This is a genomic window from Bacillus sp. TH25, assembly GCF_016650935.1.
GTDB classification, from domain to species: Bacteria; Bacillota; Bacilli; order Bacillales; family Bacillaceae_G; genus Bacillus_A; species Bacillus_A mycoides.
Genome location: NZ_JAEKEU010000009.1, coordinates 1,211,104 through 1,326,446 on the forward strand (window position 1 = coordinate 1,211,104; position 115,343 = coordinate 1,326,446).

The 115,343-nt window shown below is 33.2% G+C and carries 101 protein-coding genes, 18 pseudogenes and 1 riboswitch; of the genes and pseudogenes, 77 read left to right on the forward strand and 42 right to left on the reverse strand.

Going from position 1 to position 115,343, the window contains the following annotated elements:
• Window positions 1-713: 713 nt before the first annotated feature.
• The 3 genes and pseudogenes from JFT89_RS10560 to JFT89_RS10570 all read right to left on the reverse strand — a co-directional run.
• On the reverse strand, window positions 714-1,358 hold the full coding sequence (locus tag JFT89_RS10560; RefSeq protein ID WP_201039925.1) for a GNAT family N-acetyltransferase: 645 nt from the start codon (window positions 1,356-1,358) through the stop codon (window positions 714-716).
• 104 nt (window positions 1,359-1,462) lie between these two features.
• A pseudogene (locus tag JFT89_RS10565) lies at window positions 1,463-3,114 on the reverse strand (pyridoxal phosphate-dependent decarboxylase family protein).
• A 482-nt stretch (window positions 3,115-3,596) separates the two neighbouring features.
• Window positions 3,597-3,974 (reverse strand): annotated as a pseudogene (locus JFT89_RS10570) (aldo/keto reductase); the annotation flags it as partial.
• Window positions 3,975-4,310: 336 nt separating this feature from the next.
• Here JFT89_RS10570 and JFT89_RS10575 point away from each other — a divergent pair.
• The 4 genes from JFT89_RS10575 (at window position 4,311) to JFT89_RS10590 (ending at window position 14,903) form a co-directional block, all read left to right on the forward strand.
• The gene (locus tag JFT89_RS10575) at window positions 4,311-11,909 is read left to right on the forward strand and encodes a non-ribosomal peptide synthetase (protein ID WP_201039926.1); all 7,599 of its coding nucleotides are present in this window, start codon (window positions 4,311-4,313) and stop codon (window positions 11,907-11,909) included.
• Between the two features lie 631 nt (window positions 11,910-12,540).
• Window positions 12,541-13,446, forward strand: a complete 906-nt coding sequence (locus tag JFT89_RS10580) for an ABC transporter ATP-binding protein (RefSeq protein ID WP_201039927.1) — start codon at window positions 12,541-12,543, stop codon at window positions 13,444-13,446.
• A 2-nt stretch (window positions 13,447-13,448) separates the two neighbouring features.
• A complete protein-coding gene (locus tag JFT89_RS10585) occupies window positions 13,449-14,174 on the forward strand; it encodes an ABC transporter permease (RefSeq protein WP_201039928.1) in 726 nt (241 codons plus the stop codon).
• A 15-nt stretch (window positions 14,175-14,189) separates the two neighbouring features.
• Complete coding sequence (locus tag JFT89_RS10590) at window positions 14,190-14,903, forward strand: ABC-2 family transporter permease (protein WP_201039929.1); 714 nt, start codon at window positions 14,190-14,192, stop codon at window positions 14,901-14,903.
• Window positions 14,904-15,146: 243 nt separating this feature from the next.
• Here JFT89_RS10590 and JFT89_RS10595 read toward each other — a convergent pair.
• The 4 genes from JFT89_RS10595 to JFT89_RS10610 all read right to left on the reverse strand — a co-directional run bounded on the left by JFT89_RS10595 (window position 15,147) and on the right by JFT89_RS10610 (window position 19,258).
• A protein-coding gene (locus JFT89_RS10595; RefSeq protein WP_201039536.1) for an IS3 family transposase occupies window positions 15,147-16,477 on the reverse strand; the annotation gives its coding sequence in 2 pieces (ribosomal slippage) (window positions 15,147-16,093 and window positions 16,093-16,477; 1,332 coding nt in all).
• 146 nt (window positions 16,478-16,623) lie between these two features.
• The gene (locus JFT89_RS10600) at window positions 16,624-17,298 is read right to left on the reverse strand and encodes a hypothetical protein (protein WP_012259820.1); all 675 of its coding nucleotides are present in this window, start codon (window positions 17,296-17,298) and stop codon (window positions 16,624-16,626) included.
• Between the two features lie 701 nt (window positions 17,299-17,999).
• A complete protein-coding gene (locus JFT89_RS10605; RefSeq protein WP_002144187.1) occupies window positions 18,000-18,158 on the reverse strand; it encodes a Phr family secreted Rap phosphatase inhibitor in 159 nt (52 codons plus the stop codon).
• Window positions 18,158-19,258, reverse strand: a complete 1,101-nt coding sequence (locus JFT89_RS10610) for a response regulator aspartate phosphatase (protein WP_063218449.1) — start codon at window positions 19,256-19,258, stop codon at window positions 18,158-18,160. Before JFT89_RS10610 ends, JFT89_RS10605 begins: the two co-directional genes overlap by 1 nt.
• Before the next feature lie 364 nt (window positions 19,259-19,622).
• Here JFT89_RS10610 and JFT89_RS10615 point away from each other — a divergent pair, with 364 nt between their 5' ends.
• From JFT89_RS10615 to JFT89_RS10675, 14 genes and pseudogenes are all read left to right on the forward strand, one after another.
• On the forward strand, window positions 19,623-19,841 hold the full coding sequence (locus tag JFT89_RS10615; RefSeq protein WP_002144183.1) for a hypothetical protein: 219 nt from the start codon (window positions 19,623-19,625) through the stop codon (window positions 19,839-19,841).
• A 46-nt stretch (window positions 19,842-19,887) separates the two neighbouring features.
• Window positions 19,888-20,013: a hypothetical protein gene (locus JFT89_RS30485; protein ID WP_256508296.1), complete on the forward strand. Its 126-nt coding sequence runs from the start codon at window positions 19,888-19,890 to the stop codon at window positions 20,011-20,013.
• A 535-nt stretch (window positions 20,014-20,548) separates the two neighbouring features.
• Entirely contained in the window at window positions 20,549-20,941 is a 393-nt protein-coding gene (locus JFT89_RS10620; RefSeq protein WP_201039930.1) for a collagen-like protein, read from the forward strand.
• Window positions 20,942-20,994: 53 nt separating this feature from the next.
• Complete coding sequence (locus JFT89_RS10625; RefSeq protein WP_201039931.1) at window positions 20,995-21,489, forward strand: hypothetical protein; 495 nt, start codon at window positions 20,995-20,997, stop codon at window positions 21,487-21,489.
• 23 nt (window positions 21,490-21,512) lie between these two features.
• Window positions 21,513-21,677, forward strand: a pseudogene (locus tag JFT89_RS10630) (DDE-type integrase/transposase/recombinase); the annotation flags it as partial.
• Window positions 21,678-22,392: 715 nt separating this feature from the next.
• Window positions 22,393-22,827 carry a sodium:proton symporter gene (locus tag JFT89_RS10635; protein WP_201039932.1) on the forward strand — a complete coding sequence of 145 codons (435 nt, stop codon included), beginning with the start codon at window positions 22,393-22,395 and terminating at the stop codon, window positions 22,825-22,827.
• Window positions 22,828-23,065: 238 nt separating this feature from the next.
• Window positions 23,066-23,755 carry a YrrS family protein gene (locus tag JFT89_RS10640; protein ID WP_201039933.1) on the forward strand — a complete coding sequence of 230 codons (690 nt, stop codon included), beginning with the start codon at window positions 23,066-23,068 and terminating at the stop codon, window positions 23,753-23,755.
• A gap of 43 nt (window positions 23,756-23,798) precedes the next feature.
• Window positions 23,799-24,254, forward strand: a pseudogene (locus JFT89_RS10645) (Rpn family recombination-promoting nuclease/putative transposase); the annotation flags it as partial.
• A gap of 313 nt (window positions 24,255-24,567) precedes the next feature.
• A pseudogene (locus JFT89_RS10650) lies at window positions 24,568-24,663 on the forward strand (helix-turn-helix domain-containing protein); the annotation flags it as partial.
• 215 nt (window positions 24,664-24,878) lie between these two features.
• Window positions 24,879-25,277, forward strand: coding sequence for an IS200/IS605 family transposase (gene tnpA, locus JFT89_RS10655; protein ID WP_201039934.1), 399 nt, complete (start codon window positions 24,879-24,881; stop codon window positions 25,275-25,277).
• 11 nt (window positions 25,278-25,288) lie between these two features.
• Window positions 25,289-26,401 (forward strand): RNA-guided endonuclease TnpB family protein, encoded by a 1,113-nt coding sequence (locus JFT89_RS10660; protein ID WP_201039935.1) that lies wholly within the window; start codon window positions 25,289-25,291, stop codon window positions 26,399-26,401.
• An 805-nt stretch (window positions 26,402-27,206) separates the two neighbouring features.
• Window positions 27,207-27,947, forward strand: coding sequence for a 2OG-Fe dioxygenase family protein (locus JFT89_RS10665; protein WP_002065477.1), 741 nt, complete (start codon window positions 27,207-27,209; stop codon window positions 27,945-27,947).
• Window positions 27,944-28,690 carry an SDR family NAD(P)-dependent oxidoreductase gene (locus JFT89_RS10670; RefSeq protein ID WP_201039936.1) on the forward strand — a complete coding sequence of 249 codons (747 nt, stop codon included), beginning with the start codon at window positions 27,944-27,946 and terminating at the stop codon, window positions 28,688-28,690. Before JFT89_RS10665 ends, JFT89_RS10670 begins: the two co-directional genes overlap by 4 nt.
• 144 nt (window positions 28,691-28,834) lie before the next feature.
• On the forward strand, window positions 28,835-29,722 hold the full coding sequence (locus JFT89_RS10675; RefSeq protein ID WP_002065479.1) for a DMT family transporter: 888 nt from the start codon (window positions 28,835-28,837) through the stop codon (window positions 29,720-29,722).
• A 535-nt stretch (window positions 29,723-30,257) separates the two neighbouring features.
• Here JFT89_RS10675 and JFT89_RS10680 read toward each other — a convergent pair.
• Window positions 30,258-30,557: a hypothetical protein gene (locus JFT89_RS10680; protein WP_033706798.1), complete on the reverse strand. Its 300-nt coding sequence runs from the start codon at window positions 30,555-30,557 to the stop codon at window positions 30,258-30,260.
• 518 nt (window positions 30,558-31,075) lie between these two features.
• Between JFT89_RS10680 and JFT89_RS10685 the strand changes: the two genes are divergently transcribed.
• The 5 genes from JFT89_RS10685 to JFT89_RS10705 all read left to right on the forward strand — a co-directional run bounded on the left by JFT89_RS10685 (window position 31,076) and on the right by JFT89_RS10705 (window position 34,346).
• Window positions 31,076-31,984: an acyl-ACP desaturase gene (locus tag JFT89_RS10685; protein ID WP_002065481.1), complete on the forward strand. Its 909-nt coding sequence runs from the start codon at window positions 31,076-31,078 to the stop codon at window positions 31,982-31,984.
• Window positions 31,985-32,201: 217 nt separating this feature from the next.
• Window positions 32,202-32,663 (forward strand): CarD family transcriptional regulator, encoded by a 462-nt coding sequence (locus tag JFT89_RS10690; RefSeq protein WP_002130368.1) that lies wholly within the window; start codon window positions 32,202-32,204, stop codon window positions 32,661-32,663.
• A 546-nt stretch (window positions 32,664-33,209) separates the two neighbouring features.
• On the forward strand, window positions 33,210-33,356 hold the full coding sequence (locus JFT89_RS10695; protein WP_000738549.1) for a BC1881 family protein: 147 nt from the start codon (window positions 33,210-33,212) through the stop codon (window positions 33,354-33,356).
• A gap of 284 nt (window positions 33,357-33,640) precedes the next feature.
• Window positions 33,641-33,874: a hypothetical protein gene (locus JFT89_RS10700; RefSeq protein ID WP_002144216.1), complete on the forward strand. Its 234-nt coding sequence runs from the start codon at window positions 33,641-33,643 to the stop codon at window positions 33,872-33,874.
• Between the two features lie 238 nt (window positions 33,875-34,112).
• On the forward strand, window positions 34,113-34,346 hold the full coding sequence (locus JFT89_RS10705) for a YuzF family protein (protein ID WP_201039937.1): 234 nt from the start codon (window positions 34,113-34,115) through the stop codon (window positions 34,344-34,346).
• 67 nt (window positions 34,347-34,413) lie between these two features.
• Here the strand turns inward: JFT89_RS10705 and JFT89_RS10710 are convergent, their stop codons facing one another.
• Window positions 34,414-34,689 (reverse strand): hypothetical protein, encoded by a 276-nt coding sequence (locus JFT89_RS10710; RefSeq protein ID WP_002144215.1) that lies wholly within the window; start codon window positions 34,687-34,689, stop codon window positions 34,414-34,416.
• A 389-nt stretch (window positions 34,690-35,078) separates the two neighbouring features.
• On the opposite strand from JFT89_RS10710, the gene fosB reads away from it, so the two are divergent.
• The 3 genes and pseudogenes from fosB to JFT89_RS10725 all read left to right on the forward strand — a co-directional run bounded on the left by fosB (window position 35,079) and on the right by JFT89_RS10725 (window position 38,294).
• The gene (gene fosB / locus JFT89_RS10715; RefSeq protein WP_201039938.1) at window positions 35,079-35,495 is read left to right on the forward strand and encodes a FosB family fosfomycin resistance bacillithiol transferase; all 417 of its coding nucleotides are present in this window, start codon (window positions 35,079-35,081) and stop codon (window positions 35,493-35,495) included.
• Between the two features lie 360 nt (window positions 35,496-35,855).
• Complete coding sequence (locus JFT89_RS10720; protein WP_002068867.1) at window positions 35,856-36,779, forward strand: Gfo/Idh/MocA family protein; 924 nt, start codon at window positions 35,856-35,858, stop codon at window positions 36,777-36,779.
• A 152-nt stretch (window positions 36,780-36,931) separates the two neighbouring features.
• Window positions 36,932-38,294, forward strand: a pseudogene (locus JFT89_RS10725) (IS4 family transposase).
• Window positions 38,295-38,590: 296 nt separating this feature from the next.
• Here JFT89_RS10725 and JFT89_RS10730 read toward each other — a convergent pair.
• The 4 genes from JFT89_RS10730 to JFT89_RS10745 are packed head-to-tail and all read right to left on the reverse strand — an operon-like array spanning window position 38,591 to window position 41,231.
• Window positions 38,591-39,325, reverse strand: coding sequence for a Bax inhibitor-1/YccA family protein (locus JFT89_RS10730; protein WP_002068870.1), 735 nt, complete (start codon window positions 39,323-39,325; stop codon window positions 38,591-38,593).
• A 39-nt stretch (window positions 39,326-39,364) separates the two neighbouring features.
• The gene (locus JFT89_RS10735) at window positions 39,365-40,159 is read right to left on the reverse strand and encodes an ABC transporter permease (protein ID WP_201039939.1); all 795 of its coding nucleotides are present in this window, start codon (window positions 40,157-40,159) and stop codon (window positions 39,365-39,367) included.
• Window positions 40,156-40,854, reverse strand: coding sequence for an ABC transporter ATP-binding protein (locus tag JFT89_RS10740; RefSeq protein ID WP_201039940.1), 699 nt, complete (start codon window positions 40,852-40,854; stop codon window positions 40,156-40,158). The genes JFT89_RS10735 and JFT89_RS10740 overlap by 4 nt, the downstream gene beginning before the upstream one ends.
• Window positions 40,851-41,231, reverse strand: a complete 381-nt coding sequence (locus JFT89_RS10745) for a GntR family transcriptional regulator (RefSeq protein ID WP_201039941.1) — start codon at window positions 41,229-41,231, stop codon at window positions 40,851-40,853. The genes JFT89_RS10740 and JFT89_RS10745 overlap by 4 nt, the downstream gene beginning before the upstream one ends.
• Window positions 41,232-42,299: 1,068 nt before the next feature.
• On the opposite strand from JFT89_RS10745, the gene JFT89_RS10750 reads away from it, so the two are divergent.
• From JFT89_RS10750 to JFT89_RS10790, 10 genes and pseudogenes are all read left to right on the forward strand, one after another.
• Complete coding sequence (locus JFT89_RS10750) at window positions 42,300-42,725, forward strand: DUF6018 family natural product bioysynthesis protein (protein ID WP_201039942.1); 426 nt, start codon at window positions 42,300-42,302, stop codon at window positions 42,723-42,725.
• A 20-nt stretch (window positions 42,726-42,745) separates the two neighbouring features.
• Window positions 42,746-42,880 (forward strand): hypothetical protein, encoded by a 135-nt coding sequence (locus tag JFT89_RS30490; protein ID WP_274606661.1) that lies wholly within the window; start codon window positions 42,746-42,748, stop codon window positions 42,878-42,880.
• Between the two features lie 116 nt (window positions 42,881-42,996).
• Window positions 42,997-44,091, forward strand: a complete 1,095-nt coding sequence (locus JFT89_RS10755) for a DUF6094 domain-containing protein (RefSeq protein ID WP_201039943.1) — start codon at window positions 42,997-42,999, stop codon at window positions 44,089-44,091.
• A 15-nt stretch (window positions 44,092-44,106) separates the two neighbouring features.
• Window positions 44,107-44,346: a hypothetical protein gene (locus JFT89_RS10760; RefSeq protein ID WP_201039944.1), complete on the forward strand. Its 240-nt coding sequence runs from the start codon at window positions 44,107-44,109 to the stop codon at window positions 44,344-44,346.
• A gap of 60 nt (window positions 44,347-44,406) precedes the next feature.
• Window positions 44,407-46,086, forward strand: a complete 1,680-nt coding sequence (locus JFT89_RS10765; protein ID WP_201039945.1) for a hypothetical protein — start codon at window positions 44,407-44,409, stop codon at window positions 46,084-46,086.
• Between the two features lie 700 nt (window positions 46,087-46,786).
• Window positions 46,787-48,586, forward strand: a complete 1,800-nt coding sequence (ltrA, locus tag JFT89_RS10770; protein WP_201040023.1) for a group II intron reverse transcriptase/maturase — start codon at window positions 46,787-46,789, stop codon at window positions 48,584-48,586.
• A gap of 93 nt (window positions 48,587-48,679) precedes the next feature.
• Window positions 48,680-50,323: pseudogene (locus tag JFT89_RS10775) on the forward strand (helicase-related protein); the annotation flags it as partial.
• Window positions 50,324-50,339: 16 nt separating this feature from the next.
• Window positions 50,340-51,056 (forward strand): transposase, encoded by a 717-nt coding sequence (locus JFT89_RS10780; RefSeq protein ID WP_201039947.1) that lies wholly within the window; start codon window positions 50,340-50,342, stop codon window positions 51,054-51,056.
• 306 nt (window positions 51,057-51,362) lie between these two features.
• Window positions 51,363-51,992 carry a hypothetical protein gene (locus JFT89_RS10785; protein ID WP_201039948.1) on the forward strand — a complete coding sequence of 210 codons (630 nt, stop codon included), beginning with the start codon at window positions 51,363-51,365 and terminating at the stop codon, window positions 51,990-51,992.
• On the forward strand, window positions 51,992-52,627 hold the full coding sequence (locus tag JFT89_RS10790) for a hypothetical protein (protein WP_002069133.1): 636 nt from the start codon (window positions 51,992-51,994) through the stop codon (window positions 52,625-52,627). The genes JFT89_RS10785 and JFT89_RS10790 overlap by 1 nt, the downstream gene beginning before the upstream one ends.
• 53 nt (window positions 52,628-52,680) lie before the next feature.
• Here JFT89_RS10790 and JFT89_RS10795 read toward each other — a convergent pair whose 3' ends face one another.
• Together JFT89_RS10795 and JFT89_RS10800 are read right to left on the reverse strand one after the other, a co-directional pair.
• Window positions 52,681-53,259, reverse strand: coding sequence for a hypothetical protein (locus JFT89_RS10795; RefSeq protein WP_201040024.1), 579 nt, complete (start codon window positions 53,257-53,259; stop codon window positions 52,681-52,683).
• Window positions 53,260-53,278: 19 nt separating this feature from the next.
• Window positions 53,279-53,863 (reverse strand): hypothetical protein, encoded by a 585-nt coding sequence (locus tag JFT89_RS10800; RefSeq protein ID WP_201039949.1) that lies wholly within the window; start codon window positions 53,861-53,863, stop codon window positions 53,279-53,281.
• Window positions 53,864-53,988: 125 nt separating this feature from the next.
• Between JFT89_RS10800 and JFT89_RS10805 the strand changes: the two genes are divergently transcribed.
• Window positions 53,989-54,372: a hypothetical protein gene (locus JFT89_RS10805; RefSeq protein WP_201039950.1), complete on the forward strand. Its 384-nt coding sequence runs from the start codon at window positions 53,989-53,991 to the stop codon at window positions 54,370-54,372.
• 21 nt (window positions 54,373-54,393) lie between these two features.
• Entirely contained in the window at window positions 54,394-55,032 is a 639-nt protein-coding gene (locus tag JFT89_RS10810; RefSeq protein WP_201039951.1) for a nuclease-related domain-containing protein, read from the forward strand.
• Window positions 55,033-55,250: 218 nt separating this feature from the next.
• Here the strand turns inward: JFT89_RS10810 and JFT89_RS10815 are convergent, their stop codons facing one another.
• Window positions 55,251-55,721 (reverse strand): hypothetical protein, encoded by a 471-nt coding sequence (locus JFT89_RS10815; protein WP_242488384.1) that lies wholly within the window; start codon window positions 55,719-55,721, stop codon window positions 55,251-55,253.
• Between the two features lie 159 nt (window positions 55,722-55,880).
• Window positions 55,881-55,955 (reverse strand): annotated as a pseudogene (locus tag JFT89_RS10820) (histidine phosphatase family protein); the annotation flags it as partial.
• A gap of 500 nt (window positions 55,956-56,455) precedes the next feature.
• A riboswitch (SAM riboswitch) is annotated at window positions 56,456-56,563 on the forward strand.
• An 83-nt stretch (window positions 56,564-56,646) separates the two neighbouring features.
• Here JFT89_RS10820 and mmuP point away from each other — a divergent pair.
• Together mmuP and mmuM are read left to right on the forward strand one after the other, a co-directional pair.
• Complete coding sequence (gene mmuP, locus JFT89_RS10825; RefSeq protein ID WP_201039952.1) at window positions 56,647-58,056, forward strand: S-methylmethionine permease; 1,410 nt, start codon at window positions 56,647-56,649, stop codon at window positions 58,054-58,056.
• The gene (mmuM, locus tag JFT89_RS10830; RefSeq protein ID WP_016096750.1) at window positions 58,031-59,008 is read left to right on the forward strand and encodes a homocysteine S-methyltransferase; all 978 of its coding nucleotides are present in this window, start codon (window positions 58,031-58,033) and stop codon (window positions 59,006-59,008) included. Before mmuP ends, mmuM begins: the two co-directional genes overlap by 26 nt.
• Before the next feature lie 790 nt (window positions 59,009-59,798).
• Here the strand turns inward: mmuM and opuD are convergent.
• A complete protein-coding gene (gene opuD / locus JFT89_RS10835; RefSeq protein ID WP_016096749.1) occupies window positions 59,799-61,349 on the reverse strand; it encodes a glycine betaine transporter OpuD in 1,551 nt (516 codons plus the stop codon).
• 300 nt (window positions 61,350-61,649) lie between these two features.
• On the opposite strand from opuD, the pseudogene JFT89_RS10840 reads away from it, so the two are divergent.
• Window positions 61,650-62,807 (forward strand): annotated as a pseudogene (locus tag JFT89_RS10840) (IS4 family transposase); the annotation flags it as partial.
• Between the two features lie 217 nt (window positions 62,808-63,024).
• On the opposite strand, the gene splB reads toward JFT89_RS10840, so the two are convergent.
• Together splB and JFT89_RS10850 are read right to left on the reverse strand one after the other, a co-directional pair.
• Window positions 63,025-64,050 (reverse strand): spore photoproduct lyase, encoded by a 1,026-nt coding sequence (gene splB, locus JFT89_RS10845; RefSeq protein WP_016096747.1) that lies wholly within the window; start codon window positions 64,048-64,050, stop codon window positions 63,025-63,027.
• Window positions 64,047-64,310, reverse strand: a complete 264-nt coding sequence (locus JFT89_RS10850) for a transcriptional regulator SplA domain-containing protein (RefSeq protein WP_201039953.1) — start codon at window positions 64,308-64,310, stop codon at window positions 64,047-64,049. The genes splB and JFT89_RS10850 overlap by 4 nt, the downstream gene beginning before the upstream one ends.
• Before the next feature lie 340 nt (window positions 64,311-64,650).
• On the opposite strand from JFT89_RS10850, the gene JFT89_RS10855 reads away from it, so the two are divergent.
• Window positions 64,651-64,815: a DUF4021 family protein gene (locus JFT89_RS10855; RefSeq protein ID WP_002069111.1), complete on the forward strand. Its 165-nt coding sequence runs from the start codon at window positions 64,651-64,653 to the stop codon at window positions 64,813-64,815.
• Between the two features lie 92 nt (window positions 64,816-64,907).
• Here JFT89_RS10855 and JFT89_RS10860 read toward each other — a convergent pair whose 3' ends face one another.
• The 4 genes from JFT89_RS10860 to JFT89_RS10875 all read right to left on the reverse strand — a co-directional run bounded on the left by JFT89_RS10860 (window position 64,908) and on the right by JFT89_RS10875 (window position 66,877).
• Complete coding sequence (locus JFT89_RS10860; RefSeq protein WP_002114654.1) at window positions 64,908-65,246, reverse strand: DUF378 domain-containing protein; 339 nt, start codon at window positions 65,244-65,246, stop codon at window positions 64,908-64,910.
• Between the two features lie 561 nt (window positions 65,247-65,807).
• Window positions 65,808-65,981 (reverse strand): homing endonuclease associated repeat-containing protein, encoded by a 174-nt coding sequence (locus tag JFT89_RS10865; RefSeq protein WP_201039954.1) that lies wholly within the window; start codon window positions 65,979-65,981, stop codon window positions 65,808-65,810.
• 138 nt (window positions 65,982-66,119) lie between these two features.
• Window positions 66,120-66,293 carry a hypothetical protein gene (locus JFT89_RS10870; RefSeq protein ID WP_001025956.1) on the reverse strand — a complete coding sequence of 58 codons (174 nt, stop codon included), beginning with the start codon at window positions 66,291-66,293 and terminating at the stop codon, window positions 66,120-66,122.
• Between the two features lie 155 nt (window positions 66,294-66,448).
• Window positions 66,449-66,877, reverse strand: coding sequence for a DUF2383 domain-containing protein (locus JFT89_RS10875; RefSeq protein WP_201039955.1), 429 nt, complete (start codon window positions 66,875-66,877; stop codon window positions 66,449-66,451).
• A gap of 218 nt (window positions 66,878-67,095) precedes the next feature.
• Between JFT89_RS10875 and JFT89_RS10880 the strand changes: the two are divergent.
• Window positions 67,096-67,453, forward strand: a pseudogene (locus JFT89_RS10880) (carboxymuconolactone decarboxylase family protein).
• A 124-nt stretch (window positions 67,454-67,577) separates the two neighbouring features.
• Here the strand turns inward: JFT89_RS10880 and JFT89_RS30015 are convergent.
• Window positions 67,578-67,804: pseudogene (locus JFT89_RS30015) on the reverse strand (tryptophan-rich sensory protein); the annotation flags it as partial.
• Window positions 67,805-67,918: 114 nt separating this feature from the next.
• On the opposite strand from JFT89_RS30015, the pseudogene JFT89_RS10890 reads away from it, so the two are divergent.
• The 11 genes and pseudogenes from JFT89_RS10890 to JFT89_RS10940 form a co-directional block, all read left to right on the forward strand.
• Window positions 67,919-68,218 (forward strand): annotated as a pseudogene (locus JFT89_RS10890) (DUF2935 domain-containing protein); the annotation flags it as partial.
• Window positions 68,214-68,471: pseudogene (locus tag JFT89_RS10895) on the forward strand (topoisomerase C-terminal repeat-containing protein); the annotation flags it as partial. The pseudogenes JFT89_RS10890 and JFT89_RS10895, both read left to right, overlap by 5 nt.
• A gap of 175 nt (window positions 68,472-68,646) precedes the next feature.
• Entirely contained in the window at window positions 68,647-68,856 is a 210-nt protein-coding gene (locus tag JFT89_RS10900; RefSeq protein WP_002166909.1) for a hypothetical protein, read from the forward strand.
• Between the two features lie 34 nt (window positions 68,857-68,890).
• Window positions 68,891-69,532 (forward strand): thermonuclease family protein, encoded by a 642-nt coding sequence (locus tag JFT89_RS10905; RefSeq protein ID WP_201039956.1) that lies wholly within the window; start codon window positions 68,891-68,893, stop codon window positions 69,530-69,532.
• Window positions 69,533-69,597: 65 nt separating this feature from the next.
• On the forward strand, window positions 69,598-69,798 hold the full coding sequence (locus JFT89_RS30215) for a hypothetical protein (protein ID WP_201039957.1): 201 nt from the start codon (window positions 69,598-69,600) through the stop codon (window positions 69,796-69,798).
• A 75-nt stretch (window positions 69,799-69,873) separates the two neighbouring features.
• Window positions 69,874-70,167, forward strand: a complete 294-nt coding sequence (locus tag JFT89_RS10915) for a hypothetical protein (protein ID WP_201039958.1) — start codon at window positions 69,874-69,876, stop codon at window positions 70,165-70,167.
• Window positions 70,168-70,200: 33 nt separating this feature from the next.
• Complete coding sequence (locus JFT89_RS10920; RefSeq protein ID WP_201039959.1) at window positions 70,201-70,632, forward strand: disulfide bond formation protein B; 432 nt, start codon at window positions 70,201-70,203, stop codon at window positions 70,630-70,632.
• A gap of 86 nt (window positions 70,633-70,718) precedes the next feature.
• The gene (locus JFT89_RS10925; protein ID WP_201039960.1) at window positions 70,719-71,012 is read left to right on the forward strand and encodes an ArsR/SmtB family transcription factor; all 294 of its coding nucleotides are present in this window, start codon (window positions 70,719-70,721) and stop codon (window positions 71,010-71,012) included.
• Window positions 71,013-71,976: 964 nt separating this feature from the next.
• The gene (locus JFT89_RS10930; RefSeq protein WP_048567328.1) at window positions 71,977-73,038 is read left to right on the forward strand and encodes an alpha-xenorhabdolysin family binary toxin subunit A; all 1,062 of its coding nucleotides are present in this window, start codon (window positions 71,977-71,979) and stop codon (window positions 73,036-73,038) included.
• Between the two features lie 225 nt (window positions 73,039-73,263).
• Window positions 73,264-75,564 carry a hypothetical protein gene (locus tag JFT89_RS10935; protein ID WP_151304236.1) on the forward strand — a complete coding sequence of 767 codons (2,301 nt, stop codon included), beginning with the start codon at window positions 73,264-73,266 and terminating at the stop codon, window positions 75,562-75,564.
• A 70-nt stretch (window positions 75,565-75,634) separates the two neighbouring features.
• A complete protein-coding gene (locus JFT89_RS10940) occupies window positions 75,635-76,498 on the forward strand; it encodes a hypothetical protein (RefSeq protein ID WP_151304237.1) in 864 nt (287 codons plus the stop codon).
• Between the two features lie 256 nt (window positions 76,499-76,754).
• Here JFT89_RS10940 and JFT89_RS10945 read toward each other — a convergent pair whose 3' ends face one another.
• From JFT89_RS10945 to JFT89_RS10955, 3 genes are all read right to left on the reverse strand, one after another.
• Window positions 76,755-77,066 (reverse strand): hypothetical protein, encoded by a 312-nt coding sequence (locus tag JFT89_RS10945; RefSeq protein ID WP_201039961.1) that lies wholly within the window; start codon window positions 77,064-77,066, stop codon window positions 76,755-76,757.
• Window positions 77,067-77,636: 570 nt separating this feature from the next.
• Window positions 77,637-77,777 (reverse strand): hypothetical protein, encoded by a 141-nt coding sequence (locus JFT89_RS10950; RefSeq protein WP_016096738.1) that lies wholly within the window; start codon window positions 77,775-77,777, stop codon window positions 77,637-77,639.
• A complete protein-coding gene (locus JFT89_RS10955) occupies window positions 77,774-78,868 on the reverse strand; it encodes a Rap family tetratricopeptide repeat protein (RefSeq protein ID WP_201039962.1) in 1,095 nt (364 codons plus the stop codon). Before JFT89_RS10955 ends, JFT89_RS10950 begins: the two co-directional genes overlap by 4 nt.
• Window positions 78,869-79,064: 196 nt before the next feature.
• Between JFT89_RS10955 and JFT89_RS10960 the strand changes: the two genes are divergently transcribed.
• The 5 genes from JFT89_RS10960 to JFT89_RS10980 all read left to right on the forward strand — a co-directional run bounded on the left by JFT89_RS10960 (window position 79,065) and on the right by JFT89_RS10980 (window position 80,819).
• Window positions 79,065-79,514 (forward strand): helix-turn-helix domain-containing protein, encoded by a 450-nt coding sequence (locus JFT89_RS10960; RefSeq protein WP_201039963.1) that lies wholly within the window; start codon window positions 79,065-79,067, stop codon window positions 79,512-79,514.
• A gap of 29 nt (window positions 79,515-79,543) precedes the next feature.
• On the forward strand, window positions 79,544-79,861 hold the full coding sequence (locus tag JFT89_RS10965) for a transposase (RefSeq protein WP_201039964.1): 318 nt from the start codon (window positions 79,544-79,546) through the stop codon (window positions 79,859-79,861).
• A 37-nt stretch (window positions 79,862-79,898) separates the two neighbouring features.
• Window positions 79,899-80,168 carry a hypothetical protein gene (locus JFT89_RS10970; RefSeq protein WP_088610576.1) on the forward strand — a complete coding sequence of 90 codons (270 nt, stop codon included), beginning with the start codon at window positions 79,899-79,901 and terminating at the stop codon, window positions 80,166-80,168.
• Between the two features lie 95 nt (window positions 80,169-80,263).
• Entirely contained in the window at window positions 80,264-80,551 is a 288-nt protein-coding gene (locus tag JFT89_RS10975) for a hypothetical protein (protein ID WP_201039965.1), read from the forward strand.
• Between the two features lie 79 nt (window positions 80,552-80,630).
• Entirely contained in the window at window positions 80,631-80,819 is a 189-nt protein-coding gene (locus JFT89_RS10980; RefSeq protein WP_242488385.1) for a hypothetical protein, read from the forward strand.
• 290 nt (window positions 80,820-81,109) lie between these two features.
• On the opposite strand, the gene JFT89_RS10985 is transcribed toward JFT89_RS10980, so the two are convergent.
• Window positions 81,110-81,985 (reverse strand): LysR family transcriptional regulator, encoded by an 876-nt coding sequence (locus JFT89_RS10985; RefSeq protein ID WP_201039966.1) that lies wholly within the window; start codon window positions 81,983-81,985, stop codon window positions 81,110-81,112.
• 100 nt (window positions 81,986-82,085) lie between these two features.
• On the opposite strand from JFT89_RS10985, the gene JFT89_RS10990 reads away from it, so the two are divergent.
• Window positions 82,086-83,267, forward strand: a complete 1,182-nt coding sequence (locus JFT89_RS10990; RefSeq protein WP_201039967.1) for an MFS transporter — start codon at window positions 82,086-82,088, stop codon at window positions 83,265-83,267.
• A gap of 217 nt (window positions 83,268-83,484) precedes the next feature.
• Here the strand turns inward: JFT89_RS10990 and JFT89_RS10995 are convergent.
• The 3 genes and pseudogenes from JFT89_RS10995 to JFT89_RS11005 all read right to left on the reverse strand — a co-directional run.
• Window positions 83,485-84,181, reverse strand: a pseudogene (locus JFT89_RS10995) (IS6 family transposase).
• Between the two features lie 484 nt (window positions 84,182-84,665).
• On the reverse strand, window positions 84,666-85,007 hold the full coding sequence (locus tag JFT89_RS11000; protein ID WP_201039969.1) for a YolD-like family protein: 342 nt from the start codon (window positions 85,005-85,007) through the stop codon (window positions 84,666-84,668).
• Window positions 85,004-85,474, reverse strand: a pseudogene (locus tag JFT89_RS11005) (DinB/UmuC family translesion DNA polymerase); the annotation flags it as partial. The pseudogene JFT89_RS11005 and the gene JFT89_RS11000, both read right to left, overlap by 4 nt.
• A 120-nt stretch (window positions 85,475-85,594) precedes the next feature.
• Here JFT89_RS11005 and JFT89_RS11010 point away from each other — a divergent pair.
• From JFT89_RS11010 to JFT89_RS11020, 3 genes are all read left to right on the forward strand, one after another.
• A complete protein-coding gene (locus JFT89_RS11010) occupies window positions 85,595-86,761 on the forward strand; it encodes an FtsK/SpoIIIE domain-containing protein (protein WP_016096732.1) in 1,167 nt (388 codons plus the stop codon).
• A gap of 22 nt (window positions 86,762-86,783) precedes the next feature.
• The gene (locus tag JFT89_RS11015) at window positions 86,784-87,359 is read left to right on the forward strand and encodes a replication-relaxation family protein (protein ID WP_201040025.1); all 576 of its coding nucleotides are present in this window, start codon (window positions 86,784-86,786) and stop codon (window positions 87,357-87,359) included.
• A 341-nt stretch (window positions 87,360-87,700) separates the two neighbouring features.
• Window positions 87,701-88,057 (forward strand): YxeA family protein, encoded by a 357-nt coding sequence (locus JFT89_RS11020; RefSeq protein WP_016096730.1) that lies wholly within the window; start codon window positions 87,701-87,703, stop codon window positions 88,055-88,057.
• Between the two features lie 255 nt (window positions 88,058-88,312).
• On the opposite strand, the gene JFT89_RS11025 is transcribed toward JFT89_RS11020, so the two are convergent.
• Window positions 88,313-89,461 (reverse strand): RNA-guided endonuclease InsQ/TnpB family protein, encoded by a 1,149-nt coding sequence (locus JFT89_RS11025; protein WP_201039970.1) that lies wholly within the window; start codon window positions 89,459-89,461, stop codon window positions 88,313-88,315.
• A gap of 471 nt (window positions 89,462-89,932) precedes the next feature.
• On the opposite strand from JFT89_RS11025, the gene JFT89_RS11030 reads away from it, so the two are divergent.
• From JFT89_RS11030 to hepT, 3 genes and pseudogenes are all read left to right on the forward strand, one after another.
• On the forward strand, window positions 89,933-90,580 hold the full coding sequence (locus tag JFT89_RS11030) for a lysozyme family protein (protein ID WP_002069780.1): 648 nt from the start codon (window positions 89,933-89,935) through the stop codon (window positions 90,578-90,580).
• 77 nt (window positions 90,581-90,657) lie between these two features.
• Window positions 90,658-90,918 (forward strand): annotated as a pseudogene (gene mntA / locus JFT89_RS11035) (type VII toxin-antitoxin system MntA family adenylyltransferase antitoxin); the annotation flags it as partial.
• Window positions 90,908-91,321, forward strand: coding sequence for a type VII toxin-antitoxin system HepT family RNase toxin (gene hepT, locus JFT89_RS11040; RefSeq protein ID WP_016096728.1), 414 nt, complete (start codon window positions 90,908-90,910; stop codon window positions 91,319-91,321). The pseudogene mntA and the gene hepT, both read left to right, overlap by 11 nt.
• A 469-nt stretch (window positions 91,322-91,790) precedes the next feature.
• Here hepT and JFT89_RS11045 read toward each other — a convergent pair.
• The 3 genes and pseudogenes from JFT89_RS11045 to JFT89_RS30730 form a co-directional block, all read right to left on the reverse strand.
• A pseudogene (locus tag JFT89_RS11045) lies at window positions 91,791-92,138 on the reverse strand (RNA-guided endonuclease TnpB family protein); the annotation flags it as partial.
• 137 nt (window positions 92,139-92,275) lie between these two features.
• Window positions 92,276-92,668: a hypothetical protein gene (locus tag JFT89_RS11050; protein WP_016096727.1), complete on the reverse strand. Its 393-nt coding sequence runs from the start codon at window positions 92,666-92,668 to the stop codon at window positions 92,276-92,278.
• 114 nt (window positions 92,669-92,782) lie between these two features.
• Complete coding sequence (locus JFT89_RS30730; RefSeq protein ID WP_372475978.1) at window positions 92,783-92,893, reverse strand: HU family DNA-binding protein; 111 nt, start codon at window positions 92,891-92,893, stop codon at window positions 92,783-92,785.
• A 790-nt stretch (window positions 92,894-93,683) separates the two neighbouring features.
• Here JFT89_RS30730 and JFT89_RS11060 point away from each other — a divergent pair.
• The 3 genes from JFT89_RS11060 (at window position 93,684) to JFT89_RS11070 (ending at window position 99,110) form a co-directional block, all read left to right on the forward strand.
• A complete protein-coding gene (locus JFT89_RS11060) occupies window positions 93,684-94,853 on the forward strand; it encodes a serine hydrolase domain-containing protein (RefSeq protein ID WP_016096726.1) in 1,170 nt (389 codons plus the stop codon).
• A gap of 93 nt (window positions 94,854-94,946) precedes the next feature.
• Window positions 94,947-97,031, forward strand: a complete 2,085-nt coding sequence (locus tag JFT89_RS11065) for a serine hydrolase domain-containing protein (protein ID WP_201039971.1) — start codon at window positions 94,947-94,949, stop codon at window positions 97,029-97,031.
• Between the two features lie 879 nt (window positions 97,032-97,910).
• Window positions 97,911-99,110 (forward strand): S1C family serine protease, encoded by a 1,200-nt coding sequence (locus tag JFT89_RS11070; RefSeq protein ID WP_181777927.1) that lies wholly within the window; start codon window positions 97,911-97,913, stop codon window positions 99,108-99,110.
• 351 nt (window positions 99,111-99,461) lie between these two features.
• On the opposite strand, the gene JFT89_RS11075 is transcribed toward JFT89_RS11070, so the two are convergent.
• Both JFT89_RS11075 and JFT89_RS11080 read right to left on the reverse strand, forming a co-directional pair.
• Window positions 99,462-100,886: a sensor histidine kinase gene (locus tag JFT89_RS11075; protein ID WP_201039972.1), complete on the reverse strand. Its 1,425-nt coding sequence runs from the start codon at window positions 100,884-100,886 to the stop codon at window positions 99,462-99,464.
• A complete protein-coding gene (locus tag JFT89_RS11080) occupies window positions 100,879-101,544 on the reverse strand; it encodes a response regulator transcription factor (protein ID WP_002069079.1) in 666 nt (221 codons plus the stop codon). The genes JFT89_RS11075 and JFT89_RS11080 overlap by 8 nt, the downstream gene beginning before the upstream one ends.
• Before the next feature lie 168 nt (window positions 101,545-101,712).
• Between JFT89_RS11080 and JFT89_RS11085 the strand changes: the two genes are divergently transcribed.
• Window positions 101,713-101,880, forward strand: a complete 168-nt coding sequence (locus JFT89_RS11085; RefSeq protein WP_016096722.1) for a hypothetical protein — start codon at window positions 101,713-101,715, stop codon at window positions 101,878-101,880.
• 303 nt (window positions 101,881-102,183) lie between these two features.
• Here the strand turns inward: JFT89_RS11085 and JFT89_RS30735 are convergent, their stop codons facing one another.
• Together JFT89_RS30735 and JFT89_RS11090 are read right to left on the reverse strand one after the other, a co-directional pair.
• Entirely contained in the window at window positions 102,184-102,327 is a 144-nt protein-coding gene (locus tag JFT89_RS30735) for a hypothetical protein (protein WP_242488386.1), read from the reverse strand.
• Window positions 102,328-102,403: 76 nt separating this feature from the next.
• Entirely contained in the window at window positions 102,404-103,087 is a 684-nt protein-coding gene (locus JFT89_RS11090; RefSeq protein ID WP_242488387.1) for a TetR/AcrR family transcriptional regulator, read from the reverse strand.
• Window positions 103,088-103,272: 185 nt separating this feature from the next.
• On the opposite strand from JFT89_RS11090, the gene JFT89_RS11095 reads away from it, so the two are divergent.
• From JFT89_RS11095 to JFT89_RS11125, 7 genes and pseudogenes are all read left to right on the forward strand, one after another.
• On the forward strand, window positions 103,273-104,772 hold the full coding sequence (locus tag JFT89_RS11095) for a DHA2 family efflux MFS transporter permease subunit (protein ID WP_016096721.1): 1,500 nt from the start codon (window positions 103,273-103,275) through the stop codon (window positions 104,770-104,772).
• A gap of 126 nt (window positions 104,773-104,898) precedes the next feature.
• On the forward strand, window positions 104,899-105,510 hold the full coding sequence (locus tag JFT89_RS11100; RefSeq protein WP_016096720.1) for a GTP pyrophosphokinase: 612 nt from the start codon (window positions 104,899-104,901) through the stop codon (window positions 105,508-105,510).
• A gap of 1,627 nt (window positions 105,511-107,137) precedes the next feature.
• Window positions 107,138-109,501, forward strand: a complete 2,364-nt coding sequence (locus JFT89_RS11105; protein WP_201039973.1) for a putative mucin/carbohydrate-binding domain-containing protein — start codon at window positions 107,138-107,140, stop codon at window positions 109,499-109,501.
• A gap of 993 nt (window positions 109,502-110,494) precedes the next feature.
• A complete protein-coding gene (locus tag JFT89_RS11110) occupies window positions 110,495-110,968 on the forward strand; it encodes a hypothetical protein (protein WP_002069069.1) in 474 nt (157 codons plus the stop codon).
• A 520-nt stretch (window positions 110,969-111,488) separates the two neighbouring features.
• Window positions 111,489-111,905, forward strand: a pseudogene (locus JFT89_RS11115) (DDE-type integrase/transposase/recombinase); the annotation flags it as partial.
• A gap of 129 nt (window positions 111,906-112,034) precedes the next feature.
• Window positions 112,035-112,397, forward strand: a complete 363-nt coding sequence (locus JFT89_RS11120; RefSeq protein ID WP_002204061.1) for a hypothetical protein — start codon at window positions 112,035-112,037, stop codon at window positions 112,395-112,397.
• A gap of 74 nt (window positions 112,398-112,471) precedes the next feature.
• On the forward strand, window positions 112,472-112,630 hold the full coding sequence (locus JFT89_RS11125) for a DUF3954 domain-containing protein (RefSeq protein ID WP_002069062.1): 159 nt from the start codon (window positions 112,472-112,474) through the stop codon (window positions 112,628-112,630).
• 438 nt (window positions 112,631-113,068) lie between these two features.
• Here JFT89_RS11125 and JFT89_RS11130 read toward each other — a convergent pair whose 3' ends face one another.
• Window positions 113,069-113,668, reverse strand: a complete 600-nt coding sequence (locus tag JFT89_RS11130; protein WP_016096718.1) for an undecaprenyl-diphosphatase — start codon at window positions 113,666-113,668, stop codon at window positions 113,069-113,071.
• Window positions 113,669-113,902: 234 nt separating this feature from the next.
• Window positions 113,903-114,838, reverse strand: a complete 936-nt coding sequence (locus JFT89_RS11135; protein WP_307838606.1) for a collagen-like domain-containing protein — start codon at window positions 114,836-114,838, stop codon at window positions 113,903-113,905.
• Window positions 114,839-115,343 lie beyond the last annotated feature (505 nt).

A 115,343-nucleotide genomic window follows, 5' to 3' on the forward strand; every position in this document is an offset into this window, starting at 1 on the left:
TCCTAGAATTTCCATGTATTCCTCTCCTTTCCTCTACAATAATTCGATAGGGGAAAGGAGATTCCTTTAGTAATTTAGTATAGTCTTTATACAGTTATACAAATTGTTAATGATTAGTGAGCATGTTATTTAGCAGGAATACAATTGAATTAGACTTAAAAGAGCTTCTTAAAAGGAAGAGAAGAAAGGGGAATCCAGTAATTCTCACTCTTTTCTTAAATGCTAAATATGACACGCTTGTTTCCTTTTATCATGAATTTTAAATGGGATTCTTTAAGGAAGATTAGATAGCTATAGGGTATGTAATATGAATAGATAAATGAATTGAAAGAGACTTGTAACCATCAGTATTATAGGTATATTAAGGGGTTATCAGGCAATATGTTTTAAAGTGTTTAAGAGTGGGAATCTATGTATCGCTCGTTACTTAAGAAGTAAAAGATTAGACATTAAAATAGGAAAAAGTTTTTAAGCTACTTGTATAGATGAAATAATGGAGCATAACAAATTAAAACACGATGAAACATGTTGAAATAAATAGAAGGGGATCTTGAGGTAGGCTAAGGAGAGAAATAAGGCATGCTGAGAAAGTGGCTATTGAATTCGAAGAAGTTAAAGTGTAAAAGGTGTCACTTATGTAAGAATATCTATTTCTATTTTACTCTATATAAAAAAGAAGCTGTACAAAAGTACAGCTAGACTTCTACACAAATTTATATGGCTTTAATGACGAATTGGGATTGAGGTATATATAGTAATTGAGCTGCTAAAGAAGTTGTCGTGTTAGCAAATGGGTATGTTTCCTTATAAGGAAAATTACTATACACTATTTCATTCATTTCCAAGGTCGTAAACAGTTTTTTAAGAATGTTTTGAGAGATTTTATTTGTACAAGCAGCAATAAAATCAAAATCTTTTTTACTTATTTCTTGAATTGCATGTGAAAGAAGGCTGGTGACTATCCCACTTCCCATCCACTCTGGATGACAAGCGCCCATGTCTAGATAGACCAATTTTTCTTTATCCAAATGAGAAAACTCAATAGATTCTGTTTCTAATGTATCTAAAAGTTGAAAAATAGGATCCATTTGTGGGCATAGTTCATTTGCCTTATCTTTATCTATTAGTGGCTGGGTTACTTTTCTTGTTAAAAGAACACCTACAATTTGAAAATTATCTATTGCTACAAATGACATTGCTTGAGATACAGCTTGCTTTATCATTTCTTCGCACATTTTGTGAAAAGGAGCAAAGGGAATTTGTAAACTGCTTACAAGAGGTTCGTTATTCACAAAAGAATGTGCAAGTAAATGTGCTGCATCTTTCACGTGGTGTGTATCTAGTAGCTCTATATTCATATGTTTTTCCTCTTTTCCTGATATAGTTAATAGTAATTATAAGAATAAAGGTTTTTATTTAATCTAGTTAAATTTAACTATTAAAGCGCTAACAAATATGATTATTAAACATATGAATAAATCTGTTTAGTAGCAATCGAAATATGTCCATAAAGAAATGATACGATATCATCTAAACATTCAACAGTTGTATATGGAGAGATAGAAAAGAATTTTAATGTGGAAATCGGATTTCTATCACTACTGTTTATTACATCTACTACACAAGAACGAGTTGTATCACCAAAAAATACTTGATCGCGATTTTTTCCTAGATAATTAAATAGTTCTATATTTAATCGGTTTGTATCCTCAATCTCTTCTTTTGTTGCAAGACCTATTCGTTCTTTTTCCCAATTTTCTTGGCCATCTCCATTCATATAGAAACGGAAAGTTGTAATTGGTCCATATGTAAAATCATTTGTGATTGCGACCTGAGGTAGAGCCTCACGCAACTTCTCTCTAAATAATAAATTTACACGAATATAATTTGCTAGTAATTTTTGATATCCTTCAACACCAAAGGCTAATAGATTGATATACATCGGAATAGCACTACCAGCTCGTGAACATTCTAAGGTATAGCCTGTATGATAACTCCCATAGGATCTATTACCGAGATAAGGTGTATCATCTTGTTCAATGTCCATCAGTTGTAAATCAGTATGATTTTTTACGATTAAAATACTTGAAGCATAAGGTGTTTGTCCTAATTTATGAAAATCAAAACATACACTGTCTGCAAGGGACATATATTGCATTTTATCTTGTACGTATTGTAAGGCATTTTTTACATTAGGTTCAAATGAGAGTGAATTTTCTTCAAAACTATAATTATTAAAGAAACTATAGAATCCGCCCATCGCAGAATCCCCATGGATATAAATAGGTTTTAATTTATATTTTTTTTGTATTGCTTCAGCGCTCTCTTTAATTTTTTTATATCATCAATGGTAAATGTATCTGTTGACCCCATAGTAGCTAGAATATAAAGGGGGATACCGCCATTTTTAATAACTTGTATCATTTTAGCCTCTAAATCTTCTATATCCATAGAATTTGTATAAGGATCAGTCTTCACTTTTATTAAGTGATTTGACCCTATGCCAGTTGCTTCAGCTGATTTTAATAAACTATAATGTGCATTTTCAGAAGCAAAGCAATAAACATTTTGTGGAGCACCATGTTCTTTTGCTAATGGGAATTGTTTAGAAATTGCTAAACGTAAGCTCGAAAATACACAACCTTGTCCACCCCATGTTGTATAACCACCGCTATTATGTGGATTATAACCAATCAGTTTTGAAAGCATGGATACAACTTTTACCTCTGCTTCAGCTGCCCCTGGTCCATAGACATCCCAAACGCCATTACCATTTAAAAGTGCCATGGTTAGTATACCCAATAGTGATGGAATACTTGGTAGTGGTACAGCATTAGACAAGTAGTATTTATTGGGATAAGGATGGCCATTCATAAATTGGTTTAGCTCTTCTATAACCTCAGACATAGTGATTCCAGCTAGTGGTATATGACTTTGGTGAATTAAGCTATTATAGTATCCTTCTGATTTTTCCTCACATTTACCTAAAGTAGCTCGCTCTTCATTTTTTAATTGGTCAAGATTTTTAATTATTTTCTGCATAGATTCTAATAAAAGTTGTTGTTTTTCTTCATTTCCGTCAACGCTCGGAAATAGTTTTAAAATATCTTGCATGCAGTCACTTCTCCTTGTAAAAAACTAGATTTTTATTTTACTTGGTTAAACATAAGGGTATAATAATTTGTAATTGCCCTTTTGAATCCTTAGAAATGAGGAGCTATTTAGAAAAAAATGTAATTCCATAGAAAATTATATGAACTATGGAATTTAAAGTAAAGAAAAATTTTTTGATTTATTATTAAAAAAGTAATTGTGAGATAATGAAGTTTCTAAAAATATATCTGAATTAATTGTTTATTTAATTTGCATGTTGCCCTAGCGTGTATTCAACTAGTGTAGTAGATATTTTAATATAATGTAGAACGTATTATAAGGTAGTTGAATAAAAGGGTTCAACTACCTTATAAACTGTAGAAATTGTTGGGGAAAGATAAAAAAATAGGGTGGAAGTGCTAAAGATATGTTCTAGTGGAGAAGAAGTAGTATGGATTTGGTAGCAAAATCAGCATAATTTTTTTGGAACAATAATTATTCGATCAAAGATTTTTTATGAATTCAATTTCATTATTTAATAATAATGGGCGAGTCAAATGTGAAGAGTTTTCTTCAACCTGATTAGAATTTTTTGCACAAGGAATAGCAACTGAAACGGCTGGGTGACTTAAAACATAACGTAAGGCGATTTGCGCGAGACTTCGATTTGATCGTATAAGTGAACGTAATTTCTCTACTTTATTTAAGCTATCTTTAAACCAATTTTCTTTTGGCCAATCTTTTCTTAAATCGTCGTCTGGAAATTGAGTTTCATAATTAAATTTCCCAGTTAAAATCCCCATCTTAAGTGGACCTCTAATCACAGCACCTAAATTATGTTTTTCAATATAAGGAAGGATGGCTTTTTCAGGTTCTTTATGTTATTAGAAATATGTATAGTGATCAGTTGGAATATTATTGAATTTATTTTCGGGATATAAATTAGAGTGTATATTTTAATAAATATATATGAGATTACTTTATAAAAAGTAATTAGAATTATTAGTTAAATGATTTTTTATGCTTGAATTGAATAAAAGTATGAACTTTTACGGTATAAATATGAATTTTATTCATCATTTTAATAACTATGCAATAAGCGAAATAAATGTTGAATTTAGTCGGAAAATATACATTTACAAATCGTAGAATATGTACATATAGTTGTAACTGTAAATATTATCCGTTTTAAAATATTTATAAAAGGAGAAATTCATATGAAAGAAATACAAAAGCAATATGAAATTGTAGAAGAATTAGATGCTACAGTAGGGCAAGAAGCATTATGGATAGCTCATCAAATGGAATTAGAAAATGGAATGAACAATGAAGCTGCCCTAATAAAGCTAAAAGGAAATCTTCAAATAGAGACTCTAAAGAAAGCGCTTACTTTAATGGTGCAATCTCATCCAGCGCTACGTACACTATTTATTAAAAGGGACGAAAAAATTAAACAATTCATTCAAAAGAGTATAGATTTTGATATACCAATTAAGGATTTAACTGCTTTTAAAAACACAGAACAAAAATTTATTTTAAAAAAATTCTTTGACTCTATAGTGAATGAGAAATTTAATTTAGAAGAAGGGCCTTTGTTTAAATTCCACATCATTAAATTGTGTGAAGATGAATTTATTTTACATATGATTTTTCATCACATTATTTATGATGGATGTAGTTTAGGAATTTTTATCCAACAATTGTCTCATACGTATTGTGAATTACTTCAAGAAAATACGGGTTTAGTATTAGAATCTCCTTATAAGAGCCTTGTAGAATTTGAGGAAGGTTTTATTGAGTGTGCAATATATAGAGAAGGATCATCCTATTGGAAAGATTATTTACAAGGTGAATTACCTCCTACAGAGTTTCCTGCTACTATTAATAAAATGAATGAACCGATATATACGAATGAAAATATAAGCAAGAATATTGATGCCGATCTATTTTATCAAATACAATGTTTTGCTAAAAGAAATAACATAAGTGTCTATCGGGTTATGTTAAGTACTTATTGTGCCTTGCTTCATCAAATGACAAACGCTGAAGAAATTATTGTAGGTATTCCAATTAATACTAGACCACACACGGAAGAAGGGAATGCTTTTGGTTATTTTGTTAATACATTACCAATACGTATAACAATAGAAAAGGGGGATACATTTAAGGGGATACTTAACAAGGTGAACAAATCTGTTCATTTGGCTATTAAGTATAAACATAATCCATATTCACATATAGTAAAAGATTTAAATCTAAATAATAATACACATCATAATATGATATATTCAACAGCATTTAATACGGTAAGGATACCTCAATTGAAAATTCCAGATATTGAGTCCACAGTTTTAACAGATTGTAAAAGAGTAAATCCTTTTAACATGACCTGGAGAATAATGAGATATGAAGGGGAAACAGAGAATAAAATTGAGGTTGACTATAATTCAGCGTTATATAAACCAGAGAGTATGAATGATTTAGTTGAAAGATATATATATTTGTTACAAAAACTAATGAAGAATGTAAATGAGCCTATCCATTCATTGGATTTACTTTTAAAAAAGGATCATCGTTTATACAAAGATATAAACTTAAATACTCTTGCATATCCTAATTCAAAAACACTAGATCAATTAATCGATCTACAAGCATTAAAATCGCCAAATCAAATAGCGATTTCAATGGGGGATAAATCGATTACCTATTATGACTTGCAGCAAAGGTCAAATCAAATTGCGAATTATTTACGTGAAAATGAAATAAAAAAGGGACAGCGTGTAAGTATTACTATCGTGAGAGAGATCGATACAATTGTGTGGATTCTAGGCATACTAAAATCAGGTGGAGTTTATGTACCAATTGATCCAAAGTTTCCTGAAAAAAGAATAGAATATATATTAAAAGATAGCCAAAGTCAAATGATTATTACAAAGAAAGAATTCAGGGGATTAATTGAAAGTTTTGCGATTCATACAATTTATCTAGAGGATTTTCATTACACTAATTCTATAGAAAATATTGCGTCTACACATACCATAGAAGATGCAGCTTATATTATCTACACGTCAGGTTCGACAGGTTTACCAAAAGGAGTAGTTGTACCACATAGAGGAGTAATTAATTTATCATATTCATTAATGAATCAATTTAATTTAGACAAAAATGATGTATTTTTACAATTTGCAACAATGATTTTTGATGCCTCCATTATGGAGATGTTTCCTATTTTGTTATGCGGAGGAAGAATGCATTTAATTTCTGAAATGGAAAAACGTTCTGCAGAAGAATTTATAAATGTAATTAACAAGAATGGTATTACATTTGTTCTTTTACCAACTGCATTTTTTAAATTAATAGCTGATATGCCAAAAGAAATCTTGCTTACATTAAATTCTTTAAAATGTGTATTTGTGGGAGGGGAAACCATACCTGCTGAATCAGTTCGTAAATGGCAAAGTAAATTAGGGTTAAAGATTCCAGTTCTTAACGCATATGGTCCTACTGAAGCTACTGTATGTACAACCATTTATGAAGTAAATCATGAGATAAAAGAAGAAAGTTCTAATATCCCAATAGGTAAACCAATTGCTAATAGTAAAGTTTTCGTGGTCAGTCCGTTCAACACGTTATGTCCGTCAGGAGTAGTAGGTGAGTTATTCATTGGTGGTGATGGGGTTGCCAAAGGATATATAAATCAAAAGGAAAAAACAGAAGAGGCATTTATTTCTTTCGAAGAATCCTATAATCGCGATAAAAAAATGTATCGTACTGGGGATTTAGTACGTCTTTTACCAAGTGGGAACTTAGAATTTATCGGAAGGAAAGATAATCAAGTAAAACTACGTGGGTATCGAATTGAGCTTGATGAAATTGAAAGAGCATTATTTAAACACCTAGAGGTAAAAGATGCAGTAGTAGTAACTTATCAAAATGACAAAATCGCTAGCTTTTATTTATCAAAAGACAATACAGAGATAAAACAAGAGGACTTAAAAACATTCTTAAGTGAAAGTTTACCAGATTTTATGACTCCAAATTATGTATTTCACCTTAAAACATTTCCATTATCACCAAGTGGTAAGATTGATAGAAAAAAATTAGAATTACAAATCCCATCTTTACTTGAAAATATGAAGAATCAATATGTACCACCAATAAGTGAAACAGAAAAAAGGTTGGTAAAAACATGGTCAGAGATTTTAAATTTAGGGAAATATAGAATCAGCAGAGATGATGACTTTTTTAAACTTGGGGGACATTCATTAATTGCTGTGCAAGTGTTAAATCAAATTCAAAAAGAGTTTCATTTGAAAATAGAAATTAGAGATATTTTTGAGCATACAACAATTGCTAGTCTATCTGCTTACATTGATAAATTAATGGAAGTAAATACGGATAGAGAAGAACATGATATGCAAGTATTAAAGGTTGCAGATAAGGAATGTTATAAGTTATCTAGTGCTCAAAAAAGAATCTGGTTTTTAAATAAGTATAACGCTATTAATAGAGTATATGATACACAACTACACATAAATATTGAGCCAAGTTTAAAAAAGAATATTTTACAAGACGCCATAAGATTTTTAGTTGAACGACACGAGATGCTACGAACAGTGTTTATTGAAAAAAACGGGGAGCCTAGACAGGTCATATTAAAATCAATATCTATTGACCTTATTCACGATGATATTGAACACATAACTAAAAAGGAACAACAAGAATATATACGTAGAACAATAAATCAAACGGATCATACACCATTTGATTTGGAAAATGGACCACTTTTCCGGATTAGAATTTTTAATCTTGATAAGAAAAGATCCTATTTATATATCAATTTACACCATATTATTACCGATGAGTGGAGTGTAAGGAATTTATTAGATGAATTAATGAAGGTATATAATGCCTTTGCTAATCGAAGAAATCCCGAGTTACCAACTATTCCTAATCGATATGTGGATTATGTTGAGTGGGAACAGAAGCAGCTAAAATTAGGCCGGTGGGATACAGAAAAATCTTATTGGATGACCGAGCATGCAGCGCCTCTTCCCCTACTAAATCTTCCGTTAGATTTTAGTAGGGATCGTCAAAGTACAAATAAAGGTAAAGTCTTTGAAATGAAGTTAGATAATAAAATGAAAGAGTCTTTGAAACAAGTATGTGAACAAGAGAATGTGTCTATGTATATGCTATTTTTGGCAGCATATATACAATTGTTACACTATCTAACGGATCAAAAAGATATTATTGTAGGTACACCGGTTGCCGGAAGGAATTATCAGGAATTTGAACAAATACAAGGATTTTTTGTAAATACTTTAGCTATTAGAACACAATTAAATGATGTGAAAAATTTAAAACAACTAGTACAAGTCGTTAAAGAAAAATGTTTGAATTCTTTCCAAAACCAATCGTACCCATTTGATAAAGTAATTGAGCAAATAAATCCTGATAGAAGTTTTGGAAATAACCCTATCTTTTCTACAATGTTTAGCTATCAGAAAGATATTTTGCAACAGCATGATGCGTACAAGCTTCAATTGTTACCTAATAAACAAGATGTTAGTAAGTTTGACATTTCTTTAGCTGTTGAAGAAGGATCGGATTATGTAGAGATTTCATTTGAGTATAATATTAATCTTTTCAAGGAAGCGTCAATTAATAGGTTTACTCAAAACTTACTTAATATACTGGACGCATTTATTCATCAAAGAACAGTGGCATATGAGAATCTTTCATTCCTATCACTGGAAGAGGAATCTCTATATAGAAAGGTAAATCATACAGAAAGACCGTATCCTTATTTTCAAAATATACAGGAGCAATTCTATAAGCAAGTAGAAAGACAATCAAATAGGATTGCTATAGCGACTGAAACAGAGTCTTTAACATATAGACAATTAAATATGAATTCTAATCAAGTAGCTCAACATTTACTCGAAAAAGGTATAAAAACAGGTGACAAAGTAGCCATATTTTTAGATAGAAGTATCAATAGTATTGTCTCTATGATTGGAATATTAAAAGCTGGCGCTGCCTATATACCAATCGATGTAAAATACCCCGAGGATAGAATTAATTATATAGTAAGTGACAGCGAGGCATGTAGAATTATAACGAATTACAAATACAAAAATCATTTGAATTCAAGTAATTATAACGTTTCAATAATAGAGGATATATATCGTACGACAATAAATGATGATGTTAAAATTTTAAATAAACCAGATGACTTGGCATATGTAATTTATACTTCAGGGTCAACAGGCAAACCAAAAGGTACATTATTAACTCATAAAGGAGTATTAAATTTAGCTGAATGGAGAAATGAAGTATTTCATATTTCCCCAAATGATAAAGTAACACAGTTTTATTCCCATAGTTTTGATTCTTCTGTATCGGAAATTTTTTCTACCTTGTTAAATGGGGCGGAACTATATTTATTAAGTGATGAACAGCGCTATTCAACTGTCGCATATGCTCAGGCTATTCAAGAAATACAAGCAACTATTTCTGACTTACCCACAGTATTTTTTAATGAATTATCGACTTCATTAACTAAACTGGATAGCGAAAAGATACGTTCTTTAAGATTCATGATAATGGGAGGGGAAGCTGCATCCACAAATGCTATTAGGAGTTGGCAAAATACTTTTAAAAACCAAGTGCAACTGGTAAATGAGTATGGTCCTACTGAAGCAACTGTTTCAGCGATGTATTATTTCATACCTGTCTTAGAATGCGAAAATAACCTTTTAGGAAGTATACCGATTGGTATTCCAATTTCTAATACAAAGGTTCATATATTGAACTCATATATGCAACATTGTCCGTTAGGGGGCATGGGCGAATTATATATTGAGAGTTTAGGATTGGCCCAAGGGTATTGGAAACAGGAAGAGAAAACTAAACAGGCATTTATTTCAAATCCATTTTCAGAAGATAATAGTAAAAGGGTATACCGAACAGGCGATTTAGCAAAGTGGTTACCAAATGGAAATATAGAATTTATGGGAAGAAAAGATAAACAGGTTAAAATTAGAGGGCATAGAATCGAATTAGGGGAAATAGTAGATGCAATATTACAATTTAAGGGGATAAGTCAGGCTGTTGTAACACAAACAAAAGATGGAATGCTATTGCAAGCTTACTATAAAACAGTGGACGGTATAGAAATAGAGAAAAATAAGTTAGCAATACATTTATCAAATGTATTGCCAGAATATATGATTCCTAAATATTACTCTCATGTATTAGAAATACCAATAACGGCTAATGGGAAAATTGATTTCGAAAAACTGCCAGAAATAGAGTTTGATAATGAGAAAAAGGATGATTGTATACTTAAGCCCCAAACTAAAGTGCAAAAAAACATTGCAAAAGTATGGTCTGAAGTTTTAAACATAAAATCTATTGGCTTAAAAGATGATTTCTTTAATTTAGGTGGGCATTCTTTAAAAGTTATGCCGGCATTAGTTAAATTAAAACCGTTATATCCTAACTTGAAAATTCAAGACTTCTTTAAGTATAGAACAATAGAAAAATTAGCCTCTCATATTGAAGAGATGGAAAATATGTCGTTAAAGAAAGAGAAAAATTTTAATGTAGCATGTATTGAAAATGAAACGAAAACGAATCCGGTTTATAAAAGAACTAAATTAGAAGAATGTGAGTTAGATATGGTGAATTATCCAAAAGCAGTTTTCCTTACAGGAGCAACAGGATATTTAGGCGCACATATTTTAGAACAATTATTACAGTTGCCATCTACGACTATTTACTGTTTAGTAAGAAAAAATGAGAATCAAGTAATTGATGAAAAGTTAAAAGAAAGAATGAGATTTTATTTTGGTAAAGAAATTCTTCAAAAGTTGGAGGAGAGAGTAGAATTAATTGAAGGAGATTTATCTTTGATAAATCTAGGTCTTGATCCAAAGAAAGTGGATCATTTAAAGAGTAACGTAGAGTCAATAATACATTGTGGTGGAGAAGTTAGACACTATGGAGAACGTGAGCATTTTCAAAAGGTAAATGTTCAGTCTACAAAATACTTATTGGAATTAGCTAAGAATACAAATGCACGCTTTCATTATATATCGACTTTAAGTGTGGTAGGACAAGCTGAAAGCGATCCAAAAGAATTTAAATTCTTTGAGTCTAATTTTGATAGAGGGCAAAATTTAGATAATGTATACTTAGAAAGTAAGTTTCAAGGCGAGAAAATGGTCAGAGAGGCAATGGAAAAAGGAGTTCGTGCTACTATATACCGTGTGGGAAATTTAGTGGGTAACTCTAAAACGGGTAAATTTCAATTCAATATTAATGAAAACGCTTTTTATAGATTATTGAAAGGTATATGCTTATCTAACATAGCACCTGAAATCAATACGTATGTAGATTTAACACCTGTGGACTATGGAAGTTTAGCCATTACTGAACTATCTTATAAGGCCAACACAGTAAATAAAACCATGCATATTTGTAATCCAACTCAGCTTAAATGGGACCAATTTATTAATAGTTTACAAGTTTTCGGATACGATTTAATGTTAATGAGGCAAGAAAAGTATATAGAGAAGTTTTTTAATACTAGTCTAACTACTGATGAACAGAAAGCTTTAGAGCTCATAATGCCTTTATTAGAATCTGTAGAAGAGCTATCAGTAGCTATACCATCTTGTTTGTATACGCAAGGATATTTGAAGAATGTACATTGTTTAAAACCAAATCAAGAGTATATCAATTTGTTATTAAATTATGCCATGAGTATAGAGTATTTACCATTAATTAAAGAACCAATACTGTTATAGCATATACTATCGATTTTGAACAGATTGGTCTATAAATATGAAGTTTTGAATGTTCGTTTACTTCTCCTTAACGTTTGGAAAATTAAAAAGAACTTGTAGTTTTATCTACAAGTTCTTTTCGATTAAAAGGTTTATACATTTAGTTGGTTGGATAATATTTCAATTCTTCATATTACTAACAGAAGAAATTAACTAAAACAAATAATTCTTTTCAATAAGAGAAAAAATACAGTTTTATATTAAGACCAAACCCATTGATCATCAGTTAATGTTTGAGAATCATTAACTTTTTCCGGTGGCCATTTTTACGTAGATTGATATTAATGCTCAGGATAAATTCTTCTACATGCCATGCGACCTAATTCTGGAGAAGAAGCAATCATTGCGGCAGAAGCCACGGCAGTCATCCCAGAACTTCCAACAGCAGCAGAGGCTCCAATGGTTGCAATAGTAATTAAATATATCAAATTAATTTTGTATTAAACTTTTTTGGTGAAGCCTTAGAAAACAAAAGAAATTGAGTTAATAAATCCCTTTTTATGGTGAAATTAACTTGAATGATATCTTCTGTAAATCTGATTATACGAAAATCGATACTTAATTTCATGCGGGGATGAGAGAGAGGGACAAAATGAAATTAGCAATTCAAACTAAAAATTTAACAAAGTCTTTTGCAAATCAATCCATTGTAAGGGATATAAACTTATCTGTTCCAGAAGGAAGTTTATATGCTTTTATTGGACCAAATGGTGCAGGGAAAACAACAACAATGCGAATGTTATTAGGATTAATTCCATCAGATGAGGGAACGATATTGTTTGATAATAAAGATATAAAAGAATGGAAAGAAGAATTATTTGAAAATGTGGGTTGTTTTATTGATTCACCTACTTATTATCCTAATCTAACAGCATATGAAAATTTAGCCTATGTACAAAAAATGATTAATAAATCTTTAGATGAAATAGATAGAGTATTAAAAACTACAGGAATATATAAAACAAAAGATAAAAAAGTTAAAGATTTTTCTTTAGGAATGAAACAAAGGCTAGGTATTTCCTTTGCTATTCTTAATAACCCTAAAATACTAATTCTTGACGAGCCAACAAATGGATTAGATCCAGAGGGAGTACATGAGATAAGGCGTTTATTACTTCATTTGGTAAAAAATGAGGGGAAGACTATATTTATTTCTAGTCATAATTTAGCTGAAATTGAAATGATAGCAGATCACATAGCATTACTACATAAGGGTAGCTTACTCTATGAAGGGAAATTAGACAGTATTATTACTTCTAGAGAATATATCATTCATGTTAATACTACTACTTCTACAGAAAGAATTTTAAGTAATGAAGGTATACCTTATAGTATTGAAAAAGAAGGGGTATTCAGAATAACAATAGATCAAGATAGTGTTCCTAGTTTAACCAGAATATTAATTAGAAATGATATAGATATTTTTGAAGTTAGCCCTAAAAAGCCAACATTAGAGGAAGTTTTTTTATCTTTCACTAAACAAAAGGAGTTATTATAATAATGCAATTTATCTTTAAAAGTGTAAATAGTGAGATGAGAAAAATTGGTGGGAGAAAATTATTATTAATCTCTTTGTTTTTTTCGTTATTATCAAGCTTTTTGTGTATAAGTTATTTTATTTTTAATAAGAATCATCCCGACATGTTTCAATCTACAAATCTTATAGCAATTACAGTAAATTTTAATACACTAACGTTAAGTATTTTTTCTGCTTGTATGTGGTATTTTATCATTTCTTCGGAAAATAAATATGGTACTTGGGCCATTATTTATACACAGCCCATTTCGAAACTTAAATTATTGGTAACTAAAAATTTAATGTTTATACTGTTCTATTTGGTCTTTAATATTTCGAATTTTTTGGTTATGGGTATCTATACTTTTATAAATGGATATGAAATATCAATACTTTATTTTTTAAAAATGTTGATACTTTGTACGATTTTATCTCTAGCAATACCATATTCTCAATTGCTTTTTCATTTAATTATAAAAAAGGGAATTCTTGCGGCATCCTTGTCAGTTATTTGGCTTTTTTTCTTTATAACATATGGATTATTCCCTTTAATATTTACAAAGACATTTCCAATCTTTTATTCATTGAATATAGTAAGTGACGTAGCGTTTAAAGAAACAATTATTTTATTATATCTTGCAATTTCTTCAATATATATTTTAGGAATTATGTTATTGTCTGTGAGTTTTAAATATTATACATATGAATAATAAAGGGTGAAACAAGTGGGTATTTTAGGTGAATATAAAAAAAGTCTTCATAATGGATTGTATATCCTGTTACTAGTATTTCTGTTGATTCCAATTAGTTTTCAAGTTTTACTAACTGTATCGTCTCAATTAAAAGATAGCGTTTTCATGCATATAGCGATTCTGAGCCTTTTTTGTAGGTTATTTTTACCTATTGCGATAGGTCTATTAGTGTCATTTTCTTTTGTAAACGAATTCAGAAGAAAAGGATATATGTCTGCTATTTATCACGGGATCACTTTAAAAACTATATTAAGTAATAAGTTTTTATTTTGCTTAATAATTACTTTTGGTTATTTACTATGTGCTTTAATCATAACGAGTATACCTATAGTATTAACGGTTGATAATCTCGGGACTGTTTATCAAAGTTTAAGTTTTTCTATACTTTTTATGGTAATTAGCTCTTTAATTATTGTGAATCTACATTTTTTAATAAATATAATATTTTATAAAATCCCGTTACTTTCATTATTAGTAGGGGTTATAGGTGGACTTGGTAGCTTTTTTATCTCTCATACAAACTATTGGATACTATTCCCTTGGTCATATCCAATTATGAGTCTTTATATTGATGGCATTGAAACAAAACAATTGTATATTATTCTCTTTGTATATCTATTATCATTACTAAGTTGTATATTGATGTTGTCTACTTTATATAATAAAAAATCAATGAGATGGAATTAAGGTTACAATGAGGAGTGTAGCATTAGTAATAATAAAACATGTTGTAGTTACTACAATATGGATCTCGATACGTTAAGCCAATTAATAAGACATGCGGATCAAATGTTATTGAATTCGAAGAAGCTAAAGTATGATAGATGTCACTTATGGTCACTCGAATATCTATTACTAATTTACTCTATTTAAAAAAAGTAGCTGCACAAAAGTAATCTGTACCCTTTGTAAAGGACATTTTGAAAAAAGTTAGGCAACATCAAGAAGATGATTTCTGTATCCAACAGGAGTCATCTTTTTTAAATTCCATTGATATCTATAGTGATTATAGTACGTCATATATTTCTTAATCTCTTGTTTCAACTCAGTAAAAGACTCGCAAGGTTTTATATGTGCTTCATCTTTCAGATGACCAAAAAATGATTCTTGTGGAGCGTTATCCCAACAGTTCCCTCTTCTTGACATAGATTGTCCGAGCTTTAGCTTTTTGACTAATTTTTGGTAGGTAGGGCTTGTGTAGTGGGCTCCTTGATCTGAATGAATATATGCACCTTCAGTCAATCGAATCCTCTTATTCCGTTTTAGTTTATGAAGAGTTGTTGTTACGAGGTCTAATGTCATCTGTTCTGAAACATGGTAAGCTAAAATTTCATTGGTTGAGCCGTCTAAAATTGTAGATAAATAAGCTCTTTTATTCTTACCGTAAACTAAATAAGTGATATCTGTAAGAAGCGTTTTTCCTGGGGTGTTTTGTTTAAATTCTCGATTTAATTGATTCGGCACTACTCGATGTTCTTTTGAAGCTTTCAGCATTCTTTTATAAGGATTTGCTTTCCGAATCGGACAGACAATCTCATATTTTTTCATGATTCTACGGATACGCTTTAAATTGTAGACAACTTGAAAATGACCCACCAATGTCATTTTTATTTGACGAGCCCCTTTCTTTCGATTTCTAAATCGAAGTGCTTTTAATATGATTTCTTTCACGATTTCATCTTGATTGTTCTTTTGTTTCCGTTGTTCTTGAGATGAAATGGAAAAATAATTATAGTATCCCGAACGGGATACACCAGCTACTTTACACAAATAACTCACCATATTTCTTAAGTTATATTTTATGATGACAGAACGAATCAGGATATATTTCTGACTAGGTGATAAAGTTATTTCCTTCTCATCCTCCCTTCCATAAGTTTGATCTTTTTTAACAATTCATTTTCTGCCTTTAGTAAGTTCCGTTCGGCTTCTAAACGAGCATACTTCTCTTCTAACGTAAGCTCTCTCTCAAGAGTTCTTCCCGCGTTTTGGCGCGTATCTCGCAAACCAAATACACCATTTTTTCTGTAATCAGCACGCCATCTACTTCCTGATGACATAATTCGTTTCATTCCAATCATATCTATATCAAAACCACATTCTTCAAAAATATTTCGAGGTAGTTTTCCTTTCTCATTTTCCTCAATAAAAATACGCTTAAATTCATCTGTATAAGTGATACCTTTCTGACTTACAGATTTTATGTAGGGGTTATTTGATAGAATTTGAATGTCTCTTTCTGTAAATAGCTTTTTTGTCATTTTGAACTTTCTCCGATCCCAATTTTCTCTCATTATACAAGAAATACCCTATAGAATAGACTTTTTTTTCAGTGTCTATTCTATAGGGTACATTTTAAAGCGCAGCTACTTTTTTTCATACAAACATTATTATGCAAATAAAAACCTTAACGTAAACTTGCGCTTAATGGTACTTGAGAATAAACTTTGAAATTACTACCATAAGTACCGTGTTGAGAAAATGAGGAAGAAATTGAGCTGTTCCAACTTTTGTAGGTAGATCCAGATGTATCTGCTCTTAGAAGTACGTTTGAAAAGCTAGCTTGGCTAAAAGAATTACTTCCAGTATCTTCAACGCCCTGAACCATTTTTACTGGTTCATATTGAGAAAACGTACCATATACAGGTTGATTTACATATTTAGGACTTCCATTTACATACATAGTAACCGTACCATTTCCGTTATTAACTAGTTTAAGGTTTACTCGATCACCATCTTTAATTGATGTATCATACTGTGTGTTCCAATACTTACTGTTTTGACCTGATTCATTATATCCTGAATTAAGAAATACTTTATATCCACTTGATGTTTTTGAAATACCACCCTCAACTTTAGAGGCTCCAATACCTAAATACCAATTCACATATCCATCCTTAACAACAACTGATTTTGGTAGATTTATATCAGCTGCAATCCCGGTATAGTTACTATTTGTAACACTTTTTACAGCACCTTCTGTAGCTGCAAAACTTGTAGTTGCAAACATTGATAGAGCAATTAGAAGTGAACCAACTAGATATATCATTTTTCTCTTACTTTTCCTTAATACTTGTTTCATTTTAGGTCCCCCTTAATTTTTATTATTAAATTGCATGGAAAGTTGGCCAACTAACCACGACTTACAAATCAAAGATACATTAGGTTTCATTTAATGTATATATTTTCCTGTTATAAGTCATTGAAATGTCAAACAAATTGAATATTTCATATTTATCAATATAGGGGGAGTTGACAGAATAAAATAGTCCTTCTATTTGAATTTAGGAAGGTTTTGTAATTAATATTATTAAAATCTATAAACTGGTTGGGTATAATACGCAATACCATTCATTTGTGAGAGATAGAAATGGAATTAATGCAGGGGATTTTCAAAAGGGGATATCAGAAATTTTTAGAAATGGAATAACAACAAATGAAATAAATTAAAGGCTGTTGTAAAGGCATCTATGTATGAGAAGGTAGTAGGAATGAGAAGTAAACTTTGTAGTTACTTTGCCTTGGATGAAAGAAGATTTAATAATTGTTTAATAGGGTTCGTTTCCTAGTTAATACGTAGTTCCTGGGGGGAGGGGAGAATGCCTAAAATAGAGAATAGATTTGTTTTAACCAATCCTTTTCAAAATAAAAATAGTAACGCGAATAGTCCGAAACACATTTGTTTCGGACTAGGGATTCACAATTTCTCTCATTTTGATTAAACAATTTTGTGGATTAAAAGTTGGATATTTTGACTATTTAAGCAGGACAAATGATATTACGTTAATCAATAGATACTTCAACAGAGACACTCGGTATTGTGGGTGATGGTGTATCTCCACCATTAAAGGAAGAAGGTTGTGATACATGTAAACTAATCATGCTACATGCTAATGCACTTACTACTACCATACTTAATACAATTTTTTTTATTTTTTTCATTACTTTAACGCTCCTTTTCTCAAATGATTCTTATTGGCATTATTGCTAATGTAGAAATATTTGCTCGCCTTAACATGATTATCTGCCTGGTAAAATTGGAGTGCTAAAATCTCTGCATGTTCTTTTACACAATCCCACATGCCCTCTTTTTCAAAATAAGAAATTGCATCAGTAACTACTTTTTCTAGTTTAATTCTAGGCAGTTCTGTGATTAGTTCATTTAAAACTGCGAAACGGTGCTTATATTCCTCATTTCCGGATTCATTTGTATATTTCATTCCCTGTTCGATATATGATTTTGCTGTTTCAACGCCTTCTAATTTATAATATGCTCTTGCTAAGACAAATAATGCTTTAAAATGGTTCGGTATTTTATTTATAATTTCAGAACTCTGTCGGATCGCCAATGGATATAAATCTTGAATATTATATAACCAGCCCAAATTGTAACGTACTCTTAATAATAAATGTTCTTTATCATACTTCTTAAAAACATCAATAACCGTATTGAGACATTCTTCAGCTCTTTCAAACTCTCTTAGATCTATACAAGCTAAACCATATACATTGTCGCATAAAGCAATATTGATTTCATATCCTACATGATTCAGGTATATTTCTTTCGCTTTTACTACATGTTGAATCGCTTCAAATGGTTGATAAGACTGATAAAAGTAAGTTGAAATTCTATACTTAAACTCGGCTTTTTCTACTTCATCAGGTATATCAATTAAAAGTTCTTCCGCCTTTTCAAAATGTGTTCTCGCTTCAGTATAATTTGCTATAATTGTAGAGTGGATTGCCTTAAAGAAATGATAGTAGTAAGCTAAAAATGAAAATTCATCTTTGATATTAGGGAGCTCTTCTATTTTATTAAAAGAATCTTTAGTAATACTCATTCCATCTACCAAGACCTTATATCTAAAATTCAGTAGTGAATAATAGAATGATAAATATTGGTCTGTTTCTATTCCTTTTAAATTTTCTTGTACTTTTAGATATGTTTGTTTTGCTTCTTTTTCATGATATGAACGGATTTCTTCATACCATTCATTTAATATTTTCATCAATTGCTCATTGCTTTTTTCTTGAACAGTCATAATATCCCCCTTTTCTCCGTATAGGCTTATTCTGATAATAACAGGAATTAGATACTTTAAATTTCACTATGAGTTTTTTTCATAAATATACAGAATATTCTGAATCAATCGAGTGTCCATACTTTATTTAATGCGACAAAATATAAGAAAGTATGAGTTTCGTCGATGGATTTTTTAGATGTTTAAACCGTTCCTACTTAATTTTTCTTATAGGAGGTGGCGTAGAATTATGACAGAAACGGAGATGGTATACACCGCTAGTGTATTGAGAAATATATAGCGATATTAAACTTCAAGGGATTCCACGAAGATAAATAGAAGTATACCTATATCTATTTATAATGAAAAAGGGGCGTTGGTTAGTATGATAAGTTTTGGGATTAATTTACGCACTATCATTAGTTATACACAAGAGAGTAGGAATCGTAATAATATAAAGATTATAAGTCAGTTAGGAATAAAGTTGTTTGATATATACGGAGAACCGTTACCAGTATCAGATGTTAATCGAGAGTTAGTGACGGCTTTAAAACGTCAAGACATAAATAAGCAGCGATATATAATAAGTCATTTAGAAGGATAAAAAAACTGATATTATGGGGCGTTTCTTTACAGGAGGCGTTTTTATTTTGCGTAGAAATGAGGATGTAGCCTTTGCTTCAAATAGAAAAATGATAAAATACTGCAAAAATAGTAAAGGAGAAGGATGGCGAATGAAAGGAATCGTTATTTTAGGCAAGGAGAGGGGGACTTAATACTATTTGTTTGACAGAAAAAGATTCATTTACAGGAAAGCACCGACAAGTGAAGAGAAGAGGCATCATAATTCATTGTAGGTCGTTTTTTCTGGTTTGAAATATATTATTTGTGACAATTAAATCGTACATTGATATTGCAATTTTTATGTGGACAGGCATTACCTGACCACAATTGTCGTACTAAATGCGAGTACGTACACGTATGTTGAACAAAACTTAACATGTACAGAGATAATAAGGTTGTTTAATTTACAATAAAGTCGTTTAAAACAAAATAAGGTTCTTTAAAAAACACCAGTCATGTTATTCAACAATCGGGCCATATTTCTACATTGTGCATGTTTGATTGGTAACAGGGCGTAGTAGCAAAGATGACACTGGAATTTCCATTACCCCATACCGAAAAAAAAGGGTATAGGTATACTTTCCTGTTTAAAATGTTGTTCGTATAGGAAGCGAATAAGCTTCCTATACGAACAACATTACATATTAATAATTTAGAGGGTTTTAAAAATAAAGAGGTGGTTTTTAAATGTATAATGATTCAATATATTATCCTTATATAAATTATGATCAATGCTTCGATCGTCAATTCCCTGGTCCTCAGATTCCAGGTATACCTGGAATGCCAGGTTTTCCGGGTGTACCAAGTTTTCCAGGACAGCAAAGTTCACAAGCTCCAACATCTCCTCCCCCATCATTTATTCCTCAACAATCAACTGCTTCACCATTTGCTGTTGATCCAGGAGCAATTTCATTATGTTTATTTCGAAATACTTATATATGGCTTAGTAATGGTGAACAGTTTTGGTATTTCCCAATTTTTGTAGGACCAAGGTCTGTTGCTGGTTTTAGATGGAACGGTAGGTTTTGGGTTATTTTTGGAATTGATACGAGAAGGATTATTTCATTTACATGTTTTTAAAAATTATAGAGTAACGATAGAGGTTTAATTATATAAACAAAAGAGGTATTTGAATGAAAAAATTTCAATCATTTGATGGTACAATAACTATGATTAACGATTTTGTAACAGGGTCAAACGAAGATATAGGATGTAATAAATTAATGTCCGTAGATAATGGTTATGGGAATCTAATAAATTTTGTAGTGAAACCAAATACGTATTTTATCGACTATGCAACGGTAGTAGTAGGAGATAAAGTAACTGGGTTTTACGATGCTAACGCTCCTGCTCTTCTCATTTTTCCACCACAATTTCAAGCGATTGTTATGGCGAAATATACACCGCATCAAAATGTAAAAGTAGACTATTTTAATGAACAGTTGGAGAGTAGTGATGGAAAATTAAAATTAAATATTTCTCCTTCTACTCAAATTTTATTAACAAATGGTCAATTCTTTACAGGTAATCTTGTAAATCGAAATTTAATAGCTATTTATAGTTTTACAACAATGAGTATACCAGCTCAAACTACACCATATAAAATCATTGTTTTGTGTCAAAAGTGATTTCTATTCTAAAGGGTCTCTCGGTTTATCAAACTACAATCCATTGTAGAATCAAAAATTTTAGCCATCTTATTGACCAGGATCATAGGCATGTCAAGAGACGTTTTGCTAAATCTGCAGGATTTCAAAATCTTCGTCATGCTTCACGTACGATAAAAGGTATCGAGACCATTCATGCCCTATATAAATAACGGCGAAGTCTTCAAAGAGACTCCGCCTTTTCAACGTACAATAGTATTCCTTTCTAAATATGAAGATAAAAGTATCATAAATACATCAATATCATGAAGATACAGGAACCTAATATGTAATATTGCATATTAATAAATTTATATGAGTATATATAACATGAAAATCACTATAACGAACATGCAGGTTTCCTTTTTTATTTGTTATTTTTATCAGTAAAGTAGACCACATATCAGCTTCAGATACTTGTTTTATGATACAAGTAATCAAACAAAAGGAGGGCCATACACCATAATTACACCATTATTAACAGGGCACTCTTTTAAGTACAGGAGATTATTAGCGGGTGGAGAAAATGTTGAAGATATACAGACAGATAAACATATTCCATATGAAAAAAATGAATTGCAGCAAACTCTAGAAAAGTACGATTCGAAGGAGTTTGAGTTATAAAAAGAAAATAGATAAATTGACAAGAGAAAAGCACTTTGTGTATATCACAGGTGTTTTTTATTTTCATTTTGATATAGGGATTGATTTAAATTCCCATGTTTTTTTGCGGCCATCCAATACTACATATGTACATATTCATTATTGAAATTAGTAATAATAAAATGTATTATTGAAAAGCACTATTTATAATTCAAGTAATCAAGGCTATGTACCCATAATAATTTGAACATTCAGAAATTATAATATTATCATAAAAATGAGGTGAGGTTAATAGAAACAGTACATATTAAATGGTATGGATTGTATAGTTTAAATGATTTTTATAATAGAGAAGAAGCTTTTAAGAAGGGAATATTTGCAATCTCTAGAGTATATGATAAGAATGAAACATTGATCTATATAGGAAAAACCAAAAGAAGCTTTATACAAAAGATAAGGGAACTTAATAAAGATTGGATTTTTGATGAAAGCGAATTAAAGATTACATTAGGAATAATAGAGTCTCCTAGTGGTGAAAGTTACTCTGAAAAAAAGGTAAAAGAGATAAAATCCCTTTTGATTTTACGACATACCCCAGTAGAAAACAACACATCTTTATTGTACCATAGAGGGCAGTTTAATTTGAAAATTATAAATAAGGGAAGAAGGGGCTTAATTGTTAAAAAGATTTCTACAGGAGATCTAATGTGGACGTAATTGGAATCACCTTTGAATAAAATTGAAGGTTTCTTACGAACAGATGCTTATCAATTTATAATGTAATAAAATATTTTTGAATAACATATGTCAGATGCTTGAAACAACACAAATTTTATTATGATATGAAATCTTGTATGGGAATTGTAATTCATTTCCATTGTTTAATGAAAATATTAAGAATTATAAGAATAATGCATAAAGATTAGAAGAGAAAATAAACTCGGAGGTTTAAAAAATGGGACAAGGAAGCAGGTTTCAAGAAAAACAACAAAATCGTCGTAAAAAGGTGATTTTTAATAATGCATTTACTTTGGTATTAGTGACAGTTGGTATAGTGACATACCAGTTGTTTTCCCCTTCTGATACATCAAAGAAAGCAATTGCTCAAGAAAAGAAAGCAACAAAGATAGAAGAGAAGAAACATAAAGAGAAAGAAGCAGCGCAGTTAGAAGAGAAGAAACGTGAAGTGAAAGAAGCAGCGCAGTTAGAAGAGAAGGAACGTGAGGAGAGAGAAGCAGAGAAGAAACGTGAAGAGAGAGAAGCAGCACTGTTAGAAGAGAAACAAAAAGCAGAAAAATCGGTAAAAACGAGCGAAAATGAAAATAAAGAGGGAGAAAAAACGGCATCTCAAGAAAAGGGTTCTCAAACTAATCCTTCTTGGAAGCCAATTGGTACAGGGCAAGGAGCAAAACCTGCAATGAAATTTAAAGAAGGAACAGTAGATTGGAATGAGATGAAAAAAGCAATTTCTTATGCTGTTGATGTTCCAGAGGGTCAATTGATTTTTGATTTTATTGGAAATAATGGTGAAAATAAAGCCTACGGTAATGTACGAGATAAGCAAAGTAATAAAAAATATAAGGTTGATATTGATTGGGTAGAGAATCAGGGCTGGAAACCAGTATCTGTTCAAGTGGTAAAATAAATAAGCAAAATGTAAATGCTATCCTCTCTTGTTGTGAGCGACTAAGCTATTAAGTGATGATATAGAAGTTCATATAGTAGAGATTCCAAAGTTGATGCAGCAATGGCGCGAAGAGAAAGTCAATCTGGGGGAAGATTCGTTTGTTCGTTGGTTATTATTATTACCTGAGAATGAAGATGAACATCTTACACAAACATTGGGGGATATTGCCATGAACCGAGATCCGTTTTTACAAAAAGCAATGAATAAATGGGAACGTATGAGTCAAGATTCTTCTTTCCGTCAAGCATATGAAGCAAGAGAAAAGGCCTTAATGGATGAGGCAGTAAAATTTGCTCATGCAGGAAAACAAGGAATTAAAAAGGGAATCGAACAAGGGGTTGAGCAAGGAAAGATGCAACTCATTCGAGGCATGCATAAAAATGGTGTGTCTGTAGAAGACATTGCAAAGCTTACAGGATTACCAGAAATAGAAATACAGCGATTTTTGCAGAGCTAGTTCTTAGAGAAAGCATTTTATCCAATAAAATGCTTTCTCTAACTCTGCCTGAAAAGAAGATGAGATGTCTCAATCTTCTTTTTCTATTTTTAGGGGATACGGAAACATCACTATCAAGCTAATAAAAACGAAATAATCCAAGACTGAAAAAAATGGGAGTATCTCATTTTTTTTCGGTTTCTGACAGAAGACTCCTTCCTCAAAAATATAAAGGTGTGAAACACTAATTTTAGGTGGGAGATGAATATCAGTAGGCGTAAGCCTACGTTTTTTATATACTGTAGATATCCTATAAAAAGGTGAGGTGCACCCTATGTTAGTAAGTAAAGCATATAAATTTCATATCTATCTAAATAAGAATCAAGAAATATTAATTGCTAAAACCATTGGTTGCAATCGCTTTGTATTCAAAACATGAAATTAATTAGCTAAATTCTTCTCTAAATAAAAGACCACTGATTTTTTAACGAATTCCTCGAAAGAATTCTCCTTCCTCAAGCGCATGAAGGGCGTAGCCCAGCGGTAGGTGGGAGATGAATTTCGGTTTGGCGTAGCCAAAAGGCTTTGCTTTTTATTTTGCCTCTGATATAATCAGTCTTATAAAGTGCAAAGGTTGGTATATAAATGAAATTAGACAGCAATAATCATTCAGTGTTCTTGTTGTATTATCATCTTGTGTTGGTCGTAAAATACAGAAGAAATGTGTTTGATGATGATATGTCAGATTATGCAAAAGACATGTTTATCAGGTTATCCGAGAATTACAACATAACACTGGTTGAATGGAATCATGATGTAGACCATGTTCATATTTTGTTCAAGGCACATCCGAATACAGAAATGACAAAATTCATCAATGCTTATAAAAGTGCAAGTTCTCGACTAATCAAGAGAGACTTTCCACAAGTGAAAAAGAAACTCTGGAAAGAAATGTTTTGGTCAAGAAGTTTTTGTTTACTAACTACTGGTGGTTCGCCAATAGACGTAGTAAAGGAATATATTGAAAATCAAGGTGAAAAGTGAGGTGAAATGATATGACAAAGCATAATAAAGCATATAAATTCCGTTTGTATCCAACAGAAGAACAAGCATATCTTATGCGTAAAACCTTCGGTTGTGTACGTTTCGTGTATAACAGAATGTTAGCTGAACGGAAAGAAGCGTACGAAAAATACAAAGATGATAAGGAACAACTAAAGAAACAAAAGCTTCCAACTCCTGCGAAATATAAAACAGAATTTGAGTGGTTAAAAGAAGTTGATTCATTAGCTTTGGCAAATGCTCAATTAAACTTGCAAACTGCCTATAAGAATTTTTTTAGTGGTCAAAATGACTTTCCGACATTCAAAAGTAAAAAAGACAGAAAGTCTTATACAACGAATGTAGTAAACGGAAATATTATGTTGCTTAATGATCATATCAAATTGCCAAAACTGAAAATGGTACGTTTCAAACAGCATAGAGAGATACCACAAGACCATATTATCAAGTCATGTACGATTTCTATGACATCTACTGGTAAATACTATGTGTCCATCTTGACTGAATACGAAAAAGAGATTGTACAAAAAGAAGTAGAAACAGTTGTTGGATTAGACTTTGTGATGGATGGATTATACGTTAGTTCTGAGGATGAGAAAGCCAATTATCCTAAGTTCTATCGTAACATGTTGGACCAATTAGCAAAGGCACAACGAGTATTAGCAAGACGCAATAAAGGCTCTGGGCGCTGGAATAAACAACGTATTCGTGTAGCTAAGTTACATGAGAAAGTAGCTAACCAACGTAAGAATTTCCTTCATCATGAGTCTAAAGAGTTGGCTACTCATTTTGATGTTGTAGCCATTGAAGACCTAAATATGAAAGGAATGTCGCAAGCACTTCATTTTGGAAAAAGTGTCGCTGATAATGGGTGGGGTATGTTCACTTCTTTCTTAGCTTATAAACTAAACGAACAAGGAAAACAACTTGTGAAAATAGACAGATGGTTTCCTTCCACAAAAGCATGTAGTAGTTGTGGAAATGTGAAAAATATGACATTGTCTGAACGAGTCTATTCTTGCATATGCGGTGTAAATCTCGATAGAGATTATAACGCAGCTATCAATATCAAAAATGAAGCAATACGCCTATTAGCGTTAGCATAAATAGCAATAAAATAACCTTTGGAACAAGGGAGTTAGCTCGGCTGTCTTAGGACGAATTCGTTAGCTATCAAAAGTAACGACTAACCGAGAAGCCCCCACTTCAAACAGTCCGTTAGGACGTTAAGTGGCGGGTAGTTCACGGGTGACAACACTGCATACAACTGAATATTAAATTAGCAAAACATTGTTGAAAAAAAAGATAAAAAGAGAAGGCACTCAAAATGAGGATCCACTGTTTTGCTAATAGATTAGCGCTGAACTAGGATGACGGTGGTCATGCATAGCGTTCCATTTAGAAGTGGTGGTTCTTTATATATTACAATTAAGAAATAACGATATGTATATTTGCATTTGATTTAACGGTTAGTTTTTTCAATAATAAAAATATGGAGATAAAACATTCTACTAATAAAAGGTAATATTTTACCTTTTTAAAATATCAATTCTCGTCTTTATATACATATATTTATACAGGTGGATTAATCGACGTTATTTGAAAAAATTCATTTGAATGATACATCTTACATTTTGGAGGGGACAAGAAAAAATGGGGAATAAAGAGAAAAAGCCTAGCGATTCAGAATAAAAAACTAATTAAAATAAAATTTCATACAATTCGAAAAAATTGCAAAAATTCTCTAATATGGTTTATACTGTAATAGGAGTGATTAATAACCAAATAGTTAATGTTGTGTATTAATTTAACAAGTTATATTTAAGGTTATTAAACATATTACTCCTCAACCCATGCTTCATTCTGAATATACAGTGGGAAAAATATAATTTGAAAGTTTGAGGTGCTCTTATGCTAACAACAGTTTCTAATAAGACAAGCAGTTTTGACGTAGAACAAAATGTACATGAATTCGAATCAAATGGATACATTCAAATCTCTAATGATATTTTTTTACAAGATCAAGAAGATCAGGCATTACTAACGAAAGCACAGTTAGACTACTACAGCTTACAAAACGACGCATATGGCGAATGTCGCGCTAGAGCCTATTCAAGATATATAAAATACGCTGGTTCTTCAGATTATGTTCTAGATACAGACAATGGATATTTCCAATCTGAAGAATATAATTATGACGATGGTGGGAAAATTAGAAATTTCAACAGTATAACAGATGAATTTTTACATAATTCATTAATTGAGAAAATTGTTCGCTTTGATAGTGAATTTGCATTTAATACAAACATACTTGATACAAGTAAGGATATAATTATAGGTTTACATCAAGTAAGATATAAGGCAACGAGAGAAAACCCTTCTTTTAGCTCTCCAATTTGGCTACATAAGGATGATGAGCCGATTGTCTTTTTACATCTCATGAATTTAAGTAATACAGCTCTTGGTGGAGACAATCTAATTGCAAACAGCCCTAGGGAAATTAACAAGTTTATAAGTTTGGAGGATCCCCTAGAAACTTTAGTATTTGGACAAAAGGTATTCCACGCTGTAACACCACTAGGAACAGAGTGTAATACAGAAGCCGTACGTGACATTTTATTAGTAACGTTTTCTTATAAGGAGCCAAAATGATAAAAAATAAAACTATTATGATTTCAGGCGCCAACAGTGGTATAGGAAATGCTTGTATTGAATATTTTTTAGAAAAATCATTCAATGTAATAGCTCTTGATATTAATACAAATAAATTAGTAGACTATACAAAAACACATACGTCTTTTAAGTTAGTACAAATAGATTTAAGTAACAGCAATGAGATTAATAATCTTTTTATACAATTGGATACAGATACCCTTTGTCCCGACATACTTATAAACGCCGCTGGTATCAGGGAAATAACACCTGTATTAGAACTTTCTGAGGATCTATTTAAAAAAGTAATAGATGTTAATTTAGTAGCACCCTTTATTCTTTCAAGGGAAGCTGCTAAGCGTTGGTACAAGTCTAAAACAAAAGGTTGCATAGTAAATATAGCATCTGTTTCAGGATTAATGGCTGAACCTGAAAGAGCGGCTTATGTTGCATCAAAACATGCTCTAATTGGACTTACTAAACAGATGGCTATGGAGTTTGGTAAGCAAAACATACGAGTGAACAGTATTTCTCCGGGTGTCATTAGGACAGAGCTTACAGAAGAATATTTTAGTGATGAACGTTTGGTATCCCTTATAAAAAGCAATCAATCCTTAGATACGTGGGGAATACCGCAGGATATTGTTTCGTGTATTGAATATTTAATTTCTGATCAGGCTCGCTTTGTTACAGGTTCCAACTTTGTCATAGATGGTGGTTGGACAGCTGGGAAGAATTTATAATTAAGTGTTTTTTGTAGATAAATTAAAAGCACCTGCCCTTTATAGAAGGACGGTGCTTTTCTTACTAAAAATTAGATATTTAACGGGGGGATTAAATTGATTCAACAAAATTCTATTGAGAGAAAATCATTACCGGCTTTGAAGATGATAATATCAATGGTTATTTTCGGTTCAGTCGGCTTTTTTTCCGTACAAACAAATTTACCTTCATTTGAGTTGGTATTTGTACGATGCATTTTTGCTACAATATTTTTAAGTCTATGCTGGCTAATTACTGGACAGTACAAACATGATAAATGGGAACGAAAAGAAGTTATTCAAGTCTTGATATGTGGATTTTTCCTTGTATTTAATTGGGTATTTTTATTTAAAGCGTTTGAAAATATGTCAGTCACAGTTGCAATATCAGTCTATCACCTTGCTCCAATAATTGTACTTATCATTGGAAGTATTGTTTTTAAAGAAAAATTAACAGTATTATCTGTTATCTCTATCATTATCTGCTTTGTAGGAGCGTTATTAATCGCTGGCATAAACAAAAACTTCTCTTTCGACTCGTTAATGTCTTCTGGCATGGTTTGGGGACTTCTCGCAGCTCTGTTTTATGCATTTACAACTTTATTTGGGAAAGGTATTAAGAACATGAGTGCTTATGCAATGACCTTTTTGCAAACATTTTTAGGGATTTTTCTTCTAATACCCTTTATAGATTTTGATGCATTCCATGGACTGACTCAAAGTAATTGGACGTATATTATAGCAACCGGCCTTATCCATACAGGATTGGTATACTACTTATTCTTTGATAGCTTACGTGATTTATCAACAAAATTAATCTCGATATTAGTTTTTTTAGATCCAGCTGTAGCAATTTTATTGGACACGGTGCTTACAGGATTCCGACCAACTTTAATGCAAGTATCAGGGATTACTCTAATTTTTGTTGGTATGGCTCTAACTTTCAAAAAATCTAAAAATAAGACCCAAAAATTTAAAAAACAAACTATAGAAGACGACGCTCGTGTATTGTAAAACAATCAAATCATAAAAAAACACTTGCGACATAATTGGGGTAGCAGGACATGCCCATCAATCTAGTGAAAAGAAACACCCCAAAACAGTAAAAATTCACTAAATTCTTGTTTTGGGGGCATCGTGAAAACTTAGCTTGATTGTCATGGGACGCTACCCCATGTCCATCAACTTAAGAAATGTATACACCCCAATGTTGATTTGAAATAAAGTCGTACCGTTTATATGAAAAATCCAACTTTTCCCTAGCTGTAAGAATCCTGGGATTTTTGCACCAGAACAGTATTATATATCGAGAAAAATAAAAGACAACTCTAATTAAGAGCTGTCTTTTTGTGTAATAAATTTTAAAAAATCTGAATATATACAAACGACTATAATACGTTATGGTTATTATTATAACATGAACGAATAGTATTTTGAATGAAAAATATTTGAATGAGTTTTTGAGCTTTTTGTTAACAATGTTCAAAAATAAACTTTTTGTAAAGGTTTTCTTTGAATATAATTATTTATTTTAAAAATATAATCATGGTTATTGTATTTCAATGGTTTCCTTATAAACCTTAGCTATATATTTTACAAAATCAATAACGGGATAGTGTATGAGTGAACGGTGCTGCGCAAAACGAATCCCTTCTTTTTCTATTTCCGAAATAATTTGTTCGATTTCCAACTCTTTTTGTTGTATTCTATTATAATTTTGATATACAATGTTTTTCCATTGATAGGAAGAACCATGAAAATAACTCTCTCCTTTTACCGTGTGGCTGAATATTATTTCTATTTTTTCTCTACGTTGTTTTTCCTTCATATGCGCTTCCGTTGACTGCATGTTTATCGCCTCTTCCCTTTGTGTTGTATACTGTTTCACAAAATACGGTCTAAATTATCATAGTCAATGTACATTGTTCTTGTTGGGAATTGTCGTTTAAGGCTATCTCATCAACTGTATTTGTTTTTCAAGCGCTTAATCTAATAAATTGGATCTTATGTCTAAATAAGTTGATAGTGTGTATAAAATATTATCAATCTTTATTATAAAACGATTCTTTATAGGCATGCACCTTTTTACACTCACCAAGATTTACAACATGACGAGTATCTTCATCTATGAATGTTATTCTCTATTTACTGAAGATAGTTTTTTTATTTAGGCTAAGTAACATATCGCATGCCTCAGAACCCCTTTTTATATTATAAAATCATATAAAAATATAGCGCTCTTAAAAAGTTTTGTTACAAATTTGTTATGTTTGACTTAAAAAAAGGAAAGTAATATTTATTTGTAGAAAATTTTTAAGGGTAAAAATAGAATGACTATTTATGATAAGAAAAGGGGGGCACTTATATATGCTAACAAATGATTTAGATTTCCGATTAGAACCACGTTTAAAAGAACTGTATGAACAACATAAAATAAGAGCGCAGAAGATAGACTGGGGTTATCATGAGTTTTTACCATGGGATAAGGGAATGGACTTTAAAAGAGTTCCTTGGGATGAAAGTCAAGTTACTCTTCCTTCTGGTGTAATTACGGCCATTGAAACAGCTTTATTAACAGAAGTGAATTTACCATGGTTTACAACGTATTTATCTGCGACTTTTAAAGGGTCCCTTTCTGTTATTACAGACTTTATTCATACTTGGACTTCAGAAGAGGATCAACATTCGAATTTATTGGAGACATATTTACTACTCACTCGAAGTGTGAACCCTAAACGATTACATGAATTAAGAAAGTCAGTCGTTGAGGGTGGATTTGAGCCCGATTTTCACACACCAATCGAAGCAATGACATATACGACGCTACAAGAACTTGCAACGATGGTGTTTTACAATAATGTAGCTAAGGTTGCAAGTAAGCATGATCCAGATCTTGCTACATTATTACGCCGTCTTGCAAAAGATGAAACTCTTCATTATGCGTTTTATCGAGACGTCATTCGAACACATTTGGAATTGGAACCTAATTATTGCTATCATATTGCCAATGTGATTAGGAATTTTAAAATGCCAGGTGCTGTCATGCCTGATTTTGAAAATAGAATGACTGTAATTGCAAAAGAAGCTAACTATGGGCCGCTGCAATATTTTGATCAAGTACTTGATGTAGTAGTTGATTATTGGGGGTTAAAAGACTTACGACCCATTGCACCTCTAGCTGAAAAAGCAAGAATTGAGATTTTGGAGTACCACATAAGATTGAAAAAAATACGGGATCGATTTGGTCGTTTTCAAGGGAAAACTGATCTATGTTAATTAATCGATATTTTAGGATGTATATGGGCAAATTGACCGTCCCTTTATTGAGAATCTGACACACTCCCTATTGTTTTGGGGGTGTTTTTTACTTAATTTAATTTTAAACAAAAAAGTAGTTGACTCCAAAAATAAATTTGTGATATTATAAAATATTTGATAAAAAATCACATATATGTTAAGGTTAAGAAGGTTACCATATATGGAGGTGGATTATATGTTTCAAATTGGCGATAACATTGTTTATCCAATGCACGGAGCAGGTATAATTGAAGCCATAGAAGAAAAAGAATTCTCAGGGAAAAAACAACAGTATTTTGTTATAAAAATGTCAATCAGTAATATGCAAGTCATGATTCCTATGGGTAAAATATTAAGTTCGAGTATACGCCCAGTTACTGATATACTTGCATTAAAACACATTATACACATTTTTCAGCATGGAGAATCAGATAAATTATTGCCGTGGAAACAAAGGTATAAAGTGAACACGGACAAAATAAAAACGGGTGAAATACAAGAAGGTGCTGAAGTTGTACGTGATTTAATGCGTATGAAGAAAGAAAAGGCACTTAATACAAGCGAAAAAAAAATGTTGGATAACGCACATGAATTTTTGATTAGTGAACTGGGTTTAATTAAAGGGATCACTGAAAATCAATTAAAAAGTTTCTGTTAAGGTTCATTATAGATAATGTATTACATACCCCGAAAATATCCTGAATTTTTCGGGAATATGATTATTATTAAAAGTAAATCATTTCAAAGACATTCAACTTCTTCAACTCACTTTTAGAGTAGGAACCTCTTTTGTTATTACTTCAATCTAATCCATTTTTATTTTTAAATTTCTTTTACGAACGTTCGAAGTTTCATCAAATAACTCGATTAAATAGTCACTTGATTTTTGCAATCCTGATTCACACTGGCACGGACAAGGAGCCGTAAGGATGAAAGAGAGGTAGGGCTTTCATTGTTTTAGGTAATATACTATCTAAGTCATTATTTCTAGAAGAAAATACAATCAATCTCACCGCTATCTTTCAGAGTTCCTTACATCTACTGAGACAGTGAGTAGTAATTGTTGATCTTCTTTACGTAAAATTGATAAACGAACTGGTAACACCATATGGTCAACTACAAAAAATGGTTTCCAGACCAGGAAACCATTTTAAATTTTATTTACATAACAATAGTAAATTAAGCAGTAAGAAGGAGTGCACACATGAAAAAAATGTTAACAAAAGAATTAAGTAATGAATTAAAGAAGCGGGAAGGGGTCATTTCTATTACAGTTGAGCCTTATGAAAAAATCGAAGTTGGTGGAATTCGTGTAGATGGACCAGCTGTTATTCTAATTAATCAAGAATAGTTGAATGCACGAAGAAAAGGATCAGCCTTTACGAGAAGGGAAGATCCTTTTTGTTTGCTGCAGCTAATATGGGATATACATAACTTTTATCTAATGTATTGGGGTTAAAAGGAAGGAGAGGGTCGGGATTATCATAGTGGTAAGCTTAATATTGGTAGGATTTCTTTTTATGTTATATAAATTAGTTGCTTAAAAAAACTAATTATTTGAACCGATAGATTGTTTTCTTTTTAAGGGCGAGATTTATTTTATAGGAAAATTGATAATTTTAAGGAGGAATTTAGATGGATGCAAGGAAACAACGCATAAAATACGAGAAGATGTCAAAGAACTATGAACGTATTTCTTTAGTTTCGTTACTCCTATTAATTGTACTTGTTTGTAGTAGTGTGATTATCATAGGAGCTACAGGGGGGGAATATGGAGTGTTTTTGTTGTTAGCAATTTTACTTAACGCACGTATTACTAAAGAATCTCAAAAAAAGTATGAGCAGTATTCTAATAAAGGGCGTATTTAAAATGATACATATCTTGAAAGGAACAACCTGGATGTACATGCAAAGTATCCCGATATCATCACCTATTAACTAGAAAAAGTGACCTTATATAAATAATTTTTTAGCAATTTAGAAATAGAAAACGTACCTTATTAAAATGTTATTTTCGTTCACATAATGATTTATCCTTCTAGCATATTTATAAGATTTATATCATATATTAAGAGAAAGAATGTAAGTTAGAAAGGAGTCTTATAGAATGAGTTATTTGGAGGAAAATGACTTTAGTGAACAAAATATGGTAAGTGTACCTAATCCCTACGTATATCAGACATTACAATCGGTAATTGGTAAACATGTGGTTATTGAAACTGTAAGAGGTAATGTAAGAGGAAAGTTAAAGGATGTGAAACCCGATCATTTGCTCATTGAAGATACGGTACCGTATATTGTACGCATTCAACAAATTGTATGGATTATGCCAAAACAATAATCAAATTACATCTAATTAGATTTATAACAGATTAGCGTCATAGACGACCAAGTAAAAACACAGGGTTTTATCTCTGTGTTTCTTCAAATTTTCGTTTTTGAATATATGCTTGCGCATGAATAATTTCTTCCTGAAGCTCTTTTAATTCTTTCATAGATTCTGATTCAATAGCCATGTAAGTAGTAACTAAACTGATCATCATATCCATTTTCTCTACTATATTTTGAATGACCTGTTCAGATTGCTCTTTTTTAGGGTGTTGTATTGCCTTTAATACATTTTCCATATAATTGTTCTTTCTTTGCTGGATATCATAAATAAACTGTTTTGTGTTTGAGTTCATTTGTTGTTCCTCCGTTTTGGATATATTTCCATTCTATCATATTTGAATAGAAAATATTGGATTCCCCTAAATTCACACCTGTCTTGTACATCTCCTCAAATATACAAACTAATTCCTTAACGTACAGCAAACACCTTAAAATGTGTCCAAGTTGTGTCTAAACGTACAATTTTCTTTTTTGGTATGGTGACCCCATGCCCATCAACTTAAGAATTTTATAATGTCCCAAAACAAAAAATGTACATTTTCATCTTGAGATGTTAATCTTCTCGTCTTGGAGTATTTGTTTTCCTTAGCTTGCTGGTGATAGGTCTGTACTCCTAGTAGAAAAACGTATTTTTACTTATAATGGGATATATAACTTAATCAATTAACAAGGAGAATGAAACATGATACAAAGTATTAACCACATTTGTTTTTCAGTTGCAAATCTAGAGAAAGCTATTGATTTTTATCAAACTATACTTCAAGCGAAATTATTAGTAAAAGGTAGAAAGGTAGCTTATTTTGATTTAAATGGTTTATGGATTGCTCTAAATGCGGAAGAAAGTATACCAAGAAACGAAATTCAGTACTCTTACACACATATAGCTTTCACTGTAACAAATAATGAGTTTGATTCTTTAAAAGAAATATTAATTCAAAATCATGTTAATATCTTACCTGGACGAGAAAGAGATGACCGAGATAAACGGTCAATTTATTTTACAGATCTAGATGGTCACAAGTTTGAGTTTCATACTGGTACTTTACAAGATCGTTTACAATATTATAAAGAAGATAAAAAGCATATGACTTTTTACTGATTAAAAAATCTAGTAAAATACTAGCTTTTCGCACTTCTGATAATGAAGATTATGTAAATGTATAAAGGTAACAGAAATAATGATTAAACAGATATATAAGGCACCGATACATCGCTATAAAACTAAGGTTTTGCACTATCCATAAAGCCAAAAAGACGTTATCCTTTCTGTAGAATTATAGGAAAGGATGGCGTTTTTTATGGGATTCAGCCGAGATACGTGTAAAAATAGGTCATAGCCTTACTTTTATTTCCAACGTGATTTAATTTCCGTAAAAAAAATATTTCAGTTGTCTATACATCATAAATTGTGTAAACTAACTTTGTTATTAATTACATCAATACAAAAGGATGATCAAACATGAAAAAACTTCGTATTGGCATGATAGGATTAGGAAGTATTGCACAAAAAGCATATTTACCAATTCTTACTCAAGAAAAAGATTGGACGTTTATAGGTGCTTTTTCCCCAAGTAAAGATAAAAGAAAAATGATTTGTAATCAGTATCGTATACAAGACTTTAATAGTTTATCAGCACTTGCTGAAGAGTGTGATGCAGTTTTTGTACATAGTGCTACTAGTACACATTTTGAAGTTGTATCTTCTCTTTTAACTAAAGGGATAGACGTTTATGTTGATAAACCACTAGCAGCAACAGTTGCAGAAGCTGAAAAATTAGTTGAGTTAAGTGAAAAATCAGGAAGAAAGCTTATGGTTGGATTTAATCGCCGTTTTGCACCTATGTATGTACAAGCAAAACAACAAGCTCAAAACATAGCATCAGTTCGTTTTGAAAAACATAGAACCGATAGTATGGGTCCTTATTCTTATGAATTTAGAATGTTAGACGATTATTTACATGCAGTTGATACAGTAAGATGGCTAGCAAATGGTGATTTGGATGTGTTACATGGAACGGTAAATATTAGTAGTGAGAATTACCTAGTATATGCCGGACATGTTTATAAATCTAAGGAAGGAGTACCTTTCTTTACAGATATGCATAGAAAAGCGGGTACTAACCTTGAGAAGCTTGAACTATTAACAGATGGAGCAATTTTAAGGATTAAGAACATGAATACTTTAGAAGTTGAGTCTAATAATAGCCTATCTACTTCATTTTCTCCTTCTTGGGATACAACGTTAAAGCAAAGAGGGTTTGAAGATGCTGTACAGCATTTTATTGATTGTATTCAAAATGATGAAAAACCACTAATTGATGGATTAGAAGGTCTAAAATCTCAATTGTTGGTCGATCAATTATTAAGAACAATAGCTAAATAATTTCAAGCAAAGGCAATGGCATTTGTATTTAAATACAGGGTAATAGGGGTCACCATACATTCCCATCAACTCAAGCGATTTTAATACCCCTAAGTACCAAAAAAACGTTATTCTTTCTAAAAAAGCTAGATTAGAAAGGATGGCGTTTTCTTATGAATATTTCGATTCAAGATGAACTACAATCATTTTCTGAAGAACTACAACGATATGTGACACCTGTATTTTTAGAAGAACTTGCAAGAGAACTAGGATTTATAAAGCGAAAACGTAAGTTTTCTGGATCAGACTTAGCTACTATTTGTATTTGGATTAGTCAACGGGTGGCAAGTGATCCTTTAGTTCGATTATGTAGTAGGCTTCATGCAGCGACAGGTACTCTACTCAGCCCTGAGGGCTTAAATAAACGTTTAAATGCGAAAGCAGTTTTGTTTTTAAAACATATTTTTTCTTTACTGTTAGAACAAAAAGTATGTGAATAAACACAAATTTCTAACCACCTCTTCTCTTATTTTCAACGAATCCGTATCCTAGATGCCACCGTATTTCAAGTGCCAAATGCTTTAGAGAATGTATATCCAGGCTCTGGAGGGTGTGCCCAAACAGCTGGAATCAAAATTCAACTAGAATATGATTTGCACAGTGGGGAATTTCTTAACTTTCAAGTTGGACCAGGGAAAAATAATGACAAAACATTTGGTACTGAATGCTTAGATACCTTACGACCAGGAGATTTATGTATTCGTGACTTGGGTTATTTTTCATTGGAAGACTTAGATCAAATGGATCAACGAGGTACATACTATATTTCTCGTTTAAAATTAAATACAAATTGATGTGAAACAGCTTTTAAACCAACTACAGCCCGGAGAAACATTTGAATTAAAACATGCTTATATTGGTGATAAACAACAACTGTTTTCACGTGTTATTTTTAATCGATTAACAGAAAAACAACTTCAAAAAAGACGAGCGAAAATCTTGGAGAAAGAAAAATCCAAAAATAGAACGTACTCAGAGAAAAGTAAAATGGTAGCGGGATTAAACGTGTACGTGACGAATACACCTTGGGAATGGGTTCCGATGGAACAGGTACATGAGTTATATACTTTGCGTTGGCAAATAGAGATTGTCTTTAAAACATGGAAATCACTCTTTAAAATAGACCATTATCGTAATGTAAAACAAGAACGTTTAGAGTGCCACTTATATGGAAAGCTAATCGCTATTTTCCTGTGCTCCTCTACTATGTTTAAAATGCGCCAACTTCTTTTGCAAAAGAAGAAAAGAGAATTAAGCGAATATAAAGCGATAGGAATGATCCAAGATTATCTATATCTTTTGTATCAAGCTATACAGAAAGACACTCAAGAAATAACAAAGATTCTAATCCGTCTATTCCACCTGCTACAGAAAAATGGACGGAAATCTCATCGATATGAGAAGAAAACAATCTTTGATATTATGGGTGTTGTCTATGAGTATAGTGAACTTAGAAAACAAAAGAAAGCTGCATAATCTTTAAAAATGATACCTATCTAGGTTTATTTAGCATGCTCATTTTTAATGAATAAAAAGTGTTGTAAGAGTGTTGTAGTTTATTTGAACGAAAGTTCATTTTGTTTCCGTTCTTAAGTTGATGGGCATGTATGGTGACCCCATACCTATCAAGCTAAGAAAAGTAAATACCCCAAAATGAGAAAATTGGCATCCTCAGGTGAAAATGTACATTTTTTGTTTTGGGGGTACTTCAAAATTTTAGGTTGATGGGCATTCAAAAACATCCTGCATGTTTGAAGCATGCAGGATGTTTTCTAGTCTTTGTTTTTCATAATGTAAGAAACCAGACGAAGGATCTCCAAGTATAACCATACTAATGTCATCATAAGCCCTACTGCGCTGTACCATTCCATATACTTTGGCGCTCCACTATGAGTACCATTTTCAATTGAATCAAAATCTAGTAATAAATCTAATGCAGCAACAACAATTACAATTGCATTTATGATGATACTAATTGTCCCACCCTGGTGAATATATGGAACAGTCACCCCTAAGATGCCCAATAAGAAAACGATTAAATACATAATAAAAATTCCAAGTGTTGCAACCATTACAACCGCGCGAAACTTTTTAGTTACTTTTACTATTCGAGTTGCGTATAACACTAACATGGCAAATAAAATTGAAATCGTTAGTAATACGGCAGCTAAAGCGATAGAATTACCAAAACGCATTGTATAATATGCTGAAATACTTCCTAATAAAATCCCTTGTAATACTGCATAAATCGGTGCGCAAATTGGGGATATGCGCGGAATGAATATAACTACAAATGCGACAATTAGAGTAACTATTATAATTCCAACTAACACAGGTATTTTCATTGTTCCTTGTGTCATCTGTACGTATGAATAGACAGACGCTGCAAGAAGTAAGATAAGCAAAATGAATGTTTTTGCTATCGTTCCGCCAATAGTCATCGTAGAAGCATTTGTATTCTCTTTATGAAATTTTTCTTTTTTTAATATTGGATTAGTTGTTCTCATTTTTTCCTCCTAAATACACTCTACCTTTGAAGCAGATCTTTATATTTCTAATTTTTTATCAATGATACGACCTGTAATAGCTGTTAGGACAATTATGAATAAGCAAGTGAAACAAATATCTAAAATAGTGAACCCTTCACTCGGATACAGTGATGTGTCAATAAAACCATTGTTATCTATGAACCCCGTACTCTTTATGGTGATTACATATTTCTCTAATTTACTTAAAACGTCCAGTATGAATGTTTGGATTATTAAGAATAAAGAAAGGAAAATAACTGATAAAACCATCTTACTCATTGATGACTTTATAGGAATCAGCTTTGTAATTACCATGGTGAAATAGCAGAAGATTAATATACTCATGAAATCGATTCCCCATAATAAAACAGAAAGTATGTGATGAAGAAATCCATATGCAAATAACTTATGAAATTCTTGTTGGTATCCCCCGACCACTTTTCCTCCGTAGGTACTTTGGGAGAAATAGTATAGAAAAATTAAGCCTATTACTAGTAAAAGAATAAACATTAACGTGAAAAAGAATAAATTTGCATATATATATTTTTTTCCTGAGATGGCTGTATAACGTATCATAGTATTTTTTAGCATTTTATTAAAAGAAGGCAAAGCTATTAAAAGCAATAAAAATGCAGTGATACCTATAATTAATACATATATACCTAATGTTATATCCTTTGTAAGCTGATTTGTTAGCTTTGATAGTCCCTTCATATTAAATAAAAAAAGTAATGAAATAGTCATAAATCCAAAATAAAGGATGGCTATCTTTTTTCTATTACAATTAAATAAATAGCGAAAAAGTGGATTCATTTCTCAAAAACCTCCTTAAATAACTCATGTACTGCTTTTCCATGGTGAAAACGAATTTCTTCTACATTTTCATGCAATACAATGCTCCCGTCTTTTAAAAAGATTACCTCATCAAATATATTTTCAATTTCCTCTATTAAATGAGTCGAAATAAGAATGGTACTATCTTCACGATAAAAGCTAAGAATTAAATCTACTATATGCTTTCTAGAAACAAGATCAATTCCACCTAATGGCTCGTCTAATACATATACCGTTGCTTTTCTTGAAAAAGTTAATATTAGCTGTAATATCCCTGTTTTCCCTTTTGATAAGATGCTTATATTCTCCTCTAGCGGGATCTTTAAGTTAGCTATTAAATCTATTGCTTGTTGTAGATTAAAATCAGCATACATATCTCGATAGAACAACAAAGCATCTTTTACGGTCATCCATTTTTCAAAAACAGGACTATCAGGCATAAATGAAACGATTTTTTTCGTTTCTAATCCCACCTTTTTATCTTTAATTGTAATACTTCCTTTAGAAGGAAAACGTAAACCCGAAATCATTTTTAATAATGTCGTTTTCCCACTACCATTTTCACCAACAAGACCGATAATTTTTCCTTCTGAGATTGTTAGGCTTACATCTTGAATCACTGTTTTTAAATCATATCTTTTCGACAGATTTTCAACTTTCAATAATTCTTTCATTCATTTCCCTCCTTTTTCTTTTCCAAAGAAGAACGGAGTATTGAGAGAACCTCTTCTTCCATAAATCCTAAGTTATTCATTCCATTTATAAAATTATCAAGCAACGCTTTTGCCATTTCTTTGCGTAGCTCTGTAATTTTTTCTTCATTCATTGTTACAAATCTTCCTGTTCCTCTACGTGTCTCAGCAATACCTTCCCGTTCTAGCTCTTGAAACGTACGTTGAATTGTATTTGGATTAACTTGTAATTCACCCGCTAATTCACGTACAGCAGGAATTTTTTCACCTGGCGCCAAACGTCCTGTTACAATTTCTTTTTTGATATATTCCATTACCTGAACATAAATAGGGGTATTAGGAGAAAACTCAGTTTTCATTTCTTTCCTCCTCTGTATTAGTGTACTAGACAAATAGTACACTAATGTAAATTATATGTAAATAGTTATTTTGAAAACCATAACAAATGGAAGGTGATATATTTAGTGGATTCATGTAAACACCCAGGTGCCAAAAATGACCGTTTATGGGACTTTATTTATTTCTATCCAAATAGAGAAATCTACTAGTCAAATTCAGTTTCAAAAACCCTTACCAAATATTTTTTTATTTTAATATTTAAAACTTATGTATACATGTTACAATATAGTCCTCCAATTTATTGTATTCTTCTATTTAGAATTTATGGTTCAGTAATCCAACAAAACAACAAGCGGCTGTAGTAAATAGATGTATGAATGAAGTGAAGCAGTTAGAGTGGTTTAAAAAGCCATTAAGTAGAATTATCCAGGGGATATATTCACTTAGTTAAGTTTTAGAGAATTTCTTATCGTAAGGATTTCATACAATTTAATTAGGCCTAAATTAAACCTTTTATCCAATCAAAACTAAAAACCATTTTAATAGAGTGAAGTATATATTTAATACGGTTTATTTGGAATAATTCTTATTTTTATATTTGCTTAAAATAGAAAAATAACATACTTGAAAGGGGGATAAATGCGTCACACCTCTAGTAGGTGTGTGGATTGAAATGATGTATTTAAGTATCAAGAGTTAACGCATTACCCGAAATTCAACTCTCACCTACCTTTGGACTATCGCCCTTCACAAGCTCGAGGAAGAATGATTATTTTAGGTAATGCGTTAACTGTATTTAAAACTTCTTGAAATATATAACGATATTATATAATATATAGGTATATTGTTAGTTTGTTTGATTCCGTTTATTCCCACACCTTATGTGTTGTGGTTGAGTTGTAGAAGCAAGTTGCGTCTTGTTTCAATTGTGAAAGGGCTTCTTTGAGCCGATTAGTGTATATATAGCTTATTTTGCTATGCACATTATTAATCGACTTGAAGAAGCCCTTTTTGTGTTGTTTTCAAGTTCGCAGGCAGGGTTATGTATCAAAACATAGCAAATTAAACAGTAGGGGAGATAAAACAAAATGAAAAAAGATTGTAGACACTTACGACTAGTACCAACAGTAGAGGAGCATAAAACACGAATAGAGACATATGAGATATATCAACAGAAGTCATACGCTATATCTACAATGTCATCTGAAACAAGAGGGAGATTAAATCAAATGCGAGGTTGTTTCGAGGCTGAAATTATATTACCAGATGATAAATTTCAATACTTTAAACCACATGCTATTCATGAAAAGGAAGCAGCTCACGAAATCGCTTTATTTATTGAAGGCATTCAGGAAGTAAAAGAAGGATACGTAATCTTATGGCGCTTTGTCGGTCAACAAAGTTTTTATAATGGCACAAAGATTGTAGCTGAACCAAAGTTTCGTAAAGTCATGCGTAAAGTAAAAGATTTCTTTTTTTATGATGATGACAGTGTTTATGAAACAGAAAAGTAAAAGGAATAGGGGATAAAATGATGAAAGAAGATATTTGGCGCGTGTTAAATGACCCAAAGGAGAAGGAAGCGAAAGAACCATCCGATGAACAAGATGATATTTTTGCTAGTTTGGATGAAATTCCGGAGATTACAGATGAACAACTACCATTTTAAAAGATATATGAAACAAGTCGAGGTAGTGTATAGAGGGTAAAAGGAAGAACTAAGTGATGTATATACTTGGATCTTCCTTTTTTTATTGCAAAAAGAACTTTGGAGGGAAATATATAATGCGTATAGGTAACGATTTAGCGGCGGGATATTATCCAACACCACTAACAGAAGGGAAACATTTAATAAAGCTATTACAAATGGAATCAGAGCGAGCTTATGCTTGCTTTGATCCATGTTGTGGAGAAGGAACAATTTTACGAAGTTTTGCAGACGAGGTGAAGCAAGTTGGCATACAACTTGATACATATGGTGTGGAATTAGAAGCAAATCGGTATGACAAAGCAAAAGAGCAATTAGGTGTAGCGGTACGCTCAAGCTTTGAGAACATGATGATTAGTCATGACTATTTTCCGCTTATTTTTTTAAACCCTCCTTATAATACGGAGCTTCGTACAGAAAAAGCAAACTCAGAGAAAATGGAATTCAACTTCCTAAAGCGTGCTCACCTATATTTACAAGATGGTGGGATGATGGTGTATGTCATTCCGTATGATCGTTTTGCAAGAGATGATATTAGCTACTTCTTAGCTAAGAATTACGAGGAAATAGGATTAATGCGTTTCGGTGATGATGATGATGATGAATTCGAGCAATTCAAACAATTTGTCTTTATCGGCCGTAAACGTGCAAATACGAAAAATGATACATATTTTAACGATCGATTTGCTAATTTTTGTGAAAATATGTCCGACCTTGCTTTCGTAAGAAAACATGTGAATACATTAGCGCAAATGGTGAATCGTAAAAGTTGGATTATACCTGAATTGCATCATCAGAAAAAACTCATTTTTACATCAAGGGTGGACTATAAAAGTGCTTATGAAGGAGTGGGGAAATCGGAAGGTATCTCGACATTCAAAAAGCGTTTAAATAGAGGGAATGGTTACTCACTTCAAGCTGAGAAAACAGCTGCTGAAAGAGCAAAAATGCCGATTGCTTCTGGACAATTAGGACTATTGCTGATAACAGGTGTGGCAGATGGTTTGCTTGGTGAAGGCGATACACTCCATGCTGTTCGTGGATCTGAAAATGTGTTTTTTGAAACTTCATTCGAGCAATTGGAAAAAACAACGAAAGAAGTTGTTTTACAAAAACGTCGCGCTAAATTTATCATTGCAACGCCAAAAGGTGAAGTCAAAGAACTTGTCTAGGAAAGGAAGAGGGCTATGTCTGTACTATTAGGAATAGTAGCATTATTTATCGTATGGGAATTTAGCAATCGTATGTTTCGTATTGCTATTGTTCTAAGCGTCATTTGCTTATGTGCATCTCAATTAGGTGCAGGTACACATTTGGTAGTGTTAGAGCAATTCTCACTGTTCCAAGGTGCAGGTGATATGCTACATGCGGCTGAACAATCATTATCAGAGTGGAAACAGTTTATAGATTTTCAAACAAAAATTTGAATGAGTAGGACATGAAACGTATCGAATAAGATGCGTTTTTTATTTTTAGGAGGGAATTTTATGATAAACGATATGATTCAACAACATACATTTGACCAGGAACAAACACCAGCGATGTTGCAATTAGAGACGGCTACTGCTTCACATACTGCTTTTTGCTTTGCTATGGCAGTAAATCGTCATCACCAAATACAATTTGCAGTATTAGGAGGGAATGACAGTACATTAAAGTCATTCCGAGCAGTCATATCAATGGGTACACGTCACTTGTATTTTGGAGAGGGACAAAAAGAAGAATTATATTATGCGTTAGGTAAAAAAATGAATGTAATTTCGACAGGACAATTTGAGTTTATTAATACACAAACAACAAATAGAAAAAAGGCGATTATTGTATTTTCTAAGGAAATAGAAGAAAAGTATATTGTTGCAATTGACGAAGCACCAGAAATGCAAGTAAGAGACTTCTTAATGGCTCCGCCGTACGGCTTGCCGATTTTAGAAGAGTGGGCGAAGCCAATTTATGAGGAGATGCTAACAAGAAATCTATTACAACCATTAGAGGTGTATTTCGATAAGAATGAGTTTACTTCTCTAACGATTGCACAAGTCGTACTAAAAGAAGAGGATTGTAAAGAGTTTTTATCAGAAATGATTCGTTCTGGAAAATGTCAATTTCCGCAAGAGGGTACAGGTGAAAAAATCAAGGAAATCAATGATTTAAATGAATATCTATTGGAATATTCACCTGTCATGCTTGATAAGGTAACAAAACTAGATGAGCCTTTACATCAACCGATGAAAGACCAAGCATTATCCCATTTTGATACGTACCAAAGACCATTATTCCCTGTACAAGCACATGTAGCAACAGGTGCAGCAAAAGCATTACAAGTGCAAAAAGGAATCATTATACAGGGGGAAATGTCGTCCGGAAAAAGCGCAATCATGACAGCTACAGTAGATGGATATTTCCATTTGACAGGGCAAAAGGGTTATCGTACCTGCGTATTTGTTCCACCGACTCTTACTGAGAAGTGGGCAAAAGAAGAAATACGACACTTAATACCAGAGGCAGAAGTACATCTGATTAAACGTACAGAGGATTTAATTCGTATTCATCAATCTTGGATTCAGGCTGGAAGACCAAAGCCAGAAAAACCAACCTTCTTTGTCATTAGTTTTACAACGATGCGAGGGGATTCTATTAAACAGATGCCATTATCTTATAAGCAAATTGTACTTTCCAAGAAATCGGTGGAAGAGGTGCAAAGTTATTATAAGAATGGCTTCTATTGTCCGGATTGTGGGGCTAAGTTACGTAAAAAGACTTCTTCTACCATGGTCCAAAAGGTTAATGGCGAACAACAAGAAGTTTGTCAGTATAAAGATTTTACAGCTAGTGACTTAGATTCAAAGACGAATAAAAACAGTGTATGTGCCGATTGTCAGTCTCCTATTTGGAGTCCAAAAGTAAAAACGAAATATGCGAGTTTTAGAGATTGGACGAAATATGAAAATAAATTAGTGCAAGCAATAAAAGAGGGAAATAAACCGTTGCAAAGACAACTAGAATTAGAGAATCGTGTAAAACCATATGATGCGAAACACACAGGGCGAGCATATCGAAAGGTAGCTACTGTTGAGTATATTCGTAGGAAAATGAAACACTTCTTTGATGCTCTTATCGTTGATGAAGTCCACGAATGTGTGACACGTTACCTTATAAGTGTCGCTTGATTGATACGAAATAGGTGGCCTAAAAGTATTTTAGGTACAACTGATATACCGATGTCAGGAATGAAAGCCGTCATGTTGAGCTGAAACTGACCGTCTAATACTCCTACATGCATTTATCTTGATAGAGATACATTGCGTTATGTATGAAACTAGGTGAAGTCGGCTGAATCTAATTCTAAAGCCACTCTTACAGAGAAGGTATGGTTAGAGATAGGCCGGGACGCTATAAAATACCTATGATGAGAATGTTCCATGGGGAACTGACGAAGACTGCGAATGTACGCGCCTAGAGGACTAAAGAATGGGAAACCTTTCTTGCTACTTATGTAGTGTGAGATACCGATGAGTAAGATTATTCGTTATGAAAATCGGGATAGTCAACAAAGAGACTATAAGGCTCACAGGTGTAAAGCAGCCATCTAAGGGTATATGTAAAGCTAGGTATATTGGAACGTGGTAAGCAGCCAACTTCTATACCAAACACCTATCAGTGGGAAGTTCACTATAAGATTCAGTAATGAATCGAAATGTGTTTATGGTTGTGAAAGTAGGGTCACAGTACCGTTGAAGCTATGAAAACATAGTGGAGGGATAGGCCCAAGTCTAGTTTTACTAAAAGAAATTCGAGTTAGAGTTGTAGCTCATATTTCGGGTAAGAAGGTGAGTTGGAAATCACTTGGAGGAGCTGATTTCTACACCAATGAGCGCGATAGCAAATCGACATAAACAATACTACGACTTCACAGGAATACAGAATGATTTATTCCAAAGAAGTCGTGAGGGTACTAAGAATTTCAAGAACCTACTAGAGATTGTCATTTCGGATGAAAATATCTTATTAGCATATCGGCAAGTTAAATCAAACACCGGTTCAAAAACCCCGGGTACTGATGACCAAACAATTTTGGATCTTGCTAATACTAATCAAGATGAGTTCATTCATTATATGAGAGAACTAGTGTTAAACTACAAACCAAAATCGGTTAGACGTGTATGGATAGATAAAAATTACTCAAAAGGGAAAAGACCTTTAGGTATTCCTTGCATACAAGACAGAATCGTCCAAAAAATGTTCCTGAACGTTCTCGAACCAATATGCGAAGGGAAATTTTACAATCATTCTTATGGATTTAGGCCAACACGTACTACACGACATGCGGTTGCAAGAGTTCAAACATTAGTAAATATCAATAAATATCACTACACGGTTAATATTGATATAAAAGGTTTCTTTGATAATGTAAATCACTCTATTCTTCTTAAACAAGTCTGGAATATTGGCATAAGGGACAAACGAGTAATCGCTGTAATTAGCAAAATGCTTAAAGCACCGATTAAAGGAGAAGGTATACCAACAAAAGGCGTACCACAAGGTGGAATTCTTTCACCGCTGCTATCTAACATTGTCCTTAATGACTTAGACCAATGGGTAGCTGATCAATGGGAATGCTTTGAAACAAGGTACCAATACTCCGTCAACTATTCCAAATACGTTAACCTTAGAAGAAATTCTAAACTTAAAGAAGGATTCTTAGTGAGGTACGCAGATGATTTTAGAATCATGACTAACACTCACGATTCAGCGGTTAAATGGTTTCATGCAGTAGTTGATTTTTTAAATAAAAGATTAAAGCTTGAAATCTCACCAAATAAATCAAAAATTATTAATCTTCGAAAGAGGTCTTCTTCCTTCTTAGGTTATAAATTTAAAACTGCTATCAAGGAGAACAAAAGGGTATTCTTCTCGCATATAGATGATGACAAACAAAAACAAATCATCACGAAATTAAAAGAAAGAATCTATGAGATACAAAAGCATCCTTCGGCCGGCAATGCAAATCTTTACAATTCAGTAGTATTAGGAGTCCAAAATAATTTCCAATATGCTACTCACATTGTTCAGGATATGAGCGACATTGAATATAGGGTTTTACGAACTCTTAACAACCGACTGAAAAAGATTGCATGGTATGGCAAGCCCAATGAACTTCCGGAGAAAGGGGCATACCTAAAGTTTTACAAAAATACACGTAAAACATACAGGGTAGCAGGTGTATATCTTTTTCCTATAGGACAGGTTACAACAAAGAATAATCTAAATTATTCACAGTCCATTAACCCCTATACAGATGAAAAAGTATTCGATTGGGATAAAGAACTTACCGAGCTGATGAAATCCAGACTTCCTAATAGGAGCATCGAATATATGGACAATAGACTATCCAAATATTCCGCACAAAAAGGGAAATGTTTTATTACTGGATTACCGCTTAAAGCTAGGGATGTTCACTGTCATCATAAGAAACCCACTTTCCTTGGTGAAACAGATGAGTTTCAGAATCTTATCATCGTTCATAAAGATATCCATACACTAATCCATGCATCACTAGAAGGCACCATACTAAGGTATGTTAATAGATTCCGATTGCACACAAAACAAATTGAGAAAATCAACCAACTCAGGAAGCTATGTAAACTCGAAAGAATTACTATTAGATAAAACTAGAGGGAACGCCGTATGAGCTGAAAGGTTCACGTACGGTGTGGAGCGGGGGAAAAGGTGGAGATTACTTCAAAACCTTACCTATCGCTATTAAAAAGTGAGACAGCACAAGGAACGGCTTTAGGAAGTTTAGCGAAGGTTTGTACGAAATTTGTAGCGGGTACAGGTACGTTATTTGGCGGTAAAGCGAGCGATGTATTTTATACATTATGGCGTTTATTCCCTCAAAAGATGGTGAAGAGTGGGTTTGAATATAGTTCTTTAATGGAATGGAATGAAACCTACGGAAACATTGAGAGAACATATTACCATGATGGTGAAGTTGTATCCAATGTAGCTTCGCGTGGTGCACAAGGAATGCTAGATAAAACTAAAGTAGTATCTGGTATTTCACCGTATGTGTTTACCCAATTTTTAATGGATACAACAATAAATGTACGTTTAAAAGATGTATGGCCAAATCCAGTTGAGCTAATCAATGTACCTACGATTCTTGTTGATATGTCTGAAGAGCAAAAACAAGCCTATGAGCATATGAAAGAGTCATTTGAAAAAGCAATTGAGGCAGCGAAAGGTACACCAGATGTCGGAAAATTGTGGCTTTCTTATATTCGTACAGGAAATGCATACCCAGATAACATGAATCGTTATCCTAACTATTACTTAGATGGGAATGAAAAAAATGTTGTTTGGTCTAATGCAGAATATAGATTCGATGAGGATTGTATGCAGCCGAAGGAGAAGAAATTGCAAGAAATATTGCATACTGAAATCTCTGAAGGTCGTCCAACTATCATTTATGTATCTGATACAGGATCTACAGTGAAAGAGCGAGACATTCAGCCTCGTTTACAGAAGGTTACAGAGCAAGTACCTGGTGCGAAAGTAGCTATTCTCCGTACCAATACAGTTACTCCGCCAAAACGTAGTGAATGGCTAAAAGAGCAAGTAAAAAACGGTGTGAATGTAATCATTTGTTCGCAAGAACTTGTGAAAGTTGGCCTCGATTTATTGGCAACACCGACCCTGATTTTTTATCAATTATCATTCAGCTTATTCACATTAAATCAAGCAGCAAGAAGACATTGGCGTATTGGTCAAACCAATCAATGTAGAATATTCTACCTTGGATATCGAGAGACTTTCCAAGCGCAAATGGCACAGTTGATAGCTCAGAAGAATAAAGCTTCTGAAGCAATGAATGGTGATGCGACAAGTGATGGTTTAAATGCAATGCTCGGCGATACAGGGGATTTACAGACTTTATTAATTCAAAACATTAAGAGTGGGAACCAATTAAAAGGCTCAACAGAAGAATGGACAAAAGCGGCATCAGAAGAATCGAAACGAGTTCTTGCAAATATCGGTAATGTGATTACACCTGTGTTTGAATCGATTGAAATTCAATTTACGAACTGGGTGGAAAAATTACCAGGAACAATGGATGTTGCATTTATGAAAGATGCCCAATTTGTACAAAAGGCTGTTGAATTTATTCAACAAGGGAAAGTACCTGGTGTTCAAGTGAAGAAACGTGAACTTGAAATAGATGGAGAAGTAGAAGGTATCATTCGTACATTAACAACGCTGAATACAGATAAGCGTATGCTGGTTCAAAAACAAGATATTGCATTCTGGGATGAAGTGATTGTTGAAGTGGATACTGCTAAAAAGAAAGGGAAACGAAAAAGCAAAGTAATCGAGGGACAGTTTGAGTTCGATTTATTTGCATAACCGAGAGGAGAAAATCATGTTTACAACGATTTTTATCGCTTTATTTTGTTATATGTTTTTTGTAGTTCGCAAAGTCAGAAAAAACATGCTAATAGAAGAAGCAAAGAAAAAAGAAATAGAACAGGCACCGGTGGAACGTCCCGTTTATTGGTGCCCGCGAGAAAACAGACCAATTGGTAGAGAACAAGAGCGTGTTACTGCTTCTACGAAGGAAATCACCTTAGAAAAAGATGTAGCAAGTATATATGATTTAGTTGCTTCGTCGGTTCAAATGAATTTAGGTGAAGAAGAAAAAACGTTAAAACAGGACAAGGAAGTTGCAAAAGAAGAGGAGTATGCTGAAGATTTTCACCATACTCCTGCTTCTGAAGCAGTATACGATATCCTTTTTCCTGGCGATGAGGATATACCAGAGGAATTATTAGAATATGAGGAGACATTTCTGGAACTAGAACAGTTGCCGATCCCACTAGAAACAGAGCATATCGTTCCTATTCAACAAGGAGTATCAGGGGTAGATGATATGAATTTGGTAAAGTGGACTGTAAAAGTAATAGGACGAGAACAAGGACTGACACGTGTGATGAATATGTCTAATAGGAAGCGCTATTGGATACATACAGAGGGAGAGATATTACCAGAAAATAAACTAATGTATATAGAATTAGAGGTCGATTCACCGTATTCCTATACATTAGTTGGGTGGAGTGATAGACAACTAGGGAGTATATAAATCTATTTCCTAGTTGGTATTTTCTTAGTTATATAGCATTAAACACACTAGGTTCTCACTCATTTGTACAAGGACAAAATTTTTTTGTTTTTGTACAAATGAGTGGGACAGAACGATTCACCATATAAGGATATTCGACTATAATGAGAAATTGTACGTCATTGTAATATTAAAATATTCTAAGGTTAAAGTGATTATTAATCTTAAAATATGCGATTTGAGAACTCGTTGTAATATTACAATGCTTCATATACATGAGATTGTATTTAAGATTATTATATTAAAATTACTGGAGGCTGATGAAATATGATAATAGATCATATGAGCAACAATGTAGTGGAAAAATTAGAACAGACGGTGCGCTACGAAAAGAAACAAGTAAAGGTATTGCGTGTAAGTAAAAGTAGTTCAAATATACACGCTTACATGATTTTCCCGGAATTCTCAGAGGTTAAAATTTCAAATACCGAACTGGATGAATATATAGAAAACCTATCAACAAGCGTGAAGTATGTCATTGATCGCAAGTTGAGTCAACAAGAAATTGAAAAACAAAATCATTCTTTCATTATGACGTGTGCAGTTGAGGAAGATGGTGTGATAGATGATGAAACTCTTCATTTTAATACGACTTATGTCAAACCACCAACGATTGCAAATAAAGTATTTAAGTTAGTGTGTGGATTAGGCAATCGTTTAGATAGCTTAAAAGAGTTACATATTACAGTATTAAATAATAATATTAATCGGATTGAAATTGAATTTTATAATGAAAATGAAACATACATGGCAGTAGAGAAGGAAGAAATCGCAAATGCAATTATGGGAGCATATACAAAAGCAAATATCTATTACTCAGCAGATCTCTATTATGTTGCAGAAGGAAATCAAATCAAATTAAAGAGCGTTAAACCAAAATTAGCGGGTGATGTGTGATGAAACAAGAAAAAGGGATGATAGGAGTCTTATGTACGCTTGTTTTGATGGTTTTACTTCTTATCCCCTTACAAGCAGCTCATGCATCTGTAAAAGTGGACTTTAATGAATTAAAAGGGAATGATGTATCGTCATCCTTTAAAGAGGGATTAAACAATCGAACCAAAACACCAGAGAAGGATGATTCATTCGGTTCATCATTAATACAAAAAATTGAGGGTATGTATGCACCTGCCTTTAAAGTAGGGGTAAATATCTTTTCTATCTCTTTCGTATTAGGCGTTATTGTCATGGTTATGGCATTAATTACGAAGAATGGTCAATGGATGAAGTGGGCGACAGGGAGTATGATCTTTTCATTCGTTAGTATGATGGCGATGAGACTAAGTGTGTACTTCTTATTCAGTTCCGATGTAGTATCGTTTATGAACATCTTTACGGATTTTTTAGACCTGTTTAAATCAACAGCACTTATTTTTACACCATTTATGTTAATTGCAGGTATTCGTTTACGAAAAATTCATGAGAGTACGAAACAACCTGAGTATTATCGTTGGTCCAATCGTGTCATAACGGGATCGTGTTTACTTTGTATGTTAGCCGTACTCGCTCCATGGCTATTTGCGAATATGTAAAGAAACACATATAAGAGGAATGAAAAAGGTACTGAATCTATATTCAGTACCTTTTATCTACCCATATGATTTCTTCGTTCGTATTCTTCAAATACTTCCGGTGATATAGGAGATAATATGCCACTTAGATATACAGCTGTATATAAAAAGTATTGTTCATCTTTTGTTCGAACTGTAAGAGTGCCGTGTTCCTCGTTATTGGGGATAATTCGTTCAATTTTCAGTTGTTTTTTGTCGCAAATAATCGCTTTTAAACTATATAAATTATGTACCGGTAATCGTTCAATATACAAGCAACAGCGTTCTAATAAAAATAGAATAACAGTCATTTGTAGAATGAAAGCAATCTTTAATAGAGTTGGTATGGGTGCGAATAATACTAGAAATATAGAGACTAAGAAAATATTTAACTTTGAAAACCACTTTTCGTATTGATTCAAAGAAATAATACTTTTCTTGTTTTGGAATACCTGGAACCTCGTTATAAGGAAAAGGAGAGAAAAGATTCCTTCGTAGCTAAACCAGGATTTCCATTCTGTATCAGTAATTTCAAGCAATATATATATGATACCGGTAGATACAACCAGTGGTACCAACTGTACCAAACTAAATAGTATGGTATGTTCTAACATTCTTTTATTGTAGATACGATTAGTTATTGAATCCAAGTTTCTTAACTCCTTCTGCAATTTTCATGATGACACCACCAATAAGTAGATGGTATTCGCCTATTCCTTTCTCATTTACATACCAGCACATATAGTGTCTAATGCCTTCTTTTGCACCGTGATCATGTAGAGGGAAAGGAGATGCATATTTTTCTGATGACATACCATTATCACCGAAAGGAACCTGTTCTGCAAGCGTAAAGCGTATTTTAGAATCATTCACAATCCAACACCCAAAATCTTCTGCTCCATACCATATTGCTTCTTTATGGATGGGGTCAATAGAAGGTTTTGCTGGATAATTTTCAGCCAGTAGTTGTGCTTTCTCTTCACGAAGCTGCTGATGAATATGTGAATTCAATGGATCTTCGGTTCCTATTTCATATGTTTCCTCAAAATTTCCACACTCATAAGGAATGAGAGGATTATTTGAATCAGATGCTAATAGTAGACTGCAAGAATCCGATTTTGAAAGATAGTATACACAGTCTTTGCACGTAAAGAGATTTGAAAAGGCTGAATCTGTTTCTTGAACTGTTACGGTATTATCTACTACAAGTTTTAACATGTCTATCACAATCCTTTTTAGGCTAGTTCGTAAATTAATATAGACGTATCATATCATGATTATAATTAAATGTAAATATTTTCCAAATATAAATAACCTTATTTATTTTGAAAGGATTGTTTGTTTTGAAAAGAAATCGAGAATATATCGCTTTACGAAATTCCATTTTGATAGGTTGGTTACTCACACTTATCGTTATGGGCCTGTCAGTCTATTTTTCTTCCATTGTGTATTTATTAATCGGATGTTTCATTTTGTCGCTTAAATATGGATTAATGGGCACCATAAAGAATGTGGAAAAACGTTTACCAACCTGGGCTAACTTTGGTGTCATTGAAAAGCCAGTGAATCGAAGGGTGACAAGACCCTTTCAATTTCGGGGTGGGCTCATTGTTTCATTAGCGTTAGGATTCGTAGAGATGGTGATAAAAGGCTTATGTATTTCATATTTTATTTTAGGATTAGAAACACATGTATTCCGTTTAATGCGCAGAAACGCAAGAGTGTAAAAAGAAAGGGAGGATTTCATTATGAAAGTATTAATATTTGAATTAGTTCTCATTGCGATTCTGATTCCGTTGAATATCATTGTAAAAAAACATGTACCTAAATGGAAAGGGAAAGCCGGAGAAAAACTGGTGAAACGTATATTAAGTAAATTAGATCCTGAAAGTTTTTATGTGCTACATGATGTGACGGTTCATACGGAGTATGGTGATACAACGCAAATTGACCATATTGTTATCGCGGAAACAGGTGTATTCGTTATAGAGACGAAGAACTACGAGGGCTGGATTTATGGCAGTGAGAAATCAGCAAGGTGGACACAAGGCATTTTTAGAAAGAAATTCTCTTTTCAAAACCCATTTCGACAAAACTATAAACATACGAAAGCAATTGAATGGGTGATGGAACAACAGCTGCCGTGTATCTCTATTGTAGCGTTTCATCCGAAATGCAATCTAAAAAAAGTTAATGTACATTCAAAAGATAAACATATCTTATATTATTACAATCTGAAGAAATGTATTGAATCTTATACAGACATTCAGTTAACAAAAGAAGAGGTCCAGCATATCTATCAAACTATATTGCGAGCAAACATTACCGATAAAGATATAGAGAAGAAACATGTGGAATATTTACATAATAAGTTTGCAAAACAATAACGAATGGAGCAGGAGACATGATTCTTTATGTAATAGGTATTATAGCAATCTCTGTAATAGCTGTTCGCCTGAATATAAAATATTACAAGTTAAAAGGAGATCCGAAAGATTTCGTGACGAGAATAAATAAGTAGTTTTTAAATATCTAACTGGATAAATAAAATAAAAAAAGGCTTCCTTTTTAGGAGCCTTTTTTATACCTAATCATTAATAGTTGGTTAGCTTAATGCCTCTTCTATGTGACTTAGTAATGCGGTTAATAATGAAGCACTATCAATATCTTCATCTCCATATTTTCCATCCTCAACACAAAGAGATTCCATGGAAATTGTAATTATTTTGGCATTTCTAATTAGGTTGTAAAAGATATCATAGTCTTCGGGATGAATTGACCTTAACGTATGGAAATAATCTAAGTCAATATCAAGGATATATTCTTGAGTAAATTGATTATCTTGTATTAAACCTGGTACCATCTCATTTATAGTATTTAATTTATCTTCTAGGTAAATCGACTCTATTGCTTGGTCATAGTGTGGTTTTTTGCAGTTATCATTGCATGGGTCAGGATGTTCAGTTTGATTACCAATCCAACATTTTCTATCAAGAATGTACATGCTATCTGTAGATTCATGATAACCTTCTGGTGCTGGGACTTCAAAATCTTCTCCAGGTGAAATACCTAACATTTTAAAATTAAATGCTTCTATTCTTTTTTCCTCTTTAAACGATATTGGTGTATCGCTGCATGCATTATAATTAATAATAAAAGCTTCTCTATTATGTTAGATTTAATAGCTGCATCGATATGTTCGTCATGCTTTAAGTTCCCGATTGCTGAACGTACAGGTTAATCCTCTTGTTTTTTCTTTTCCAGATTTCGGTGAATCCCCATGTCTCACCATATATATGAAAGTTTTCATAATTCCCTCCATTTTTCCAGGTTCCTATACAATTCCTTTCTCATATTAGCATATATATCCAATTCAGTCCCCTTAAAAATAACAGAAAACTGTGAATTTGAAATAAAGTCACGATATTTGTAAGAAAGACGCGAAGTTTTCACTATCCTCTGGTATAAAAAAGCGTTATTCTTTCTAAACAAGCTAGACTAGAAAGGATGATGTTTTTTGATATTTGAGGGTATTAAAATCTCCTGAGTTGATGGTTATGTATGGTGACCCCATAGCCAAAGAAGTAAGAAGATATTTAGAAGTGCATCAAATTTTGAGGAAGTGCTTGTGAACCGTATCTTAAATAAATGAGGTTTTGTATGTTCGATTTTTAAATAATACCCAAGAAGGAGTGGGTTGCAGTTATAGTAATACTCTATTTTTTGTATTTCTATAATAGATAAATTTTTTTAAAAAACAGAATTATCTTGACAGTTATTGAATGGATTGATAAGGTTATAAAAAAATATTTCTTATCCAGAGAGGTGGAGGGACTGGCCTTATGAAACCTCAGCAACAGGTCTGCTTAAGTAGACACTGTGCTAATTCCAGCGGGTGAAAATCCTGATAGATGAGAGCTTCCGTTTTTATTTGTCAGTAGCGCCCTCTTTTTTAGAGTGCGTTTTTGTTTTTTCTGGATAGTAACTAAAGGAGAGTAGAAATGGAGAACAAAAATGGGCAAGAATTTCAAAGGAAAATGCAAGCACGTCATTTAGTCATGCTATCACTTGGTGGGGTGATTGGAACTGGCTTATTCTTAAGCCCAGGTTACACTATTCAACAAGTTGGCCCGTTTGGAACAATTCTATCCTATCTGATTGGTGCGCTAGTGGTTTATCTAGTTATGCTATGTTTAGGAGAGCTTTCCGTACATATGCCTGAAACGGGCGCATTTCATAGTTATGCAGTTAAATACATTGGACCGGGTACAGGGTATACAGTAGCCTGGTTGTATTGGTTAACTTGGACTGTTGCTTTAGGTTCTGAATTTACAGCCGCAGGATTACTTATGAAGCGATGGTTTCCATCGATTAATGTCTGGGTATGGAGTGCTCTTTTTGCCATTTTGATCTTTGTATTAAATGTCCTGACTGTTAAATTTTTCGCCGAATCAGAATTTTGGTTTTCATCGATAAAGGTTATAGCTATTGTGATTTTTATTGTTTTAGGAGTAGCGGCAATGCTAGGGTTTCTTCCGATGACTCATTCAAAAGCAGCACCATTCTTTTCTAATTTTACAAGTGGAGGTTTATTTCCTCATGGTGCTACGGCCATTATAATGACCATGCTTGCGGTTAATTTTGCTTTTTCGGGAACAGAATTAATAGGCATTGCAGCTGGAGAAACAGTGAACCCGGAAAAAATGATACCGAAGGCCATTCGAACTACTCTGTGGAGATTGATCATCTTTTTTGTAGGAACGATTGTTGTTTTATCTGCGTTATTGCCTATTTCCGATGCAGGGGTATTAGAGAGCCCTTTTGTTGCAGTTCTTGAACGAATTGGGGTGCCATATTCAGCTGACATAATGAATTTCGTTATCTTAACAGCCATTTTATCTGCGGCAAACTCAGGCCTTTATGCCTCTTCTAGAATGCTTTGGTCGCTTGCTAATAAGAATACGATATCCCCGATTTTTGGAAAAATGACGAAGCAAGGTGTTCCAATCAACGCCGTCATTTTCAGCATGGTGGGTGGAGCTTTGGCTTTGCTCTCAAGTATTGTGGCACCAGATACTGTCTATATCGTACTAGTTTCCATTTCCGGTCTAGCAGTAGTTGTAGTTTGGATGAGTATTAGTGCTTCCCAGTTCCTATTTCGCAGACAATTTTTGAAAGAAGGAAATTCTGAAAAGGACTTGATTTATCGCACACCACTATATCCATTAGTACCAATTGCTTCTTTTATCCTTTGTCTGGCATCGTGTATTGGAATTGCATTCGATCCAACACAGAGAATTGCCTTATATTGCGGCATACCGTTTATTTTGTTTTGCTATGGAAGTTATTATTTAACAAAAAATCTAAAAAAGAGGGGCGTAGATTATGTCGAACAAAATCAACCCAATTGATGCTATTTTATCCCAACATTCCATTATGCTTCTTGACGGAGCATTAGCTACAGAATTGGAGGCGCATGGATGTAATTTGGACGATCCCCTTTGGTCGGCACGTGTGTTACTAGAAAATCCGGAACTAATTTATCAGGTTCATTCGGACTATTTTCGTGCTGGAGCGGACTGTGCCATAACAGCAAGCTATCAAGCTACTATTAGTGGTTTTTCCGCGCGTGGAATACAAGAACAGGAAGCTTTGGAATTAATTAAGAAAACGGTGTTACTTGCAAGAAGGGCAAGAGATGATTTTTGGAAGGAAAACACGCAAACGAATAGGCCTAAACCATTGGTTGTTGCATCAGTTGGGCCGTACGGGGCTTACCTTGCAGATGGTTCAGAGTATGTAGGCAACTATGGTGTGACAGATAAAACATTAGCAGACTTTCACCGTTCGAGAATGTCAGCGTTAATCGAAGCAGGTGCAGATCTATTGGCATTTGAAACGATCCCTTCCCTGCAAGAAGCAAGAGTATTAGATACATTATTGCGTGAGTTTCCAGAAACATATGCTTGGCTTTCCTTTTCGCTAAAAAATGAGAAAGAGATTAGTGAAGGTATGAAACTCGTGGAGTGTGCACGAGCTTTTGAGAAAAGTGAACAAATTGTAGCAATAGGCATCAATTGTGCGCCAGTAACCGTTGTGACTGGTGCAATCCAAGAGTTGAGGGCAAACACCAAAAAACCGATTATTATTTATCCAAACTCTGGTGAAACTTATAATCCAGAAACAAAAACATGGCATGGTCATGAACAATGTAACACGTTGGATATTCAATCTGAAGAATGGTACCAAGCAGGTGCACGTTTAATAGGTGGATGCTGCAGAACGACACCTTATCACATTGAGGAGATATCGAACAAGTGGCGTTCTTCCGAGTTTTTCTATTCGAACGAAGCAAAACAGTAATGTAATGGATGATAATCTATCTTTATGTGTATTTTCATGATTTTGCTTGTTCAGGAATATACAGTTACGTCTAGTGGCACAAAATGTCTTTTCAGAGACACAAATGTGGATGGTAGCCTCGGGAATCCAGTGGACTTTTGGGTACCTTAGGTATGGAAAGGAATCAGGGAAAATAAAAACCGCTAGTTTAATAGATATGGTAGACAACATGCTGAATCTTTTAATGAAGATGTAGTTGATCCAATTGAAGGTGAAGGGGACCATTTATTCGCAATTAAAGTTAACGAAGAGGTTAATTTAGTTATTCAAAAAATAGTTCAATAACTATATGAAAATTTGTTGTGGTAAAAATCCTTGTTGTAGTAATAAATGTGGTCATATTGTTGTAAAAAAGGATAGATGTAAACAGGTATACTCTCCTGTTCATCTATCCTTTCCTTTTTACCTTATAAAATGTGTGACATTATATTCAATCGCATAAATATAGGATTTCATTACTATTTCCTTGATTTTTAATAAAACGATAGGGTTTATTTGGTATGCGTATTATTAAGAGTATGCTTCTATTTTAGGAATGCTTTACCCCACAAAATGAAAGTACACTTTGTTTCCATTCTTAAGTTGATGGGTATGGGGTCACTATACATATCCATCAACTTAAGAATTTTCTTTACCCCCAAGTGTTAAAAAAACGCCATCCTTTCCTATAAGTCTACAGAAAGAATAGCGTATTTTTTTATTTTAGGGGGTATTTTATTTTGTTAGGTTGATAGTGATGTGGTGCTACCCCTTATATAACTTTTTTTATTTTTTGCGGTGATTGTTTCGTTTGAGTAATGATATTCTCTTTTCGTAATTCTTTAAAGAGCGACGTGACCATAAGAACGACTACAATAGAGAATGGTAAAGCTGCTATGATCGCTGCAATTTGCAGTGCATTTAACCCACCAGCTTGCAAGAGAATGGCTGCAATAGCTGCAATTGTTAATCCCCAAATAAGCTTCAAACTGTTTTTCGGTGATAAGTTACCATTGCTTGTTTGCATAGCAACAACAAATGTTGCGGAGTCAGCAGAGGTAACGAAGAATGTTGCGACTAAAATTAGTCCAATAATGGTCAAAAATGTTGAGAATGGTAAATGCGAAATGACAGCGAATAACCCAATTTCGGTACCATTTTTCGCAATTTCATCAGCAATTCCAAGTGATTGGAACATTTCCATATGAATAGCTGTACCGCCAAAGACAGCGAACCAAAATGTACAAATGAATGTTGGGATTAATACGACGCCGATAATAAATTCACGAATTGTACGTCCGCGAGAAACACGGGCAATGAATGTACCGACGAATGGAGACCAAGAAATCCACCAACCCCAGTAAAAAATAGTCCAATTTTCAATCCAAGAAGAGGATTCTTTGCTAAAAGCACCTAAATTTAATCCCATGCTTGGTAATGCTCCAATATAAGAGCCTAGTGTGGAAGTAAAATACTTCATGATAAAGACAGTTGGCCCTAAAATTAAAAAGGAAACGAGTAATATTCCAGCGAGGGAGAAGTTTAAGTTACTCAAATATTTAATCCCACGATCTAAGCCAGTTTGTGCACTTGTTAAATAGAGTACAGTGAAAATGGCAATAAGTACGAGTTGTGTACCAATTGTATTATTAATAGAAGGGAATAAATAGCTTAATCCTCCAGCGATTTGTTGTGCACCGATTCCTACGGATGGTACGATTCCAAATACAGTTGCTAAAACAGCCAAAATATCTACTGTTTTTCCAATAGGAGAATGTTTCGATCGATTAAATAATGGAGTAACTGTAGCGCCAATTGTACTACCTTTTTGTTTTCGGAATGTAAAATATGCAATTGTTAGAGCGACCATTGCATAAAGTGACCAAGGGAAGAGACCCCAGTGGAAAAATGAATATTGCATAGCAAGTTTAGCGCTTTCCTCAGTTCCAGGTTCACCAGTAAGCGGTGCTCCAAAGTGTGAAATGGGTTCAGTAATTCCATAAAAGAGAAGTCCGATGCCCATTCCTGCTCCAAATAACATGGAAAGCCAAGAGAGGTAACTATATTGCGGTTTTTCATCATCTTTACCAAGACGAATGGAGCCATACTTTGAAAATGCTAAATAACCAGCTAAAACAATCATTGTGGTCATAAGTAGAGAGTAAAACCATCCAAACTTATTGAGAATAAATGCGTTTAAAGAAGAGGTAACACTTTGTAAATCATAGCCTTGTATCCAACTTGCTGGAATTACACCCCATATAATAAATAAGGTTGTAAGCAAGATGGAGATATAGAATACACTGTTTTCTTTTTTTATCATAGAATCCCACCTTTTATTTAATAAAGTTAAAAATTATATTAATAATAACAATGATAGGAATAATTGTCAAAAAATTCGTTTTTCATAAGTGATATTGGGTACAGCCAACGTACTAACATAAAACCCACGTTAAGAATTATTTGCACCGTAAAAATACTGTACATTTTTGTTACAATGCTTTGCTTGAATCGCCTACTGGGGTAGCACCACATCGCCATCAAGTTAAGATGAATTTGTATCCATATAGCGAAAAAATTGCTATTCTTTTTGTAGAAATATGCAGAAAGGATGGCGTTTTTTATGAATCTTTTGATTCAAGATGAACTCCAATTATTTGCTGAGGAATTATATCAATATTTTACTCCTTCATTTTTAGAAGGGCTTGCTAGAGAATTAGATTTTGTTCAACGAAAGCGTAAATTTTCAGGACAGGACTTAGCCACTATCTGTATTTGGGTGAGTCAACGGATAGCGAGTGATTCTTTAGTTAGACTGTGTAGTCAACTACATGCAGCTACAGGAACTCTTATTAGTCCAGAAGGACTAAATAAACGGTTCAATAAAAAAGCTGTTTGCTTTTTAAAACATGTTTTTTCTGCATTATTAAAAAATAAGATTTGTGAAACCTCAGTGATTCCAAGCTCTTCAATCACCTATTTTCAAAGGATTCGTATTTTAGATGCGACGATTTTTCAAGTGCCAAAACATTTAGCTAGTGTGTATCCTGGATCAGGTGGTTGTGCACAAACAGCGGGTATAAAGATTCAATTAGAATATGATTTACATAGCGGACAGTTTTTAAATTTTCAAGTTGAACCAGGGAAGAATAATGATAAGACCTTTGGAACAGAATGTTTAGCGACATTACGGCCTGGCGATCTATGCATTCGGGATTTAGGCTATTATTCACTGGACGATTTAGATCAAATGGACCAACGAGGTGTGTATTATATATCGCGGCTTAAACTAAATAATATGGTGTATATCAAAAATGAGTTTCCTGAATACTTTCGAAATGGGACAGTAAAAAAACAGTCTCAGTACATCAAAGTTGATTTAGAACACATTATGAATACCTTAAAACCAGGACAGGTCTATGAAATAACAGATGCTTATATTGGAAAGGATAAAAAACTATTTACACGCGTTATTATATATCGATTAACTGAAAAACAACTTCGAGAACGTAAGAAAAAACAAGTGTATACGGAATGTAAAACGTACTCAGAGAAAAGCAAACGATTAGTTGGTATAAACATTTATGTTACCAATACACCTTTGGAATGGGTTCCGATGGAACAAATACATGATTTTTATTCCCTCCGCTGGCAGATTGAAATTATCTTTAAAACTTGGAAATCCTTATTTCAAATTCATGATTGACACAATATCAAACGAGAGCGATTAGCTTTCCATATAGTTGGCACTCTAATCTCTCCTGTTTTACATGACGATACTGGTCTATTTTGAAGAGTGATTTCCATGTTTTAGAAACCGTAGTTAGTTATACGCTATATAAGTAGAAGATTTTATGAGCCACCAAGCTAAGTTTTCATATAACCCCTAAACGAAAATTTCCTTTCTCTACAGATAGTTCCTCTGAGAAGTCAGCTCATTTTTTTGTTTTGTGGGCATTTATTTTTTTTAAGTTGACGGGCATGTATGTTGAGGCCTATTATGTGAAATATTCCAATTTTGCATTTGGGAAAAACTTTTTCATATAAGAATAAAGATGATTTTTTATATCCTCCTCTTCTTCTTTTTGATAAATATATTTTCCAATTCCATATTTCCCCCATTTATATCTTCTTCTTTCTTCATCTAATTCTAATTTGGTCATAGGGTAGTTTTTTTCAATTACCCTCTTAGCAGGCTTTGTAAAACGATGTTGAATAAATTCAAATGTAATATCATCCCTTACATCGAGGGGTAATTCAGCATCAAGGCGTTCAAACATACGATAGTACCCGTCCTGCCAACCTTCATGTAGATAAATAGGAGCTACGATGAACCCTAGCGGATATCCTGCTCTAGCTATTTTTCCTGCTGCTTCAATTCGTTTAGCCAACGGAGAGGTCCCAGGCTCAAAGTTTTTAATAACATAATCGGCGTTTACACTAAACCGAAATCTTGTTTTTCCATTATGTTTTGCATCAAGCAAGTGATCCACATGGTGAAATTTCGTCACGAATCGTAATTTCCCATATTCCGAGGCTCCAAAATGTTCAATCGCTCGCTTAAGAGTATGAGTTAAATGATCAATTCCTACAATATCTGATGTACAGGAAGCTTCAAACCTTGTTAATTCAGGCTCACGACCCTCCATATATTTGTCAGCAGCTTCTAGAATTTCATCGACATTTACATAGGTACGGATATATGGCTTACTTCCCATGGTTGTTTGTAAATAGCAATAATGACAATGACCCATACAGCCTGTTGCAAAAGGAATAGCATATTCTGCTGAAGGCTTTGAAGTATCAAATTTCAGTGTTTTTCTAACACCAACAACAAGAGTAGACTTTGCTACTCTATACTTTTGGAAATCGTTTTCGCCTGGCAGGTCTCTCACTTGATTATGAGAAGTAGTATGCCGAATTTCAACATCCATTTTTGAAAATTTTTCATAAAGCTCTTTCCCTAACGGATAATCTAATGCTTTAGGTTCAAAGTATACAAGCTTAGGCATAAATGGTTTCATTCTAACATCCCCTCTGAAATATCCCCATAATAGTAGGTGTAAGCTTGATTTGCTTCTTCTTCAGTAGAATAAACAGCCATTTCATTTATTAGTGGATAATAATTTTCATAAAGAAATAATGCTAGTTCATTTGGCTTCTCAGGGTTATTAACAACTGCCGCTGCTTGTATATTGGCTACATCTTGTGTGTGGGGGTTTCGGTAAAAAACATAGACAATATCTCCAGCATAATAAGTTTTACTTTCGTTAGACAATTTCATTCCATCACCTTTTCTTTTTATAGAATCCACTGAGCAATGTTATTCATTACTAAAATTTTGCCTTTAGTGCGTATAATTATGTCTTCTTTATTATGGAAAAAATAGATGGACTTAACTAAATTTGTATAAAGGTGTTTTTGCCGATCCCCCTTTTCGAGGGATCGGCAAAAACACCCATCTTACATATTTTATAGAAAAGATGACATACTATCTATTAGCTATTACTTATATAGCAAAATTAATTGTTCATTCAATTGGCAGATAATACATATCTTTATCTGCCATACTCTTTTCATATGCTTTTAATTTTTTAAAACTTTAATGTTTGGAGGTTATAAAAATGAATTTTTCACATTCGAAAAAAGAAGAGAGTAGTAATTCTAAAAACTTAAAATCAAATACTACACAAATTGGACTTCAACCAGTAGAACAAGCCATGAATGGATTGTATGGAATGCCAGAAACTGATATTGAAGACAAAGAACATCAAAAAAAGGAAATTTGAAAAATACTTAGTATTTCAATATTACTTTTATTTTCCATACATATTTCAATTGTAATAAAAAACAAGGGAAATCAAAGTTCCCTTGTTTTTTATTACTCTTTATCCCCTGTATTTTGTTTGTGCTTATACGCACCCCTCGAATTCTCTGTTAAATCTACTATATCTGTTTCCTTACCAAATTCAGTACTATAATTAGGTTTTCCATATTCTTTACGATTCATCTCTTGATTCGCATCCTTCATTGGTTGAAACAACTGTGTTAAGCACATTAACCCACTTAGTCCAACAAGAGCAAAGATTACTCTTGCTAAAAAGGCATTTTGTCCACCAAATATTGTTCCTACTAAATCAAACTTAAAGAAACCAATTAGCCCCCAATTAATAGCACCAATAATAACTAAAGCTAGGGCAATTCGCTGTATAGTTCTCATTCACATAACACCTCCTTCAGTCTCAACTTTTAAAACAATGTACAGGAATACTCTGTATTCTTCCTGCTTGAATCGTTAGCTTTGATTTCCAATCAAAGTGATAGCTCATAATTCAACATAAATACATTCCAGTACCATAATATAAACTTTGACTAACATTTTAATATTTTTATTATTGTATACTGCTATAAGACTGCATGGTATTGCGGTTATCGGTACTGCAATAATTAACCCTATTTGTACTTTCTGCATCATATTAGCTATCCTATTAGTTGCTAGGATTCAATCTTATTATTAGAAATTAACAATGGTTTCATACACAAAATATCTAATACATACTTAATGTATTATTTTTTTCTACAAAGGCTTTTTGATGTTACATAAACTAACCTTTTCTCAAACAACTTGCTACTTTTATTTCGTATAATATACAACAGTATGTTCATACTACACCTGAGCCTTTAAAAAGCTCATATAAATGGCTAACGTTTCATAACAAGTGGGCAAAGCAGGCGGTTTATTGAACCGCCTGCTTTGTTTTATTTCTTTACTTAACTTTTTTCAAGATTGAAATCCTGCTTGTCTTAAAGACTCATTCCAATTTTCAAAATGTCTTACATAAGTAGATAAAGCAGGCATATTGGGATCTTTTAATATTTCTTTGGCAGTTGGTAACTTTTGATAGGAATGAGCCCATTCTTTTAACCTAGATAGCAAAATTCTTCTTGTATACATTTATAGCTTATAACCACCTTATCGACATAATACATTTAATTCGTTCTTGATTTATGGATTACTTTCAAAAAATAAACAAAACTAATACATACTAACGATATTAAAAAGGCAAGCATCAAAATGTGCTTGCCTTTTCTTCTAACGACGATGTTCCACAAGATCAATTACACCTAAAACAACGTGAGCTAAACCAAATCCAAATACTGTATTTGCAATCATCTTATTAGATCCACGAGTTTGCTTTAAGGCATAACCCGCAGCTGTAACTGCTGTACCTAATGTAGTTGGAATTAATCCTTCACGAATATTCATAGTAACGTCCTCCTAGTATCGCAGTTAGTAATCCTGCTTTAATACTTTGGAATTAAAAGTACTAAAACAAGTATTAGTATTTTCCTGTCTAGTGAAAATATGCGGATTTATTTTAACTATCTTCTTTTCATTATGATACAGCGTAACTAAAAATGTTAATGCGTAAGTTGTTTTAATACATTTACATGTTCTCTATCTATATCTAAAATAGCATGTATTAACATATGACTTTCTGGATCCAAATCACCCTGTACAATTTCTTCTGATATTTGAACACCATAATAACTTTCACCCTTTAACGCGCTACTTACAATTCCTTCTTTTGTATCTGGTACTGTAAATTGACTTATCCAACCTTGAACAGAGCCAACAATTCCTTCATCATCAACCGGTACTCCTCCAAGATTTTGTATTCTTTCTGCTACTTTTAAGGCATGTTGTTTGTGATCTTGTTGTATTCTTTGAAATTCCTTTTTTATTTCTGGATCTTTTAACTTCTCTATAAAATGCTCATAGGCATGAATGCCCATGTACTGTCCTTTTAGAAAGGCATTTAATGTATTGACTACACTCTGTTTTTCCATATCATCACTCCCTTTTTACGTTATCCTTTTACAGAAGTCGATGGATTATCCATATCGTGTGTGCAATACTATTAGTTAATTTCTTGTTATACCGTTCCTCTAAATTCTCACTCCTCTTTCAATCACCTTGATATAAGTATCATTTTTGTTTATTCAATTCCCATTAGGTTCATACTAACTTTTGTTTGAAAAATATGAGAAATGGAGTTGGATTAAATATGGAATTTGAAGGTAGAAATTCTACAGAATCTGCACTTCTTCATTATAAGTATGGTTTGGGTTTATTTACTGAGAAGATGCCTAAACTAGCCGAAGAATTTAATTCCTTTACAGAAGAATGCTTTAAAGAAGGCACCTTATCAAAAAAAACAAAAACAGTTAATTGCTTTAGGTATTAGCCTTTATTCTCAGGATGAATATTGTATCATTTATCACATTAAAGGGTGTCTAGATCAAGGAGCTTCAGAACAGGAGATCTTTGAGACGGTGGGAGTGACAGCTGCATTTGGTGGTGGTGCTACTATGAGTCAGGCAGTAACGCTTGTACAAGAGAGTATGCAAAAATTAAAGCAGTAATAGGGATATCCTCATGGCTTAAGGAATATAATTCTCGAATTCATGTGTAGCTATCTTTACACAATAAATAAAAACAAAAAACTTGGGTGCAATTCACACGCGCCCAAGTTTTTTGTTTTTATCCTTAATTCATACTATAAATTGCCCGAGATAAGTATGTAGCAAAGGTAGTCCATAACAAGTAGGGGATTAGAAGCCATGCAGCCACTTTAGATAGACAGAATGAATAAATTATAAGAAGGAATGTAGTAACGTCCACCAGAAGGCAATCTAACGTCGCTAATAATAAATCTTTTTGGTGGAACTAAAAAAAGTAAAAGCCAGATTTAGAATATACTTTAGAACTGATAGAGTAATTAAGTTATTTTTCATCGTGAATAAATAAAAACTAGTTCAAATTCACATTTTACATCTTCCATTAGTATTAATTAATATGAAGGACAAGTAGTAAGGAGGAAACGTAGAATGAATCAAACTTATGAAGAAAGTGCATTGTTTGAACATAAATTTTGGCTTAGAGTTCTTGGGGATCATGCACAGTTCCTTTTAGATACATTAGCTCCAAAAGAAACTGCAGATATTCAAAGAGCTATATATTTTGTAGAGAAATTTGATGGATATTTAAGTCGTATTAATACTGTTAGTTTAATTGAATTTGCGAAAGATGTTAAACAATTGGCAGAAGAGATTAGGCAATTTAAGTTGAGTATTATACAAAAGCAATTGGAGGGGAAAATAGTTATCCACTTTACTCCAACTTTTATGCCAAGAGAGAGTAATAATAGGTAAAACGAACTATTTGTGTGAACGTTATAAAAAAGGTTGTGATTTCATTATTTCAGGTACGATACTTGAAATAAGAATCACAACAAGTCAGATCAAGAAGTTATTAGAAAAGAATATGACGGATATAATCCAAGGTTTTATATCGAAAAAAACGGGGAAATCGTTTGGTGCAAAATTAACATATGACTCCGCACAGAAGAGAATCACTTTTTTATATGAGAAGAAGAAATAATATTATAAAATCCTAAATTTCATATATAAAATTAATAAGAATTATGATATGATGAAAGTAACAAAATACTTCTAAATCTACCTGCAAAAGGACACACCTACGCATACATATGCCATAGGTGTGTCCTTTTTTCGTTGTCTATAAATCCCTAAAAAAGAGAGAGGAGGAAGATATATTGCGTACGAGTGAAATACCATCTACAGATGTATCTTTTGAGAATGTGGAGAGTCATAAGCGTAATAAGGGGAATGAAATATCAGCATGTCCCAAATGTAAAAAGCAATCATTCAGGGCTACGTTTAACGAACATCCAAAGTGGGTTCGTTTTTGCTTGTGTTGTGATTATAAAGAAGTTAATCCAGCATATAGTCCATTTGTATATTAAGTAGAGTGATACTAATAGGAAAGGATACTACGGTATGAAACCATGGATTAAGATTGCTTGTATAACATCATTAGTCTTTCAAATTACAGCATGTAGCAGTTCAACACAAACAAATGATTCGAGACCTGCACAAACGGCCCAGGAAGCAATCCAGCAGAATGTAGAAGGAAAGAGTAATGTTGATATTCCGGAAGCATACAGGGACAAATTAAAAGGCTTAGAAACGGGTAAAGGAAAAGTAATACATGTAAAAGACGGAGATACAGTAGATGTGAAAGTAAACGGGAAGAAGCAGACGGTAAGGTTACTTTTATTAGACACCCCTGAATCTGTTTCTCGAAAGATTCCGCCACAAAAGATGGGTAAAGAAGCATCTTCTTTTCTAAAGAAACAAATAGAAAGAAAAGATGTAACCCTGGTATATGATCACGGACAAAAAGAAGACAAGTATGGCAAAAAATTAGCGTATATATTTTGCGAGGGAATACATGTAAATGAATTAATGGTTAAATTAGGATACGGGATTGTAGCTTATATTACTAAACCGAACACTACGCTGCTTCCACAAATGTTAGATGCAGAAAAGAAAGCAAAATCATCTAAAAGTGGAGTGTGGAGTATCAAAGGTTTTGTGGATGAAAAGAAACATCATTATAACCGAAATGATGCCGCTTAACGCTTATCACTCAAGCATAGTAAGAATACTAATGCTTTGAGATTAAAATAAGGAGGTTTTTAAGTGTGAAAGAGAATAAAAGAAACATGATCTTATCGTTTGTTATTTCGATTGTCTTTATATTTTCGAGCATGAGGCCTTTCAGTAGTAACGAATACATCTATGTTATTTCAAAAATTGGAGCTGCAGCTGGTGTAATAAACATTGTGATGATGAGTGTTTTTTTGTATGTTCAAAGCAAAAAAATGAGATATTCATTGAATTAAACTGTAAGAGAGAAAGTTTTCCTTACTCACACTAAAAAGAGAGTGGTAAGGAAAACCGCGAAGGAGATGGAAGAGATGAGTCAGGTAGCGGGATTCTTGAAATTCGTTTTAGCGAAAGAAAAAAGATACGTATATTTGGCTGTATCAGAAAAGAGAAACAAACGTGTAAACACGCACATTTTTTATAAATTTGGTCAAATGGAAAAAGCATTGGAAAGTATGTACGAAATGCGGGATGATTTCGAGAATAAGTTCCCGATAGAACTAAAAGAAAAAGGATATGACTGGGAAGATATCAACGATTGGATACTTTCTATTGAGACAGGATTCTCAAAGGATGGAAATAAGCTAATCACATACGGACGCTAAGTAGAGCAGATGATTAAGTGAGGTGAATGAAGAATGGCATTAATTCGAAAGTATCATATTGCAATTGCTTGGACGATAGCTACTAGTGCAATGCTTATAAGCTTGGTTTTTAGTGAATGGATGAAACTTCCCCCATGTGATTTGTGCTGGTATCAAAGGATGGCCATGTATCCCTTAGTGTTGATATTAGGTGTTGGTATGTATAGAAAAGACCCACTGGTAAGTACATATGCATTCCCATTTGCACTTTGTGGTTTATTGCTAGCTGTTTATCAAATAACGATTCAAACCTTCCCTGCGAGTGAGATGAAAATATGTTCTGTAGGAATATCTTGTACAGAAGATTATTTGAATTTATTTGGTTTCATCTCAATACCTATGCTATCTTTTGTTGGATTTTTAGCCATTATAATACTTCTATATATTAAACCTGACAGAGAGACAAAAGACCAAATAACACAGTGATTACGAACTATATGCTTAAACAAACAAAAAATACTCATAAATTGATAATAAAAATAAAAAGGAATTTAGAAAAGGAGAAATTAAAAATGACAACAATGCAAGTAAGTAATGAGATGTACAAAATTCCAGAGGCGGATGTAGAATTATTAAAGATTATGGCCCATCCAGTTAGATTACAAATCGTGAAAGAACTAGAACGTCGCAAAGTTTGTAATGTGACACAGTTAACGGAGCTATTAGAAGTACCTCAATCTACCGTGTCTCAGCATTTATCTAAGATGCGTGGGAAGATTCTTCGCTCGGAAAGAAGAGGATTAGAGATGTACTATCATATTGCAAATTCCAAAGCATGCCAGATTGTTAGTATACTAGGTTTATAAATAACTTAAACTAAATAGCAGATTACGAGAATAAACATGAAATAAGGGCAGTTATGCCAGGCTGCCCTTATTTCATTTGTGATTTTGCATATATTTGTGCGCATTTAGTATAGCAAACATTTTTCTTCCATATCAAATAAAAAAAGCCTGTATGCACAGGCGAAAAATTAGGTAGATAAATATAGAAACAAAAATAGTATCAAGTACATTATATAAAAATACAATTGTTATAACGAAAATAATCTATCCATAGTAAAGTAAAAGAATCCCCCACATGATAAAGGATTCTTTTACCAGGTATTCGTTGGCAAATGACCTCACCTTTTATATGTTGTAAAAGGTGAGGTCATTTGTCAAAAGGCATTTGCTATAGAATAACAAACTTCCTCTCTTTAAGAGGTACGGAAACGATTCAGGGAATGAGGGGCCACTCTGGGATTAAATTGCAATTTTAAAATTTAAACAAAAACCGAAAGTAAACTTTTTTAATGTTCATTTAGTGAAAACGAGTTTTACAAAAGTATGAAAATAGCAAACTAATAACAACCAGTTGTATTATTGACATTATTTCAAAAAGAACTTGTATTAATTGCTACAAGTTCTTTTTGCTTTTTATTATAAATTCGAAAGTAAACTTTTGAATTTTAGAACGGATTTCTAATATAATTTATATTCTGAATATAGTGTTATCTAATACGGAATATATGGCAACTTAAAAATTCAGGGAACACGCTAGAAATTACACTAAAAAATATATTTCTCAATTCTAGATTAAGAGTTTGTAAATTATACTGAATGGGTATCAAAATAACCAAATTAAGGGAGAGATGAATTGATTGTTGAAATTGTATTCTACTTTACTATGTACAGTTTGAAGTTCGAAATATTGGACGTATTTTTTGCTATAGAAGGAGTGCGAACAATAATATAATTTCATTTTATAAAATAGAAAGGGTGTATTGTTATGGTAAAAAGAGATATTTCAGCAAGGGACCTTGGTGGTAAGGAAGAATCTCCATTTTTACTAAAAAAAGAAGACTGGATTAAAGTTCAAAAATACACAGGTGATGGTGCATATTTACCTGTAAATGATCGAGAGATGCGCCTTGCTTTATTAATGGGTAGCTCAGCAACACTTCCAGATTTTAAAGAGTTATATACTGTTCATACAAGTATTAAAGGTCATTGTGGAAACTGGAACGATAATACCTACAGAGAAGTTCTTACTGTTGCGAATCAAATTGTCAATTATTCAAGAAGAGCAAAGGTCTACTATCAACCCTTAATTGGTTATTTACCAGATATTTTAGATGGGGATACGGTGGCGTTAGAACAGTTCAAGAAAATTTGTGCCAGGTTAGCGAATGAAGCGAAAGAATTTGGGGACCACGCTAAAACATTAGCGGATGCCGTTGGACAATTCGCTAAAGATACTAAATCTGATTATACTAACTTAACAACGGTAAAAAATAAATATGATAAATTGTATGGCGATCATAGCGAAGAGGTAAAACGCCTTAGAGCTGAAGTAGAAAGCTTGCGGAAAGATCTAGAGAAATACATGGAAGAGTTCAAAGATTATGAATCTCAATCTTGGCTGTCTTTACTACTTGGCCCTGTTTTTGGTTTTGCGTTAAAGGCAATTCTCGATAGTACGAAAGGAAAAGCGTTACAAGCTAGAATTGAAGCCACAAGAGAAAAAATCAAAGCAAATGGGGAAATCATACAGCGAAATGTTTATTTGATGGCTTTACTCGATAAGGCAGATGTGGGAACCGACAAAACCCAAAAACAAATTGAGGATGCGCTTCCTGTAATTGAGAAAATCAAGGGGATTTGGAATTCTCTTCACGAAGATCTATCAGTACTATCGGAAATTGTAATGGAAGATATTCAAAATGATCCGGAATTTGCTGATTTAGGAATTGAATTGGCAATTTTACAATGGGAAGCAGTAGGTAAACAAGCGGATGATTTCCGAGTTAATGCAGATGTAGAATATATAGTTGATCAATATATTGCATAAGTACACTAAAAGTAATTAATAGAACCGAACAAATAGAATAAACCTATGTGTTATCTCAAATAAATCAGTTGTTTTTATTACGTAAGTTTAAGAATTGAGCAGTTACAACAAATAACTTAACCGTTAATATAGGGATAAAAGGAGCTAAAGAAACAGAGATTGAATTCTCGCTTGTGTAATATTTAACTTCTTTTGTCCCTAATTTTATGTAGATGGGGGAAATACATGTTAGCCCATAAAGTGGATTATAAAAAACTATATGAAGAATTGTTGAATAATCAGCATATCCCAGGAACTTTTTACTCAAGTACTACGAAAACAAAATATGAAATTCGCAGTTTATTTGTTGATTTAGGTGAAGTATATAAGTTTATTGAGGAAAATCAACTAATGCCAAATATGATTTCGATTTTTGCAGATGTTGTTCGAATTCCTGATAAATTTAACTGTACTTTAAAAGATATGCAACTAGTTATCCGAACAAGACGTGTGGAAATTGAATCAGATGGAAAAGCAGAGATTCGACTAGATTACAAAGATGGAAGTAAGCTCGCACAATTGACGATTTATGGACTTGAGCTTTCTGGAACGTTACATGCTATTCCTATCTACAATCAAAGTTCCCCATCGCCATATCCAATAGAACTGAGAAATAAAGGCGTACGTTTGTCCGATAAAGATGGTACATTCACCAAAGAAGAAATTACGTATGTAGTTCCTACACCTCAATTCCCAAAACTATTTATGTCTGTTTTCCAAGTAGCTTGTCTATTTTATGAATCTCAACCGGATATTGCAGCTGATCAGTTAAACTGGTTGAAAACTTTTACAGCTCAATATAAAGATTTAAGTTCATTGTGTATACAAAGCACTGCGTTACTTACCATTTTAACCGCTAACCATGGTGAGAATACGTTTGTTCCACTTCTGGATAAAGATCTTTATAGGGATGAAATTAATGCTTTCTTGGCGGCAGCACAACAGTTTGAGGAACAATATCACCGTTACTTAGATAAAAACCTAGCAATTGCAGATCGAAAGGCAGCAGCTACTCTTATGCTCCAGCATGAACAGGATACATTGTTATTTAAAGAAACACTAATTAATCAAGCAAAAGATAATCTGAGAAGTGCTCAAAATGCTGTTGAATCATCTTTGTATCAATTCGAAAAACAGCAACATGTTGTAACAATAGCTAAAATTGATTTCGAGTATGGGCTTAAAAAGTATCATTATGAACAACAAATGAAAATGGCTTTTAAAATGGTGAGCGCCGTTCTTAATTTTGCAGAATCTATAGGCTCGATAATTGCTACAGGAGGGACTGCAGCACCTGGAGAAATTATCGATATAATTAATAGTTTAAAAGAAGTAATAGAAGCTGGAGGTCAGCTAGCTGCATTAGCGCAATCATTAAAAGAATGTATGGAGAAACTTAATGAATTAGTTGAATTAATTAATAAAATATATGCACTAGCTGCAGAGATATCAAAAGCATCTACGGATATGGAGTTCTCAGAAGAACTCTTAAAAAAAATTCAAGAAAATGAGTGGGAACTTCCTAAAGAGGATCTGACTGGAGAGGCAACGTGGAAAATATTTCAGTTGAAAATAGCTGCTGCTTTAGAAGATGCCATTAAGAAAGAAGTTGAGGGGGCTAGAGAATATCTACTATCATTAGATATTCTAGCTGTTTATGGTCAAACACTTGCTTCGAATCAAGTTATTATCATTCGCTGTAGTCAAGAGCTATTTCGTCTGTTGCTAGAAAAACATATTCATCAAGCAGATCTTGCGAGATTGAAAGAGTATATTAAGAATCTTGAAGGGCAAGAATCTGAAAACGAAGAAATGGAACAAAAATTATATCAACGCTATTTAGATATGAAGCAAATTCTATTTGTAGCTTTAGCAAATTATAAACATGCTTATAAGTATTGGGCTCTTCGCGATTCAGATGTAAATCCTAATATTTTAAAAGATGTATCAGAATTAAAAGTGGATGTTGCTACATTACAAAAGGACTGTATGGAGGCCTTAAAACAGTTTAATCCACCACCTCAACCATTTCAAAATCGAACAATAGAGATTACAGATTCTAATGCTTTGAAAACCCTGAAGGAGACAAGAGAAGCTTCTTGGGAAATCAACCTAAATGATTCGTTTTTTGAAAACGAGTACCGTGTTCGACTTAAATTAATGCGAATTTGGTTAGATGGAGTTGACGCTACTTCTAAAGTACAAATACGGATCACGAATTCGGGACATTATTATGATGATTATAAAAATAAAAAGTTTCAATTTAATACAGAGCCCTTTAATCGAGGTTTTAGCTATGTAGGTTCAACGATTATTACTGATGGCACGATAGCAGAGGAATTTGCTTATGATTACTTTATTCCAAATCCTTTTACAACTTGGACAATTAAAGTACAGGATGGGCCAGATCTTTCTAAGATTACAAAAATCCGAATGGAACTAGCAGGATCTCTTGTTGCTAATTACAAGAAAAAAATCCTGTCTTAAATGCTTTAATGGAATCTTTTTAAAATGGAATAAGCAATTACAACTTAAAATAATTTAGAGGGGTGTTAACATGAACAATTTAGCCTTTTCTCCACGTGAATTAGGCGGGAAACATTCCCCTTTTCTCCTAACAATAGATGAATGGCGTTCATTCGCTCAATATTTGAACAGATGGATTTCAGCACCAACTAGTATCGATCAAGTCAAGGAAAGAATGTATCTCGTACTTGATGGGAAAGTCAAAAGTAATTGGGATAGACTCATAACAACTTCTACTTTTCGTAGATTAGTTGAAGAGGCAATTGCAACTAAGTTAAACGTTAGAGAAAAATGTAGGTTCTGGGACAATGGAGGACATAAAGATATACTTATCATTGCTCAAAATATTGTAGCCTTTGCGGATTTAATCTCTATTAAATATTATAATGATCTTAATCAAGTAATATCGGAAGCATTAACTGGTAAATTATCCCCCAATACAAAATCTAAATTCATAAATATGTGTAAAGATCTATCTAATCACGCACAAACATATTATCAACAGTCTCAGTCTTTGGCAACATCCCTTTCCGAATTTTATTCAGAGATTCAAAAATACGAAGAAGCAGAACAAACTTGGTCATATCTGATGTCACAGTTACCACTGCAAAATTCAAATGATTTCGTTGTCGCACAAAACACGGTTGTCTATTTAGTAGCTCCAGTCATGAGTTTGATTCGGAATAAAGAGTTCGTGTTACCTGTTATTCGAAAAGTCCATAGAATATGGAGCGCTATATCTTATGATCTAAAAGAACTAGCAGATAATATTGATGATATCGAAAATTTAGAGGAGTTTATTGCTGCTTTAGAACTTGAATTGGCCTTTGAAGATTGGAAAGCAATTCGTGATGAAGCTGAAAACTTCTATAAAAACGCAATTAACATTTCTTGAGGCTAATTACTCTTATTATAAATGTAGAGTACCGCCCAATCAGCTAAACGAACAAAACAAAAGAAGAATCCAAGTTGGATTCTTCTTTTGTTTTGTTCGTAAAGGTATACTTTTACGAATTTTTTTTATTCTCTTATGACTGTCAAAGACTCACTTGAAGCTTACTTTGGAGAGCTTGAGTACCATGCCCAACAATATGTAGAACAAAAATAATGAATTCATAGAAAAGGGCAAGCATGAAGCTTGCCTTGTTTTTTTATTCTATTGGATCACTAGGATTACCCGCCCTATCAATAACACGATAATGTAAGGAAACACCTCTATTCTTTATTTTTTTAGCATCAGCAAATGGAATTTCAATTCCAATTGCGTTATTAACTTCATCTTCATCTATCGTATAGTCGTGTCTACGACCATCCCAAAAAATTTGAATTGTATCTCCAACTTGCATATCTGGATAAGGTTCTATTGTAACTTTAATACTCTCGCTTGCACTTTTCGTATCAATCATATCAATATCCAAAGGCGTTAATTCCTTATCAAAATCATTTGATTTATTAGTATCCATCCTTATCTCCCCTTTTAATTTAATAATTACTACGTACCACCATATTATTTCTGTTTTATGTAAGCTTATCCCTTTTTATAGTCAAGTAGATAATAAGGCATCGGAGAAGTAGTTTGATACTTCCAAAAAGCACACCTTTTAAAACGTGTTTAATATTTGTAAATTCATAATGAGTTTTACAAAACTAAGAAAATGTTAAACCCATAAAAACCCGTTGTATCATGTGTATGTACTGATACAACGGGTTTTTTATATGAATATTTAACTGTCTATTTTACTAATTATAAAAAAACATGAACTTAGTTTTACTTTTTAGGCCGGCTGGGTACGGAAATAATTAGAGGAATAAACTTCCAGAGTGGCCCCTCATTCCCTGAATCGTTTCCGTACCCCTTTAAATGTTCTAATCTTTTTAAATCCTTCTTATGGGTGCAAAAGGAATGGTGTAACTATAGCACTTTTATAATATAGTTTGATTTTAATATTCTTATATCTTTTAATTTTCACAAGGGAGACCCTTATAGAAAAATAAAAGCCCTCACAATAAAAGTGAAGACTTTTGTTTATTTATCAACCACCAGTGTGACCGTGAGCATACTGTACAATGTTCTCTTCACTAAGCGCTTTTTGTGTATCAGTTACATTTCCAGAATTAAACATGAATGTAAATACAGCTGTAATTCCAATTAAGCTAAAAATGACTTTTTTCATTTTAAAGCCTCCTTCTCAAAGTTTTGTTCTTCTGCTTGATGACTAAGATAAAAATAATCACTTGCTTTTGAACGATTATTTTCTTGATGGAACAAAACTGCTAATTTTTTAGCGTACACTTGTACATATTCGTGTAAGTCTTCTCTATTAAAATACGAGATTCCTGTTTCAAGCGTTTTTTCTAATTCGTCAGCAGTTACTTTTTGATTTAATTTTTCTAAAATTAGAAAGTGATGTTCGTACTCTTCATTCTTTAGCTCTCTACAAATTTCCAATCCTCTATCTATAAGGTTAGAAGTTTCTTCGTGTTCACCAATTTTCATATGCTCCCTAGCTTTGATAAAGATCGCTTTATAATCTTTAGGAAGTTCTTGTGTTACTTCAGAGAGATAGCGTATTGCTAATTCCGATAAATTTTGGCCAGAATACATTAAACCTAAGTTGTGACGTACAAACGTAATGTATTTTTCTTCGCCAGATTTTTTAAATGTATTAATCGCTGTAATAAAGTGCTCTTCAGCTTCCTCAAATTGTTTTAAATGCGTACAAGCCAATCCAATTAAATTATCACATAACCCAATAGTAGTCTCATATCCTGTATGCTTTTCGAATATTTTCTTTGCTTTGGTAGCTTCTTTGATTGCTGCAAGAGGCTTGTAGATATGGTAATGAAAAGTTGATAGTTTGAAATAAAATTCAGCGTGTTCAACTTCATCCGGAATATGATTTAATAGTGCTTCGGCCTTGTTATAATGTTCCCTTGCACTTGTGAAGTTACCTGTAATATTCGAATGAATAGCTTTAAAGAAATGGTAGTAGTATGATAAAAACTGATCTGTAGGTACCTCGAATGAGTCCACCTTATCAAAACTGTCTTTTCCAATACTTAAACTATCAATCATATATTGATGACGAAAATCTAAAAGAGCATAGTATAAAAGTAGGTTTTGGTCTTCTTCAATGCTATGTATTTTTTGGTCAATCTCAAGTTTTAATGTATGCGCCTCTCCTATGTGTCTGGCACGAATCTCTATATACCAGTCATTTAACATTTTGGTAACTTGCTCATTCCCCTTTACTGAAACAATCATTTATATATTCCCCCATCCTATAGAATTATCCTAATGCTATTTATTACCATCATAGCAAACTAGCAGCAGTATTTGAGTGAATTCGATATATTTATCAATAAAATTCAGAAAAAATAGTTAATTTATAACGATTTTATTTGCATTAGTACTTTAACCTGTACCAATTCACGTTTGCGTGAAAGGAGGGCGTTTAGAAATGAAAGTAGACCGAATTTTTGAAGGTACTAGTGAAGATGGAGTATGGAATAAGGCTATATTTAAGGTGAAAGAAGGTATCTATTATTATGTATCTGAGAATAGTACGATTGAGGTAACTGGCCATGAATTTCTAGATGTAAGCACATTAGAAGAAGTACACCAGGGAGAAAATCATAATTTATTTGCTGTAAAAGGGGATGAAAGAGACATTTTACAGCAGTTAGAGCTGGATGGTTTTGATAGTGAAGACGTTGAATGGGGGGACCTTAATCTGTTGGATAATGAAATTCTAAGTAGTACGGATGCAATAGAAGAATGGGGAATTGATGCATCAACATTACGTAAAAGAATTAATGATTTTCCAAAAGGTTCAATTCGTAAAATTGGAACGACATATGCTGTTACTCGATTTGGAATGCGCTGCGTCTTCGGTTCAAATGAGAAATAAGTAAAAATACAATAGGGGAGTGAAGGCCAATGAAGAATCACACCAGGAGCTCTAAAGGGCAATTACTGCAAACGAATAAGAAATGGTCGCACCTAAAGCAAAAACAGCGTAAAACCATTTCAAATTGGTTGAGAGAGGCTTATATAGAGAAGATTAAGGTTCATAACCGTAGATTGAAACCCAAGGAACACGAGGATGTTTTAATCCAGGTAATGCTTAAAATTCGTGAGCATGAAATTTGGATTCCAGAATATGAAGTGGAGAAGTATTACAAGGGGAAAATAAATAAGTGGTATAACAAACATAATTCATTAAATCTTAAAAATGATAGCGGAGGAACAATATGAAACATACTATTTTAATATTTTTATTAGGAGGATACATATGAGATTAAATAAAGGCGAAAGATCATTGCCTGTATTATTAGCGTATGAAAGAGATGAAAGTGGGAATCTTGCAGTTTGGTGCCCATATTGTGCGACATGGCATCTTCATGGACAAGGAGACGGGCATCGTAGTGCTCATTGCCAGAATATGAGGAGTCCATTTATAGAAACAGGATACATTATAAAAAAGGGATCGAAAAAAGATTATGCTTTCGGTAGAACGTATTATGATAGTTATGACAACTTAGATTTGAAATATCGTTACTAGATGGTTTTGCTGTAATTTAAGAATCAATTTATTAGTAATACTAATAAGTTAGTCTTTTATAATCAGATAAAATATTAGAAGGAAGTGGAAGTTTAATGGGATATAGTACTCTATCTCTTGATTTTAAAAATAAAGTAGTTGTCGATAAAACGAAGTGGAAAGAAATATGGGACAATTGTATGGAGCCAGATAGTTTTGCTGAGTATGTGTATATAGTCATTGAAAATGCGGCTCGTCGTTATAAATTTAAACATGACTTTGAACCAGAGATATACATGTTTAATTTAAATAGCTCTTATAAGGTGAATCTGAGATTGGGTAATAAAAAATACATATTGAAAATGAATCCCTTTGATGAAAGTCAACTTGTTAATGCGGAATAAGGTTATTATAAGTAACATCTTTTAATCAAACTATATTTCAAATCAATATTAATAGCTTTATTGTTATGGAGGAATTATAGTGCAACCTAAAAAAGAGCATATCTATCATTTTACGAACTTTTTAGATTTTGAATACATCTGTCTTGAGAAGAAGGGGCTTGGTTTTCCAGAACTAGAAGAAGTGATGTTTAGTTATGTTCTCTCTATGCCACAAGGAACCCTAGAGTTTAAAGAATGTTGGATATCCCGTGATGTTGATTTGAAATAAAGTCGTACCGTTTATAAAAAAGTTTGATCAAAAATCCTGCTTGAAATGCAGGATTTTTCTTGTTCAATAAACGGGCTGAATTTATAATAAGATTAGGTAAGATAGCAGAAATTAAATGTCTTTTTTAAAATATAAAATTGGAGAACTTTTTAAAATACTTTTTTAGAAATGGACTTATTTTGGTTTGAAAGGAAGACGTAAATTTCGATCAAACCAAGTCATCATTCAAAATGGATTCCTATTAAAACACTTATAGTAATTTGAATTTCCAATAATAAATTAGAGCAAAATTATGAAAGACTATAAACCTCGGTTGCTACTTTTAAAAAGGATTGAACTGCCGGGGGTGTGTCCTGTTTTGACATACAAGCTAATGCTATTTTCCTTAAACTTGCTAATTGTAACCTTTTTATGTCGATATTTGGCTGAGTTTTAAGAAATAGCTCTGAACCAACTGTAACCCCAAGACCTTCATTAACCATGTTTGCAATTGTATTACAATCCTGAACTTCAAAGCGTACATTAGGCTGTACCTTCGCTTTCTTAAAAATTTCTTCTATATATAATTGATACATTCCTTTTGGCATAATCAACGGTTCGTTTTTCAAATCCTCAATTTGAATAAAGTCTTTCCCTAAGAATCTTCCGTTATCCGGGAATGCTACAGCTATTGTATCTTCAATAAGTGGAACGGTATCAAATTCACAATCTAAATCATGTTCAATTATAAATCCGACATCAATTACCCCCGTTTTAAGCCATTCAATAATTTCTTCATAGGATCCTTCAAATAATTTCAATTCAATTTTGGGATATTTCCTATGAAACTTTGAAATGATTTTCGGTAAAAGACATGCTGATGCACTTGTAAAACTTCCAATGCGAATCGTTCCTATTTCTAAATTCGCTTGTAAGGCTATTTCTTGATTAATATGTTCCATTCTGTTTAAAATTTCACGGACCTGAATTAAAATTTTAGTTCCAATTTCAGTAAGAGCTAAATCTTTTCCTTTTTCTCTGATTAAAAGATTAACTGCCCATTCACTTTCAAGACTAGCGATGGCATGGCTGACAGCCGACTGTGTTATGTGCAGGGCTTTGGCTGCTTTCGTAAAACTGCTAAGCTCGACAACTTTAGAAAAAACTTCGAAACGCGCAATTGTCATGAGTTTTTACTCATCTCCTATATTAAAAATATCAATTTTACTCATGATAACATGTGTTTTAAACTAGGAAAAGAAAAAGAAATTAGTGGGAGATGAATTTATGAATAAATTAATGATATATCTTTTAGCGTTAGGGGCATTCTTAACTGGAACCGCAGAATTTGTTGTTTCTGGTATTCTAGAAATTATTGCTAAAGATTTAGATGTTTCAATATCAGCGGCAGGACAATTAATTTCAATATATTCCATTTTCTATGCATTAGGAGCGTTCTTTTTAGTGTTATTAACAGCTAAATGGGATAGAAAAAAGGTCCTTTCAATTTCTTTGTTCATCTTTTTCATTGGAAATCTAATTGCATTTTTAAGTTCCAACTTTATTCTGGCGATGCTATCACGGATTATATTGGCGATGAGTGGCGGATTGTTCACAGTTGTCGCAACAAACTATGCTGCTCACCTAGCATCTCCTGACAAAAAAGGTAAAGCGATGGCCACAGTTACTACAGGTTTTACTATATCACTAGCATTTGGGGTACCTATTGGGACTCTAACTGCTGCGTATATAGACTGGCATTATATTTATCTCATTATTGGAGGATTAACGCTTATAAATTTGCTCTTGTTAAACAGATTAGTTCCCAAATTAGAAGCAGAAAACTCAATTCCACTGAAAAAACAATTATTGGTAATAAAAGACAAGAAGGTTATAGCAGGACTTTTAACAACTGTATTTTGGATATTGGGATATACCTTGGTCTTTGCATATATTTCGCCAATCTTGAGTCAGGGGGCAAATTTTACAATTGAGTTGATTAGTATATCATTATTTGCATTGGGTATTTTTGCTTTTATAGGTACTCAAGTTGGTGGAGTAATGGCAGACAATTGGGGATCGGTTAAAGTCATTACCTGTAGTTTAATCGTTAATGCCATATCTTTATTTTTAATGAGGCCATTTTTAAACTCCACAATTGCTATTTTGCTTATCATTATAATTTGGGCGTTAGCTACTTGGACAACAACACCTGCAATGCATGTTTATATGATTTCATTGAAACCACAGACCTCAGAAATTTTGTTGAGCTTCAATATAACGGTGATGAATATTGGTATGTCCATAGCAGCTGGTATAGGAGGAATGGTAATTAAATACACATCAACTTTAAATCTAAGCTGGATTGGTGGAGTGATGGTTATAATAGCATTGGCATTATCTTATTATTCGTTTGCAATAGATAAAAAACAAAATAAAGAGAAAGAACAAATTTGTATCAATAGTTGACTTTTAAAAACGGGGAGAAGTAACGTGGAAAAGTTCTAATTCTTACAATAGATATGTTCTCCCGTGGATTTGATGCTTATGTAGCGGGTTTTCTTCTCGAAGTTAGTACATCTTATCGGTTGGTAATTGCTGCATCTTTAAGAACAAAATTAAAGGTTCTGGTGCAAAGATTGTATTTATTTGAAAGAGGTATATAGATTCCTAATGGAATCTATTCTTATACAGCCATTCCGAATAGTTTATGAATAAACTTCACTTGACTTGTCCCTTAAAATAAGTTGGCCTTTTTTAATGATATGCATCGCTTCTATTCCTGAAAGAATAGATTTAGCTGTACGAAAAGATTTCAATCCTAGCATTGAACGAACTCTCTTTTTAATAAAACGATGATCTTGCTCTACAATGTTATTAAGGTATTTTACCTGCCTTATTTGGATGCCCACAGGCATCTTTTTCTCTGTCTTCAACTCTTCAATCGCTATAGGATAGGCCGGGTTTTTGTCCACTGTAATCACACGGGGCTTTGAAACATGAAAAGACTGCAAAGCTTTCTTGAAAAAACGCTTTGCAGCCCTATGATCTCTTGTTTTGCTTAAATGAAAATCAATTGTATATCCTTTTGAATCAACAGCACGATATAGGTACATCCATTGACCTTTGACTTTCATATACGTCTCATCGACTCGCCAAGAATCATTGGTTGACTTAAGATGACGTCGTACTCGCTTATCTAATTCGGGGCCATATTGATGAACCCATCGCATGATAGTTGTATGAGCCAGGGATAGCCCGCGTTCTTCCATCATTTCGACTAAATCACGAAAACTGAGGTTGTACCGTAGGTACCATCTCACGGTTAATAAAATAATATCCGGTTGATAATGTTTCCACTTGAATAGATTTTGCTTTTCCATACCAATCACATCCTTTTTTAGAGTAATAGTATCAGTATGTCCAAGTCTGAAAGACTTTTTTTAGATATTTTGAAGTTGTTGCACCAGAACCTAAGAAACAAAGCTCTCGTTTTTCTTACTTGATACTTACAAATTCCTTAAGTGTTTAAAATCTTAGCTTGATGGATATGGGTAGCACCACATCGCTATCAACCTAAGAAAATACAACTACCCCCAGAACGAGATTTTGTGCTAATTGGTAATAAAAAAGCTCATTTTTTCGTGTTGGGGTGGATTTGTTCTCTTAAGTTGATGGGCATGGGGTATCGCCACATCACTATCAAGCTAACAAAACAAGAGTCACTTTTGTTATAAGATATTTTTGACTTATGTTTCATTTATTATATCTTTAAAATATAGTTTCATATCCTTAGCTTCGAATTCATTTATTTCAAGGGGGGAGCGCAATCATACATTTAGTATTTATACTTTGCATTGAATGCTTTTATTTTGCATCAACAACATCCATAAATTTAAGAGTAATCCTGTTATAAAAAGCATCTGTACATAGTATAGAACAATTCAATGGATCAATATCAGTCACGGTCATGTAGTTAGTAAGCAGATAGCCATCTTCGTAATATGTAATCAACACCTCTTCTTCAGATAGTAATGAGCATAATAACATGTTCTCGATAAGTTCTTTTTCTTCAGAAGTTAAGAGTGGACGTGCTACTTTATTTTTTTCCTTAATAATCTCACGTATACCGTCAAATTGTTCTGTCATTGCAGCAAATGGCGTCCATTTCACCATTCCTCGTCCCTTTGGCATATTAGTGTTGTTCATGATTTGTGTCCTCCTAACAATGTGTTTCTGTATCTTGCTGTAGCACTATTTGTATAAGAAATTCCTCTTAATATGCTGTTCTTACCAAACTTAGTGCGTATTTCATCCATTACCTTCGTTAATTTCATTTCTTTTTCTCGTTGTATTACATTGTCAAAAAGAGATATTTGTTCTTCACCTTCATTGATTAAGTTGGTTAAAGAAACATTGATAGATCTAATTGGTTCCCCGGTATAAAACTTATGTAAAAAATATGTACAAATATGATAGATATCCATTGTTAAATTAGTTGGTCGGTTCATAGTGTGAGTTTTTCTGAAACCACCAGCGTAATTTTTACTGTAACCAATGGAAAAATGGATTGTTTGAGCTAGTTTGTTTTGTCTTCTCATCCGATAACAAACTTCTTCGATATGTTCCAGAAGGATAATTGGAAATTCTTCTATTGTGTAATCACGCATGACTATATATCGGCAGCTAAATTTGTAAGTGAAGGTATTTATCACGGAACGCGAATTGGTGGAGTTTGCTTGATTGGATATGTATTTGTTCGTATCGTAATCATGTTTTAAGGAGGGAAGGGAGTAATGGGGATTATAAAGGAGTGGCTTCGTACGCAAAGGTTAAGGAATCAGCTTATGGAGGTGTTCGGAAAAGCAGGTTTATATACGGAACATCAAACACGCGGGGGAAAAGTGCCTATTTATCCAAAGGTACATAATGTTTCTTCTTCAGCAGAAAGCGTGAGGTATGTTTTTACCATACCAAACGGATTAGATCCACAGAAGATTGAAAAGAAGTGGTTTTGTTTTCAACAAATATTAGGACGGAATATTACGATTGAAGGTGATGTGAAAAGATTTGTCCTACATGTATTCCGTTCAAATGCTGGGCTAAAATCGTACAATTATTATTATAAAGAGTGGCAGCCACTATTAAAAGGTTACCGTTTACCTGTTGTGGTTGGCAGGGACCAATTCGGAAAAATGATTGCGTACGATATGATTGACTCCAATTCACCGCACTTATTAATTGCAGGGGAAACGGGAAGCGGGAAAAGTAGTATGGTACGTGTTGTACTATCCACACTCATTCAATATATGTCTCCTGATACGTTGCATTTGTATCTTGGAGATTTAAAAAACTCTGAATTTCATTTCTTGCGAAGAGTGAAGCATGTAAAAGAAGTTTGTATGGAAGAAATTGAAATGAAAATAATGCTTCAAAAGGTGTGGAAGGAAATTAGAGAACGAAGAAAACTTATGGAAGAATATGAGGTTGATCATATTGATGCCTACAACAAATTAAATCCAGATCATCAAAAACCATATATTCTACTTGCTATCGATGAAGTGGCTATGCTTAAAGATGAAAAAGAGTGTATGACTACAATTGAAAAGATTTCAGCAGTCGGTCGATCACTTGGAGTTTTTCTTATGCTTAGTATGCAGCGGCCAGATGCGAAAGTTTTAGATGGTAAGTTAAAACTAAATATGACCGTTAGAATCGGCTTTAAATGTGATAGTGCAATTAATAGTAATATCATGGGTACTCCTGGTTCAGAGCACTTAGAGCAATCTGGCCAAATGATTTTAAAACGAAATGGATTAAAGAAAGTGCAAGCTCCTTATTTGGAATTAAGTAAGGCGAAACAAATTGTTAAACCATATTGCACGTCTAAAGAGGAGAAAATACTTCAGAATTCATCGCAAGAAGAAATTCCGTTATTTGGGGTGTTAGATGATGAAGAGTAGAGATAAAGGAATTTTGAATGATTTGAAGCGATTTAGATGCATGTCCCGTGACGATATTATTGACTTGCATTTTCAAGGCTTAAAGAATGCGGTAACTTGCTGTAATACGGTTATGAAACGATTAAGAAGAGATGGCTATGTTGATGCGAATGTTTGGCAGCACCCATACATTTATTTTCCGCAACCGAGTTCTATCAGAAAGACAAGTCAAAAAACCCCTCATTTCCTTGGTATTGTGGACGTATACAAACAACTCGTTCATTATGAAAACCCTAAACTATTCAAAGTTGAACCAAAGTATGGGAAAGAATATATGGAGCCGGATGCTTTTACTATATGGCGTAGATCACCATTCTTTATTGAAGTTCAAAAGTCAGTGTACAGTAAAAAAATAATGAAAGATAAGATAAACAGATACGAGTTATACTTCCATAGCCAAGAATGGCACAATGAATCCTGGCAACCGAAAGGTTCTAAATTCTTTCCTTCAATCCTTATAATTACTGACAAACATTACGACGTTCAATCTCCCCATTTTCGTATATTTCAGGCGAATTCTATAGAAAGTTTTATGAATAATTTAGCGGTGAAATCATAAAGAAAGCCTGCATAGTGCAGAGCTTTTTTCTTTTTGATAATGTATTAAGCCGTGTGTGATGCGGATTGTTAGAAGGCGGTAAATGAGGGGAGTTAATTTGAAACAAGTCATGAAATAGTAAAGAACATGAAGAAGAAAGTAATCCTTCAAATGATTTTCAATGGTTAAGCAAATATTTCATTGTATAGCGTCTAGGGGGATAATATCTCATTTGTAAGTATTTACGTAGTTAATTTTGTTATCTTACGAAAATGTAATGTGGACGTCATGTTTTTGAATTTCTCTTCAAACGAAAACAGAATAAGATTACAGTATAATAGAAAATCAAAGAGGTGAACAACATGAAAAGACATATTGCACTTTTTAGTATTTTAGTTATATTTGCAAGCTTATTAGTTGGTTGTGATATCAACCGTATGGGTAAAGATGAATATTACGTTCAAATTACAATGGATGGAAAAGAGGGAGTTTCAAAATCTATGGATGGTGAAGTGATGGGAAAGGAGTATGAATATATATTATCGGGTTTTGATAAGGAAGGTAAAGAAAAGGAGTTAGAATTTACTGCGCAAAAGAATCTTCGTAAAAAAGCATTCCTACGTGTATATCACTCAGATAAAAAAGGTGTAACAGCTTGGGAAGAAGTGCAGAAAGACGAGCTTCCTACGATAGTGGAAGGAAAATTAGGTGTGAAATAATCAGTTATTTGTGATGGTAGATTCTCCTACGTGGAGGGTTCGCCGTTTTTTCTTATATTTTATCTCTTAGTTTTCTATATAAAGTATAGTGAACTACCCACCACTTACCGGCTATCACTGCTTGAAGTGGGGGCTTCCTGATTCTACAAGCATTGCCTATCTCTTACGAGATTCGGTCTTACACGCTCTCCACAGGCGTAGATTATACTGTTCGGACAAGACCTTGCCCTACAGTTATATAGATGTTATGTACATTTAATATGTTGGCTGATACGCAATTTGCGTTAAGCCGGCTTTTTCAATGTTAATCGCTGCATTGTGGTCACGATCCAGTACAGTACCACATTGTTTGCATACGTGCGTACGAACAGAAAGTGATTTCTTAACTGTTTCCCCGCAATTCGAACATTTTTGTGACGTGTAGTGCGGTTTTACCAGTACCAAACATCCACCATTTCGTTTTGCCTTGTAGGAGAGGAATGTACGGAACATCCCCCAACCTGCATCGTGGATGGATTTTGCTAGGTGACGGTTACGTACCATATTTTTGATTTTTAGGTCTTCTATACAAATTACACCATAGCTGTTGGTTAATCGGAAGCTTAGTTTGTGCAAGAAATCCTTACGCTGATTCGCTATCTTGGCATGAATTTGTTGTAATTTGTCAACTTGCTTGCACCAGTTCTTCGAACCTTTTTTCATTTTTGAATGTTTACGTTGTGCACGTTTTAATTTACGCTCTTCTTTGCGTAAGAACGTAGGATTCTGAACTTCTTCTCCATTAGATAGAACCGCAAATTTTTTGATGCCTACATCAATACCAGTTGTTTTATTTGCATCACAAATAGAATCTTGGTTTACGTGTTTTTCAACACAAAAAGTCGCAAACCAACGGTTTCCTTGGTGTTTTATGACAACTTGTTTAACGCGGCCATCTAATTTACGATGCCATTTGATATCAATCACCCCTAATTTCGAGATAAGAAGTTTACCGCCTTTTGTGAGAGAACACATACGACGGCTTGTCCCCAACGAACCATCCTTCTTTTTATATTTGAACATACCAAATTGAATAAGAGTAATAGAACGATATTCTTTAAAACTTTTTATTTTTGGATAGCCAGCATCCTTTTTAAAGAACTTTTTATAGGCTTTTTCCAAGCGCGCAAACACTTCCTGAAGAGGTTGCGAAGGAACCTCTTTTAAGAAATGATATATCTTTTTATCAAGTTTTTGCTGATTTTGTAATTTATACCGTGTTAAGTCTTTTTTGTTTTGTTTATAATATCGTTGTTTATCTAGCAAAGCGGAGTTATATTGCTGACGACAAATGGAAATCCATCTCTCTAGTGTATGTTGTTGTTCTATTGTAGGATAGATTTCAAACCTGTAGTTCAATTTCATTATGTCGTCACCTCCGAATGTTTGTTCTAATAACTCTATTATAAACAAATTTTACGATGCTTTACCACTCAGAAGTACTTTTGTTAGGTCGGGCCATTCATCTCCCACCTACGCTGCGCTTAGAGGAAGGAGAATTCTGGCTGAAGTTCGTTAAAAAGATAGGGTAAATCTTTTTCTAAAATGATACCTCCAAAATTAATAACTTGTACGATAATCTCTGAATTATCACTAAATCCATTCATATCAACAAGTTGTCCCACATATCCGATTGTACCAATACCTTTTTAATGTAAGCATAAAAAATGCCCTTTATCTTATCTTTACCTTATCTTTAAATTTTTATATTAAACTTTAAACCTTAAAGTATTAATGTTTAAGTCTAAAAAGGAGCGGGAGATAGATGTCCATTACATATTTTGTAAATAACCAATCACCTTTGAAAAATAGAATTTCTTATACGAGGAGGAATATATGAAGAATACGAGTAAAATAAGAATTATTATATTATTCTTTATTAGTATTTTAGGTTTAGGAACAATGCTTGGAATACTATACCTTAATCATAAAACCAATATTCAACAAAATAAAGCGCTTGCGACCGAAAAACGTGTTTTGCAATATGAGCTCACCTTGAAAAAAGAATTAGAAAAATATAATTTAGGAGAGAAAACAGCAGTTTTATTAGGAATTATGTACCAAGAGAGTAGAGGTGAGGGAAACGACCCTATGCAGTCTTCTGAATCACTGGGATTAAAGCTAAATGAAATTCAAGAGACAAGCTTGAGCATTAAACAAGGGGTAAAACACTTTGCTCAAATGTACAAATATGGAACGGAAAAAGATGTTAGCATGGAGACAATTATTCAAAGCTATAATATGGGACCAGGGTATATTGATTTTATCGCCAGTCAAGAAGTTAAACAACACTCGGAAGATTCGGCTAAAAAGTTTTCTAAGATGAAAGTTGATCAAAATCCAGCGATGTACACTTGTGGTGGAAATAAAAATAATTTTAGGTATCCATATTGTTATGGTGATTTCACATATGCCACAAAGGTGAATGAAAAAACAAAACTTATTGAAGAACTTCTTCGAAATGTATATAACTCTTCTAAATAAGCTGCAGAATGAAATATAATGATACCGTCAGTTATCAACAATAAAATATTAGAATATAACTTATATTTTAAATAAAATTAGGGAATTATGAACGTTTTTTATTAGCACAGGAGTTAGCGGATATTGTTCATAGAGATGTTGATTTAGTTGATTTATCAGGAGCTTCTACAGTTTTTCAAGCTCAGATTATACATACAGGTAAGACAGTATTTTGTTCTGATGAAGAACGAAAAATCATTTTTGAAATGAAGACTTTAAAAATGTATTCAAAATTGAATGAGGAACGCCAGATAGTATTTGATGATATAAAGAAAAGAGGTTCTATCTATGAAGAATGAAGTCATTTTGAATAAAATTTCTACAATAGAGCGTTGTATAAAAAGAATACAGGACGTATATGGAAATAATCCTGATAATTTGGAGGATTATACAAAGCAAGATTCTATAATATTGAACATACAAAGAGCTTGCGAAGCAAGTATTGATTTAGCAATGCATATTGTTGCAGGGAAAAAATTAGGATTACCTCAATCAAGTCGAGACGCTTTTGATTTGTTGGTTGCAGCAGATTTACTTAGCGCAGAGCTAGCAAGTAAATTAAAGGCGATGGTGGGATTTCGAAATATTGCTGTTCATGATTATCAAAGTGTAAACTTAGATATTGTTCGTCAAATTATTGAAAAACATCTAAAAGACTTTAAACTATTTACGAAAGAAGTTATGGAAATTTTGGACTTATAGAAGCACAAATCTTAGAATCATAATTGCATAGAAGAACATTATAGCAATTGTACATTATGATGAGTAAAGTACTTCTGTGAATACTTTGCTTGTTTTAACAAATAAAAACAAATCAAGTAAAACATGGACATATTGAAAAAAGACACCTTAAGGTGTCTTTTGGGGTTGAAAATATACAATCTGTTTAAGTAGATGTAACTATTAAATTTGAATAAGAAGAAAATCATGTTTGTCGATTCTTAATAAGTATAGCATAAAAAACAGGATAATTACACAAAAATCCGTATATATGTGTATATAAATAATATTACTGTAATTGTTAGATTAAATAAAGGTTTAAAAGTTGCTCTAGAATATTATGATTATATTGAGTTAGGTAGTGTAAAGTATAGGATTGAACCACCCCCACTTTCACTTCGTTTAGAAGAGGGGGATTCCTAAGTAAAGAGTTCTATCGAACTTTAATTTATTAGGCTAACCCCGCAGTCCTTACGGTTAGAAGCCTTATCGCTTCATTCTTTAGATTGATACTTGCGTTAATATCCCTATCATGGTGTGTACGACAAGAAGGGCATTCCGATTTACGTAGGTTTAGATTTTTAACGTCTTTGTTTTGATATCCACAACAAGAACATAATTGGCTTGAAGCAAATGTTTTCGATACGACAATGACTTGTTTGCCGTACCATTTTGCTTTATATTCCAACATGGTTTGAAACTGTGACCAGGAAACCTCACTACTTGCTTTTGCTAACTTATGATTCTTTAACATATTCGATACTTGTAAATCTTCTATACCGATAACATCGTGGTTTTTGCCCATCCCCTCGAAAAGGGGGAATAAGAAAAAAGCAAACTTCCCTTTTAAGAAGATTTGCTTTTTTCTAAGCTATATTCGTATTCTTTGACTCTTCTATATTTGCTATGGTAAGCACTTTTATAAATACAACGTATTTATTGATTAACAAAAATATAAAATCCTTTTTCCCATCGATTTTTGAGCCATTGCAATTCTTCTTTCATATTGGGAACGTATTCATTTGTTCGTTCCATCAATTTATAGGTTTCCACTAGTTCCAAACATCGATTTGGACTAGTAAGAGAATGTATAAAGAGCATATCACGTTTTGTTACCGAACCAAAAGAGATCCCTTCACGGCTCACCGATAATAACTCTTGAATTTCCTCTTGATCCATATTTGTTTTCTTTAGGTAATTATTCATATCAATGAATGTGGTGTAACTCCATTTCATATTGTCATAATCATTTTCTTGTAGGATCATTTCACGATAAGATTCCATATCATGTATGAGGAAATTACGAATCGCGTCTATAGAAAATTGCATGTACCAAACTTCCTTTACTGTATAGGGTATGTGTGAGTTTTGAGGTTCCTTTAAAAAAAGTATTTTCCTAATATGTAGGAAAATACTTTTTTACTTTACCATATATTTAAGTTCTTAGCTGGTTTTAAAACCTGGTAATTTTGAAGGGAGAATCTTCATCGCTTCTCCTGTTTTTGGATTACGACCGTTACGCTCTGCAAGTTCCTGGACTTCGGATGTCCTCAAAAAACAAGTAACTGTACTTTTTCGGCATGTTGTAAAGATTTTGCGATTTGGTCCAATCCTATTTTTATCGCTGAAAACGCATCTTTTATGTTAAGTTTGTTTCTTGTTTAATGAGTTCCATTTTTTCATCTGTCACACCTATATATTCGGCAAGATTTCAGTAATCATTATAACGTGTTTGCTATATGTAAAACGAGATTCTTGCTTGCATTATCATATTTATACTAGAGAAAGTTATGCTGTCTTCAAAAAAATTAATCAATATTTAAAAAATGTCAGAGAAGGATTTATATCTGATGTACTGACAGGCGTGTTGTTTTTTTGTATATCTTCAATGTTCTTAATATAGCTACTTTACTTGTTTTATTAATAATTTGTATTTTGAAATTCAAGGATGATATTGATGTACATTTGCGTAAGTGAATAGTTTTCTGTTGAGTTTATAATAGGTGAAAAAAACGATCAATAGTTGGGGTACGGAAAGGATTCGAACTTACATTCTTTCTCAATACATATTATGGATAAATAAAGTAAAATATGGGTTGGGGTTATGTCTCATGTTGTGTTAATCCTAACAATAACTAAGGGTACATAATATGCTTTCATACCTTTGAATAATTTTGTTATAGAAGGGATGGAGATTTAAATGGCTCAAATTGTTGGTATTGATAGATACCTTTGTACTGGGGCTTTAATCTATATGCGTGAGGGCCTTTCCCTAAGTCTTGTCAGGAAGTAAGGAACAGTAAGCAAACACTTATACAATATGAATAGAGGAGAGGAATGCCTTATGAAAATACGTAGTCAAATTACATGTGCAAGTCTGGCCCTTTTAATAGCTGGAAGTTCCCTGTTATATACAACACCAACCTCAATTGTAAAAGCAGAGCCCACTCAAAATGTATCTAGTTCGTTACAAACAAATACTCAACGAGATCGTACTTCCGTCAAGCAAGCAATGCGGGATACATTGCAACTTGGATACCCGGGGATACTTGCTAAAACTTCTGAGGGTGGAAAAACGTGGGGGTATGCCGCTGGAATAGCGGATCTGAGAACCAAGAAACCAATGAAAACAGATTTTCGCTTTCGCATTGGGAGTGTGACGAAGACGTTCACCGCAACAGTTGTACTTCAATTAGCTGGAGAGAATCGCCTGAATCTAGACGACTACATCGAAGACTGGTTGCCTGGTGTCATTCAAGGAAATGGATATGATGGTAACCAGATTACTATCCGGCAGATATTGAACCATACAAGTGGTATCGCTGAATACTCAAGGTCAAAAAACGCTGATTTTACGGATACAAAAAAATCGTATACGGCTGAAGAGTTAGTGAAGATGGGGGTTTCTCTGCCTCCAGACTTTGCCCCAGGAGATGGCTGGTCTTATTCAAACACAGGATACGTATTACTGGGCATTCTTATTGAAAAAGTAACCAGAAACAGCTATGCGGAAGAGATTGAAAATCGGATTATTGAGCCACTCGAATTGTCGAATACATTCCTACCAGGCAATTCAAGTGTTATTCCAGGCACTAACCATGCCCGTGGATATGTCCAACCAGACGGAGCAAGTGAGCTAAAAGACGTTACTTATTATAACCCAAGTGCAGGTAGCTCTGCTGGAGATATGATTTCTACTGCTGACGACTTAAATAAATTCTTCTCTTACTTGCTCGGTGGCAAATTACTGAAGGAACAGCAACTAAAACAAATGCTTACTACAGTTCCTACAGGAAAAGAAGGAATCGATGGATATGGTCTTGGAATCTATGAAACTAAGCTTCCAAGCGGTGTCTCGATATGGGGACACACCGGTGGCATTCTAGGGTTTACAACTCTTGTTGGAGGTAAACTTGGAGGCAAGCATACGTTGGTCGTCAATTGGAATAGTTTGGGTAGAACTGACAGTCCTAATCCTTTTAAAAATATTTTACTTGCTGAATTTAGCAAGTAGGCCAAAAGGAAGAATGGATAAATTTTATCATATTTTCATAGTTAAACAAATAAATGATGAAATTGATCACTTATCTAAGGAGGCAATTCCCTCATGAAAAATAAACTAACTGGTGTATTAGCCGCTACATTAGCGCTAACTATGATTCTACCAACAGGGGCGAAAGCATTTTCTGACGGTAAGACTACAGTTGTATCTAACGCAGAAGTAGCTAGCCAAGAACTGAAGAAGATTGCAGCAGAAAAGGCTGCGCTACTCACGAAGTCCCATGGGACGACTAGCGTGCAGTATGCGCTAATTGATAATGGCAAGCTTACTTTGTCGGGGCAGGCTGGAAAGAACGATATGGAAGGGGAACAGCCGCTAACCAAAGATACTCTATACGGGATTGGTTCAGTCAGTAAAATGTATGCAACAGCGGCTGTAATGAAATTGGTCGACGAAGGAAAAGTCGATTTGGATGCTCCTGTGGTCAACTATGTTCCTGATTTTAAGATGAAAGATGGGCGGTACAAAAGCATTACCCCGCGTATGTTGTTGAATCACTCCTCCGGCTTGCAAGGTTCCACGTTAAGTAATGCATTTTTATTTAACGATAATGATACCTATTCCCATGATGTCTTGTTGCAGCAATTGTCCAACCAGAGCCTGAAAGCAGACCCTGGCGCGTTTTCGGTATACTGCAACGATGGCTTTACGCTGGCCGAAATTTTGGTGGAAAGAGTCAGCGGTATGAGCTTTACCGAATTTCTACATCAACGGTTTACAGAACCCTTAAAGATGAATCATACAAAAACGCCGCAGGACAAATGGAGAGACGAAAAGCGGGCTGGACTTTATTTTCCGGCGTACCAAGGGCAGCTTCCAATTGAATCGGTGAATGTGATTGGTACGGGAGGGGTCTCTTCCACGGCAGAAGATATGGTACGATTCTCACAATTATTTATGGGACAGGGAAAAGGGATCCTCTCTGATAAGGTAGTCAAGGCGATGGAGCAAGAGGAATATAAAAAAGGAATGTGGCCGGGGGAAGGAGATAATATTTTCAACTATGGTCTTGGCTGGGATAGTGTGAAACTATACCCATTCAGTGAATATGGGATAAAAGGCTTGGCTAAGGGCGGCGACACGTCACTGCAACATGCTATACTGGTCGTGCTTCCGGAACAGAAAATGGCAGCGGCTGTGTTGTCATCCGGTGGACGAAGCTCTACAAATCAACTGCTGGCAACTGAATTGCTGCTCGCCGTGCTTAAAGAGAAGGGTACAATTAAGAACATCAAGCCGAACAAATCTTTTGGCAAGCCGGTCAAGGTCAAGATGCCTCAAGACGTGGCAAAGAAAGCGGGCTTTTATGGCAATAGCGAAACTCATTTCAAAATTGAAATTACGAAGAATGGAGAACTGTTCTTACCATCTAATCGAGAAGAAAAATATGTATATACTGCGGATGGAAGCTTTATTAATGAGAAGGGTACTTCTAAGCTCAACTTTGTCACCGAAAAGAATGGAAGAACTTATTTGAGGGAGAGCACATATAAATCGACACCAGACTTAGGGCAAGGTGCGATGACTCACTATTTGGCCGAGAAACTAGAAGACAATGTGCTATCGAAGAAAACCGCTGCCGCATGGGCGAAGCGGGAAGGTGTCAAGTTCTATCTCGTGAATGAGAAATTTAGTTCTATTGAATATCTCGTACAACCGAAACTTATTACCACACAAATTACTCGTAAGGAAGGCCTGGCGGGCTATTGGGAGGGCAGAAAAATTACAGGTCCGAACACCGCGACGCATCAGCTCCAGATCCCCGTGATGAATGGCCGTGATACGACGGAAACGCATTTCTATACAGAAGGCGGCAATGAATATATGGAAATGGCCGGGTTGTTATACGTAAGTGGAACCAACGTAAAACCACTTGATGCTGGCCAATCATCCAAAGTTACGCTGCAAGCAAATGGGCATGCGAAATGGTTTACGATCCCGCAAGCGGCAGCAGGAAAAAGGATGACCGTGACATTGCCATCGACGGGTGCGTTCGCGGTGTATGATGAGGATGGAGTATGCGTCAACTTTACCATCGTGAGCGGCAATAACAAAGTAAAACTGCCGAAGAATGGAACGGTTGTAATTGCTGGGGCACCGAACTCAGAATTTGCAATTACGTTGAACTAGCTACAATTCAAGATGGACTTCAACAAAACCAGTACGACATAGGAACGGTGTTTTGCTGGTTTTGTTTGTATTTACGTATTATCTTTAAGAAGAGAATTTCAACGAATAATATCACGCTCAAACTCTGCAAAAACAGCTATCATACCAATTCAGGGCAATCATCATTTGCTCCATTAATCTTCTTGATGTAAATACGTTCGCAGCCGGTATTATGATGTACAAGCCCTATACGATACAGGAATTATCCGAGGTGTTTCAGCTACTAAGTTTACGCCATATGGCACACTCACATGTCAACAGGCTGCACTTATGTTAGAACGAACTCTAGAATATCTAGGTGTAGAAAAAGAGTCAAATATAGGGCCCTACCACATCGCTATCAAGCTAAGAAAAGTAAATACCCCCAGAACGAAATTTTGTGCTAACTTGTAGCAAAAAAGCTCATTTTTTTGTTTTGGGGTAATTCTGAATTCTTAAGTTGATGGGCATGTGTAGAGAAGGCCATTTTGATTAATCTTAATTCGAGATGCCTTCTTTTTGTTTGTAAAGAACCCCTTTATAAATAGTTTTTATTTTCATGCATCTTAAGATAAAAAGAATCCTCAATACGTCTGTGAAGTGTTTCGAAAGATACAAATTTTAAAACATGTATAACTTTCATATAGTGAAAATTAGTTTTTTAAAAGTATGAAAATAACAAATTATTATTATATATTTGTGTTTTCCTGTTGCAGAATCCTTATTATAAGGGTTCTTTTTTGTATTAAAGGTCTACAGCTCTCGATAAACTCCTGATTATCTCCATGTACACTCCAGATGCAGGACTTATAGTGAAAATATAAAGATGGAAATATCCAAGTGATATTAAGGGAGAAAGGAGTGTTCAAAATGGGACACTATGATACAAATCAAACAAGAAAAAACATGAATAGAGACGGTAAAAAAACAGGTTATTTTTTAACCGGAATAATTGGTGCAATGATTGGTGCAATTACAATCAGCTTGACCACTCCTTATATAGATGAAATTAAAGGAGGTGCAGGTCAATTCACTAAAAATAACGAGGTGAATCAGGTTACTCCTGTCTCGCACAAACCAGATGGTATGAGTAGTCTTCAAAATATGATTGAAGATGCAAAAGAAGTTGTAGTAGGTGTCATTAACTATCAAAAAAATTCAGATCCATTTGCTATGCAAGCACAATCAGAAGAAGCTGGTTCAGGATCAGGCGTCATATATAAAAAAACAGGTAATAAGGTTTTCATTGTCACAAATAATCATGTGATAGACGGTGCAAGTAAAATAGAAGTGAAATTGAATAATGGTAAAAATCTTATTGCTAAAGTAGTAGGGAAAGATCCATTATTAGATTTAGCTGTATTAGAAATTGATGGAACAGATGTGAAAAAAGTAGCAACTCTAGGAGATTCAGAAAAAATTCGTACGGGGGAATCTGTGATAGCTATTGGTAATCCATTAGGGTTAGAAGGAAGTGTAACAAAGGGGATTATTAGTAGCAAGGATCGAGTAATACCTGTTAGTACACTTGGAAATCAGCAAGTGGATTGGCAGGCACAGGTGATTCAAACAGATGCAGCTATTAATCCTGGGAATAGCGGCGGAGCTTTGTTTAATGAGCAGGGTGAGGTCATTGGAATTAATTCAAGTAAAATTGCACAACAAGCAGTTGAAGGAATCGGATTCGCAATTCCGATTAATATAGCTAAAACAGTTCTAGAGTCTCTTGAAAAAGAGGGGATAGTTAAACGTCCAATGATAGGTGTACAGCTATTTGATGTAGAGAAAATTACAAATTCTGCACGTGATCAATTAAAATTGCCAAAAGAGATAACAAATGGTGTTGTTTTGGGGAATATCTCAAATCAGTCACCAGCAGAAAAAGGAGGATTACAACAGCATGATGTTGTGATTGCATTGGATGAACAACAAATAGAAAATGTTGTTCAATTCCGCAAGTATTTATATGGAAAGAAAAAATCGGGGGACACAATTAAAGTAACAGTTTATCGTAATGGTGAAAAAATAACAAAAATGGTGAAATTAACGGATCAAAAATAGTCTGATTTTGAACAGACTAATCCGGTAAATTGATTAAACCCTTTTTGATTATATACACATGAATTCAATTCTAGTTCAAACTATTTTAGGATCATCTGAATCTGGTAAAGTTAAAACTCATAGCTAAGTTTGTAAGTTGGATACATCTAAAAATGGGTATTCGTGTTTTTCCAATCGTGTAATCTATTCATCTGAAAAATGTTCTTCAGAATGTACTAATAGAAATGGGAATTACAGGTGTAAAGGGTACAAAATAAAAAGGTAAGCACACTAAAATTGTTAGAGAAACTAGTAGTAAGAGATGTTAGCAAACTCTAATAAACAACCTCCCGAATTGGTAGGGGAGGTTGTTTATTTGTCAGATATTGGAATGATAACAACAAATTGTACACCTTGTTCTACATTATTAATAACGTACTCTAAACCTAGTGCTTCAAAAATTTGTTTTACAATATATAATCCTAAGCCACTCCCACCAGTATTTCGATTTCTTGATTTTTCAATTCGATAAAATGGTTCGAAGACATGTTGTATATCATTTTCTTTAATTTGTACACCTGTATTGATAATTTGAATTAAGATACAATTTTGTTTTGAGTCCTGAGTTAGCTGTATATATACCTTCTCATTATTCGGTGAATACATAATTGCATTATGAATAATATTTTTACAGGCTTTTTCTAAAAGAACCCGATCTGTATAGACAGAAAAGTGAGAATCAATCTGTTTTATGATTTGAATGTCTTTTTGAGAAGCAAAAAAACTGAGATCTTTTGTGATTATATCTATTAATTCGGAGAGATTTATTTCTTTTAATTGTGGTTTAAATGTATGTTGTTCTAATTTAGACATACTTAAAATCTCACGAACTAGATCTTCCATCTTTTCGATAATTTGGTGGTTTTTCTTTAAGTATTGGTCACGATCTTGATAAGGACCAATATTATATATCATCCCCTCTAAGTATCCTTTCATAATAGTGAGAGGGGTTTTTAATTCATGTGATACAGTTGCAAAAAATTCTCTGCGTTTTGTTTCTATTTCTCTTTCTTTTTCAATATCACTTTTTAATTGCTGATTTGCTTTTTGTAAATCAAACATAGTTTGTTGTAAATTAATGGACATATCATTCAAGCTATTAGATAGTTCCCCTAATTCATCCATAGAACGAACCTCAATTTTTTCGGAAAAGTCTAAGTCCGCCATTTTTTGTGCCCCTCGATTAATATAAATGAGTGGCTTTGTAATGAACCTTGAAAATAAATAAGCACTTCCTATCCCAATAACAACTACAATAATACTGATATAGGGAAGGAAACGTACCAAAACTTTGGAAGCCTCATCAATAGGTTGAAATGTTGCGTATACTATGACGGTTTGGTTACCATCCTGAAATGGAATATCATATGATTTGTTCAGGCTATTGGAACTCCCTATTCGTGCTGCTTGAGTAACACTTCCTTGAATAAATGTATAAGGAGTAGAATAAACGTTTACTCTTTCGTAATCTGGAAATCTGAGTATTGCATTATTTTTTTGCATATACTCCTCAAAAAGCGGTTGTGCATTTTGAAAAGTAAGATTCTTAGATTTATCAATTATTTCTTCCATTCCGTTTTCAAGCTGCTCTGTTTTATATTGTTCATAAAATGTAGGAAGAAAAAAGTATAAAGTTAAATAAATCATGACTGCAAAGGCTAACAAAATGAGGGATGTAGTCATAAAGAGTTTATAAGTAATTCGCTTCATCTTCAGGATTTTTACGATCCTATTCATCGATTTTATAACCTATACCCTTTATGGTTTTAATATAAGGGATATCTAATTTCTTTCGTATGTTTTTAATATGCGTATCGATTATTCGTGATTCCCCAATATAATCGTAGCCCCAAACTTTTTCTACGATGCTTTCTCTTAGGAGTACTTTTCTCTCATTTTGTAGTAGTAGTTGCAGAATTTCGAATTCTTTCGTTGTTAAGGAGATTTCAACTTCATTTACATATACTTTATAGGCGTCGACATCGACACGCAATTCTTTAAAGACGAAATGATTATCTAAGCTTTTATCATTGCTTCTTCTTAGTACTGCTTCGACTCGTCTAATCAAAACATGAAAAGAGAATGGTTTTGTAATATAATCATCGATTCCAAGATCAAATCCTTTCATTTGATCTTGTTCTTCTTCTAACGCAGTCAGCATAATAATTGGCACATTTGATTGACTTCGAATCATTTTCGCAACTTCAAATCCGTTAAGGTTTGGCATCATCACATCCAAAAGAATCAAATCAAAGGATTGCTTATTAAATTGTATCATTCCTTCTAATCCATCTGATGCAACTTCAACTGTATACTGTTGTGTCAATAAAAATTGTTTAATTAATTCCTGAATTTCTTGGTCGTCTTCTATTACAAGAATATGATGGTTGATCATTATATCACCTCTAGTAGCCATTATAACTTTACTATCTGGAGTTTGTATGGAGAATTACTAGAAAACAATATAAAGACTTCACAGGAAAACTATATATATTTCAAATCAGCTCCAGATTTAAAAGATATTATGTATACATAACACTTAAGAAAGAAGGAGGTAAGCAAAATGTCACTTGAAACAGACATAATTCTTTCTTTATTAGATATAAAATTGTGGATAATCCATCATTCGGAACATGGTCGTATAAAAATAAAAAAACAAAAAGTAAAATCATCACCGTATCTATATAAGTACGCAAGTGTAAATAAAAGAAACCTATATAAACCGAGTTAACAAAAATCCAGAAATTAGTTCCTTATCTCTATCAGATGTGAGTTAAACGTTAAAATACTTTTCAAAAGGAATGAAGCCAGAGTAAGAACAGATATCGTTTTTGTAAGAGGGATTAACTTAATTCAAATGGGTAAAGAAACTTTTGAAAGGCCAGAGAGGAATAGCTGAGAAATATCATCCAATGTTAAATATGATGATAAAAAACATATATTGGAAGACCCTATATATACAGGATATAGGGTCTTTTCATTATAAGAATACCTTTAAATTTGTGTATATAGTTTAGATTGAAGAAAATGAAATTTATGAAATCGGAAAATAGTCCATTTTCCCTAAAATTTGTTCATATTGTATATATTCCTGAGTGGCATTGATTTCTGGACTATTTTTTAAAGTTGTTAAAGCACTTTCAATTAAAAATTTTCTTGAATCTGCTTTATTATACATAATCTCTTCTTGAATAAAGTACAACAGGTTTAAACATGTTGTAATTTTCTGCTTTTCGAAACCATTTTTTTCTCAATCACTTTTTTAAGTTTAGCGTAGCAATTGAAAATTCATTGTTAAAAAAATCATTATAATCTGATTGAGGTAAAAATTCATTTATATATGCGGGTGTAAATAATTGAATGCTTTTTTCACTAATATCTTCCAAAATGATAATTATCCGATCCATACAATAAGTAACAATTTGCTTTATGGTAATTGTTTGATTCCATGCATTACTGGTATGAAGAATATTCTGCATCATACCTATGAAAATAACCGCACAATCCACTAAATAATTTGATTTATCCTCGGGGAAAATATTTGTAAAGCGTTTATACACCCAACTTAAAAATAAGTATTTAGACTGCTTAATAAATTGTATGAGATCTGGATCGTTTGATACAAGCACATCTTCAATTAATTGCATTAACTTGTTTTTTTTATTAAGTTCCATCATGAGGCTGACTTGTTCTATATAGATAGCAATATCTTTACAATCTTCTCCAATAAGTAATTTGTCTCTTTCCACTTGCATCTCTTCTTGGATAAGTTTAAATACAGCTTTGAATAGTTCGCCTTTGGAAGAAAAATAATTATAAAAAGAACCTTTGGAAATATTGCTATGATTTAAAATATCTTGAATAGATGTCGCGTGATATCCCTGTTCTATAAATAGCTCATGTGCTTTATCTAAAACGTCTCTTTTCTTCTTATTCATATTCTAAGCTCCTTTAGAGGTAATGCTCTTATATTAATAAATATATTGTAACAAAGAAAATACAACTAGTACAATTTTGGACAAACGGTACATTTTTGTTGATAATTAATTGCTAATGAGATATCATTAACCTTGTTGGACTTGAGGTATAAAAATAAACCGATAGTACAGAAGGAGGAATATACATGAAAGAAAAACAAACAAAAGCTTCTTTTAGCTTATTAGCGATTTTAATGATAGGAGCATTTGTAGCGTTATTAAGTAATACATTGCTTAATATAGCTTTACCATCTATCATGAAGGATTTTGATGTGAGTGCTTCAACCGTACAATGGTTATCGACAGGATATATGCTAGTAAATGGAATTTTAATTCCCACTACTGCATTTTTAATAAAAAAATATACGGCTAGACGATTATTTTTAACCTCTATGGGGTTGTTTACAATTGGTACATTAATAGGTGGATTTGCACCAAGTTTTTCAGTCTTACTTTCGGCTCGTATGATTCAAGCTTCAGGAGCGGCTTTAATTATGCCACTACTAATGAATGTTTTATATACAACATTTCCACCTGAAAAACGTGGCTCAGCAATGGGGATTTTTGGTTTAGTAATGATTTTTGCACCTGCTATTGGACCAACATTATCAGGATGGGTTATCCAACATTATGATTGGCCGGTACTTTTCTTAATGATGGCTCCTATAATGGCTTTAGTCTGGATTTTGGGATACTTTAAATTACATGATCACAAAGAAAAAAGCAATGACAATATTGATGGATTATCTGTTGTCTTATCAGCCTTGGCTTTTGGTGGTATTTTATATGGATTCAGCTCTGCTGGTAACAGTGGATGGAGTGCACCTAATGTTTATTTAACCATTATTATTGGACTAGCATCGTTGGTAGGGTTAATTGTTCGTCAATTTAATCTTGAGGAGCCTATGCTCGACTTTAGAGTATATAAATACCCAATGTTTGCTTTATCGTCAATTATTTCAGTGGCTTTAAACATGGCGATGTTCTCTGCCATGCTGTTATTACCGATTTATTTACAAAATATCCGTGGTATTTCCGCAATGGATTCTGGTTTACTAATGTTACCTGGCGCATTAATCATGGGGATTATGATGCCTATTACAGGGAAATTATTCGATAAATATGGTCCGAAATTGTTGGCGTTTATTGGCTTAGCTATTGTAATCGTTACAACATTTTTATTTAGTCAACTAACGGGATCCACTGGGTATACACATTTAGTTGTGTTATATGCAACTCGTATGCTTGGTATCTCAATGGTTATGATGCCGATTATGACGAATGGTTTAAATCAATTACCACCAGAATTTACACCACACGGAACAGCAATGAATAGTACGATTCAACAGGTTTCAGGAGCAATCGGTGGTAGCCTACTCGTTACAATTATGTCTAATCGAACAGCAATACATGTAGAAGAAATGATGTCTAATGCTATAAATAAGCTAACAAATGCACCTACTGGTGAAGCCTTAACAAAAATACAGCAGCACATCTCCATGGAAGCAACTATTTCAGGAATCAATGATGCATTTTTAGTATCAGCTGTTATTGCTGGTGTAGCATTTATTCTATCGTTCTTTCTTAAAAGAACAACAGTTCCAATTTCAAATCAAGTAGATGATCGACTTGAGAACATAAATTAGTTGTTTAAAAAATGAAGAATTTTTAGAGTTAAGGCATCTTCTTTCTGTCTATCTGATGAACGTTTTTAATGTGATTGATTCAATTGAACAATACATGTGAAAAGTTGAAATAAGAGGGGGATTAACATGGAAGATGTAAGAAAATGGGGTCAATTTTTACTACCATATAAGTTTGCTTTAGATGAAATGACAACCAAAATTAATATAATAGCTGAAGAAGCAAAGTATTTAAAAAACCATAATCAAATTGAGCATATTAAGACGAGACTTAAATCATTCGAAAGTATTCAACTAAAACTTGATAGAAAAGGAATTACTCCTACAATGTCAAACTCAAGAGAACAGTTGTATGATATTGCAGGTATGAGAATCATTTGTTCTTTTGTAAATGACATTTATGATATATATTCTCAGCTATCCAAACGAAATGATATTAAAATTGTACAGGTGAAAGACTATATTGAAAATCCAAAATCAAATGGGTATCAGAGTTTACATGTAATTGTACAAATACCTGTAACACTATCCCAAAAAGTAGAGACTGTTTATGTTGAAATACAGCTTCGAACCTTAGCGATGGATTTTTGGGCTAGCCTAGAACATAAAATTTATTATAAGTATGACAAAAAAATCCCTTTCTATCTGGAGCAAGAGCTTATTGACGCGGCCAAAACTGCAAAATCTTTGGATGAAAAGATGAGGGACATTCATGTAAGAGTGGAAGGTTTGAAAGGTTAAAGAGGCATGTTAAGAATAAATAGGATCGCATGAAACAACTTGTTATATAAAAGGATGCATATGCTTAATTGCAGCTGAGGGAATAAAGATTCAACACCAATGATTATCAATAATTGAAATGCTAATGATTATAATAAAAAAGAACCTTCAATAGGTTCTTTTTTATAGTTGGTAAATATGTTATCAACATTAGATGGTAATAAAGATAGTAATTTAGACACTTTTTATTAATTGGCTAAGTTTTCTTAGGAAGAAATCTTTTTCTCATGACTGATCGCTAGATATAATAGGATATATCATGTATTGATTTGGGTGGGTGATTTAGCTTTTTGGGTTTACCACGCTAAAATGTAAATTTTGCTTAGGGACAAAATGTTAAAGTTCTACATTCTGAATTAACAGAAAATTTAGGTGGTAAAAATCCCGTTGAATATTTTATCAGGTAGTTCATATTTCTTTGACCATAATTTCATGTTGTTACCGAACTTTTATATGTGTCTAATGGAAAGAAATATTTTAAGTTTGTTACCATCTATTGTTTGATTAAGATGGTAACACGAAAATAAAACGTTTACAACAAAAAGATAAAGAAAAAATATGAAAATTCGACTTTTTTCGACAAAATGATTGAGAGAGAAAAAATCTAAATTAAGTAAATCTTATATGTAGAGAGATTCTTTATCTCATAAATAACAGTTATAACATATGTAAATGTTCTATAAGTAATTAAAACGTCGAAGATAAAATTATATTGTGACAATTATAAACAAAACATACTTAATAATTCATACTTAGAATAACAAATCAATTCATAATAAGTTAAATACGCTATATTTAATAGAGTATAATATGGAATATTTAACTATAATATTCCATATTATATATAATTATAAATCATTTAACATATTAGTTGCGGGAAATTTTGACATAAGATATTTTAAATATTAAGCACAGAAACATTTTAAAGAAAAAGAGCTATTTTAAAATGTACCCTAAAAACGTTTTTCCTAAAAAGTAGTAAGAATTTTTAAATTGTTTCTGTGCCTAATTAGATGAAAATAATACAATAAATTGTTTAAAAAAGATAAAAGCAAGTTACTTTTACGGAGAAATATACATTCCATACCATTAGAATTATGTCAGATCGTAGCATACAAATTACATTCTTCTATCTCACAAACTGCACAACTACCATTATAGGTAGCTTGTCTTAGTTTTAACATCACATTCATCATTTTTTTGTCCAATAAGATTAATATGGTTAGAAAAACGTGCCGCCATCTACTATGAAAATATTAGCAATTAGAAAGAATTATTTATAAAGTAATATAGAAATAAAATTATCCGGTTGTTTATAAGTGAATTTTTAATATTTTTGGCGTTTTTCAAAGGGCTTTCACTTATATTTCATATCATGAGGACAATTGTTGTGTTGTTTGAAGGGAAGGGTATAGGTGTTAACAGTTCATTTGTATATAAAAAATAAACAACCTGTTGAGTGTATAATAAAAGATTTTTTAAAATAATTTATGAATACACACAAGTGATGTTGAGTTATTTATTCAAAGTAGAACCTTTAACAATCTATAAATTGTTATATAAAGAAATAAGAATAGAGGTATTCATTATGAAATTTATAAAAGGGATATTCGTTTCTACGATTGCACTTACGGCCTTTACAGGATTAGAGCTAATTAAATTTCATGAAAATCCCAATGTAGTGTATGCAGATTCGAAAGGTCCTGTAAAAAATATAAGTCAATCTGAGGCAGATATTAAAGAAGAAGATCAAATTATTGTAAAGTTTAAAAGTGAAGTGAATTTCCCGTATAAGGATGGGCTCGAAAATCAAATAAAAGATGAAGGTAGCGATTTGGAATTAGTAAAAATTTTCTCTGAATTTCCGCAACTAACATTAAAGCGTTTATTTACATCTGTAAATCCGAAAGAGATTGAAAACATCGATAAACATACGAGGGAAACTGAAAATAATTCATCTTCTAATTTGCTAGATTATTATATTGTAGAAGTGCCTAATAAAGTAACAGCTGAAACATTGATGGACAAGTTTAAGAAATCTTATCTTGTTGAAGAAGTATATATGCAAGAAAAACCAACTCTTTTACCAGAAGTACAATTACCTACTGTATCGCTTAACCCTTACGACGATCCAAGATTTTTAAACCAGGGATATCTTAAGGAAGCACCATATGGGATTAATGCATCTTATGCATGGAGCATTAAAGGTGGAGATGGAAAAGGAACTACTTTTGTAGATATGGAGTATGGGTGGCTATTAGACCATGAAGATTTAGTAAATCAAAAAGTTGAGCTTATATCTGGTAGAAATATAGATCAACACGTTGGTCATGGAACATCTGTTCTCGGGATTGTTTCTGCTGAAGATAATAAGGTTGGTAATATAGGAATTGCACCAAAGGCTAAGGTCAAAGTAGTATCCCAAATAAGAGGTGATGGGTCGTATAATACGGCTGATGCGATAATAAATGCTGTACATAATTTACAAGCTGGGGATATTTTATTATTAGAGGCACAAGCTTCATATGATGGATATGGAGATAAATATTTACCTGTTGAAGTACAGCCAGATATCTTTGATGCAATACGAGCTGGAACGGATAAAGGAATTATTGTGATAGAAGCCGGGGCAAATGGTTCTAATGACCTTGATCAATTTAGAGATCGGAATGGAAAACAGGTATTAAATCGCAATAGTCCGGACTTTAAAGATTCAGGAGCTATAATGATTGGAGCCGCATCGTCAACTGTTCCTCATAAACGTTTATGGTTTTCAAATTATGGTAGTAGAATTGATGTTTATGGTTGGGGAGAAAACGTAGATACAACTCGTGCTGAGCCTAATAGGATTACTAAAAATCTCTATACAACAGGCTTTAGTGGTACATCTAGTGCTTCTCCAATTATTGCTGGAGCAGCGACTTCAATACAAGGTGTGGCTAAAGAACATTTAGGTCGTCCATATAAACCAGCTGAATTAAGAAATATACTAAGTAATCAAAATACAGGTACCAAATCCCAAAATCCGTTAACAGATAAAATCGGTGTTTTGCCAGATTTAAAGTCAATCCTGTCAAATTTGGGATATAGTCCAGATATATCAAATAATGTTTTAGAGGGAAACCAATTTGTATGGTCAATGAAAGGAATAGGAGATTTTGAGTTTGCAAAATTGGATTTTAATAAGACAAAAGAAGAAATGCAAATTCAATTAAAAGCAGGTGTACCACATCATTACTTTGATAGTACATATGCGAGTGTGAAAGTCCAAAATTCATCTGGAAAAGTGGTATATAATAAAGATATTTATGGAAACAGGCAACAAAATGCTGAAACACAAAAAATTTCGATGAAAGTCGGAGACTATATTGAGTTTACACATTTAGAGGGTGGAAACCGGGCGACTCTTATAAATGTGGATAAAAATATACAGGAGAGCTTTGGTAAGAAGATAGTGTATCAAGTTACAGTTAATGGTCTTAAGAAAGTTGATCAAATTATTAACCCTAGCCCAGATACGGAAGCTCCTACACGGCCTGAAGGATTACAAGCGGCCAACATTACTACAAATAGCGTAGAGTTAAAATGGAATTCATCAACAGATAACGTAGGTGTGAAAGAATATCAAGTATTACGTGACGGAAGATTCATTCAAACAGTACAGGGAACCACATTTACTGATAGTAAACTGACTGCTAACATGGAATACAAATATACTGTGAAGGCTATAGACGCAGCTGGAAATCAGTCTATTCAAAGTAGTGTTCTTAGTATAAAAACAAAAGAGCAAAATACCTCTTATGAAAAATGGGATCCGAGGAAAGCATATACAAAAGGGGATAGAGTAGAGTATCAAGGGAAAATCTATGAAGCTGTTCAAAGTTACCAAGGAAATGGAGATTCGAATTGGATATTCTCGTTATCCTTATGGAAACCAATTTCAATAAGTTGATGATATCGTCTATTTGAGAGAATAATTATTTCATAACTAGCTAAATAATTTTTATCTCATAAGAAGAAGGCGCCTTTTAGGTGCCTTTTTCTTATGAACTATATTATCCTTTAATAGTGAAATTTCTTGTTTTAAGTAGCTCTTTAAGATATTGAGTGAAAGGTATTTTAAAATGCTAAATAGTATCAATATCAACATTTATAATGTAAGTTTTTTGCCAAAATATCATATTTTGGCAAAAAACTTACATTATAGTATTAATATTTAGGATTTTACAATAACAAACTGGATATTCCATAAAATGTGATAAAATGGAATAAATTAAATGTTATTACATGAGAGCAAAGGAATTATTCTAAAAATAAAGATACATTTTTATTTTTAAACTGTGTAGAAAATTAATTTTCAGCCAGTATGTTAGTTAGGATTTTTAATATTGCTAGAAACAGAAATTTTATAGATTTGGAAGAAGATTCATTTGATACAGGGCTTGATAATAAAAGGGCAAGTGAATAGATCCCACTTATTAATTTTTAAGAAGTCTAAAGTTGTATCATTACTGAAGGTGTAAGGGACTTTTTTCTTAGTTTTGAAAAAAGTATTGTTTGTCAAGCGCATGTTGATAATCCCATCCCTAAAGGGGCAAGCACACTAATGTCTATTTGACTTCTTACTACTACCTTAAGAATAAGTAGAATTCAACCCTGTATGACAATCTTTATATACATAAAAAAAGATCTATGACCTGAACATGTCAGTAAACTGCTCGATAAATTACTTAAATCTGAAAGTAACACAAGTAAAGATTTTTTATCTTTCTCCGACAGAACGTTAAGTCGAGAGTAATTCAAGCTTTATTATCACGTTACAAAACACTACAAACCAAAGTAGTATGTGGAAGTGAATATTTACCACTAATTACACAAAAGAAAATTATGAAAATGTTTTAAAAATTAACGGCGAATATTTAATGATTAATAGGAGGAATTTTAAATGAAAACATTTGGAAAAATATTGTTAACAGGGACTTTAGCTTTTGGTGGATTAACAGTAATGAACGTGGAAACACCTAAAGCTCAAGCAGAGGGAGCGAGCGAATTTTGCCGATATATTTGTGGTCCTAAAGAAACATTGAACAATTTTACAATTCAACTTTCAGATACGGAATACAGAATGGGACAAAATATTATCCTACGCGCAACAAATGATAACGTATATGATGTAACATACAAAGCAACTGTAGAAAAACAATATGCTACTGGCTGGGGTTATGTTGAAACTGACTTTAATTATCAATCAATGTTGCCAGCTGGAACAAATGAAGATTTCAATGTTTGGACTTTTGACGGTAACAGCGCAGGTAATTTGAATGAGGCAGGAACATATCGCATGAAAATTGAAGTAACACATGCTGATGGGAAAACTGACACAGTTTACACTGCGCCAATTACATTATTAGCACAATAATAATGTAATTGGCAGGGATTTAAAGTGTAGTATTGATAGTGAAGCTATCGATTTTATAAAATGCTGGATTAATCCTAGTAGTAAATGTTCCTTTTATAAAAAGATGTTACCAAAGTTGATTAATCTTATTTACCTTATAAGAATTATAAGGTATGATAAATATAGGTGCAAAGATGCACTATTTGAAAAAGAGTGTAAGACAAAAAAGGAATCTATAAAAGATTTCTTTTTTTTATTGCGTGTAGGTTCGCTTCAAAAAAAGAACAGCTAGCAAAAGCTAACTGCTCCAATCATGGAAATGAGATTGTATAGAGTATTGATGGAATATTCACTTTAAATTCAATTTCTTTAAAGTAAACATTTCAGCTGATATAATGGCTGCACCAACTACAGAACCTAATCAGTCTCTCCAACCTGAGGCAATAAAAGGTGTATCTGTTAAGTCTATAATTAAGAAGTTAGCAAACATCAATACACCGAATGCTAAGCATCCCAAAAATTTTTCATATAAATCATCCTTTCGAAAGGAAATACCATCGATTTTTACCTAAGCAAAGCAAGAAACCACAAGGCTGCAAAGCGATTCTTCAAGAAAGCTTTGCAGTCTTTTCATATTTCTGATCCTCGTGTCGTGACAGTCGATAAGAATCCAGCCTATCCTATAGCAGTTGAAGAATTGAGAAAAGAAAAAAAGATGCCATTAGGCATCCAACTAAGGCAAGTGAAATATCTCAATAATATAGTGGAACAAGATCATCGATTTATTAAAAAGCGAGTTCGTTCGATGATAGGATTGAAATCCTTTCGCACAGCTACAGCCATTATTTCTTGAATAGAAGCTATGCATATGGTAAAAAAAGGGCAACTTATTTTACTGGACAAGTCTGTCCAAAATCAAGTGGAGTTCATCCATCAACTATTTGGAATTGTTGCTTAAGACTAGATTCCACTAGGAAACTTTTCGCCTCTTTATATCTTTCCTAAGTATTTGCACCAGAACCGCTAACGTTAACGCAGCTTGAAGGAATCTTAATTGCAAGCTTGCACGCATTGGAGGGGAAAAGCAATGCCAAAGCAGTTAACAATCTTTGATGTTGAACCAGTTGTGTCATTTGATTTTAAGAAGGCTCATGATCATCGATTAAATTCTAAACTACGTTTTGCCGACGTTGTTGTACAAATACCACGTCAAGACAAAGCGATTGATGAATTAAAACCAACGACAGCGCCTGATGAGCGTTATGAGTTATTTGAAGATTACACAATTGGAAATTGGCGTTATAAGCGAGTGGAGGATAAACAATTTGATTGGGAAGAAGCAGAGGAAATGTGTAAGCGAGCACGGGATGAAAAAAAGCCTATTCCAATACGGCTTCATTTATCACTTGAACAATCATTTGTTCCAGAAAATATTGTGCGATATTTGTAGACAAACAAAAAAGACGAGATTGCTCTCGACATAATTATTCGACAAAGTAATTATAACATATGGGAGTGATCTTGGTGGGAATTAGAAAAGAAAATCTTGTAGAAATGACAGCTGAAATAGATTTGAAAATAAACGGAATATATGTTGTTAAAAATGGTCAGCTCCAACTAATACAACCACCTCAAAGTGGAAAAGTAATCCGTATGGAAGAACGAAAAACACAGTTACTTTAATCAAATTTGAATATTATTAAGAAATTGGACTGAAAGCATCAATAATTAGATGGGATAAAGAGCATCATCACTGAAATGAAAAAGCCCTGCACACAGGGCATCTAAAAAGATACCTTAGCTATAACAACGATTAGGGGGATGTATTTGCTAAGGTATCTGGATGGATGGTTGCATACTAAGTATGCAATCAAGAGCATTGTTGAATGTATTGGGTTATTCAACAAGTTCAGAATAACACGAAATTTCCGCTAATTCACCCGGTAAATTTGTCCAAAAAAGGTGTTTCTATAAAAGTTTTTCACCTAAGAAATGGATTCATAGATTTTAATCAAAGCGTTATTTTAAAATTAAAGAGCGCCCAAGGGAGCGCTCTTCGATCAAGACAATATTGAAAAATACTCGGTAATATATGTAATCTTTTTAGCTTTGTGAGATTAATCAAAAGTTTTTCGACTTGTTTTTGGAGGGTATTACATTTTGTTCTATTTTTTCGTAAAGATTAAGTAATTGTTTGATGAATGTAATTTTCGGTGTTAACCAATATGAAAATAGTGCTGAAATAATTCCTATTAAAGCTCCTGTTATGACATCAAAAGGATAATGAACTCCTACCCAAATACGAGAAATAGCTACGCAGAATGCAAGTACAAGCCATAACCATCTAGCCTTTTTACGAACAAGCCAGAATGAAAAACAAATTGAAAAAAATAGAATCGTATGGTCGCTAGGAAATGAATTATCTACTGCATGATCGACAAGTTTATTAACATTAGGTAATACTGCAAATGGTTGATAATTCAAATGCAAATTCCCTGCTAATTTTCCAATTATTTCAGCAGTTACGAAAGCAACTATTGCTTGAATAATCATCATTTTGTTTTTTCTAGATTGAGTAAACCAATAAGCAATAATAATTAAACCTAAAAAATACACCATATATTCCGCTAAAAATACCATAGTGGAGTTTAGGGATGAATATTGCTTCCCTAAATTATTGATAGCTCGAAAAGCATCAATATTTAATTGAGAAAAAAACATTTTTAAATCGCTCCTTATTGTTTGTGTATAAGGAAAATTATAGTAAAGAGTTTATAGTGAAAAAATTGATTTTAGTGACAGTAGTCTTACAAAACTGTAAGGATTAGCTCATTAAAGATTTTTAATAAAATAGTTATTTTAATTAAAGTAAGAAGGTTAAAAGTTATCTTAATCTACGTGATTCATAAAGGTTAAGTAGAGTCGCTTTATGAATCACGTTTCTAATCTAATTAATCATCCTACCTGAAAAATACTTACATTTGCAGATACATTTGTTAAAGAGCCACCATCACTATTTGAGAGAGTGATAGTACCCGCTGAAGAAGTATTATTTATTAAAGTTAATGTTGAAGGAACAACTGTTACTGTAAAAGCAACAGTACCTTGATTTAAGGAATGGGGTGACCCTGTCCCAAACCGTCCGCCTGGAATTGGTGTACCGTTTAGTGCAAAGGAAAATTGGTTTTCACGAGAAGATTCTAATTGAAATTCTGCTACATATGTTCCTAGTGTATTAATTATAATATTTCCAGTACTTGCTATGTGGGTAAGGGCGGTTCCTATTATAGGTCCATTTGTATTAAAAGTAACATTACCTCCTACTACAATTGACTGGTTGGTAGTATCAAAAGCATATAGATAGTTTGTTAATCCTACGCCAGCGGGTCCAGTCGGTCCGGTAGCACCAGTCGATCCTGTAACACCAGTTGGCCCAGTAACACCAGTTGGTCCGGTAGCACCAGTCGATCCGGTAACACCAGTTGGTCCAGTAACACCAGTTGGTCCGGTAACACCAGTCGATCCAGTAGCACCAGTCGATCCGGTAACGCCAGTCAATCCAGTAACACCAGTTGGTCCGGTAGCACCAGTCGATCCTGTAACACCAGTTGGTCCGGTAACACCAGTCGATCCAGTAGCACCAGTTGGTCCGGTAGCACCAGTCGGTCCAGTAACACCAGTCGATCCTGTAACACCAGTTGGTCCGGTAACACCAGTCGATCCAGTAGCACCAGTTGGTCCGGTAGCACCAGTCGGTCCAGTAACACCAGTTGGTCCGGTAGCACCAGTCGATCCGGTAACACCAGTTGGTCCGGTAGCACCAGTTGGTCCAGATGGATAATGTGGGAGAATAATATGGTTAATATCCATAAGCGGAAATTTATTGAATATATCTTTGTTTTTGTAATCTATCAAAATCACCTCACTTGTGTGTTTAGAAAAATAGTAAATTTAATTTTTTATTAATACCTCATTTTTATACTATTAATTCAATTTATTTTGGGAACAGTGAATAACTACTATAGGGCATTAGTTATTAGTTTAAATCTCAATAAAATCGTTATTTTATCTTAAATAAAAAAGAGCACACTTATATGTGTGCTCTCAAATGAGAAAGGTAGAATGCTATGAATGGAAAGCTTCCATACAATAACATATGCTTGTCCGGTTTAAATGTGAGAAGTTTTTAATAAAAACGCTATTTGTGCGACACGTTTCCTTATAAGTGTGTAAACACGAAATAGGAGGGTTATCAATTTGATGACAACAACGGATTGACTGAGAGTAGGAATGAAAGCCGTCAGGTTGAGCTGAAACTACTTATCTGATACTCCTACATGCAAGGCGTGATAGTAGTCACAAATTGTATGAAGCTAGGTGAAGTCGGCTGAACAAA

Coding starts and splice junctions, on each gene's coding strand:
- JFT89_RS10560 (WP_201039925.1), bottom strand. CDS start 1,358: ATGAATATAGAGCTACTAGATACACACCACGTGAAAGATGCAGCACAT.
- JFT89_RS10575 (WP_201039926.1), top strand. CDS start 4,311: ATGAAAGAAATACAAAAGCAATATGAAATTGTAGAAGAATTAGATGCT.
- JFT89_RS10580 (WP_201039927.1), top strand. CDS start 12,541: ATGAAATTAGCAATTCAAACTAAAAATTTAACAAAGTCTTTTGCAAAT.
- JFT89_RS10585 (WP_201039928.1), top strand. CDS start 13,449: ATGCAATTTATCTTTAAAAGTGTAAATAGTGAGATGAGAAAAATTGGT.
- JFT89_RS10600 (WP_012259820.1), bottom strand. CDS start 17,298: ATGAAACAAGTATTAAGGAAAAGTAAGAGAAAAATGATATATCTAGTT.
- JFT89_RS10605 (WP_002144187.1), bottom strand. CDS start 18,158: ATGAAAAAAATAAAAAAAATTGTATTAAGTATGGTAGTAGTAAGTGCA.
- JFT89_RS10610 (WP_063218449.1), bottom strand. CDS start 19,258: ATGACTGTTCAAGAAAAAAGCAATGAGCAATTGATGAAAATATTAAAT.
- JFT89_RS10615 (WP_002144183.1), top strand. CDS start 19,623: ATGATAAGTTTTGGGATTAATTTACGCACTATCATTAGTTATACACAA.
- JFT89_RS10620 (WP_201039930.1), top strand. CDS start 20,549: ATGTATAATGATTCAATATATTATCCTTATATAAATTATGATCAATGC.
- JFT89_RS10625 (WP_201039931.1), top strand. CDS start 20,995: ATGAAAAAATTTCAATCATTTGATGGTACAATAACTATGATTAACGAT.
- JFT89_RS10640 (WP_201039933.1), top strand. CDS start 23,066: ATGGGACAAGGAAGCAGGTTTCAAGAAAAACAACAAAATCGTCGTAAA.
- tnpA (WP_201039934.1), top strand. CDS start 24,879: ATGAAATTAGACAGCAATAATCATTCAGTGTTCTTGTTGTATTATCAT.
- JFT89_RS10660 (WP_201039935.1), top strand. CDS start 25,289: ATGACAAAGCATAATAAAGCATATAAATTCCGTTTGTATCCAACAGAA.
- JFT89_RS10665 (WP_002065477.1), top strand. CDS start 27,207: ATGCTAACAACAGTTTCTAATAAGACAAGCAGTTTTGACGTAGAACAA.
- JFT89_RS10670 (WP_201039936.1), top strand. CDS start 27,944: ATGATAAAAAATAAAACTATTATGATTTCAGGCGCCAACAGTGGTATA.
- JFT89_RS10675 (WP_002065479.1), top strand. CDS start 28,835: ATGATAATATCAATGGTTATTTTCGGTTCAGTCGGCTTTTTTTCCGTA.
- JFT89_RS10680 (WP_033706798.1), bottom strand. CDS start 30,557: ATGCAGTCAACGGAAGCGCATATGAAGGAAAAACAACGTAGAGAAAAA.
- JFT89_RS10685 (WP_002065481.1), top strand. CDS start 31,076: ATGCTAACAAATGATTTAGATTTCCGATTAGAACCACGTTTAAAAGAA.
- JFT89_RS10690 (WP_002130368.1), top strand. CDS start 32,202: ATGTTTCAAATTGGCGATAACATTGTTTATCCAATGCACGGAGCAGGT.
- JFT89_RS10695 (WP_000738549.1), top strand. CDS start 33,210: ATGAAAAAAATGTTAACAAAAGAATTAAGTAATGAATTAAAGAAGCGG.
- JFT89_RS10700 (WP_002144216.1), top strand. CDS start 33,641: ATGGATGCAAGGAAACAACGCATAAAATACGAGAAGATGTCAAAGAAC.
- JFT89_RS10705 (WP_201039937.1), top strand. CDS start 34,113: ATGAGTTATTTGGAGGAAAATGACTTTAGTGAACAAAATATGGTAAGT.
- JFT89_RS10710 (WP_002144215.1), bottom strand. CDS start 34,689: ATGAACTCAAACACAAAACAGTTTATTTATGATATCCAGCAAAGAAAG.
- fosB (WP_201039938.1), top strand. CDS start 35,079: ATGATACAAAGTATTAACCACATTTGTTTTTCAGTTGCAAATCTAGAG.
- JFT89_RS10720 (WP_002068867.1), top strand. CDS start 35,856: ATGAAAAAACTTCGTATTGGCATGATAGGATTAGGAAGTATTGCACAA.
- JFT89_RS10730 (WP_002068870.1), bottom strand. CDS start 39,325: ATGAGAACAACTAATCCAATATTAAAAAAAGAAAAATTTCATAAAGAG.
- JFT89_RS10735 (WP_201039939.1), bottom strand. CDS start 40,159: ATGAATCCACTTTTTCGCTATTTATTTAATTGTAATAGAAAAAAGATA.
- JFT89_RS10740 (WP_201039940.1), bottom strand. CDS start 40,854: ATGAAAGAATTATTGAAAGTTGAAAATCTGTCGAAAAGATATGATTTA.
- JFT89_RS10745 (WP_201039941.1), bottom strand. CDS start 41,231: ATGAAAACTGAGTTTTCTCCTAATACCCCTATTTATGTTCAGGTAATG.
- JFT89_RS10750 (WP_201039942.1), top strand. CDS start 42,300: ATGAAAAAAGATTGTAGACACTTACGACTAGTACCAACAGTAGAGGAG.
- JFT89_RS30490 (WP_274606661.1), top strand. CDS start 42,746: ATGAAAGAAGATATTTGGCGCGTGTTAAATGACCCAAAGGAGAAGGAA.
- JFT89_RS10755 (WP_201039943.1), top strand. CDS start 42,997: ATGCGTATAGGTAACGATTTAGCGGCGGGATATTATCCAACACCACTA.
- JFT89_RS10760 (WP_201039944.1), top strand. CDS start 44,107: ATGTCTGTACTATTAGGAATAGTAGCATTATTTATCGTATGGGAATTT.
- JFT89_RS10765 (WP_201039945.1), top strand. CDS start 44,407: ATGATAAACGATATGATTCAACAACATACATTTGACCAGGAACAAACA.
- ltrA (WP_201040023.1), top strand. CDS start 46,787: ATGAGCGCGATAGCAAATCGACATAAACAATACTACGACTTCACAGGA.
- JFT89_RS10780 (WP_201039947.1), top strand. CDS start 50,340: ATGTTTACAACGATTTTTATCGCTTTATTTTGTTATATGTTTTTTGTA.
- JFT89_RS10785 (WP_201039948.1), top strand. CDS start 51,363: ATGATAATAGATCATATGAGCAACAATGTAGTGGAAAAATTAGAACAG.
- JFT89_RS10790 (WP_002069133.1), top strand. CDS start 51,992: ATGAAACAAGAAAAAGGGATGATAGGAGTCTTATGTACGCTTGTTTTG.
- JFT89_RS10795 (WP_201040024.1), bottom strand. CDS start 53,259: ATGTTAGAACATACCATACTATTTAGTTTGGTACAGTTGGTACCACTG.
- JFT89_RS10800 (WP_201039949.1), bottom strand. CDS start 53,863: ATGTTAAAACTTGTAGTAGATAATACCGTAACAGTTCAAGAAACAGAT.
- JFT89_RS10810 (WP_201039951.1), top strand. CDS start 54,394: ATGAAAGTATTAATATTTGAATTAGTTCTCATTGCGATTCTGATTCCG.
- JFT89_RS10815 (WP_242488384.1), bottom strand. CDS start 55,721: ATGTTAGGTATTTCACCTGGAGAAGATTTTGAAGTCCCAGCACCAGAA.
- mmuP (WP_201039952.1), top strand. CDS start 56,647: ATGGAGAACAAAAATGGGCAAGAATTTCAAAGGAAAATGCAAGCACGT.
- mmuM (WP_016096750.1), top strand. CDS start 58,031: ATGTCGAACAAAATCAACCCAATTGATGCTATTTTATCCCAACATTCC.
- opuD (WP_016096749.1), bottom strand. CDS start 61,349: ATGATAAAAAAAGAAAACAGTGTATTCTATATCTCCATCTTGCTTACA.
- splB (WP_016096747.1), bottom strand. CDS start 64,050: ATGAAACCATTTATGCCTAAGCTTGTATACTTTGAACCTAAAGCATTA.
- JFT89_RS10850 (WP_201039953.1), bottom strand. CDS start 64,310: ATGAAATTGTCTAACGAAAGTAAAACTTATTATGCTGGAGATATTGTC.
- JFT89_RS10855 (WP_002069111.1), top strand. CDS start 64,651: ATGAATTTTTCACATTCGAAAAAAGAAGAGAGTAGTAATTCTAAAAAC.
- JFT89_RS10860 (WP_002114654.1), bottom strand. CDS start 65,246: ATGAGAACTATACAGCGAATTGCCCTAGCTTTAGTTATTATTGGTGCT.
- JFT89_RS10865 (WP_201039954.1), bottom strand. CDS start 65,981: ATGTATACAAGAAGAATTTTGCTATCTAGGTTAAAAGAATGGGCTCAT.
- JFT89_RS10870 (WP_001025956.1), bottom strand. CDS start 66,293: ATGAATATTCGTGAAGGATTAATTCCAACTACATTAGGTACAGCAGTT.
- JFT89_RS10875 (WP_201039955.1), bottom strand. CDS start 66,877: ATGGAAAAACAGAGTGTAGTCAATACATTAAATGCCTTTCTAAAAGGA.
- JFT89_RS10905 (WP_201039956.1), top strand. CDS start 68,891: ATGAAACCATGGATTAAGATTGCTTGTATAACATCATTAGTCTTTCAA.
- JFT89_RS10915 (WP_201039958.1), top strand. CDS start 69,874: ATGAGTCAGGTAGCGGGATTCTTGAAATTCGTTTTAGCGAAAGAAAAA.
- JFT89_RS10920 (WP_201039959.1), top strand. CDS start 70,201: ATGGCATTAATTCGAAAGTATCATATTGCAATTGCTTGGACGATAGCT.
- JFT89_RS10925 (WP_201039960.1), top strand. CDS start 70,719: ATGACAACAATGCAAGTAAGTAATGAGATGTACAAAATTCCAGAGGCG.
- JFT89_RS10930 (WP_048567328.1), top strand. CDS start 71,977: ATGGTAAAAAGAGATATTTCAGCAAGGGACCTTGGTGGTAAGGAAGAA.
- JFT89_RS10935 (WP_151304236.1), top strand. CDS start 73,264: ATGTTAGCCCATAAAGTGGATTATAAAAAACTATATGAAGAATTGTTG.
- JFT89_RS10940 (WP_151304237.1), top strand. CDS start 75,635: ATGAACAATTTAGCCTTTTCTCCACGTGAATTAGGCGGGAAACATTCC.
- JFT89_RS10945 (WP_201039961.1), bottom strand. CDS start 77,066: ATGGATACTAATAAATCAAATGATTTTGATAAGGAATTAACGCCTTTG.
- JFT89_RS10950 (WP_016096738.1), bottom strand. CDS start 77,777: ATGAAAAAAGTCATTTTTAGCTTAATTGGAATTACAGCTGTATTTACA.
- JFT89_RS10955 (WP_201039962.1), bottom strand. CDS start 78,868: ATGATTGTTTCAGTAAAGGGGAATGAGCAAGTTACCAAAATGTTAAAT.
- JFT89_RS10960 (WP_201039963.1), top strand. CDS start 79,065: ATGAAAGTAGACCGAATTTTTGAAGGTACTAGTGAAGATGGAGTATGG.
- JFT89_RS10965 (WP_201039964.1), top strand. CDS start 79,544: ATGAAGAATCACACCAGGAGCTCTAAAGGGCAATTACTGCAAACGAAT.
- JFT89_RS10970 (WP_088610576.1), top strand. CDS start 79,899: ATGAGATTAAATAAAGGCGAAAGATCATTGCCTGTATTATTAGCGTAT.
- JFT89_RS10975 (WP_201039965.1), top strand. CDS start 80,264: ATGGGATATAGTACTCTATCTCTTGATTTTAAAAATAAAGTAGTTGTC.
- JFT89_RS10985 (WP_201039966.1), bottom strand. CDS start 81,985: ATGACAATTGCGCGTTTCGAAGTTTTTTCTAAAGTTGTCGAGCTTAGC.
- JFT89_RS10990 (WP_201039967.1), top strand. CDS start 82,086: ATGAATAAATTAATGATATATCTTTTAGCGTTAGGGGCATTCTTAACT.
- JFT89_RS11000 (WP_201039969.1), bottom strand. CDS start 85,007: ATGAACAACACTAATATGCCAAAGGGACGAGGAATGGTGAAATGGACG.
- JFT89_RS11010 (WP_016096732.1), top strand. CDS start 85,595: ATGGGGATTATAAAGGAGTGGCTTCGTACGCAAAGGTTAAGGAATCAG.
- JFT89_RS11020 (WP_016096730.1), top strand. CDS start 87,701: ATGAAAAGACATATTGCACTTTTTAGTATTTTAGTTATATTTGCAAGC.
- JFT89_RS11025 (WP_201039970.1), bottom strand. CDS start 89,461: ATGAAATTGAACTACAGGTTTGAAATCTATCCTACAATAGAACAACAA.
- JFT89_RS11030 (WP_002069780.1), top strand. CDS start 89,933: ATGAAGAATACGAGTAAAATAAGAATTATTATATTATTCTTTATTAGT.
- hepT (WP_016096728.1), top strand. CDS start 90,908: ATGAAGAATGAAGTCATTTTGAATAAAATTTCTACAATAGAGCGTTGT.
- JFT89_RS11050 (WP_016096727.1), bottom strand. CDS start 92,668: ATGCAATTTTCTATAGACGCGATTCGTAATTTCCTCATACATGATATG.
- JFT89_RS11060 (WP_016096726.1), top strand. CDS start 93,684: ATGAAAATACGTAGTCAAATTACATGTGCAAGTCTGGCCCTTTTAATA.
- JFT89_RS11065 (WP_201039971.1), top strand. CDS start 94,947: ATGAAAAATAAACTAACTGGTGTATTAGCCGCTACATTAGCGCTAACT.
- JFT89_RS11075 (WP_201039972.1), bottom strand. CDS start 100,886: ATGAATAGGATCGTAAAAATCCTGAAGATGAAGCGAATTACTTATAAA.
- JFT89_RS11080 (WP_002069079.1), bottom strand. CDS start 101,544: ATGATCAACCATCATATTCTTGTAATAGAAGACGACCAAGAAATTCAG.
- JFT89_RS11085 (WP_016096722.1), top strand. CDS start 101,713: ATGTCACTTGAAACAGACATAATTCTTTCTTTATTAGATATAAAATTG.
- JFT89_RS30735 (WP_242488386.1), bottom strand. CDS start 102,327: ATGTATAATAAAGCAGATTCAAGAAAATTTTTAATTGAAAGTGCTTTA.
- JFT89_RS11090 (WP_242488387.1), bottom strand. CDS start 103,087: ATGAATAAGAAGAAAAGAGACGTTTTAGATAAAGCACATGAGCTATTT.
- JFT89_RS11095 (WP_016096721.1), top strand. CDS start 103,273: ATGAAAGAAAAACAAACAAAAGCTTCTTTTAGCTTATTAGCGATTTTA.
- JFT89_RS11100 (WP_016096720.1), top strand. CDS start 104,899: ATGGAAGATGTAAGAAAATGGGGTCAATTTTTACTACCATATAAGTTT.
- JFT89_RS11105 (WP_201039973.1), top strand. CDS start 107,138: ATGAAATTTATAAAAGGGATATTCGTTTCTACGATTGCACTTACGGCC.
- JFT89_RS11110 (WP_002069069.1), top strand. CDS start 110,495: ATGAAAACATTTGGAAAAATATTGTTAACAGGGACTTTAGCTTTTGGT.
- JFT89_RS11120 (WP_002204061.1), top strand. CDS start 112,035: ATGCCAAAGCAGTTAACAATCTTTGATGTTGAACCAGTTGTGTCATTT.
- JFT89_RS11130 (WP_016096718.1), bottom strand. CDS start 113,668: ATGTTTTTTTCTCAATTAAATATTGATGCTTTTCGAGCTATCAATAAT.